100 protein-coding genes and 3 pseudogenes (1 of these 103 running past the window's edge) are annotated in these 113,416 nt (G+C 67.1%); 41 read left to right on the top strand and 62 right to left on the bottom strand.

Going from position 1 to position 113,416, the window contains the following annotated elements; genetic code table 11:
- On the bottom strand, window positions 1-203 hold the start of the coding sequence (locus V3B64_RS00815; protein ID WP_071227968.1) for a LysR family transcriptional regulator. The gene continues 724 nt to the left of window position 1, outside the view; 203 of the gene's 927 nt are visible here — the first part of the coding sequence; its start codon is at window positions 201-203; its stop codon lies off the left edge, out of view.
- A 151-nt stretch (window positions 204-354) separates the two neighbouring features.
- On the opposite strand from V3B64_RS00815, the gene V3B64_RS00810 reads away from it, so the two are divergent.
- The 5 genes from V3B64_RS00810 (at window position 355) to V3B64_RS00790 (ending at window position 4,695) form a co-directional block, all read left to right on the top strand.
- The gene (locus tag V3B64_RS00810; protein WP_329913366.1) at window positions 355-1,221 is read left to right on the top strand and encodes a pirin family protein; all 867 of its coding nucleotides are present in this window, start codon (window positions 355-357) and stop codon (window positions 1,219-1,221) included.
- A 71-nt stretch (window positions 1,222-1,292) separates the two neighbouring features.
- Complete coding sequence (locus V3B64_RS00805) at window positions 1,293-1,973, top strand: hydrolase (RefSeq protein WP_071227966.1); 681 nt, start codon at window positions 1,293-1,295, stop codon at window positions 1,971-1,973.
- A 54-nt stretch (window positions 1,974-2,027) separates the two neighbouring features.
- Window positions 2,028-2,669 (top strand): hydrolase, encoded by a 642-nt coding sequence (locus V3B64_RS00800; RefSeq protein WP_005409869.1) that lies wholly within the window; start codon window positions 2,028-2,030, stop codon window positions 2,667-2,669.
- A 115-nt stretch (window positions 2,670-2,784) separates the two neighbouring features.
- The gene (locus V3B64_RS00795; RefSeq protein ID WP_329913365.1) at window positions 2,785-3,174 is read left to right on the top strand and encodes an OsmC family protein; all 390 of its coding nucleotides are present in this window, start codon (window positions 2,785-2,787) and stop codon (window positions 3,172-3,174) included.
- Between the two features lie 126 nt (window positions 3,175-3,300).
- Window positions 3,301-4,695, top strand: coding sequence for an ATP-binding cassette domain-containing protein (locus tag V3B64_RS00790; protein WP_329913364.1), 1,395 nt, complete (start codon window positions 3,301-3,303; stop codon window positions 4,693-4,695).
- 131 nt (window positions 4,696-4,826) lie between these two features.
- Here the strand turns inward: V3B64_RS00790 and V3B64_RS00785 are convergent, their stop codons facing one another.
- The 6 genes from V3B64_RS00785 to V3B64_RS00760 form a co-directional block, all read right to left on the bottom strand.
- Window positions 4,827-5,156 (bottom strand): hypothetical protein, encoded by a 330-nt coding sequence (locus V3B64_RS00785; protein ID WP_005409871.1) that lies wholly within the window; start codon window positions 5,154-5,156, stop codon window positions 4,827-4,829.
- A gap of 97 nt (window positions 5,157-5,253) precedes the next feature.
- Window positions 5,254-6,999: a putative porin gene (locus V3B64_RS00780; RefSeq protein WP_329913363.1), complete on the bottom strand. Its 1,746-nt coding sequence runs from the start codon at window positions 6,997-6,999 to the stop codon at window positions 5,254-5,256.
- 42 nt (window positions 7,000-7,041) lie between these two features.
- The gene (locus V3B64_RS00775) at window positions 7,042-7,704 is read right to left on the bottom strand and encodes a cell envelope integrity protein TolA (protein ID WP_317216742.1); all 663 of its coding nucleotides are present in this window, start codon (window positions 7,702-7,704) and stop codon (window positions 7,042-7,044) included.
- A 39-nt stretch (window positions 7,705-7,743) separates the two neighbouring features.
- Window positions 7,744-8,157, bottom strand: coding sequence for a biopolymer transporter ExbD (locus V3B64_RS00770; RefSeq protein ID WP_005409874.1), 414 nt, complete (start codon window positions 8,155-8,157; stop codon window positions 7,744-7,746).
- A 10-nt stretch (window positions 8,158-8,167) separates the two neighbouring features.
- A complete protein-coding gene (locus V3B64_RS00765; RefSeq protein WP_329913362.1) occupies window positions 8,168-9,952 on the bottom strand; it encodes a DUF2341 domain-containing protein in 1,785 nt (594 codons plus the stop codon).
- Window positions 9,953-9,990: 38 nt separating this feature from the next.
- Window positions 9,991-11,607 (bottom strand): ShlB/FhaC/HecB family hemolysin secretion/activation protein, encoded by a 1,617-nt coding sequence (locus V3B64_RS00760; protein ID WP_049399765.1) that lies wholly within the window; start codon window positions 11,605-11,607, stop codon window positions 9,991-9,993.
- A gap of 201 nt (window positions 11,608-11,808) precedes the next feature.
- On the opposite strand from V3B64_RS00760, the gene V3B64_RS00755 reads away from it, so the two are divergent.
- Window positions 11,809-12,144 carry a hypothetical protein gene (locus V3B64_RS00755; protein WP_329913361.1) on the top strand — a complete coding sequence of 112 codons (336 nt, stop codon included), beginning with the start codon at window positions 11,809-11,811 and terminating at the stop codon, window positions 12,142-12,144.
- A 100-nt stretch (window positions 12,145-12,244) separates the two neighbouring features.
- Here the strand turns inward: V3B64_RS00755 and V3B64_RS00750 are convergent, their stop codons facing one another.
- Window positions 12,245-12,709: a general secretion pathway protein gene (locus V3B64_RS00750; protein WP_183080173.1), complete on the bottom strand. Its 465-nt coding sequence runs from the start codon at window positions 12,707-12,709 to the stop codon at window positions 12,245-12,247.
- Window positions 12,710-12,813: 104 nt separating this feature from the next.
- Between V3B64_RS00750 and gspH the strand changes: the two genes are divergently transcribed.
- The 3 genes from gspH to V3B64_RS00735 are packed head-to-tail and all read left to right on the top strand — an operon-like array spanning window position 12,814 to window position 14,230.
- A complete protein-coding gene (gene gspH, locus V3B64_RS00745; protein WP_121503635.1) occupies window positions 12,814-13,260 on the top strand; it encodes a type II secretion system minor pseudopilin GspH in 447 nt (148 codons plus the stop codon).
- Window positions 13,261-13,268: 8 nt separating this feature from the next.
- Window positions 13,269-13,619 carry a type II secretion system minor pseudopilin GspI gene (gspI, locus tag V3B64_RS00740; protein WP_329913360.1) on the top strand — a complete coding sequence of 117 codons (351 nt, stop codon included), beginning with the start codon at window positions 13,269-13,271 and terminating at the stop codon, window positions 13,617-13,619.
- The gene (locus V3B64_RS00735; RefSeq protein ID WP_329913359.1) at window positions 13,616-14,230 is read left to right on the top strand and encodes a prepilin-type N-terminal cleavage/methylation domain-containing protein; all 615 of its coding nucleotides are present in this window, start codon (window positions 13,616-13,618) and stop codon (window positions 14,228-14,230) included. The genes gspI and V3B64_RS00735 overlap by 4 nt, the downstream gene beginning before the upstream one ends.
- A gap of 284 nt (window positions 14,231-14,514) precedes the next feature.
- Here V3B64_RS00735 and V3B64_RS00730 read toward each other — a convergent pair whose 3' ends face one another.
- The 15 genes from V3B64_RS00730 to V3B64_RS00660 form a co-directional block, all read right to left on the bottom strand.
- Window positions 14,515-26,889 carry a filamentous haemagglutinin family protein gene (locus V3B64_RS00730; RefSeq protein ID WP_329913358.1) on the bottom strand — a complete coding sequence of 4,125 codons (12,375 nt, stop codon included), beginning with the start codon at window positions 26,887-26,889 and terminating at the stop codon, window positions 14,515-14,517.
- A 187-nt stretch (window positions 26,890-27,076) separates the two neighbouring features.
- Entirely contained in the window at window positions 27,077-28,246 is a 1,170-nt protein-coding gene (locus tag V3B64_RS00725; protein ID WP_049400282.1) for a substrate-binding domain-containing protein, read from the bottom strand.
- A 217-nt stretch (window positions 28,247-28,463) separates the two neighbouring features.
- A complete protein-coding gene (gene gspF / locus V3B64_RS00720) occupies window positions 28,464-29,663 on the bottom strand; it encodes a type II secretion system inner membrane protein GspF (RefSeq protein ID WP_012511252.1) in 1,200 nt (399 codons plus the stop codon).
- 7 nt (window positions 29,664-29,670) lie between these two features.
- A complete protein-coding gene (gspE, locus tag V3B64_RS00715; protein ID WP_329913357.1) occupies window positions 29,671-31,104 on the bottom strand; it encodes a type II secretion system ATPase GspE in 1,434 nt (477 codons plus the stop codon).
- Window positions 31,101-33,482 carry a type II secretion system secretin GspD gene (gspD, locus tag V3B64_RS00710; protein WP_329913356.1) on the bottom strand — a complete coding sequence of 794 codons (2,382 nt, stop codon included), beginning with the start codon at window positions 33,480-33,482 and terminating at the stop codon, window positions 31,101-31,103. Before gspD ends, gspE begins: the two co-directional genes overlap by 4 nt.
- On the bottom strand, window positions 33,479-34,006 hold the full coding sequence (gene gspM / locus V3B64_RS00705) for a type II secretion system protein GspM (protein ID WP_049400278.1): 528 nt from the start codon (window positions 34,004-34,006) through the stop codon (window positions 33,479-33,481). Before gspM ends, gspD begins: the two co-directional genes overlap by 4 nt.
- A complete protein-coding gene (gene gspL / locus V3B64_RS00700) occupies window positions 34,003-35,166 on the bottom strand; it encodes a type II secretion system protein GspL (protein ID WP_329913355.1) in 1,164 nt (387 codons plus the stop codon). The genes gspM and gspL overlap by 4 nt, the downstream gene beginning before the upstream one ends.
- Window positions 35,163-36,068 (bottom strand): type II secretion system minor pseudopilin GspK, encoded by a 906-nt coding sequence (gene gspK, locus V3B64_RS00695; RefSeq protein WP_329913354.1) that lies wholly within the window; start codon window positions 36,066-36,068, stop codon window positions 35,163-35,165. The genes gspL and gspK overlap by 4 nt, the downstream gene beginning before the upstream one ends.
- Before the next feature lie 9 nt (window positions 36,069-36,077).
- Window positions 36,078-36,515 carry a type II secretion system major pseudopilin GspG gene (gene gspG, locus V3B64_RS00690; RefSeq protein WP_110712520.1) on the bottom strand — a complete coding sequence of 146 codons (438 nt, stop codon included), beginning with the start codon at window positions 36,513-36,515 and terminating at the stop codon, window positions 36,078-36,080.
- A gap of 57 nt (window positions 36,516-36,572) precedes the next feature.
- The gene (locus V3B64_RS00685) at window positions 36,573-37,157 is read right to left on the bottom strand and encodes a hypothetical protein (protein WP_329913353.1); all 585 of its coding nucleotides are present in this window, start codon (window positions 37,155-37,157) and stop codon (window positions 36,573-36,575) included.
- A 120-nt stretch (window positions 37,158-37,277) separates the two neighbouring features.
- Window positions 37,278-37,829, bottom strand: coding sequence for a hypothetical protein (locus tag V3B64_RS00680; protein ID WP_032128125.1), 552 nt, complete (start codon window positions 37,827-37,829; stop codon window positions 37,278-37,280).
- 58 nt (window positions 37,830-37,887) lie between these two features.
- Window positions 37,888-38,868: a DUF4880 domain-containing protein gene (locus V3B64_RS00675; RefSeq protein WP_329913352.1), complete on the bottom strand. Its 981-nt coding sequence runs from the start codon at window positions 38,866-38,868 to the stop codon at window positions 37,888-37,890.
- 69 nt (window positions 38,869-38,937) lie between these two features.
- On the bottom strand, window positions 38,938-39,468 hold the full coding sequence (locus V3B64_RS00670; RefSeq protein ID WP_032128154.1) for a sigma-70 family RNA polymerase sigma factor: 531 nt from the start codon (window positions 39,466-39,468) through the stop codon (window positions 38,938-38,940).
- A 16-nt stretch (window positions 39,469-39,484) separates the two neighbouring features.
- Window positions 39,485-40,165: a TonB-dependent receptor gene (locus tag V3B64_RS00665; protein ID WP_329913351.1), complete on the bottom strand. Its 681-nt coding sequence runs from the start codon at window positions 40,163-40,165 to the stop codon at window positions 39,485-39,487.
- 457 nt (window positions 40,166-40,622) lie between these two features.
- A complete protein-coding gene (locus V3B64_RS00660; RefSeq protein WP_005413654.1) occupies window positions 40,623-41,087 on the bottom strand; it encodes an Lrp/AsnC family transcriptional regulator in 465 nt (154 codons plus the stop codon).
- A gap of 127 nt (window positions 41,088-41,214) precedes the next feature.
- On the opposite strand from V3B64_RS00660, the gene V3B64_RS00655 reads away from it, so the two are divergent.
- From V3B64_RS00655 to V3B64_RS00640, 4 genes are all read left to right on the top strand, one after another.
- Complete coding sequence (locus V3B64_RS00655; protein ID WP_014037422.1) at window positions 41,215-41,946, top strand: AzlC family ABC transporter permease; 732 nt, start codon at window positions 41,215-41,217, stop codon at window positions 41,944-41,946.
- A complete protein-coding gene (locus tag V3B64_RS00650; protein ID WP_032128129.1) occupies window positions 41,943-42,257 on the top strand; it encodes an AzlD family protein in 315 nt (104 codons plus the stop codon). Before V3B64_RS00655 ends, V3B64_RS00650 begins: the two co-directional genes overlap by 4 nt.
- Before the next feature lie 152 nt (window positions 42,258-42,409).
- Entirely contained in the window at window positions 42,410-42,838 is a 429-nt protein-coding gene (locus tag V3B64_RS00645; RefSeq protein ID WP_329913350.1) for a PAS domain-containing protein, read from the top strand.
- Window positions 42,835-44,364, top strand: coding sequence for a sulfite reductase flavoprotein subunit alpha (locus V3B64_RS00640; RefSeq protein WP_329913349.1), 1,530 nt, complete (start codon window positions 42,835-42,837; stop codon window positions 44,362-44,364). The genes V3B64_RS00645 and V3B64_RS00640 overlap by 4 nt, the downstream gene beginning before the upstream one ends.
- A gap of 107 nt (window positions 44,365-44,471) precedes the next feature.
- Here V3B64_RS00640 and V3B64_RS00635 read toward each other — a convergent pair whose 3' ends face one another.
- Window positions 44,472-45,278, bottom strand: coding sequence for a TOBE domain-containing protein (locus tag V3B64_RS00635; protein WP_329913348.1), 807 nt, complete (start codon window positions 45,276-45,278; stop codon window positions 44,472-44,474).
- A gap of 182 nt (window positions 45,279-45,460) precedes the next feature.
- Between V3B64_RS00635 and V3B64_RS00630 the strand changes: the two genes are divergently transcribed.
- From V3B64_RS00630 to V3B64_RS00605, 6 genes are read left to right on the top strand one after another with little or no spacing between them, the layout of a single operon-like run.
- Window positions 45,461-47,443 carry a TonB-dependent receptor gene (locus V3B64_RS00630; protein WP_329913347.1) on the top strand — a complete coding sequence of 661 codons (1,983 nt, stop codon included), beginning with the start codon at window positions 45,461-45,463 and terminating at the stop codon, window positions 47,441-47,443.
- Window positions 47,444-47,445: 2 nt separating this feature from the next.
- On the top strand, window positions 47,446-47,988 hold the full coding sequence (locus tag V3B64_RS00625; RefSeq protein ID WP_329913346.1) for a DUF2478 domain-containing protein: 543 nt from the start codon (window positions 47,446-47,448) through the stop codon (window positions 47,986-47,988).
- Window positions 47,985-49,022 (top strand): ABC transporter substrate-binding protein, encoded by a 1,038-nt coding sequence (locus tag V3B64_RS00620; RefSeq protein ID WP_329913345.1) that lies wholly within the window; start codon window positions 47,985-47,987, stop codon window positions 49,020-49,022. Before V3B64_RS00625 ends, V3B64_RS00620 begins: the two co-directional genes overlap by 4 nt.
- A gap of 2 nt (window positions 49,023-49,024) precedes the next feature.
- Window positions 49,025-50,038, top strand: a complete 1,014-nt coding sequence (locus V3B64_RS00615) for an iron ABC transporter permease (RefSeq protein WP_329913344.1) — start codon at window positions 49,025-49,027, stop codon at window positions 50,036-50,038.
- Window positions 50,035-50,811, top strand: coding sequence for an ABC transporter ATP-binding protein (locus tag V3B64_RS00610; protein WP_329913343.1), 777 nt, complete (start codon window positions 50,035-50,037; stop codon window positions 50,809-50,811). The genes V3B64_RS00615 and V3B64_RS00610 overlap by 4 nt, the downstream gene beginning before the upstream one ends.
- The gene (locus V3B64_RS00605; RefSeq protein WP_329913342.1) at window positions 50,808-51,608 is read left to right on the top strand and encodes a class I SAM-dependent methyltransferase; all 801 of its coding nucleotides are present in this window, start codon (window positions 50,808-50,810) and stop codon (window positions 51,606-51,608) included. The genes V3B64_RS00610 and V3B64_RS00605 overlap by 4 nt, the downstream gene beginning before the upstream one ends.
- Window positions 51,609-52,052: 444 nt before the next feature.
- Here the strand turns inward: V3B64_RS00605 and V3B64_RS00600 are convergent, their stop codons facing one another.
- From V3B64_RS00600 to moaA, 19 genes are all read right to left on the bottom strand, one after another.
- Window positions 52,053-52,721, bottom strand: coding sequence for an ATP-binding cassette domain-containing protein (locus tag V3B64_RS00600; protein WP_329913341.1), 669 nt, complete (start codon window positions 52,719-52,721; stop codon window positions 52,053-52,055).
- The gene (modB, locus tag V3B64_RS00595; RefSeq protein ID WP_006371078.1) at window positions 52,711-53,394 is read right to left on the bottom strand and encodes a molybdate ABC transporter permease subunit; all 684 of its coding nucleotides are present in this window, start codon (window positions 53,392-53,394) and stop codon (window positions 52,711-52,713) included. Before modB ends, V3B64_RS00600 begins: the two co-directional genes overlap by 11 nt.
- Before the next feature lie 3 nt (window positions 53,395-53,397).
- Window positions 53,398-54,141, bottom strand: coding sequence for a molybdate ABC transporter substrate-binding protein (modA, locus tag V3B64_RS00590; protein WP_329913340.1), 744 nt, complete (start codon window positions 54,139-54,141; stop codon window positions 53,398-53,400).
- Window positions 54,142-54,160: 19 nt separating this feature from the next.
- Complete coding sequence (locus tag V3B64_RS00585; protein ID WP_012511268.1) at window positions 54,161-54,937, bottom strand: helix-turn-helix domain-containing protein; 777 nt, start codon at window positions 54,935-54,937, stop codon at window positions 54,161-54,163.
- Window positions 54,938-54,948: 11 nt separating this feature from the next.
- The gene (locus tag V3B64_RS00580) at window positions 54,949-56,163 is read right to left on the bottom strand and encodes a coproporphyrinogen III oxidase (protein ID WP_329913339.1); all 1,215 of its coding nucleotides are present in this window, start codon (window positions 56,161-56,163) and stop codon (window positions 54,949-54,951) included.
- A gap of 142 nt (window positions 56,164-56,305) precedes the next feature.
- On the bottom strand, window positions 56,306-57,637 hold the full coding sequence (locus V3B64_RS00575) for a nitrate/nitrite transporter (protein ID WP_329913338.1): 1,332 nt from the start codon (window positions 57,635-57,637) through the stop codon (window positions 56,306-56,308).
- Between the two features lie 23 nt (window positions 57,638-57,660).
- On the bottom strand, window positions 57,661-58,560 hold the full coding sequence (locus V3B64_RS00570) for a peptidylprolyl isomerase (protein ID WP_329913337.1): 900 nt from the start codon (window positions 58,558-58,560) through the stop codon (window positions 57,661-57,663).
- A gap of 3 nt (window positions 58,561-58,563) precedes the next feature.
- A complete protein-coding gene (gene narI / locus V3B64_RS00565; protein WP_010485313.1) occupies window positions 58,564-59,271 on the bottom strand; it encodes a respiratory nitrate reductase subunit gamma in 708 nt (235 codons plus the stop codon).
- Window positions 59,268-59,948, bottom strand: coding sequence for a nitrate reductase molybdenum cofactor assembly chaperone (gene narJ / locus V3B64_RS00560; RefSeq protein ID WP_134950719.1), 681 nt, complete (start codon window positions 59,946-59,948; stop codon window positions 59,268-59,270). The genes narI and narJ overlap by 4 nt, the downstream gene beginning before the upstream one ends.
- Window positions 59,948-61,492 (bottom strand): nitrate reductase subunit beta, encoded by a 1,545-nt coding sequence (gene narH, locus V3B64_RS00555; protein ID WP_049401269.1) that lies wholly within the window; start codon window positions 61,490-61,492, stop codon window positions 59,948-59,950. Before narH ends, narJ begins: the two co-directional genes overlap by 1 nt.
- Entirely contained in the window at window positions 61,492-65,247 is a 3,756-nt protein-coding gene (locus V3B64_RS00550) for a nitrate reductase subunit alpha (RefSeq protein WP_329913336.1), read from the bottom strand. The genes narH and V3B64_RS00550 overlap by 1 nt, the downstream gene beginning before the upstream one ends.
- A gap of 72 nt (window positions 65,248-65,319) precedes the next feature.
- Entirely contained in the window at window positions 65,320-66,738 is a 1,419-nt protein-coding gene (locus V3B64_RS00545) for a NarK family nitrate/nitrite MFS transporter (protein WP_329913335.1), read from the bottom strand.
- A 145-nt stretch (window positions 66,739-66,883) separates the two neighbouring features.
- Entirely contained in the window at window positions 66,884-67,249 is a 366-nt protein-coding gene (locus V3B64_RS00540) for a hypothetical protein (RefSeq protein WP_329913334.1), read from the bottom strand.
- Entirely contained in the window at window positions 67,246-67,788 is a 543-nt protein-coding gene (locus V3B64_RS00535; RefSeq protein ID WP_121503458.1) for a molybdenum cofactor guanylyltransferase, read from the bottom strand. Before V3B64_RS00535 ends, V3B64_RS00540 begins: the two co-directional genes overlap by 4 nt.
- Before the next feature lie 141 nt (window positions 67,789-67,929).
- On the bottom strand, window positions 67,930-68,430 hold the full coding sequence (locus V3B64_RS00530; protein WP_049401277.1) for a molybdenum cofactor biosynthesis protein MoaE: 501 nt from the start codon (window positions 68,428-68,430) through the stop codon (window positions 67,930-67,932).
- A gap of 3 nt (window positions 68,431-68,433) precedes the next feature.
- A complete protein-coding gene (locus V3B64_RS00525) occupies window positions 68,434-68,694 on the bottom strand; it encodes a MoaD/ThiS family protein (protein ID WP_049462752.1) in 261 nt (86 codons plus the stop codon).
- Window positions 68,694-69,947: a gephyrin-like molybdotransferase Glp gene (gene glp / locus V3B64_RS00520; protein ID WP_329913333.1), complete on the bottom strand. Its 1,254-nt coding sequence runs from the start codon at window positions 69,945-69,947 to the stop codon at window positions 68,694-68,696. The genes V3B64_RS00525 and glp overlap by 1 nt, the downstream gene beginning before the upstream one ends.
- Complete coding sequence (moaCB, locus tag V3B64_RS00515) at window positions 69,947-70,942, bottom strand: bifunctional molybdenum cofactor biosynthesis protein MoaC/MoaB (protein ID WP_121503461.1); 996 nt, start codon at window positions 70,940-70,942, stop codon at window positions 69,947-69,949. Before moaCB ends, glp begins: the two co-directional genes overlap by 1 nt.
- Before the next feature lie 8 nt (window positions 70,943-70,950).
- Entirely contained in the window at window positions 70,951-71,931 is a 981-nt protein-coding gene (gene moaA / locus V3B64_RS00510) for a GTP 3',8-cyclase MoaA (protein ID WP_008265266.1), read from the bottom strand.
- A gap of 194 nt (window positions 71,932-72,125) precedes the next feature.
- On the opposite strand from moaA, the gene V3B64_RS00505 reads away from it, so the two are divergent.
- A complete protein-coding gene (locus V3B64_RS00505) occupies window positions 72,126-72,530 on the top strand; it encodes a ribonucleotide reductase subunit alpha (protein ID WP_107433723.1) in 405 nt (134 codons plus the stop codon).
- Here V3B64_RS00505 and V3B64_RS00500 read toward each other — a convergent pair.
- Entirely contained in the window at window positions 72,524-72,853 is a 330-nt protein-coding gene (locus tag V3B64_RS00500) for a hypothetical protein (RefSeq protein WP_329913332.1), read from the bottom strand. The genes V3B64_RS00505 and V3B64_RS00500 overlap by 7 nt on opposite strands.
- A 565-nt stretch (window positions 72,854-73,418) precedes the next feature.
- On the opposite strand from V3B64_RS00500, the gene V3B64_RS00495 reads away from it, so the two are divergent.
- From V3B64_RS00495 to V3B64_RS00480, 4 genes and pseudogenes are all read left to right on the top strand, one after another.
- Window positions 73,419-73,796, top strand: coding sequence for a hypothetical protein (locus tag V3B64_RS00495; protein WP_329913331.1), 378 nt, complete (start codon window positions 73,419-73,421; stop codon window positions 73,794-73,796).
- Between the two features lie 208 nt (window positions 73,797-74,004).
- Window positions 74,005-74,505 (top strand): hypothetical protein, encoded by a 501-nt coding sequence (locus tag V3B64_RS00490; protein WP_329913330.1) that lies wholly within the window; start codon window positions 74,005-74,007, stop codon window positions 74,503-74,505.
- The gene (locus V3B64_RS00485; RefSeq protein ID WP_050509875.1) at window positions 74,484-75,296 is read left to right on the top strand and encodes a hypothetical protein; all 813 of its coding nucleotides are present in this window, start codon (window positions 74,484-74,486) and stop codon (window positions 75,294-75,296) included. The genes V3B64_RS00490 and V3B64_RS00485 overlap by 22 nt, the downstream gene beginning before the upstream one ends.
- Window positions 75,297-75,360: 64 nt before the next feature.
- A pseudogene (locus V3B64_RS00480) lies at window positions 75,361-75,561 on the top strand (hypothetical protein); the annotation flags it as partial.
- A gap of 45 nt (window positions 75,562-75,606) precedes the next feature.
- Here the strand turns inward: V3B64_RS00480 and V3B64_RS00475 are convergent.
- On the bottom strand, window positions 75,607-75,942 hold the full coding sequence (locus tag V3B64_RS00475; RefSeq protein WP_032130445.1) for a hypothetical protein: 336 nt from the start codon (window positions 75,940-75,942) through the stop codon (window positions 75,607-75,609).
- A gap of 758 nt (window positions 75,943-76,700) precedes the next feature.
- Window positions 76,701-81,000: pseudogene (locus tag V3B64_RS00470) on the bottom strand (RHS repeat-associated core domain-containing protein); the annotation flags it as partial.
- 308 nt (window positions 81,001-81,308) lie between these two features.
- Between V3B64_RS00470 and V3B64_RS00465 the strand changes: the two are divergent.
- Window positions 81,309-82,244, top strand: coding sequence for an aspartyl protease family protein (locus tag V3B64_RS00465; protein WP_329913329.1), 936 nt, complete (start codon window positions 81,309-81,311; stop codon window positions 82,242-82,244).
- 1 nt (window position 82,245) lies between these two features.
- Here the strand turns inward: V3B64_RS00465 and V3B64_RS00460 are convergent, their stop codons facing one another.
- Entirely contained in the window at window positions 82,246-82,875 is a 630-nt protein-coding gene (locus tag V3B64_RS00460) for a cation transporter (protein WP_329913328.1), read from the bottom strand.
- A gap of 84 nt (window positions 82,876-82,959) precedes the next feature.
- Here V3B64_RS00460 and V3B64_RS00455 point away from each other — a divergent pair, with 84 nt between their 5' ends.
- Window positions 82,960-83,370, top strand: a complete 411-nt coding sequence (locus tag V3B64_RS00455) for a helix-turn-helix domain-containing protein (RefSeq protein WP_285303407.1) — start codon at window positions 82,960-82,962, stop codon at window positions 83,368-83,370.
- A 30-nt stretch (window positions 83,371-83,400) separates the two neighbouring features.
- On the opposite strand, the gene arsH is transcribed toward V3B64_RS00455, so the two are convergent.
- Entirely contained in the window at window positions 83,401-84,129 is a 729-nt protein-coding gene (gene arsH / locus V3B64_RS00450; RefSeq protein WP_049462762.1) for an arsenical resistance protein ArsH, read from the bottom strand.
- A 17-nt stretch (window positions 84,130-84,146) separates the two neighbouring features.
- Between arsH and V3B64_RS00445 the strand changes: the two genes are divergently transcribed.
- The 7 genes and pseudogenes from V3B64_RS00445 (at window position 84,147) to V3B64_RS00415 (ending at window position 88,008) form a co-directional block, all read left to right on the top strand.
- Entirely contained in the window at window positions 84,147-84,476 is a 330-nt protein-coding gene (locus V3B64_RS00445) for a winged helix-turn-helix domain-containing protein (RefSeq protein ID WP_049462763.1), read from the top strand.
- A 15-nt stretch (window positions 84,477-84,491) separates the two neighbouring features.
- Window positions 84,492-84,995 carry an arsenate reductase ArsC gene (locus V3B64_RS00440; protein ID WP_329913327.1) on the top strand — a complete coding sequence of 168 codons (504 nt, stop codon included), beginning with the start codon at window positions 84,492-84,494 and terminating at the stop codon, window positions 84,993-84,995.
- A gap of 14 nt (window positions 84,996-85,009) precedes the next feature.
- Window positions 85,010-86,041: an ACR3 family arsenite efflux transporter gene (arsB, locus tag V3B64_RS00435; RefSeq protein WP_329913562.1), complete on the top strand. Its 1,032-nt coding sequence runs from the start codon at window positions 85,010-85,012 to the stop codon at window positions 86,039-86,041.
- Between the two features lie 161 nt (window positions 86,042-86,202).
- On the top strand, window positions 86,203-86,550 hold the full coding sequence (locus V3B64_RS00430; protein WP_049423027.1) for an RcnB family protein: 348 nt from the start codon (window positions 86,203-86,205) through the stop codon (window positions 86,548-86,550).
- Window positions 86,551-86,622: 72 nt separating this feature from the next.
- Window positions 86,623-86,865: pseudogene (locus V3B64_RS00425) on the top strand (nuclear transport factor 2 family protein); the annotation flags it as partial.
- 41 nt (window positions 86,866-86,906) lie between these two features.
- Complete coding sequence (locus tag V3B64_RS00420) at window positions 86,907-87,533, top strand: hypothetical protein (RefSeq protein ID WP_329913326.1); 627 nt, start codon at window positions 86,907-86,909, stop codon at window positions 87,531-87,533.
- A gap of 82 nt (window positions 87,534-87,615) precedes the next feature.
- Window positions 87,616-88,008: a diacylglycerol kinase gene (locus V3B64_RS00415; RefSeq protein WP_279912307.1), complete on the top strand. Its 393-nt coding sequence runs from the start codon at window positions 87,616-87,618 to the stop codon at window positions 88,006-88,008.
- A gap of 49 nt (window positions 88,009-88,057) precedes the next feature.
- Here the strand turns inward: V3B64_RS00415 and V3B64_RS00410 are convergent, their stop codons facing one another.
- From V3B64_RS00410 to V3B64_RS00395, 4 genes are all read right to left on the bottom strand, one after another.
- A complete protein-coding gene (locus V3B64_RS00410; RefSeq protein WP_121503475.1) occupies window positions 88,058-88,813 on the bottom strand; it encodes a DUF3307 domain-containing protein in 756 nt (251 codons plus the stop codon).
- Between the two features lie 96 nt (window positions 88,814-88,909).
- Window positions 88,910-89,602: a hypothetical protein gene (locus tag V3B64_RS00405; RefSeq protein WP_032129974.1), complete on the bottom strand. Its 693-nt coding sequence runs from the start codon at window positions 89,600-89,602 to the stop codon at window positions 88,910-88,912.
- A gap of 2 nt (window positions 89,603-89,604) precedes the next feature.
- Entirely contained in the window at window positions 89,605-90,015 is a 411-nt protein-coding gene (locus V3B64_RS00400; protein WP_121503476.1) for a hypothetical protein, read from the bottom strand.
- 84 nt (window positions 90,016-90,099) lie between these two features.
- Complete coding sequence (locus V3B64_RS00395) at window positions 90,100-91,017, bottom strand: M14 family metallocarboxypeptidase (protein ID WP_121503477.1); 918 nt, start codon at window positions 91,015-91,017, stop codon at window positions 90,100-90,102.
- A gap of 145 nt (window positions 91,018-91,162) precedes the next feature.
- Here V3B64_RS00395 and V3B64_RS00390 point away from each other — a divergent pair, with 145 nt between their 5' ends.
- The 6 genes from V3B64_RS00390 (at window position 91,163) to V3B64_RS00365 (ending at window position 99,203) form a co-directional block, all read left to right on the top strand.
- Window positions 91,163-91,816 carry a DUF3348 family protein gene (locus tag V3B64_RS00390; protein ID WP_121503478.1) on the top strand — a complete coding sequence of 218 codons (654 nt, stop codon included), beginning with the start codon at window positions 91,163-91,165 and terminating at the stop codon, window positions 91,814-91,816.
- A gap of 10 nt (window positions 91,817-91,826) precedes the next feature.
- The gene (locus V3B64_RS00385) at window positions 91,827-94,091 is read left to right on the top strand and encodes a DUF802 domain-containing protein (protein ID WP_121503479.1); all 2,265 of its coding nucleotides are present in this window, start codon (window positions 91,827-91,829) and stop codon (window positions 94,089-94,091) included.
- Window positions 94,088-94,726: an OmpA family protein gene (locus V3B64_RS00380; protein WP_088026228.1), complete on the top strand. Its 639-nt coding sequence runs from the start codon at window positions 94,088-94,090 to the stop codon at window positions 94,724-94,726. Before V3B64_RS00385 ends, V3B64_RS00380 begins: the two co-directional genes overlap by 4 nt.
- A complete protein-coding gene (locus V3B64_RS00375; protein ID WP_329913325.1) occupies window positions 94,644-95,093 on the top strand; it encodes a DUF2894 domain-containing protein in 450 nt (149 codons plus the stop codon). Before V3B64_RS00380 ends, V3B64_RS00375 begins: the two co-directional genes overlap by 83 nt.
- A gap of 312 nt (window positions 95,094-95,405) precedes the next feature.
- The gene (locus tag V3B64_RS00370; RefSeq protein ID WP_329913324.1) at window positions 95,406-97,724 is read left to right on the top strand and encodes a TonB-dependent receptor; all 2,319 of its coding nucleotides are present in this window, start codon (window positions 95,406-95,408) and stop codon (window positions 97,722-97,724) included.
- Window positions 97,725-97,745: 21 nt separating this feature from the next.
- Window positions 97,746-99,203 (top strand): esterase-like activity of phytase family protein, encoded by a 1,458-nt coding sequence (locus V3B64_RS00365; protein WP_329913323.1) that lies wholly within the window; start codon window positions 97,746-97,748, stop codon window positions 99,201-99,203.
- A 196-nt stretch (window positions 99,204-99,399) separates the two neighbouring features.
- Here V3B64_RS00365 and V3B64_RS00360 read toward each other — a convergent pair whose 3' ends face one another.
- The 10 genes from V3B64_RS00360 to V3B64_RS00315 all read right to left on the bottom strand — a co-directional run bounded on the left by V3B64_RS00360 (window position 99,400) and on the right by V3B64_RS00315 (window position 111,084).
- Window positions 99,400-99,846: a transposase gene (locus tag V3B64_RS00360; protein WP_329913322.1), complete on the bottom strand. Its 447-nt coding sequence runs from the start codon at window positions 99,844-99,846 to the stop codon at window positions 99,400-99,402.
- 150 nt (window positions 99,847-99,996) lie between these two features.
- A complete protein-coding gene (locus V3B64_RS00355) occupies window positions 99,997-100,755 on the bottom strand; it encodes a 2,3-dihydro-2,3-dihydroxybenzoate dehydrogenase (RefSeq protein ID WP_329913321.1) in 759 nt (252 codons plus the stop codon).
- The gene (locus V3B64_RS00350) at window positions 100,746-104,636 is read right to left on the bottom strand and encodes an enterobactin synthase subunit F (protein WP_329913320.1); all 3,891 of its coding nucleotides are present in this window, start codon (window positions 104,634-104,636) and stop codon (window positions 100,746-100,748) included. The genes V3B64_RS00355 and V3B64_RS00350 overlap by 10 nt, the downstream gene beginning before the upstream one ends.
- Window positions 104,633-104,890, bottom strand: coding sequence for a phosphopantetheine-binding protein (locus V3B64_RS00345; protein ID WP_119006391.1), 258 nt, complete (start codon window positions 104,888-104,890; stop codon window positions 104,633-104,635). Before V3B64_RS00345 ends, V3B64_RS00350 begins: the two co-directional genes overlap by 4 nt.
- The gene (locus V3B64_RS00340) at window positions 104,890-105,522 is read right to left on the bottom strand and encodes an isochorismatase family protein (protein WP_071229060.1); all 633 of its coding nucleotides are present in this window, start codon (window positions 105,520-105,522) and stop codon (window positions 104,890-104,892) included. Before V3B64_RS00340 ends, V3B64_RS00345 begins: the two co-directional genes overlap by 1 nt.
- The gene (locus V3B64_RS00335) at window positions 105,522-107,174 is read right to left on the bottom strand and encodes an AMP-binding protein (protein WP_329913319.1); all 1,653 of its coding nucleotides are present in this window, start codon (window positions 107,172-107,174) and stop codon (window positions 105,522-105,524) included. Before V3B64_RS00335 ends, V3B64_RS00340 begins: the two co-directional genes overlap by 1 nt.
- Window positions 107,171-108,364 carry an isochorismate synthase gene (locus V3B64_RS00330; RefSeq protein ID WP_329913318.1) on the bottom strand — a complete coding sequence of 398 codons (1,194 nt, stop codon included), beginning with the start codon at window positions 108,362-108,364 and terminating at the stop codon, window positions 107,171-107,173. Before V3B64_RS00330 ends, V3B64_RS00335 begins: the two co-directional genes overlap by 4 nt.
- On the bottom strand, window positions 108,361-109,557 hold the full coding sequence (locus V3B64_RS00325; protein ID WP_153855532.1) for an MFS transporter: 1,197 nt from the start codon (window positions 109,555-109,557) through the stop codon (window positions 108,361-108,363). Before V3B64_RS00325 ends, V3B64_RS00330 begins: the two co-directional genes overlap by 4 nt.
- A gap of 154 nt (window positions 109,558-109,711) precedes the next feature.
- Window positions 109,712-110,023, bottom strand: a complete 312-nt coding sequence (locus V3B64_RS00320) for a DUF3817 domain-containing protein (protein WP_032129991.1) — start codon at window positions 110,021-110,023, stop codon at window positions 109,712-109,714.
- Between the two features lie 125 nt (window positions 110,024-110,148).
- Complete coding sequence (locus tag V3B64_RS00315; protein ID WP_329913317.1) at window positions 110,149-111,084, bottom strand: TIGR03571 family LLM class oxidoreductase; 936 nt, start codon at window positions 111,082-111,084, stop codon at window positions 110,149-110,151.
- Window positions 111,085-111,150: 66 nt separating this feature from the next.
- Here V3B64_RS00315 and V3B64_RS00310 point away from each other — a divergent pair, with 66 nt between their 5' ends.
- Window positions 111,151-111,600, top strand: a complete 450-nt coding sequence (locus V3B64_RS00310; protein ID WP_329913316.1) for a GNAT family N-acetyltransferase — start codon at window positions 111,151-111,153, stop codon at window positions 111,598-111,600.
- A 119-nt stretch (window positions 111,601-111,719) separates the two neighbouring features.
- A complete protein-coding gene (locus tag V3B64_RS00305) occupies window positions 111,720-113,240 on the top strand; it encodes a thioredoxin family protein (protein ID WP_329913315.1) in 1,521 nt (506 codons plus the stop codon).
- Window positions 113,241-113,416: the final 176 nt, after the last annotated feature.

Below are 113,416 nucleotides of genomic sequence, written 5' to 3'. Positions count from 1 at the left end.
ACCTCGGTGACCGAGAAACGCCGGGTCGAGCGCTGGATCAGGCGCACGCCCAACCGTTCCTCCAGCAGCGCGATGCGCCGGCTCAGTTTCGACTTCGGCATGGCCAGCGCCCGACCGGCCTGTGAGAAGCCGCCGTGCTCGACCACCATGGCGAAATAGAACAGGTCGTTGAGGTCACAACGGCGGATATCTGCGATGAACACGGGGCGATCTCCTGCGGCCCACGGCCTGCCGCCATTGTTCACCAGATAGGACTATGACGGCAAATATTGGCGTCTACCGGCCCAATTGTCGCGGCGATATCGTCTCCTGCAACGAAGAACAGCGGCCGGCAGCCCCGGCCAGGAGATCGCCATGAAGCGTGTCACCGGTACCTACAGCGCCCCCCGCCCGCACTGGGTGGGCGATGGATTCCCCGCCCGCTCGATGTTTTCCTACAACACCCACGGCCAGCACCTGAGCCCGTTCCTGCTGCTGGACTATGCCGGCCCGTACAGCTTCGCCCCCAGCGATACCCCGCGTGGGGTCGGCCAGCATCCGCACCGCGGTTTCGAGACGGTCACCATCGTCTATGAGGGCGAGGTCGCGCACCGGGATTCGACCGGGGCCGGCGGCACCATCGGCCCGGGTGACGTGCAGTGGATGACCGCTGCCTCCGGCATCCTCCACGAGGAATTCCACACGCCGGAATTCAGCAAGCGCGGCGGCACGCTGGACATGGTGCAGCTGTGGGTCAACCTGCCGGCGCGGGACAAGATGGGCGCACCGGGCTACCAGACCCTGCTTGACGCAGAAATCCCCTCGGTGGATCTGCCTAAGGGCGCCGGCCGCGTGCGTGTCATCGCGGGCCGCTTCGACGGCCACGCCGGTCCGGCACGTACCCACACGCCGATGGATGTCTGGGACATCCGCCTGCAGCAGGGCCACCACGCCGAACTGCCGGTGGCCGATGGCCGCACGCTGGCGCTGGTGGTGTTGAAAGGCTCGGTCCGGATCAACGGCGGCCAGCCGATCGGCGAGGCGCAGCTGGTCACCTTCGATCGCAGCGGCGAGGACGTGTTCGTCGACGCCGACAGCGACGCCACTGTGCTGCTGCTCAGCGGCGAGCCGATCGACGAGCCGGTGGTGGGCTATGGCCCGTTCGTGATGAACAGCCAGGCCGAGATCAGCCAGGCGGTCAACGATTTCAACAGCGGCCGCTTCGGCCGGATCGCGCACTGAGCGCTTCCGCGCGGCGGGTGATGACCCGCCGCGCCAACGGGCCATCGCCCACCTTCCCCAGGAGACTGAACATGAGTACCCCCGCCAACTTCAACGGTGCCCGCCCGGTGATCGATCCGGACAACGCCGCGATGCTGCTGATCGACCACCAGAGCGGCCTGTTCCAGACCATCGGTGACATGCCATTCACCAGCGTGCGCGCCCACGCCACTGCGCTGGCGAAGATGGCCACGCTGGCAAAGATGCCGGTGATCACCACCGCCTCGGTCCCGCAGGGCCCGAACGGCCCGCTGATCCCGGAGATCCACGACGCGGCCCCGCATGCTCAGTACGTGGCGCGCAAGGGTGAGATCAACGCTTGGGACAACCCGGAATTCGTTGCTGCAGTGAAGGCCACCGGCCGCAAGCAGCTGATCATCGCCGGCACCATCACCAGCGTGTGCATGGCCTTCCCGTCGATCGCCGCCGTGGCCGATGGCTACCAGGTGTTCGCGGTGATCGATGCCTCGGGTACCTATTCGAAGATGGCCGAAGAGATCACCCTGGCCCGCGTGGTGCAGGCCGGCGTGGTGCCGATGGACACCGCCGCGGTGGCCTCGGAAATCCAGCGCAGCTGGAACCGCGACGATGCCCAGCAGTGGGCCGAGGTCTACACGAAGATCTTCCCGAACTACCAGCTGCTGATCGAAAGCTACCTGAAGGCGCAGGACGTGCAGAAGAACCAGGAGCAGCTGGATTCGCAGCGCAGCTGAGCTGCCCCCGGGGTGCCGGCCAGCCGCCGGCCCCCTCCCAACCGGAGACCCACCATGTCCAGTGAACCGATCCGCGACCCGGCCAGCGACCACCTGCTGACCCCGCAGAATTCCGCCTTCATCATCATCGACTACCAGCCGGTGCAGGTGAACTCCATCGCCTCGATGGACCGCCAGCTGCTGGTCAACAACATCGTCGGCACCGCCAAGGCCGCAGTGGCCTACGGGCTGCCGATCGTGCATTCGACGGTGAACGTCAAGACCGGCCTGAACAAGCCGCCGATTCCGCAACTGCGCAAGGTGCTGGGCGACTACCCCACCTACGACCGCACCACCATCAATTCCTGGGAGGACGTCGAGTTTCGCAAGGCGGTGGAGGCGACCGGCCGTCGCAAGCTGATCATGACTGCGCTGTGGACTGAGGCCTGCCTGACTTTCCCGGCCCTGGACGCGTTGAAGGAAGGCTATGAAGTGTATGTGGTGGTCGACGCCGTCGGCGGTACCTCGCTGGCGGCGCATGACGCAGCACTACGCCGCATCGAACAGGCCGGGGGCCAGTTGATCAGCGTGCCGCAGCTGTTCTGCGAGCTGCAGCGCGACTGGGCCCGTTCGGAAACGGTGCCGGCGTTCATGAACCTCTTCATTGAAACCGGTGGTACGGCAGGCATCCAGTTCTCGTACGATCGTACCGAGTGATTTCGTGGCGGCGCTGGCCTTGGCTGGCGCCGCCTTTTGGAGCAGTCGAGCACGGCTCGACTCTACAGTGGGTTGGTCGAGCATGGCTCGACGCTAGAGACAGATGGAGACTCCGATGGCCTACGCACGCATTGTTTCGACCGGCGACAACTACCTGCACCACATCAGCAATGGAAGCTTTGATGTAGACGCGGACGAGCCCGCCTCGCTGGGCGGCCAGGGCAAGGGCTTCGCGCCCTTCGATCTGTACCTGGCCTCGCTGGCCGCCTGCACCGCCATCACCCTGCGCATGTATGCGCAACGCAAGGACTGGGAGCTGGGCGAGTTCCATGCCGAGCTGCGTTCGGAACGCGATGCGGATGGACGCCTCCATGTGCACCGCGTGCTGCACGCCAGCGCTGAGCTTAGCGATGCGCAATGGCAGCGCCTGCTGGAGGTGGTGGAGAAGACCCCGGTGACGCTGGTGATGCGTGAAGGTGCACGGATCACCAGCGAGCGCGGCTGAAGGAGGTCTGGCCCACCTGCGGCGGATCTTGGCCGGTTCCTCGCTTGTTCCGGCCTCGCCCCTGTTCCAAGCTGCGCGTCCGCGTTCGGATGCAGTGAGCGCGCAGCAACAGGAGGACCGCACGCGATGTTACGTGCCCATGCTTTGGATCTGGATTTCAACGGCCGCGCCCTGCTGGCCGACGTCAATCTGCACCTGCCCTCAGGTGCCCGCATCGCCCTGATCGGCGACAACGGCAGCGGCAAGAGCTGCCTGCTGCAGATGTTGGCCGGTACTCTGGTGCCCAGTGGCGGGACCATCATCCGCCGCGATGGCGCACGCATCGCCTACGTGCCGCAGCACGTGCTCGATGACTCCTCTCGCAGCGGCGGCGAGCAGATGCGCCATGCGCTCGCCCGCGCGCTTGATGCCGACCCCGACGTACTGCTACTGGATGAACCCAGCAATCACCTGGACCGCAGTGCACGCCGCTCGCTGATCGCGCGCCTGCGCCAGTTCCATGGCGCGCTGTTGGTGGCCACCCACGATGAAGCCCTGATCGATGCGCTCTGTAATGAGCTCTGGCACATACGTGGCGGGCGCGTGAGCCACTTCGGCGGTCGCTACCGCGACTATCAGGCGGACCTGCAGCAGCGACGCGAGGCCAGCGACCGGCAGCTGCGCCAGCTGGATCAGGAGCGCGGCCAGGCCCATGAGGCGTTGATGCGCGAACAGCAGCGCGCCGCGAGCTCGCGGGAACGCGGCGTGCGCAAGGTCGAACAGCGCAAGTGGGGCGGCGTCCGTTCAGCCACCAAGCTCGGCCGTGGCAATACCACCGCCGGCAGCAAGCAACTGCAGATCCGTGAGCAGCAGGAAGACATCGAGGCTCGTCGCAATGACCTGCAGCGCGAGACCATCATCGAGCCTGCCTTCGCCTTGCCGGCCGGCTGGCGACGTGAGGGAGTGGTGGTGCAGCTGACCGACGCCAGCGTGGCGCATGCCACGGAAACGGTGCTGGGTGGACTGCATCTGCGCCTGGATGTCGGCGATCGCCTGGCGATCACCGGTGACAACGGCAGCGGCAAGTCCACGCTGGCACGCGCGCTGTGCGGCGACCCAAGCATCCGCCGTGATGGTGACTGGTTGCTGCCGCCAGCTGATCAGATCGCCCTGCTCGACCAGCACTACCGGGACCTGCCGATGCAGGCCACGCCTCTCCAGGCGCTGTCTGCCCAGATGCCGGACTGGAGCCAGACCCAGTGCCGGCTGCACCTGGCCGACTTCCTGTTCCGCGGCGACGCCACGGCGCAGACGCACGTGTCCGCATTGTCCGGTGGCGAACGGGCGCGGCTTTCATTGGCATTGATGGCGGCCAAACCCCCGACGCTGCTGGTTCTGGACGAACCCACCAACAACCTGGACATGACGCTGCGGATGCACTTGCTGCAGGTGCTGCGGGTGTTCCCGGGCACTTTGGTGGTGGTGTCGCATGACGACGCATTTCTGCAGGCGCTGGAACCGGGACAGGTGCTGGCGTTGTAGCTGCGGCCGGGCGTGTGCCATCCACGCATGGCGTGGATCTACTGTAGAGGCGAAGACAACGACAGGGGCTGTTGCCAACGTCGCGTGCAACCGCCCGAAAAGCCGAGCATGGGCCCGGCTCTACGGAAGGCTCAGCGCCGTGAATGCAGCACGGTGCGCTGGCGCATCGCGTTGAATTCCTGCTCGACCTGCTGGATGTCCTCGGCCTGGAAGCCGGCCGCATCCAGCAGCTGGTCGGCGGCAGCCGCCGCCAGCGGATCATCGTCACGCTGGCGCCAGCAGCGCGCCGGCAGGAAGTAGCCCACTTCGCTGCGCCCGCGCATGATCACCACCGGCCGGCCTGCGTATAGCAGGAACTCGGCCAGGTGCTGGCGCAGGCCCTCCACTGAAACATAGGCCGGTCCAACACCCAGCATCTGGCTGGACGGTTCGGGACTTTCGAACAGCTTGCGACGGCTCATCCACTCCTCCTTTTGAACAACGCGTGGTCTCCTTTCCTTAGACGGGCGCATCGCTGCGCCCCCGCCACGCACTACGTGATCCGCATCACGTCGCCACTCAGAAGCCGGTGTTGAACTCCAGCTGGAACACGTCGATCGACAGCGGCGCACCGGACACTTCCTTGGCCGCCATCCACTTGCCGCTGATCCAGCTGCGCGCGTCCAGCGCGTAGGCACCGCCCACGTAGTAACCGCGGGCGTTGGTGCCGCCCAGGTGGAAGTTCGGATCGTTGTAGGCGTCGGGCAGCGCGTCGGCCTCAATGTGCTTGTAGCCCAGCAGTGCCTGCCACTGGCCCTTCTCCTTCAGCTCGGTAGCACCGAAGGTGGCCTGCAGCATCCAGGCGGTGTCGCCGCTGCGGAAGGTATCGATGCCGACAGTATCGCCGGCGCCGTAGTTGTTGACGATGCCGTTCTGGGCACGACTGAACATGGCCTGCTTGTCGTAGGCCAGGTTGCGGATGTAGTCGCCATCCAGGCGCAGACCGATGCCCTGCGCCAGCTGTGTATCCCAGCGCAGGTTCAGCGTGGCCAGGCGGAAGGCCGAGGCCAGGCCGACATACTGCGGGGTCGGCGTACCGGCCGGATCCACCGGATTGCGCGCGATGTTGCGGATCAGCATCAGGGTGTTGCCCTTCTGCATGAACGCCGGGCGCGACCAGTCAGTGTCGCAGCCCACCGCACCCGAATACAGCGAGCACGTTGAGGACAGGCGACCGCTGATGTTCTTGAAGTCGTAGTAGCCCAGCGCAGCACGCAGCGCGTTGTCATCGTTGAAGCGCCAGTTCACGCCCACCTGGGCACCGGACAGCCACTTGTTCTCGTTCGGAGTCTTGACCTTGCTCTGGCTCGGCGAGCTGTCGGAGGTGTACTCCAGCGGTACCACCGCGAGGTTGCCGAACAGGTCGAGGTCGCCACCATCGAAGTCATACCTCAGGTTCGCGGCCAGGCCATCGAAGTTGAGATCGTTGGAGAACAGCGTGTCGCTGGTCCAGAACGGATTGCCGAAGCGGCCGCCACGCACCGTCACCCAGTCCGCCGGGCTGTAGGCCAGCCAGGCCTGGTCCAGCCACACGTCCTTCTTGCTCAGGCCGCCACCCAGCTGCTCGGTGGTCGACACCGGGCCATTGCTGCTGCCGCTGGCCAGGCGCACGCCGGCCGTGGTGTGCTGGCCAATGGTGGCCTCGATGCCCAGGCGGGCACGGATGCGCCACAGGTTGCGGCGGTCCTGGCGGGTGTTCAGCAGCGGCGGCAGCTGCAGGTTGGTATTGGTGTTGGTGTCGAAGCCGTTGCCGGCGTTGATCGACGACCAGTTGCTCACGATGTCGCTGTTGCGCTCGGAGTAGAAGCGCGACTCGCTGCGCACACGCATGTCACCGGTGACCTTGATGCGCTTGGTCCACTCGGCCACTTCGTTGGGTGCCGCCCAGCCTTCCGATTTCGCCTGCGCCATCACGTCCTGGCGCACTTCGTCACGGATACCGTCGCGCACGCTCTGCGGTACGTACGGCACGCGCACGTCACCGGCCTCCAGTGCCACGCCACCGCTCGCCGCGGTGCTGCCCGTGGCTGCAGTGCGCTGTGCGGCCGCCGCTTCGGCCTCGGCCTGCACCAGCAACGCCTGGCCGTCTTCGGGTTTCAGTGCACCGCTGGCGATCAGGCCCTTGATCAGCTTGACCATGGTGGTTTCGGCGGCCATCGCACCGGCCGGGGCGGCCAGGCTGAGCAGCACGGCGCAGCACAGCAGCGCCCGTCGGGCCGGCCGCGGGCGGCGGGAGTCGGTTCGTGCGCGGACGTGGTCGTTCATCACGGTTCTCATCGAAAGAAGGGAAATCACGGAGGTCGGGAATCAGGCCCCGGGCCGGCGGCCCTGGATCAGGACGCGAGCGGGGAAATCGAGTGACGGCGGCGGTGCCTGGTCGACCTTGCCGATGCGACGCAGGGCATCGAGCACGGCCGCGTCGGCCTCCTCGTTGCCACTGCCGCGTACCAGTTCGACCTTTTCCAGGCGGCCGTCGTTGGCCAGCCACACATTCACCTGCAGCTGGAACGCCAGGCGCTTGACCTTGTCGTCGCGCGAGATCGCCTGCTGCATCAGGTAGCCCAGGTAGCGGCCGTAGGTAGCGTTGCCGGCGCCACCACGGCCAACGCCGGACGAACCGCCACCACTGCCGGACTGGATACCGAAGTTGTCACCACCGGCCTGCGCGTCGGCATTCATCGTCACCGGATCGCTGTTATCCGGCGTCGGCGTCGGCTCTTCGGCCGGCGTCGGCTGATCCAGCGGCTCCGGTTCGGGCATCGTCTCTTCCGGCGGCGTCTCCGGCTCCGGTGGTTTTTCCGGGGGCGGCGGCGGCGGCGGAGGGGGTGGCAGCGCCAGCATCGGCGGTTGCACCACCGGCCGGCGGGTGCTGGCGGTGTCCTTGAACAACAGCCACCACACCGCGATACCGAGCACCAGCAACGCGGCCAGCACCAGCGCGACGGTCACCAGCAACTGGCGACCGCGCATGCCGGGCTCCGGTCGAGGGGGTTGATGGGCCGTCATGCCTCAGCCCTGCGCCTTGCCGGTGACCAGGCCGACCTGGGCCAGCTCCAGCCGCCGCAGCAGGTCCAGTACCTCGACCACGCGGGCGTACTGCACCTGCGCATCACCGCGCACGATCACCGGGAAATCCGGCGTGGTCGCGCGTTCGGTGCGCAGCCGGTCTTCCAGCTCGGCCATCGTCACCGGGTAGGCATCCAGGAACACCTGGCCACTGGGGTCGATGGTGATCGCCTTGGTCTTCGGCTTTTCCAGGGCCACGCTGTTGCTGGCCTTCGGCAGATTGACCTCGATGCCGGGAATGGAGGCGTTGCTGGTCAGGATGAAGATCACCAGCACCACCAGCAGCACGTCGACGAAGGGCGTCACGTTGATGCCCTTCTCGCGCTTCTTGATGCCGAACTTCGCCTTCTGGCCCATGGTGCGCCCCTCAGCCCTGGACCGCGGCCGGGCCGCGCCCGTCCTGCTCTTCGGCCAGGCGCGCGGCGAACTCGTCGATGAACACCGCCATGTCGGCGCCGATCGCCTCGGCGCGTGCGCCCAGGTAGTTGTAGCCGAACAGCGCCGGGATCGCGACGCCGAGGCCGGCTGCGGTACACAGCAGCGCTGCAGCCATGCCCGGCGCCACCGAGTTGATGTCCACCGCGCCGGCCATCGCCGCCACCACGAACACCAGCATGATGCCGATTACGGTGCCGAACAGGCCCACGTAGGGCGCACCTTCGATGGTGGTCGACAGCCAGTTCATGCGCCGTGCCATCGCTTCCTGCTCGCGCACCATCACCGCATCCATCGAGGCACGGATCGCGGCGATGGTGGCGCCACTCAGGTAGCCACTGTTGCCGTCGCGCTGGTGGCGCTGCTGCATTTCATCGATGGCCACCTGGTAGATGCGCCACAGCGAGCCGTCGTGCATCGCGGTCGGCGCCTTGCCCTGGCGGTCCATCTCGGACAGAGTGCGCAGCGGCACACCGGACAACTTGCCGAAGCTCTCGGTGAATACCGCGTTGGCCTTGCTGGTGCGGCCGAAGTGGCGGCTCTTGGCAATCATGATCGCCCATGACATCAGCATCATCAGGCCGAGGATGGCGACCACCACCCAGGCATCGAACGGCATCGCCTTGAGAATGAAGCCGAAGTGGCTCTGCCCGGCGGATTGCTCGTCGGCGCCGTAGCTGATCAGGCGCGAGTCGGCGCCCTGCGCGGTGGCGTCGGCCAGCAGCAGCGCCGCCGGACGTGCAACCCGCGAGATGCGCAGCTCATCCAGAGCGCCTTCGAAGTTGGCCAAAGGCTGTGCAGCACCCGGGGCATCGGCGCCCACCACCGGCGCGGTACCCAGCGCCGGCAGCTCGCCACTCAGCTGGGCGACCACACGGCCGTTGAGGTACAGCTGCAACGCGCCCTTCTCCGCCGTCAGCGCGACGTGCGCCCACTGACCTTCCGGAATCGGCTGCGCCGGCGTACTGCGCTGGCCGTTGAGCTGCACGAACGGCACCCGGTTTTCGATACCCAGCACCAGCTCGGACGCGCCATCACGACGGGCGTAGATCGCTTGAGCCGCATTGTTGCTGCCCGGCTTGATCCAGGCCGAGACGGTCAGCGGCGCACCCGCTTCCTGGGCCAGCGACGCGCTGGCGGGCAGTGGCAGCGGGCCCGCACCCAGCTGCACGCCACGACCGATCACCGCGCCCTCGGACGGCGGCACGACGGCGCCGGCGTTGTTGCCGTAAGCGGTGGTGTCGCGCGCCGGCGCATTGGCCTCGGCAAAGTGGTAGACCAGCGTGTAGTCCGGGTCGAACACCTGCTGGCCGTTGCCGCTGGCCGGTGCCTTCTCATTGCCGTAGTACATCCAGATCGTCTGCGGCGCGGCGGCGCTGACTGCCGGCACGTCCACCCAGACCAGGGCCAGGCCCAGCTTGGGATCGAACTTTTCGATCTGATGGGCCAGCACGGTGCGGCCATCGCCCGACACGAAGCGCAGGTCGTTGCCCGCGTCCTGGGTACCGTCGAAACCGAAGTTGCCGGTATGCAGGCGCAGCAGCAGCGGCGTGCGGCCCGGGTCACCGGCCAGGCCCGCGCCCTGCGGGCCGGCGTCGACGGTGATCGGCTTGCGGTACTTCCATTCGGCCTGCCACCAATTGGCATCGGCCGCAGCAGCAGGCAACGCAACCAGCGCGGCCAGCAGCAACAACACTCGGGAAAGCAAACGGTCCATGCGAAGGGTCTCCGGAGAACGCATGTTCAAGGGAAGGGTCAGTAACTGGTGCTGATGTTGAAATGCAGGCGCGGGTCGTCCTTGCGCGTGACCGGGCCATCGGCATAAGGCCAGGCGTAGTCCAGGCGCAGCTGCAGGTGCTCACCCAGGCGCAGCTGCGCGCCCAGGCCGACCGAGGCCAGGTTGTACTTGTCACGCTGCTCGGGCAGCGGCTGGCGCAGGCGCAGGTAGGCGGCGTCGGCAAAGCTGTAGACGCGCAGATCCGTGCCGCTCCACAGCGACCACGCCGGGGTACGCCATTCCAGGCTGGCCAGGCCGCCGTAGTCGCCGATCGCCTCGGCCGACAGATAGCCGCGCACGGTGTACATGCCACCGGCGGCGAACTGCTCGGCCGACACCAGCGGTGCGTCGGTCACCTGCAGCGAGCCGCGCGCGTACCACTGCCAATCGCTGCCGAAGGTGTGGGTGTTGGCCACATCGGCCTTGAACGCGATGAAACTGGGGTCCGCCCAGTAGCGCTTCTGCCCGAATCCGATGGCATCGCTGCCATAGCCGAACAGGCGGCGGGTACCGGCCACCAGCTGGGTATTGATGCTCAACTGATCCTGCTCGCCCTGGCGCACACCGACAAACGCCAGGGTGATCGGCGCGTACTTCAGCGGCGTCTTCAGGCTCTCCTTGCCCATCTGCGTGTCTTCCTCGGTGTCCTTGAAGTCCACGCCGAGGCTGAGCTGGCGCCACCACTGGCTGCTGCCGGCCAGTCGATAGTTGAGCTTGAGACCGATCGAATGGCCGTTGCCGATTACATTGGTTCCGGTGCCGGTACCCACCTGCCCACCCGCGTTCAGCACGCGGCTGTCGGACTTGTAGCCGGACGCTTCCAGGCTCCACGGCGTGCCCTCGAACGGCATCATGTACGAGGCCGAGAACACCTTGGCCTGCTTGGTATCTTCCGGCGCCAGGTACACGCCGATGTTGGCGCTATGGCCGCGCTTCCACAGGTTGTCGTAGGCCAGCGATGCACTCAGGCGCAGCTTCTCGGTATCGGCGCTGTGGTCGTTGTTGAGCGCCGCGCTGGCACGCCACGGCGACTTCTCCTCGACCTGCAGGTCCACATCCATCGTGCCCGGCACCTGGCCCTCTCGCACCAGCGGCATCACCTGGCGACGTCCGCCTTCATTCAGCGCGGTCAGTTCCTTCTGCGCCTGGTCGAAGTCCGGCACCTTGCCCTCGGCAAGTGCCGGCACGCGTTCGCGGATGCGTTCGGGCGATTCGTGCTTCGTGCCTACGACCCGCAGCTGCCCGATCGGCGTCTGCTGCACCTTCAGCAGCACCACGCCACCACTGACCTGCTGCTCGGGCAGCTCGACGTAGACCGACTGGTAGCCTGCCTGCTGGTACAGCGCATTGACGGCATCGCGCGCCTTCTCGACATCGGCCAGGGTCTTGCCCGGGCCAAGGAACGGCTCCACCGCACGTTCGATCTGGCGCGGATCGAGCACGGTGTTGCCGCGCACGATGTATTCATTGATGTTCACGCTGGGCGCAGGCGCCGCGTCCTGCGCGAACAATGGCAGCGGCATCGCGGCCAGAGCCAGCACCAGCGGATGCAGGCGCAGCGGAAGGCGGACGGCTCGGCACGGAACAGGAGTCATCGAAGGCATCGCGTCGTATCGAAGGGAGTGGCCAGGGAGCGGCGCGTGGGTCTACCAACAGGACGTGTACGTCGCGTCAAAGCCGCCAATAGTTTTGTGACAGCACTGTCATCTTTTGACAGCGCCGGAACAGTTGCAGGCGGACACTGTCTTCGCCATACGTCTTCATTGCTGAGCGTCGGTTTTCGCAGGAGATTCAAGATGAGTGAGTCGTTGGAGGCGGGCCTTCGCCCTGCCCTCGCCCTTGCCTTGTTGCTGGCGTTGCCATCGGCCTGGGCCGGAGAGGCGAAGAAACAGGACGATGCCGCACCCTGCATCGAAGTACAGGTCAACGGCGCGCGCATTCCCGCCTGGGAGTGCCTGCAACGCAAACTGGCCCCGGCGCCGAAATCGGCGAAGTCACCGGCGCTGCCTGAAGCCGAACGCCTGATGCGGCAGCCGGGCAACCAGCTGATGCAGTACAACCTGGAAGGCACACGACAGCGCATGGGCGATGCCTTTGGTCGTTCGGTGGAACCGCAGCGTCCGGCGCGCTGAGCCTGCGCAGCTGTGGAGCCGGGCCCGCGCTCGGCTGGATTTTGTAGAGTCGAGCCTTGCTCGACTGTTCTTCCAGACGCAGCCGAGCGCGGGCTCGGCTCTACAGGGACCCGCCCGGCACGATGCCATCGGTCGGCACCGGCGGCAGCTCAGGCACCGGCAGGCTGCGCGTTTGCCCGGCCTGGTTCAGTTCCACAGCGCTGGCGCTGATGCTGGCCAGTACCGTACAGGGTCCGAGTCGTTGGCCGGGCGCATACGCTTCCGCTGGGCGTCCATCTACCGAGAGCAGGGCCAATGGCGCATGGTCACCCGCCATCACGCCCAGCACGACCACCTCGGTCTGCACCGCACCGGGCGACAGCAGTCGCACCAGTGGCAGGCTGGCCACTGCATCGAACATCGGCCGTACCGGCGCCTCGGCATGCGCTTCGCTCGCGGCCGCCGCTGGTGCCACCGCAGACAAGGTGACGCTCCAATAAGCCACCACGGCCAGCAGCAGCGTCGCCGCCAGCAGGGTCAACATCCGATTCCGATCCCAGCGCCTGCCGTCCATGTTCCACATCATCGCCACGTTCGTGTCCGCCTACGCTAGCAGGTGCGGCTGACGCTTTTGTTTCATCATGCGGGCCTACGCTGGCACGCATCGGCAAGGGACAGGAGGCAATGTCGATGCGACGCATCCCGCGTGGTTTCACCCTGCTGGAACTGATGGTGGTGCTGGTGATCATCGGCATCTGCACGGCAGGCATCGGCCTGGGCCTGGGCAGTCTGCTAGACCCCGCGCGCCAGCTGCGGCAGGAAGGCGAACGACTGGCGCAGCGCCTGCAGGTGGCGCGCGACGAGGCCCGCATCGATGGCCGCCCCCTGCGTTGGCAGGCCGACGCAGCCGGCTATCGTTTCAGCCGCCTCGAAGGCAGCCGCTGGGTCACCGTTGAACGCGATGATCTGCTGCGTCCACAGAAGTGGCAGGCTGCAGGCATCGTGGTGCAGCCCACCAACGCCATCGAGCTGAGCCCGGAGTGGATCGGTACCGCCTGGGAGCTTGGACTGTCGCTGGACGGCCGCGCACTGCGTCTTCGTGATGATGGCAGCGGACAGTTGCAGGTCGTGCAGTGAAGCGGAATATGCGCGGATTCACCCTGATCGAAGTGCTGATCGCACTGGCGATCGTTTCGATTGCGCTGGCTGCGGTGATGCGCTCGGTGGCAGTGGCGACCGACGATCAGTCACGGCTGCGCGACCGTCGCCTGGCGCTGTTGTGCGCGCAGGACCGCTGGCAGGAGCTGCGCCTCGCCGGGCAGCCACCGCAGGATGCGCTGCAGCGCTGTGTGCAGGGACGCGGCAGCTTCCTGGTCCTGCAGCATCTGGGCACTGGCAGAGACGGGCAGCCGCAACTGGAATTGACCGTGGTGGCCGAAGATGCACCGCGACAGTCGCTGGCGCGGATGCAGCTGCCGTGGACGGCGGCGCAATGAAGCGCGCCGCACGCGGCTTCACCCTGATCGAGGTGATGATCGCGATCACCATCATGGGCGTGCTGGCGCTGATCTGCTGGCGTGCGCTGGACAGCGTGGCCAACAGCGACCAGCGCCTGCGCCAGGCCGATGCCGAGACCACGACGGCGCTGCGCGTGCTGCAGCAGTTCCAGCGCGATATTGAAATGCGTGCCGACGATGCGCTGATGAATGGCGCGGTGCGCCCGGCAGATCGTCCGCAGCGATTGCTGCCCCCGTCGCTGGTGAGCGAGCGGCACCCGGATGGCAGCTTCGCGCTGGAGATCACCCGCAGTGTCGGCAGTGATGGGCTGCACTGGCAGCGGGTGCGCTGGTGGCGGCAGGGCAGCACGCTGTGGCGGGCCAGTGGTGCGGCTACGGACCGGTATCCCCTGCCCGCACCGGATCCGTCGAAGGGCATTGCGGTGGCGCGCGAGGTGCAGCGGTTCGAGGTGCGGGCGTGGCAGGCTGGAACGGGATGGGCCGTGTTGCCGAGCGAGGGCGAGGTATTGCCGGCCACCGGACTTGAACTGCGGTTGGGCCTGCGCGACGGGCGTGGGCCGTTGAGTTACCGGCGGGTGCTGGAGCTTTAGGATTGGTTCGTGGCACCGCATCCACGCATGGCGTGGATCTACTGCCGACCAAGGTCGGCATCTACCGTGACACATGCGCGCGTCCCTCCTGCCGCCGGGTGCTCTCCTGCACCCGGCGGCGCTGTGTCGGTGGTCCTCACCGCTGATGGCCGCTCCCTGCCCTCCGTGCCGTCCTGGCTGGGGCCGCCACCGTTCCCTGGCGGCTGGCCCGATGCTGCAGCCCGATGCGCTGCATCGGGCAATGCGTGCCGACCAAGGTCGGCACCTACCGGGGCGTGCTATGCCTATCGGCGCTGCGTGCCTTCGTCGCGGCTTGCCTGCGGGAACTGGAAGGCGCTGTTGGCGTCGTAGCCGCTGTTGGCGGTCGTGCCGCGCGCCGGCGGCGCAATGCTGCTGGTGCCGCTGCCGAAGCCGAGAATCTGCACGCTGATCACTGACGGCTGGTTGCGCCGTGCGTCGTCCTGGCTCTTGCGCATCACGTCCTGTGCGGCCTGGCTGGCACTGTTCGCTGCAGCACTGGCCGACGCCAGCGCATTGACGTTCACCGTGGCCAGCACCGGCAGGCCCTTGCTCTCGCCCTGCACCTGGATGTTGGCCGCGTTGAGCACCTGCAGTGCGGCGAGGTTGATGTTGCCCGAGACACGGATGCCCGCTTCGCCCGCATCGATGGTGCCCAGCGGCGCGATCAGGTCGACGTCGCCCGGCGGCACTTCGGGAATCGGGTCCAGCGTAGCGAAGCCGGCACCGCTGACCGGTGCGAGCGGTGACAGACTGACGTTGCCCCAACGGTCGTACAGGCGGCGTGGCGGGGTATACACCAGCGTGGTGCGCGAGCCACGGCCCGCATTGATGTCGCCCTGTTCGGACCAGGCCAGGATGTCACCGCCAAAGGTGGTCATCACCCGCGACAGGCCCAACAGCACGCTGTCCTGGCTGAACAGCCGGATGTCGCCCTGCCCCTGGGTCACCAGGCCCGCGCTTGCCGGCGGCGCCTCGCCAACCACGCCCACCACGATCTGCCCGCCCGGCGCCATCAGCTCGATGTTGCCACCGGCCTCGGTGCGTACGCCGGCGCCGCCATACATCACGATATCGCCGGTGCGCTGGATCGTCTTGCCCGCTGCATCCTTGTCCGGCATCAAGGTGGCGATGGCCTCGCGGCCCCGCAGGTAGGAGCCTACGCGCGGGCCATCCGCATCGGTGTACTCGCGGCCGCCCTCGCGCAGTTCGGCGTAGTAGACCTGGCGCAGGAAGATGCGCTGCTGCTCCTGTGGCAGTGTGTCGAACAGGGCCAGTGCCTGCGCGCCGTCAGCGCTGATGTTGAAGCGCTCCAGCAGCCACTGCTTCAGTTCCTTGTCATAGACCTTGACCACCTTGCCCGGCTGCGACGCCAGTGTCTGCGCGGGATCGGCCAGCCGGGTCGCATCCAGGTAGCGTGCACGCACGGCGCCGAAGTCGACCTGCTGGTTGCCGGCGGTCATCGCGATGCTGGCACCCGGGCGCGTGTCGCCCTGCACCAGGCCGCCGCGGCTGGCGATGCTGCCGCGGTCTTCCTGGCGCAGCTGACGGCCGGCGCTGACATCGACATTGCCGCTGCCGTATACGGTGACGTTGGCATGCACGATGTCCCGCCCGGCCTGCAGCACCGTGACATCGCTGGCACTGTTGTTCAACGCAAGGACGGTGCTGGACAGGATGTCCTGGCCTGCACGCAGCTGCACCGGCGCAGCCACATCAATCCACTCGCGAACGGTGCGGCGGCTGCCACCGGCGGCGTTCAGCATCCATTGTTCGCCCGTGCGCAGACCGATGATGTCGCCCGAGCCTGCGTAGAAGCGGTTCGGCGTGCCCCCGGCGGTGCGTGCCACCGCCGCCATGGGACGGTTCGGCCCAAAGGCGAACAGCGGTATGGCATCGCCCCATGTGGGTACCCGAGCATTGATGCCATCGGGCGAAATGTTGCCGAGCAATTCGGTGCCCTTCGCGTCCCGTGCGGTGAACACCGGATCGAACGGGGATGGCAGGCGAGTGTCCGCACCAGAGCTGCTGATGTACGGTGACCGATCGCCGGCGATGATCGAATTGCCAGCCAGCAACTGCATGCTGCCCGTAGGGGAAGGAGCGGTAAGCAGTATGTTGTTCTCACCGCCTTCGCCCAACTTGATGTCGCCGCTGGTGGCCTGCACCTGCAGCCTGGAGGGATAGATCCAGTAGGCGAAATTGTCGCCGGTGGATTCCGATCGCAGATTCTGCCCCGGGGTGCTGGCATGCGCTGTCAGCGGGGTGGCGTCGCCGCCGAACGAAACCAGATTTACTGCCGTGGCCGCGGTCCACAGCGAGAAGCCGGTAGTACCCGCCGCAAGACCGCCTCCCGCCAGCGCCACCTGCGGCGCATTGAATTGCACCACACGGCCGGCATCGGCGACGCCGCCCAGGATGACGTCGCCCCGGGCGTGCAGGTTTGCCACGGCGTCGCCCAGCACCAGCACCGGACCACCCATCGCCTTGCCACCGAAAGCGCGGAACGGATCGCTGGGGCGCAGGCCACTGCTGGGATCAGTGTACTGGGAGATGCCGACGGCACTGCCGCCAATGCGGGAGGCCTCAAGACTCAGGCTGCCGCGCAGGTTCGTGAATGTGCCATTGAGTTCCAGGTCCTGCTCGTTGCTGACGTGATTGATCGTGGTGGCCATCAGGTTCGGGTTGAGTGCACCGCTGGCGCGCAGGCTCAGATCGCCACCACCTGTCAGCACCAGCCGCCCATCATCAACACGTCCGGTCGAGCCCACGGCTGCGTTGATCGCGGTGGAGAAACGGGTGCTGCTTGTGTTCTTCAGCGCGTCACCCTTGGCATCGGTCACACCGGCATGCCTGCCCGCATCAATCTCCAGATTGCCGCCACCCAACGTACCAAAGCCGGTGAAGCCGACCATGCGTGGACTGGGGTTGGAGAACGTGGACACATTGGCGTAAGTGCCGAAGTTGATCCACCAGGCGACAGGCTGCTGCTCGACGCCCGCAACCGCACCTGTGCCCTGGCGCCACAGCCAGTTGGCAACCGCGCCGCTGGCGTGGTTGGCCAGGTCACCCGCCACCGAGCCGGACGACGACAGCGCACCCCATGTTGCCCCGGTCACGTCGCGGCCGGCCGCGATGCTCAGGTTGCCGCCGTGATCCGGATACCACGCGCGATAGGCGGCAAGTGCCGCGTCATAGTCACCGCTGGACTGCTGCAGCCCGAGCAATGCCTCGCGTCCGGACGGCGGCGCGCGCTCGGACTGGAAACGGGCATCGAGGCCATTACCCAGCGCGGTCGGCGTTCCCGCGGTATAGACGCCGTACACCGAGCGCATCGACAGATCGCGGCCGGCCATCAACTGCAGGTCGCCACTGCCGGTGCGCAGCACGCTCCACAGCGGCGTGCCATGTTTCGGTTGACCCATGGTCGCCACGTCACGCATCTCGCCGGGCATCACGCAGATGCCCGAACTGACCGAACCGCACAGCTCCTCTTCGGTCATCCCGAACATCTCGGCAGTTTCCTTCACGGGCATGCCGACCAGCGACGGATCGCCCATTTCATCGGCACCTTGCGCCGTGAACAAGAAAGGTGCCGCCTCGCAGCTGCTGCCAGCCGCGCAGATCGCAGACTCGGGCTTGCCCAGGTGCTCGGCCAGCGCCTTCACCGGCTTGCCGACCCAGCTTGCATCCACTCCTTCGCGCTGCGCGCCCAGGGCGGTCACCCGTTGTTCGCGCACGAACGTGGAGACCATGGTAGCCGCACGCACAACGCCGTAATGGGTATCGGCCATCACCAGATCGCCGCTGCCGATCCGCCGTGCGCGCGGGTCGGCCGCCTCGGTATCGGCGCCCGCAACGGCGGTCAGATCCCACGAGGTGGTGCCCTCGGGCAACATCTGCGCCAACGCCCAGTTGCGTCCCTGTCGACCATCGCTGCCCACCGGGCGCAGGTTGATCGGTTGCCCACCGGCCAGCTCCAGCGTGGTCATTGCCGGAATCAGTGAACCTCGCGCCAACGGGGTGCGCGTCGCCAGTCGCAGCTCCGTCGGCAATCGCGCGCCGGCCGGCCAGGTCGTGGCCCTTACGTTGGCCTCGCTGCGCAGCTGGAAGCCCGCGCCCAGGCGCGAACCAGCGGGCAGCTGCAGCGCCTGCGCCAGCACGCTGCCTGCGGCATGCACCTGACCATCGGCCAGCGTAACCGCGGCCGGCAGCACATAGCCTGCCGGCAACGTAAGTGCCTGCCCCAGCGTCATCTCCACCGGCAACGTGGTGCCGGCAGGCAGCACCGCATCGCGCACCGCAATCGCGTAATTCAGCACGGCACCCGCCGGGAAGCGCGTACCGGCCTCCAGTACGACGTTGTCATTGGGCACCAGGATGTCACTGCCGAACGGTGTAATGCCGGCACCGAAACTCTGTCCGGGCACCAGCTGCCAACCGCGATCATCCGGGCTGGCAGGTGGCGGCGCAAAGCCGTCGTTGATGCTGCCATGGATGAACAGGTCGCCGGCTGCGCGCAGGCGCAACGCGCCCGCCTCACCGAAGCCGCGTCGCGCGGGGTCCTGTCGATTGGCCTGCGGGCCGTAGCGATAGCCGGAAAGATCGATATCGCCGCCGACGGTCAGATCACCATGCGGGTTGCTGGACGAGATCGCGCCGACGACATCCACGCCGGGACGCAGGCGCACGGTCCCCAGTGTGGCCAGCCGTGCCGACAGCCCGGCATTGCCCAGCGCGGCATTCATCCATGCAATGTTGGCTGGGTCAACCACCGTATCCAGCCACGACCGGGTAACCAGCTGGCCACGTCGGCCGTTCACATCCGCCGTGTCAGCCAGGGGTGCGTCGTCATAGCGGCGCACGCCGGTCACGAAGATATCGCGCGCGCCGAGTACCTGCACGCCACTGCCGGTATCGACGCCGGCATCGTCGCTGCCCACTCGCGGCACGTTCAGCACGAACGTGCCGCGGGCGCGTCCATCGTTCTGCCCTGCTCCGGTACCGACGGCAACGCCGGTGCCGCTGCGAAGATCGATCCGCGCCGCCGAACCCAGCTGCACGCGCCCATCGCGGCTTTCCAGCTCGACGATGGCACGGTTCGGGCTGTCGATGATCTTGCCATAGCTGTCCACACGCAGTGCCGTGCCGTGGGCGTCCAGGCTTCCGTCCAACTGCAGGCCATCGCGCGCGGCCAGGCGGATGCTGCCAACCTGGTCGCCGCTGGCGTCGATGCGCCCGAGCACCCGCAGCGCACCACCGTCGACGCTGATATCCACCTTGCGCGCTTTCACTTCGTCGCCGATCAGCAGGTCTCCCTGCTTGATCTGGAAGCTGCGCGCTCCAGTGACACCGTCGCGGGTAAGGCGCTGGTTGAGGCCACTGAAGTCTGTCAGTTCACGTGCGCGCACCACCAGCTCACCGTTCTCATACGGCACCAGGCTGCCACCTGCGTCCAGCGTGCCGCTGGCCTGGCCAAGCAGCCGTCCTGCCAGGTCGACATGCCCGCCGGCAGTACCCAGCGCGGTCACGGTGAGACGACCCGCGCGGTTGTTCTGCGCCGACAGATCGACGCGCGATGCTGCGTCGCTGCGCACGTCACCTTCCGTTGCTGTCAGCGTGACGTCACCGCCGACACTGTAGGTATCCACATCGAACAGGCTGACCTTGCGCCCGGCCAGATCGAGGTTGGCGCTGTTGCCAAGCTGCACCGAGCGGGCCGCCGTGGCCGCCAGGCGGCCCGAGGCCAGCGCGATACGGGTGTCGAGGAGAATATCGTCGGCGTCCAGCGTCAATTCTGCGCCCAGAGCATCGGCCGCCGTCGAGGCGCCTGCGCCGTGCACGCGCAGCGTGCCACCAGCAGTCACCGCCAGCTTCGCGCCTGCTTCGGCAGTGACCAGCGGTGCCTGGATATCGAGGTTGCCGCCACTGTAGGTCCAGCCCTTGACTGGGTCGTAGGCGCCCTGGAACTGATGCACATTCAACGCACCATTGCCGGCGAAGACCACCTGCTGTGCGGCACGCAGGTTCACCCCGGCGAAGCCGAGGACCTGGCGTCCGGCCACGACCTCCGAGGCGGGCCACGACTGTGGCGCCGGGCCGAGCCGCAACGTATCGGCAATGATGTCCAGCTGGCCACTGCCAAGGCGGTCGACCATCGCCGCCCCGCCGGGCTGCGCGGCATTCGAATCCGCAAACCCACTTGCCGCAAGTGCACCGGCCCAGGTGAGGTTGCCGGCGAAGATGCGCGCACGGTCGCTGCTGTTGCCATAGCCATGGATGGCCGGTGCGCCCAGCACCAGGGTGCGCAGGCTCGACTTGCCGGTCGCGCTGTCGCGCGTATCAAGATCGACACTGCCGAATACATTGATTGACTCGGCCGCCGAGAGCTTCAGCGTCTCCAGTGCCGGTGCGCCGGTGGCGGTATTGCCGCGCAGCAAGGTGGTCAGCACCTGCTGGTTCATCAGCATGCCCGGCGGCAAAGCGGCGGCCGCGGCGGCCTGCGCGATGGCATCGTCGCTGCCCAGATTGATCGCCGCCACGCTGACGCCGAGCTGGCGGGTGCCGTAGCTGGCCGTGTCGCGCAGCTGCAGGCCGCCATTGGTGGCGACGTTGATGCTTCCCTCCGACACCAATCGTGCCTGGCCCGCACACTGACGGCCCGGGTCGCAGGTGCCGATGTCGAAGCTGACCAGCGACGGATCGGCTCCCTCGCGCAAGGGCGCGGCCAGCAGATCGGTGCGCCCGTTGGACACCACCATCACTCCGCCTTCGGCCTGGTAGTAGAAGCCGGCGTTGTCGGGCAACGGAGCGGCGCCGCGACCGAGCGTGTCGACGCCTGCGCCTGCCTCCACGCGCACGCCCTTGCCTCCGGCCACCGCCCCCAGAATCACCTCAGGCGCACGCAGGACCGCGCCGTCCCGCAACACCAGGTTCTGGCCGACACCGGCCACCTGCAGGCGCTGGTTGCTGGTCGCGCGGACCTGTGCGTTGAGCACCAGGCGCGAGGGCTGCAACGCGTTGAGCACGTCCGCCTCGATGGTGGCACCATTGCCAGTAGAACTGGGCGTGCGACCGGCCGCCACCACTTCCAGTTCACCCAGCCGGTTGACCAGGTTCACTTCCACCGAACCGCCAATGCCGGCGCTGCCCGCCGCCGGCGCAAACCGGGTCTGGCCCTGGAAACTCACAGCGGGCGTGCCGTCCCTGCCGGCGCCATTGCCAAGCCCGAGGCGCAGCGTGCCGGCATCGACGGTCTGCCAGCCGCGCGGCGTGCCCAGCCGTTGTGCCGACGTGGTCACGAATGCGTTGTAGCTGGTCTCGTTGTAGCTGGAATGCCGGCGAACGGTATCGGCCGGGGTCAGCAGCAACGCGGTCAGCAAGGGCGAACGCAGGCCACCCAGCGTCGACCCCGTGTGTCCGCCGACCATCCAGGAGCCGGTGCCGGTGGCCAGCGGTGCACCGATACCGACCGCGCCGGTGCGCCCCAGCTCCACCCGGAACGCGCCCTGCTGCAGCGCGAAGCTGGCCGGCAACAACGTGTAGGTGCCAGCCGGCAATCCAGGCACGCCTGCGGGAATCGTGATCTGCTGGCCAATGCCAGGGTCCAGCGAGCCGTCACTCAATCCCAGCGGCGCTGCACTGCCGGTGTAGCCGGGCAGGATCGCATATACCGGACTGGCCGATTCGCTGAAGCCATAACGCGGATTGGCATCGGCCAATGCATGGCGCAGGATGTCGACCGAGCCACCGCGGCCGCTGACAAAGGCAGCACCGGTCAACTCGCCGCCGCCGGAGAGATCCAGCAGCGCCCCTTCGGCCACCTCGGTACGGCTGCTGATGATGGCGATGCCCTTGGGGTCCGCGCCGGGCGCGACACCGCCTACCGGCGGTATGGCATGGGCGCTGCCGTCCCTGCGCCAGTCCACGCCATCGACGGTGCCACCGAACGGCACACTGAGCCCCGCGCCGCTGGTGGAGGTCACGCTTCCGGGCAGCAGCGTCACCGAGCCGGCCCGGCGCCCGTCGGCATCGGTACCACCCAGGGTGATGGCGCCCAACGGCGCCCGGAGGATGCCGCCCTGCTCGATGGTCGCTGCCACCACTGACAGGCCGCCGGACACCGACAACGGCAGGACTGGAACCGCCCCGCCAAGACCATGGATGCGCACGATGCCTTCGGCATCATCCCAGCGGCTGATCGCACTGCCCGGCTGCGACACACCGGCCGCCAGCACGCCGCCCGCATCGGCCACCGGGTACAGCTGCGCTGCGGTTACGTCCAGGCTGCGCGGCGCGATCAGCTGCGCGCCGGTACTGCCGAGCGCTGCGCCACTGCCCAGGAAGCGCAGATCGCCGCGACTGCGCAGTTGCACGTCATCGAACCCCGCCAGCCAGGTGGTATTGCGCAGGTCGATCAGGTCCGCATCCACACTGAAGCGATGCTGGCGACCGGTATCCACCGCCACGGCAGCGGTACCGACCAGGGTATCGCCAGGCAGCCTCAACCAGCTGCTCTGCGCCAAGCGCACGTAGGGCGCGCTCAGCGCAAGCAGGCCGCCAGCGCTGCCGCCCTGCAGCATGCCCAGCCCATCCTGTTGCAGACCTTGGAAGCGCAGGCTCTGGCCGAGGCGCAGTTCCACATCACCTTCGGCACGCACGTTGCCGAACAGCGAAAGATTGTCGAAACCACCGGCACCGACCTGCGCCGCCGACAGGCGTGCGTGCCCGTACTGCAGCTTCGCCGGCACGGCCTGCTCGCGATCGTCCTGGCTGAGCACGATGGCGCGCGGCGCCAACACATCTTCGCTGGCACCGCCCGCATGGATGCTGCCTCCGAAGGCGATACCCAGGGTTCCGCCCTGCGCGCCGGCGCCGCCTGCAGCGGCCTGCAGAGCGCCCTGCAAGTACAGCGCATTGGCCGAGCGCACCACGATGGTGCCGCCATCGCTGGCCACATCCTGGCGGCCGGCGCCATCGATGTCCAGCTGCGCCGAACTGCCGTTGGCCAGCAGTTTCGCACCGCGTTCAACCACCACGAATGCATCCACCGGCCGGTCAGGCACGTTGTCCTGGCCGTCCCAGTCGAGCGCGCCTCCAATCTCGATGCTGCCCCCCTTGCGCACCTGCCCGCGCAGGCGGCCACTGGCATCACGCGCAGTGAAGGCTTCACCGCTGACGTCGAGTACACCCTGTGCACCGATGCGGTAGGTGTGCTCGTTGCGCTGCGAATCGAACAGGCTGGTCGGTTCGCGAATGTCATCCAGGCGGATGCGGCCACCCGCCGCTTTCAGGCTGCCATCAACCGTGATGCTGCCCGCGCCGCGCAGGGTGATCGATTGACCGGCATCCACGCTGACCAGGGCGCCGCGACCGATGCGCAGATCACCACCGGCCTCGCCCTGCTGTGAACGCAGCGTCAGGCTCGCACCGTTGCGCTGACTGAACCTGCCGGTGATCGGATCCGCGCTGTACAGGGGTGCCGACCAGACCTGCAATGCGTCGTGCCGGTCGCGTGCCTGCATCGCTGCTTCGGCCAGGCGCAGGCCCGGCATGCGCACGGCGACGATGGCTCCGTCCGCCACCTCCACACCTTGCTGGCCATTGATGTCATAGCTGGCAAAGCCCTTGTTGAACAGGGTCTCCTGCAGGGTGAGTGCGCCGTCGGCCGGCTGCCCGCCGATCACGATACGTCCACCATCGCCCAACGACAGCGTACCGCTGCCGCCGCCGAGCGCGCTCAAGCGTGCATCGCCGGACAGCTGCAGGCGACCGACCCGTCCACTGCTGTCGGCCACGCTCGCTGCCTGCAGGCTGACGTCGCCGCCCTTGCCGATCGTGACCTTGCCCTTTGCATCAACCCGACCGCCGCCATCGACGCGCACGTCGCTGCCCGGCACCACAACATCATGGCTGTTCTGCAGCCGCAGCTTGCCGCCGTCAGTCCACGCCATGCCCGGGCTGGACGCCGGTTCCAGCAACGCATTCACCCAGCGGCCACTGAGATCGATGCGCGTGCCCTCCGCCAGGGCCACGTGCGAACGGCCGCCCTGCAGCAGCCAGGCGGCGGGAGCGCCCACGCGGGTCAGTTCATTGCCCGCCTGCACCTGTCCACCCGCGATCTGAATGTCACCCCCCAGCAGTACATCGGCGGCCGTGAGCACCAGCTGGCCACCGTCCTGCAGGCGCAGCGCACCCTCCACCGCGATGCTGCCACCGCTGGCCAGATCGATGCGTCCCCACTGGTGCGCGCTGAGCTGGTTGGCATCCAGCCACAGCGTATTGCGCTGCTCCTGTTGCAGCGGCGCCTGCAGGGACACGTCGGCGGCAGGCAGCCCGCCATCGACGATCCGCACCTGTGTGTCGAACACCGCGTTTCTGCCGTTGCCGTCGTAGCGCCCAAGCCACAGCTGGGCATTGCGCGCTACGGCGGTCTGCGCCTGCGCGTAGCCGTCGCGCGCAGCATCGGGTGTCTTCGATTGCTGCGCACCCTGGAAAGTATCGGTCGCCACCTGACCCTGCAGTACCGCACTGGGCGCGGACACGAGCAGACGGCCCGCGTCGCGGCCCACGGTATAGCCGTTCTCCACCCGCTGTTCGGCACCGATCAGCGGATTGCGGAACACATCGGTGGCTCCCCAGCGCTCCTGCTTTACTTCAAAGCCCCGATACAAGCCGTCGTACCGCATTTCGGCCGGCGCATCATCCAGCCGGTACAGCTGACCGTCGGTGCCACGCAACCAGCTCTGCTTGATGGCACCGCTCTGCACATCCAGGCTGCCGCCAGCCAGGTTGATCCTCGAGCCGGCATGGGTGACCACTTCGCTGCCGGACAATTGCACGGTACCGCCCTGCGCGGCCCATTCGCCGATCGAATGGCCCTGGTTGTCGAGATACCCCCCGACTTCCAGCAGGCCACCACCGGCATACCAGCGCTCGGCGGTGTTGCCACCGGTGCCTGCGGCCACGTGCTGCAGCTGGCGGCGATCGATCCAGACCTCGCTGCTGATCAGCTTGCCGCTGTCGCGGTTGTCGGGCGAATCACGCAGTTCGTTGCCCTGCACCTTCACCTGGACGTTGTTGCTCTCCATCGCAACCCGCACGCCCACCGCACCGGACACATCAATGCGCGCGGCATTGCCGGCGTAAGTCCGGCGTGCGGCTTCCGCTACCACCTGACCGCCGGTGGCCACGGTCAGCGAACCGTCCTGGAAATTCACGTCGCCGCCGGACACAATCTCCACGCGTGACTGGTCACGCCGGTCCTGCATGCGCGAGAGATTGTCGAATGTGCCAGTGCTGCTGGCGCCGCGCAGCAGGTCCTGCTCGGCCGAAGCCTTGACCAACGCATCACGGCGGCTGTCCAGGGCCGTGTTCTTGCCATCGTCTTCGATCAGCACCGCCGTGGTCGCGCCGCTGGCCAGGGTGACCGTACCGGCACGGTCGCTGATGGCGTTGAGCAGGTGCACCGTGCCGCGCTGGTCCAGCGTGGTAGTGGCCACGGCTACGCCGGCCTGTTCCACCCTGCGCCCGGCCAGAGTGATGTCGCCCTCGCGCGCCTGGATCAGGCCACTGTTACGCACGCTGCCGGCACTGCTGCCGGCCGCGATGCGCGGCGCGATCTCGTTGCCGGCCGTGGTCGAGGCGGTGTTCTGCGCGGTACCCACGCCGCGGCGAATCACGAACGAGTCGCCCGCAGCCAGCTGCGTCTGGCCCTTGCGCGTTTCAATCTGGCCGGCATTCTCCACGGTGTGGCCGGCCAGCAGCACATAGCCACCGCCGCGGGTGGCCGAGGCAGGCGCCTGCGTGGTGATGCGTGCGCCCTGCTCAACCAGGACCTTGCCGAAGGCATCGGTGAGCGCAGCGGTGTTGTTGTCGGCACTGTACAGGCCGTTGTCACGGAACTGGCCATCGCTGATCCGTGTCGCTGCCGCGACCAGATTGCCCACGTTGACCTGGCTGTTGTTACCAAACACCACGCCGTTGCGATTGACCACGAACACGGTGCCGTTGGCCTTCAGCTGGCCGAGGATCTGGCTCGGACGCGCGCTCGGATCATTGACCCGGTTCAGCACCGCCCAGTCCGCATTCTGTTTGAAATCGAGCGTGGTGTTGCCGCCGATGTTGAAGGTTTCCCAGTTCAGGATCGCGCGGTCGGCGGTCTGCTCGATGCTGACCTGCACCTTGCCGTCGCTGCCCTGCGACTGGATCGCTTCGCGCGCATTCACCCAGCCACGGGTCAGCGGATTCTCATCAACCTTCAGGCCGTCCTTGCCGAGGCCGTCAGCAATCACGAACCCGGCGGCGCGCTGCTGCGTGCGCGCCTGCTCCTGCAAGCGCTGCTGCAACGCAATGGCCTGCGCGGCGGTGCCCAGATTGTCGATCGACTGCTGCAGTTTCTGTCGCGCTGCATCCTGTTGCTGGACAGGCAACTGGAACTGGATCGGCACACCGTTGGGCATGCGCCCGCTCTGCGCGGCTGCGCCCTGCGCTGCACCGCGGTCGGCAAACCAGCCTGGCGAGAATGCCTGCTGCGCCTGGGCAGGCAGCATGGGCGTGGCGCCCAGCGCAAGCGCGATGGCCCAGGCCATCGGATGGCGGTGCGGCGCAGTGTGCGGAACAGGCGAGTGCAGGTGCGACATCAGGACCTCGAGCGACCGACGGACGGTCTGCGGCATAGGAGAGATTCGACTGCCCGCAGGCATCGCCGGGCACTATCAGATAGACGTTGTCCGCGCCGGAAAAACGACAGCTTCTTCACATTCGGCGCGACCACAAAAAAAAGGCGCCGACCTCGCGGTCGGCGCCCTGTTCAGCAGGTACGGTGGATCAACGGCCGATGCCGGCGCAGGTGCTGGCGTTGCCCAGACCGGTGGCCGGGGTGGCCGAGATCAGGTTGTTGGCAACGGCTTCACGCCAGGTCTGGGTCAGCGGGATGAAACCGTGCGCACGCACGGCAGCATCGTTGTTGCCATCCACGCCCAGGTTGTAGTGCTTTTCCAGGAAGTTGCGGACAGCCTGGCGCTGCGGCAGGGTGCGGTAGCACTGTGCGAACACCAGGTTGGTGTAACCGGCGATCGGGTAGCCGGCGGTCGGGTTGGTGAACACCGGCACCCACTTGGCCGGGTTGGCAATGTCGGCACCGGTCGGCGGGGCGACGGTGTTCAGGGTAGCGGCAACGCTCACTTCATCCGGCGAGAAGCCCTTCACCTTGGCAATCTTGGTCGCATCCTGCAGGTTCGGGATCACGTCCGGGCCGACATAGCCGATGGCGCCGGCAACCTGGTAGACACGGTTGTACAGCGAGGTGCCGCCGGTGGCCGGGGCCGCTTCCAGGAAGGCCGGCAGGTTGTTCTGCGCATCGCGGGTGAACAGATCAGCGAAGGTCGACTTGACCTGGAACTTGCCGCCGACCAGACGGGTGGCGCTCAGGTCTTCGGTGGCGCAGGCGGCGGTCAGGAAGCGGGTCAGCAGCTCGCTGGTGCCGCTGCTTTCGCCGCGGTAGATGACCTTGATGGCGCCGCTGCGGGCGCTGTCCAGCTGCGACCAGTCGTTGATCTTGCCCGAGAACACGCCGCAGATCTTGGCCACGTCAAGGTTCAGATCACCACCGGCCTTGTTGTACGGCACGGTGACCGAGGTGGCGACCGACGGCAGCTGCAGCACCGGGCCGAGCGTGGAGGCCAGCGCCGAGCTGTTGTAGTTGCTGATCTCGGTGCTGCTCAGGACCGAGTCGCTGCCAGCGAAATGGACGTTGCCGGTGCCGTTGGTGATGAACAGGCCGATGGTGTTCTCGAGGAACGCCTTCTTGCCGGTGCCCGAGCCGGTCACGGCGTAGCTGAAGTTGGCCGGCAGGATGCTGTCGGCCTGGCCCTTGTACAGATCGGCCGGCAGCGAGGCGCCACCACCGTTGATGAGGGACTGCTGGGCCGAAGCGGCACCGGCGGTGGCGAGCAGCGCGGTGGCAACCAGCGCGGCCAGGGTCTTGTACTTGTTCATGATCTTCTCCTGAAGGGTTTACTGCGAAGGGAAACACCAAGGGAGGAACGGTCACTACACGCCTGCTGCCGCCGAGGGCCTCCCAGCCCACTCTGCGGCGACGTGGCTATGCTGGTCCGCGCCGATGACAGGCCGCTTAAGAAACCTGTGGAAGATCGAAAAAAGGTGTGGAGGATTGTGTGGAGAATCGAAAGCGTGCCGTGATGCGCGTTGCGCATCACTGGACCAATTGATTCATTTCCATGATCGGCATCAACACGGCCAGCACGATCGTGAGCACCACGCCGCCCATCACCAGGATCATGGTCGGTTCCAGCAGCGCGGTCAGCGCCATCGCGCGACGTTCGATCTCGCGCGAGATCGTCTGTGCGGCGCGGTCCAGCAGTGGCGCCAGCGAGCCGGTCTTCTCGCCGCTGGCCACCAGGTGCACCAGGATCGGCGGATACACCTTCTGCACCTTCAGCGCAGCACCCAGCGCCGCACCTTCGCGCACGCGCGCAGACACGTCATCGGCACAGCGCGCCAGCAGCGCATTGCCAAGCGTCTGCCGCGCCGCCTCCAACGCACGCAGCAGTGGCACACCGGCATCCAGCAGGATCGCCAGCGTCGAGGCAAAGCGCGCACTGTTCACACCCAGCACGAAACGCCCGACCATCGGCACCCGCAGCAGCATCGCGTCCCATCGCAGGCGCAGCTCGGGCTTGCGCAGGGCCAACCGCCATGCCACCACCAACGCAGCGATGCCGAGTCCTGCCCACACGCCCCAGCTGCGCACGAACGCGCTGGCGGCCAGCATCACCTGGGTCAGCATCGGCAGCGTCTGCCGCGCCTGCACGAACGCGGTCACCACCTGCGGCACTACGTAGCTGAGCAGGAAGATCACGATCGCCACCGACACCAGGCTGATCGCCGCTGGGTAGATGAAGGCGGTCAGTACTTTGGCCTGCAGCGCGTTGCGTTCTTCGATGTAGTCGGCAAGGCGCTCCATCACCCGCGCCAGGTCACCGGAGTCTTCACCTGCGCCCACCAGCGCCCGATAGATCGGCGGGAAATCGCGCGGCCGCGCGGCCAGCGCAACGGTCAGGCGCTGGCCGGCACGCACGTCGGCGCGTACGGCGGTGAGTGCCTGGGCCACATGCGGGCGCTCGGCCTGTTCGATCACCGCAGTCAATGCGGCTTCCAACGGCAGGCTCGCGGCCAGCAGGCTGGCCAGCTGGCGCGTGGCCCAGGCCAGCTCGCTGGCAGACAACCGGCGGGCGCCCCAGCCACTGCCCGCACCGCGCGCCGCGCTGACCTGCACGGGTGTCAGCCCGCGACCGCGCAGCAGCTGGCGTGCGCCGCGCGGGCTGTCGGCGTCCAGCTGGCCCTTCTCGATGCGGCCCTGCGCGTTGGCGGCCTGGTAGTCGAACAATGCCATCGCTGCCTCAGTCGTCGCCGGTGACGCGCAGGATCTCTTCCAGCGTGGTCACCCCGCTGTCGACCCAACGCTGGCCGTCCTGGCGCAAGGTCCGCATCCCGGCGCGCCGTGCCGCCTCGCGCAGCGCAGGTTCACCCTGCCCTTCATGGATCAGCGCACGCACGCGATCGTCCACCACGAACAGCTCATGGATGCCGGTACGCCCCCGGTAGCCGCTGTTGGCGCAGGCCGCGCAGCCCACCGCGCGCCACACGGTACGGCCGTCGCCATCCACCTCGGCACGCCGGCATTGCGTGCACAGCCGCCGCACCAGCCGCTGCGCCAGCACGCCGCGCAGCGACGAGGCCAACAGGAACGGCTCCACGCCCATATCCGCCAGGCGGGTCACCGCCGAGATCGCATCGTTGGTGTGCAGGGACGCCAGCACGCCATGGCCGGTCAGCGACGACTGCACCGCAATCTGTGCGGTCTCCAGGTCGCGGATCTCGCCGATCATGATGGTGTCCGGGTCCTGGCGCAGGATCGCACGCAGCGCGGTGCCAAAGCTCATGCCGATGCGCGCGTTGACCTGGATCTGGCCGATGCCGGCGAAGTCGTACTCCACCGGGTCTTCCACGGTGAGGATGTTGCTGGTGCTGCTGTCGAGCTGGCCCAGTGCAGCGTACAGCGACGTGGTCTTGCCGCTGCCGGTCGGCCCGGTGACCAGCACGATGCCATGCGGCTGCCGGATCAAGCCTGTGAACGTGGCCAGAGTGTCATCGGCCATGCCCAGGCGCTGCAGCTGCAGGCGACCGACATCCTTTTCCAGCAGGCGTAGCACAGCACGCTCGCCATGACCGGTCGGAACCGTGGAAACGCGGATATCCAACGGCCGCCCGCCCACGCGGATCGCGATGCGCCCGTCCTGCGGCAGGCGCTTCTCGGCAATGTCCAGGTGGGCCATGATCTTGATGCGTGATACCAGCGCCGCATGCAGTGCGCGCCGTGGCTGCACCATGTCGCGCAGGGTGCCGTCCACGCGGTAGCGCACCACCGAATGGGTCTCGAACGGTTCGATATGCAGATCGCTGGCGCCATCGCGTGCAGCCTGTGCCAGCAGTGCATTGATCATGCGGATCACCGGCGCATCGTCCTGTGCATCCAGTAGATCGGTGACCTCCGGCATGTCCTGCATCAGCCGGTCCAGATCGACTTCGCTTTCGGCGGCACCCACTACGGCAGCGGCATCGCCGCCGTCACGGTACTGCTCACCCAGCCGCTGCTGCCAGGTCGCCGCATCCAGGGCCTGGAACGGCAGCGGACCATGCCGGCGGCGCAGTTCGGCCACGGCCCACGCCGCGGTTTCGGCGGTGCCCAGCAACACGGGCTCGCCGCCCGCCTCGGACAGCATCACGCCATGGCTGCGCACCCAGGCGTACGGCAGCGGCGCGGCAGCGCTCACGGCCCGATCACCAGTTCCGGCGTGTAGCCGAGTCCGCGCAGCTGCTGCAGTGCCGGGTCCAGCGTCGCCGGATCGCGCGGCAATCGCACGCGCAGGCGTTGCCCGCTCTCGCCCGGCGTCGCTTCGGCATAGGCCTGCAGGCCCAGTGCCCGCACCTGCGCCACGCCCTGGCTGGCACGCGCCGGGTCCAGCCCCTGCGCGAACTGCACCAGCTGCGCATCGCCGTCACCGGACGGGTACAGCGCCGCCAGGCTGCTGTTCTGCAGCGGCTGGCCCTGGCCATCGCGTGCATTGCCCTGGCCGAGTACAGACAGGTCCTGCGGTGGCAACTGCGGTGCCGACAGCGCCGGCAAGGCCCAGCTCTGTACCGGCTGCGCGCCGGCCTGCGCGTTGCGCATGTAGTCGTAGCGGTCGCGGGTCAGGCGCTGGCCGGCGGCGGGGTCACGCACCACGTGCGGGCGCAGGAACACCATCAGGTTGGTCTTGGCGCGCTTGCGCGTGTCGCTGCGGAACAAGGCGCCCAGCACCGGGATCTTTCCCAATCCCGGCACTGCATCACGGCCATGGCTGACACTGTCTTCCAGCAGGCCACCCAGCACCATGATCTGCCCGTCGTCCAGCAGCACGCTGGTATCCAGGGCGCGCTTGTTGGTGATGATGCCGGCCGTGCTGTTCGCGCTCTGCGCGTCGATGCTGCTGACTTCCTGGTAGATGTCCAGCTTCACCGTGCCACCCTCGGAGATCTGCGGGCGCACCCGCAGCTTCAGGCCCACGTCCTCGCGCACGATGGTCTGGAACGGGTTGTTGCTGCCGCCACCGCCGTCGGTCACGTAGCGGCCGCTGACAAACGGTACGGTCTGGCCGACCATGATGCTGGCCGCTTCGTTGTCCAGCGTCATCAGATTCGGCGTGGACAGGATGTTGGCACCGCCCTTGCTCTGCAGCGCGTTGGCCAACGCCTTCATGTTGAGGATCTGGCCGACGCCGGGCAGGTTGATGGTGCCGTCGATGACGCCGATCTTCAGGCCATCCTTGGGCAGCACGTCCAGGGTGGTGCGTGCGGTGGTGTTCAGCCCGCTGCCACCGGTGGTGCCGCCGAAGTGGGTGCCGCCGAAGGTGCGGCCATTGCCCAGCATCCACTGCACGCCCAGTTCGGCCGCGTCGGTCTGGTTGACCTCCACGATCAGGCTTTCCACCAGCACCTGTGCACGGCGCTGGTCGAGCTGGTCGATCACCCGCCGCAGGTTGCGGTACACCGGTTCCGGTGCCGAGATCAGCAGCGTGTTGGTGGCCACGTCCGCCTGCACCGAAATGCCGTTCTGACTGAAACCGGTGCTGCCGGCATCGATCGGATCGCGGCGGTTCGGGTCCAGCCGCTGCGATTCCAGCGCATTGCCACCGGTCTTGGCCTGCTGCGGCTGCGACGGCTGCGACGGTGTGGCGCGGTTGGCGTCACCCGGCAGTGGCGTGATGCCTTCGTTGCTGCCCATTGCCGGTGCATCGCTCTGCCCGGCCACCACGCCGCGCAGCACGCCGGCGAGCTGATTGGCCTGGGCGTTGCGCAGGTAGACCACATGCAGGTTGCCGGACTCGTCCTGCGCGCGGTCCAACTTCTCCACCAACTGCCGCGCCAGGCGCGTTCGGCCCGGGCTGCTGGAACGCAGCAGCACGCTGTTGCTGCGGGGGTCGGCCATCACCACCACCTTCTGGCTGGGCTCGGCGCCCTGCGCATCCAGCAGCGGCGCGACCATCGCTGCCACGTCAACGGCAATGCCCTGCTGCAGCTTCACCACATCGGTGTCCATGCCGGCCGGTGTATCGACGCTGGCGATCACCCGCGCGATGCGCTCCAGGTTGTCGGCATAGTCGGTGATCACCAGGGTGTTGTTGCCCGGGTTGGCGGTGATCGGATTGTCCGGGCTGATCATCGGCCGCAGCACCGCCACCAGCGCGGCTGCGTTCTCGTAGCGCAGCGCGAAGGTGCGCGTGGCCACCTCGCCGCCGGCCCCGCCCACGCCCACACGGCCACCGAGCAGCTTGGCCTCGGCCTGCGGCACCACCCGGCTGACACCGCCGTTCTCGACCACGGCAAAGCCACGCATGCGCAGTGCGCCCAGCAGCAACTGGTACGCCTGGGTACGGCTGACCGGGCCATCAGAGACCACGGTCATCTTGCCGGTCACCCGCGGGTCGACCAGGAACTGGCGACCGGTGAAGCGCGCCGCCATGCGCAGTACGCCGCCGATATCGGTATCCACCAGGTTCAACTGCACCGGTTCATCGGGGGCGTCCTGCGCCTGTGCCGGTGCAACAACGTGAGCGCCACCCACGATCAGGGCCAGTACAGTGCTGCAGGCAAGGCTGCGCATCGCCCTCATGAATGGCCACCCGCAGTGAGTGCCATCACGATGTTTCCGGATATCCGTGCCGCCGGCATGTTCGCATCCCCTGTGCGTGTCAGTTGCAGCTGCTGCAGTTCGATGGCCGGATCGGCCAGCACGGGCAGCAGCCAGTTCCACAGTGCGTCAGCAGGTACGGCCTGCACCTGCAGGTGCCAACGCCCGTCGCGTGCTTCGACATGCAGTCCATCGGCGAGGCCGGCGGACTTGATTCCATTACGCAGCGCGGCCAGCGTCGGGCGCTGCCCCTGCACCTGCTGCTGGCGTTCGCGTGCACGCAGCAGCGGCGCCAGTGCGCGCGCCTGCGCCTGCAGCCGCGGCAGCTCAGCCTGCCAGTGCGCACGCTGTTTCAGCAGCGGCTCCAGCCAGAATGACCACAGCCCCGCTGCCAGCAGCGCCAGCACCATCACCCCCAGCATCCAGCGGTCGCGCGGCGGCAGGTGCTGCCAGCGCTGCTGCAGGCCGGCCAGACCCTCGCCCAGGCGCATGGCTCTGGCGGTCACTGTCCGCCCCCGCTCACGCGCAGGCGTCCACCGGCCTCGCGCGCCAGCTGCAGGCCCTGCGCCTGCGCCGCCTGCTGCCACTGCTCCATCCGCTGTGCGTCATCGGCTACCGCCTGCGCATCGGCGTCCAGCTCCAGTTCCAGCTGGCCGGGTTGATAGCGCAGGCCGCGCACCTGGCCGCCCAACTCCGGAATCGCCTGCAGCGTCGTTGCGACCTGCCGCTGCACCCATGGCAACGGCGGCGCCGGCAACGGCACGGCCAGCGCGCGCCGCGCCTGCAGCACCGGGTCCACCACATCGGTGATCTCCGGAAAGTGCGAACTGAACTGCCGCGCCATGTCCTGCTGCAACGCCTCGCCCTCGCTGCGCCAGCGCGAGACCTGCAGCTGCAGCCCAAGCGCAGCCAGCAACACCGCCGCCAATGCGAGGCCGATCGCCACGCGTGGTGCCTGCCTGCTGCGACCCGGCAGTGGCAACGACCACGCCGGCACGGGTCCGCACGCCTGCCGTTCATGCGCGACCACGGTGGCCGGCAGGTTCTCCGGCCACGCCGACGGCACGCTGTCGATCCACTGCACGGCCTGCACCCCGGATTGCTGCAGGCGCACGGCCAGGGCTTGCATCACGGCACACGCGTCACGTCCGCCATACCATTGGACGAACCCACGATCGCGCCCGCTGCGCACCAGCAGGTGCTCGCCGCTGACCTGCAGCGTGGCCTGTCCGTCCTGCCACGGCAGCAGCAGCGGCGTCGGATACAGCGCCTGCAGCTGCAGTGCGCACGAGGCCAGCAGCTGCTGCGCCTGCAGGACCGCCTGCTGGCCAAGCCACGCCACAGGAACCGTGCCGTCCGCCGCCTGCGCACCGTGTGCCAACGCGACGTCCTGCAGGTCATCCAGCAGCATCGCCTCTACTTCGCCCTGCAGTGCGGCCTGCAGCCTGCGGCCCGACAGTGGCGGCAGCTGCAGTTCCAGCAGGATCAGGTCCTGCGGATCGAGACAGGCCAGCACCTCGGCCTGCGGATGACGTTGCCCGAGCACGGCCAAGCCCTCGCGGCCATGGGCCAGCACCCCACCCTTGTGCAACCGCGCCCACTCGACCGTACTGTCGGCGCGCAGGTGTTCCAGCGCCGGCAGGCGCACCCTCAGCTGCACGCTCATGCTCCAATCCTCGTCCACACACGCTGCACGCGCACACTGTCATCGCGATACTCGCGCCAGATCAGGGCCCTGAAGTCGACCGCATTGCCATCGGCCTGTACCTGGCCGACGGCAAGGAACCACTCGCTATGAATGCCAAGCGGCACCACGGCCATCTGCGCGCTGCTCAGTTGCAGTCGATTGGCGATATCACCGCGGTTGAGCAGCCAATGGCCACCGTCGCGCTCACCGAGCAGCGCCTGCAGGCGCCCCGGCTCCACGCCGGGAGTGACCGCCTGCAACACGCTGATGTCACTGGTGTTGGCATTGACCAGGGTTTGGGCCGGCAGCACCACGGTGCGCCGTGCCAGTGCCTGCACCGCCACTGGGTCGGCGCCCGCCAAGGCCTGCTCGATCAGCGATTCACGCGGCAACGGCGCCTGCGCCTGCAGGTCGCCATCACGCAGCCTCGCCTGGATGTGATCGGCAGCAGATGCACAGGCACCCTGCCCCAGGCCCTGCCCGGCACACAGCGCGATGAACGCGCGCCGTGCCTCCGGGTCCGGCTTGCCATAGGCCAGCAGGTTGCGCAGGTTGAACATGGACTGCGCATCGACCAGCTGCAACTGCACCGGCAGCGGCGCCTGCAGCGTCAGTGGACGCGCCCAACGGCCGCTGCGCACCGTGGTCAACTGCTCCTTTACATCGTCACGCAGCTGCTGCGCCGCGCGCTCCAGGGTGGCATCGATCACCATGCGCACCTGCGCACGCAGCTGGTCGCCACGCAGCGCACGCAGCTGTGCCGACTGCCGGGTCAGCAGTGCAGTGGCAATCACCGCCACCAATGCCACCACCAGCAGGGCGACGATCACCGCCATACCGCGCTGGCGGGTGCACGGGACCGAACGCGTCCGGGCTGTCATCTGCACGCCTCACAGCTGCCAGGAGCCGATGTCCGCGTTCCCGGCGTCGCCACCGGGCTTGCTGTCCGCACCCAGCGAGAACACATCGATGTCGCCATGGGTTCCGGGAATCTGGTACTGGTACGGATGGCCCCATGGGTCATTCGGCAGGCGATCCAGATACGGTGTCACCGGCATCGCACCGCCGCCCTGCGGCGGCTTCACCAGCGCCTGCAGGCCCTGTTCGGCGCTGGGATAGCGACCGTTGTCCAGCTTGAACAACTTCAATGCCTGCATCAGCGCCGCGATGTCCTGGCGCGCCGCCACCACGCGCGCCTGGTCGGGACGGTCCATCAACCGCGGCACGATCAATGCCGCGAGAATGCCGATGATCACCACCACCACCATGATCTCGATCAGGCTGAAGCCCTGCTGCCGAGCCCTGCGACCACCCACCTGCCTTGCCATTGTTCCGCCCTCGTCATCCTGGAAGAGACCGCTGCGCCATGGTCAGCGGTGCATGTGTCAGTACGATAAACATCCGCCTGCTATTCGCTGCGCGCGTGCCTGTGCAGGCGCAACACGTGTAGCCGGGGCACATGCAGACTCGAACAGGTGCTGCGGCACGCTGGCCAGCGCATCGTCGATGCAGCCGCGCAGCAACGGGTGCGCGCAGGCCTGCAGCAGGCGCACGCACTGCATCGGCGACCACGCGGTGCCATGGTCGAGGCCGATGAACATCCGGTAGGCCTGGTGGTAGCGCAGATCGTCGTACACGCGCTGCGCACTGGTGAGATCACGCACGACCACCAGCAACGCCGCACGTTGCAGCTGCCGCACATCGCCCGCGTCAAGCGGCAGCGCGTTCATGGCCGCTTCGGGCCAGGGCCGCAGCTGCAGAGCGAGGGCGCGCCGCAACGCCGCCAGCGGATGCGCGCTGCTGTCCAGTGCCGCCCAGCGCGCCGCATCGGCCCAGGCGTCACTGGACAGTACCCAGACCCACGAGTGCCCATAGCGCTGCACGTTCACGGGCGTATGCCTTGCCTGTTCCAGCGACTGGCTCAGGTGACGATCCAGCTCCAGCATGCTGATCCTGCGACTGTCTGCCATCGGCGCCGCCCGTGCTCCGCGACGCGTGGTGCGTCGTACTCTGGAGAAGACGTCAGCAAGGCAGGTGAAGCGACAACGCGAATGCGTCTCTGTGCGCTGCGTGGCGCTTCATCAGCTACGTCATCGCAGCGTCATCTGCCTGCAGGCTTCGCGCTCCAGTCGCGGCGCTTCGCCCCCGCAACGGCGCGCCAGTATCGCCACATCGCTGCGTGCGGCGAACGTTGCCAGCGCATTGGACATATCCACGTCATCGCACCATGACGCCATCGCAACACGCAGCGCTGGCAGCTGCCAGCCATCCATCACGCCATGGCTGCCGGCCACGAACCAGTGCCAAAGACGATGATGCTGTACCTGCTCGTGCAGTTGCACGAGATCGTCGATGCCGTGCATGCCCATCAGCAGCAGCACGCGCGCCATCGCCGCAGGCGGCAGCGTGCCGGCCTCAGCGAGGGGCAGCACCTGCTGCTGCAGCCGCAGCAGCATCGCCAACGGGTGCGACTGCGGATCGAAGTCCAGCAGAACGGCCTGTTGCTGCCATTGCGCATCGGAGACCACGCACACCCACGGCGATCCATAGCGATGCACCATCAAGGGCCGTCGCTGCGTGGTTTCCAGCAACGCCGACAGATTGCGGCGCAGATCCAGCACACCGATGGTCTCGTTGCGCATCCTTGGCGTCTCCTTGCTTGCAACAGCCCTGCACGGCGCGCACGGCCAGCGTCTTCATCTAACCAAGGACGGCAATGCCACCCGGAAAGCGACGCAGATCCAGCGACATCGTCAGTCGCAGCTGCTCCAGCGCCGCGTCCGGATCATCGATGCGGAAGCGACCGCTGACCGGGGCCCGCGCCAATGCCGATTCGCCCAGCAGCACCTTGCCGCGGCGGTAGCGGTTGATTTCATCCACCACCTCGCGCAATGGAGCGCGACGGAACACCAGCATACCCTCGGTCCAGGCGCTCACTTCCGAGGCCAGGGCTTCGGCCACCACGCCACTGAGGCGCTCGTCGTATTGGGTCTGCTGGCCCGCCTGCAGCTGCAGGCGGCCCTGCGGGTGCTCGATGCGGGCGCTGCCCTGCAGGCAGGTCACCCGTACCTGGCCGTGAGTGTTGCGGACGTCCAGGCTCACCGCACCTTCATCGGCGATCACGCAGCCCGGCCCCGCGAACAGGGCGAGGCGCAGGCCTGCCTGGGTTTCGATCGCGGCCTGGCCCTGCACCAGCTCGAAGCCTTCGCCTAGCGTGTCCGAACGACGGCGCAGGCTGCTCTGTGTATCCAGTTCGATCTTCAGCTGCGGCAAGGGCGCGATCTGCAGCCGTTCACCGGTGCCGGTGTGGAAATCGGCCGCCATCGCCGTCACCGAGGGCCACAGCCCCAGCGGCGGGCGGATCGCCGCCACCACCACCAGGCTGGCCGGTGCGGCAATCGCGGCGCCCAGGAAGGCGCGCCGGCTCCAGCGCTGGGCCGGCGTCGGCGCGACCGGCTGGCGCGCAGCGGGGGGCAGCTGTTCGCCCGCCAGGCGTACCTGCTCCCATTGCCGGCGCGCACGGCCGAATGCTTCGCGATGACGCGGATCAGCCTCGCACCACTCACGGAACCTGCGCCCATCGGCGGCGGTTGCCTCGCCCGAAGTCAGCCGCACCACCCACGCGTGGGCCTGACGCTCGACGGCATCCAGCGGGCGTTGCGGGCGATCGTCAGGATCCATGGGGGCTCATGCCGGACCCGCACGCTGCGGGGTTCTGCTCGGCGTCAAAGTGTAGACGGATGCCGTCGCTCAGAACCGCACCTGACGCCCCTGTCCACTGCGCTCGGCCAGGTAGTCCTGGGCCGCTTTCAGCTCGCGCTGCACAAGCCGCAGCGACACGCCCAGCTGGTCGGCGACGTCGCGCTGCTGCAGGCCATCGACGCGGATCGCCAGCAGGATGCGGCGTCGGCGCTCGGGCATGCGCTGCAGCAGGCCGACCATGTCTTCCAGCGCGAAATCCAGTTCGGCCGCCTGCGCCGGGCCCGGTGCAGGGTCGGCCATCTCCATCAGCGTATCCACCTCTTCCAGGCTCAGCAGGCGGTGGTCGGCACGCTGGCGGTCGATCACCGTGTTCATCGCCATGCGCAACAGGTAGGCCGCGGGATTCTGCACGGCATCCAGGCGGTCACGGCGCGCACTCAGGCGCATCCAGGTGTCCTGCAGCGCATCGCCGGCCAGCTCCTCCGAGCCCAGCTTGCGCACCAGGCGGCGCTTCAGCTCGTCGTAGGCCCCCAGAAGGTGGTCCATCAGGTCAACTGCCCCAGCCGTACCGTTGCTCATGTTCGAATCCTTGAAGTCATGGAAGGGGCGCGCGCCGGCCACAGTCGTGGTCGGTGCCGGAAGGTCGGATCTGCAGGGTCACCGGCTGCGGCAGCGCGGCGGCATCGCGCGCCAGCACCAGGCCCTGCAGCGCCTGCAGCAGGCGCGCATCGCGGCGGGCGCTGCCACTGCCTGAGAGCAGCTCGGGCGCATGCACCTGGCCCTCGCCGTCGACGCGGAAGCGCAGCGTTGCGGCATAGCGGCCGGGCGCGATCTCGGGGTCGTCACAGAACGCCGCACGCAGCCGCTGCTGCAGGCCGCCGTAGCGACGCCGACGTTCGGCATCCGGGAGCTCGGCGCCAATACCGGGTTCGGCTGCCGCGGGCGTGCCCCGGCGCAGCACCACGCGCTGCTCGCCGATCACCTCGGCCTCGATACCGGAATCCTGCAGCAGCATCTGCAAGGCAGGCAGCGGCGCAAGGCTGGCGCGCAGCGCATGGCTGCTACGGCCGGCGGCAAGATCGCCCGGGTACATCACCGACCACCCGCTGATGACGCTGAAGCGCTCGACCGCCTGCTCCAGCGGCTGCGCAGGGATGTCGTAGGCATGAACACCGTCCTGCGCCACAGCGGCAAAGGACAGCAGCAGCCATGCGGCGATGGCCACCTTCCAAGTTCTGACCGCATGGTGTCCATTCAGCCCCCTGACGTAGAACACATGACCCTCGGCAGCGACAGCAGCTGCAGTGGACGCGCGCCACGACCGGAACCCCGGCCCGCGCGCGACCAGCAAGCGGGCTCAAACCGTACCGGGGGCACATGTCATTGCGATGACCGCCGCCCACGGCCGACCGTCGGGCCAGCCTTCCTGGAGCCAGTCACGGATCAGGCATCAAGGAATCGAACAGACCATATCCTCCAGGCGTGGGGTCAGAGCCCGTTGCACAGCAACGGGATCCGACCCCGACAGGTCGCGGGGAACTGTCAGGCGCGGGGCGGTGTGGGCAGGCAGGACCGTTGGCGCCATGGATGGCGCCATCGAGCCCCCATGGATGGGTCTACGGCGTGTCCTGCCTGGCCACACCGCCCCGCCGCCCTGGGAACATCGCCGTTGCAGTTGCTTCGGCCGTTGCCTCTGCGGGTGCCGGGTGCAACCCGGCCGCAAACCCCATCCCTCAAAGCGGCAACTGGGTCGTCTGCTTGATCCGCTGCATCGGGATCTCGGTCTTGGTGTTCTGCACCCCGGCGATCCGGTTCAGGTGCTGCATCTGGAACTGCCGGTAGGCATCCAGATCGGCCACCGCCACCCGCAGCAGGAAATCGCAGTCACCGGCCATCAGATGGCATTCAAGCACTTCCGGGAACGACTTGATGCTGTTGATGAAGTGGTTGGTGGTGTCCTCGTCCTGCCCGCGCAGCCACACTCGCACGAACACCGTGAAGCCACGACCCACCTTCGCCTCATTCAGCAGGGCCACGTAGCGGTCGATGTAGCCGCCCTCCTCCAGCAGCCGCACCCGCCGCAGGCAGGCCGAGGGCGAAAGGCCCACCAGCCGGGCCAGCTCCAGGTTCTGCAGCCGTCCGTCACGCTGCAGGGCATCGAGGATGCGGCGATCGAGGTTGTCGAGCTGATACTGCACGGGATTTCACCTTTGGCGACCTTGGCCGCATGGAATCTCAATATTCCCGAATCGAATGGCATCAACGCAACCCGATTTCGCGATTGGACCGCTAGCATGGGCCACCCCCACCTCGTTGTGCCGTTCCATGGACGCCCGTACCACCCTCCCCCTGCCCGACACCTGCGATACCGCGCCGCGTGCCGAATTCCTGCGCGGACTGCGCGCTGCCGTGCCGGTGATGATCGGCTTCATTCCCTTTGCCCTGGTGCTCGGCGCCCAGGCCGCCCAGAAAGGCCTCAGCGCCCTGGAAGTGCCGCTGATGACCGGCCTCAACTTCGCCGGCGGCTCGGAGTTCGCCGCCGTCGAACTGTGGACCTCGCCGCCGCATATCGCGCTGATCGTGGCGATCACCGCGCTGGTCAACAGCCGCCACCTGCTGATGGGCGCCAGCCTGGCCCCGCTGCTGCAGCACCTGCCGCGCCGCCGCGTGCTGCCGGCACTGTTCTTCATGTGCGACGAGAGCTGGGCGATGGGCGTGGCCGATGCGCGCCGCCGTGCGCTCGGCTTCAGCCTGGCCTATTACCTGGGCGTGTCGGCAGGCCTGTATACGGTCTGGGTCGCCTGCACCGCGCTGGGCGCGATCGTTGGGCCGATGCTGGGCGACATCCACGCCTACGGCTTCGACATGGCCTTCCCGGCCGTGTTCCTGGTGCTGCTGCGCGGCATGTGGCAGGGCATGAAAGCAGCGCGTCCGTGGCTGGTCAGCCTGGTGGTGGCCGCGGCCACCTACCTGCTGGTTCCCGGCGCCTGGTACGTGGCCAGCGGCGCGCTGGCCGGCCTGGCCGCAGCCTGGCTGCTGGCGGAGGACGCGGCATGATCTTCAACGGACTGATCCACTGGACCTCGGTGCTGACCATCGTGCTGATGGCCGCTGCCACCTACCTGACCCGCATCATCGGCTTCCTCGCGCTGCGCAACCGCACGCTGAGCAAGCGCGCAGTGACGGTGATGGAAGCCGCGCCGGGCTGCGTGCTGATCTCGGTGATCGCGCCCGACTTCGTCGCCGACAAGCCCGCCGACCTCGCCGCGCTGGCGATCACCCTGCTGGCCGCCACGCGGCTGTCGATGCTGCCGACCGTGCTGATCGGCGTGGTCTCGGCGGGTGTACTGCGCTATCTGATGGGCTGACGCGCTCGCCGTTCCTGTTCTCCCTGCGACACCCGGTCGCAGTCGATCCCGCCACCCGCTTGATCAATGTCAAACCGCCCGCCGCCGTGCGGGCGTATTTCTATGCAGGACCCGAACACGCCGGCGTTACCGGCATCCACAAGGACCCTGCGATGAGCTACACACCCGACAACGCCCAGCTGCTGAATGCCATGCAGAACGTCATGGTGATCTCCACCACCGACCTGCAGGGCAACATCACCTACGCCAATGACCTGTTCTGCGCGCTCACCGGCTTCGCCCGCGAGGAGCTGATCGGCCAGCCGCACAGCATCGTGCGCCATCCGGATGTGCCCAAGGCGGTCTACAAGGACATGTGGGACACCATCAAGGCTGGCAAGACCTGGACCGGCATCGTGCCCAACCTCGGCAAGGGTGGCGTGCTCTACGTGGTCGACACCACCGTGCAACCGCTGTTCGACGCCGACGGCAGCATCACCTCGTATATCAGCATCCGCCGCGTGGTGAACGACCTGATGCAGAACTACGACCTGGTCGAGTTCAGCAAGGAAAAGTTCGACGACTTCTACGAGGCCGCGTGAACGCCCTCCCGACCAGTACGCCCTTCAGCCGCCTGCTGGTGGGTTTCGCGTCCGAGTCGGGCAATGCCCGCGCCCTGGCCCAGCGCCTGGGCGCGGACCTGCAGCCGCACGCGCCGCAGGTGCTTCCGTTCAACGACATCGACGTAGCCAGCCTCGGCCACGGCGATGTGCTGCTGGCGATCTCCAGTTCCTTCGGTGACGGCGAACCGCCGGCCAACGGCGAACAATTCTTTGAAACCCTGCGCCAGACTCCGACACTGAGCGGCCTGCGCTATGCAGTGTTCGGCCTCGGCGACACCGGCTACCCCAGCTTCTGCGGCTTCACCAAGGCACTGGATGCGGCGCTGAGCGAGCGCCAGGCGCAGCCATTGCTGCATCGCGTCGATGCCGACCTGGGCTACGAGCAGTTCTTCCAGCAATGGCAGCCGGTGCTGGGCCAGGTGCTGGATGGCGACGCGAACGCTGGCCAGGACCTGCACCTGCAGGTCACTGCCTATGGCGAAGACAACGCCTTTGCCGCCCCCATTCTCGAACGCCGCCGCTTGAACAGCAGCGACCCGGCCGCCTGGCACCTGCAGCTGGACATTGCCGGCAGTGGCATGGCGTACCGCGCGGGCGACACCCTGCATGTAGTACCCGAGAACGACCCTGCCCTGCTGCAGGCATTGGCCACCTGGTATGGCGACACTGCCGCCGTGACCGCCCTGCATGACCGCGAGCTGCGCCTGCTGAGCAAGGGCGTGCTGCGCGAACTGGCCAGGCTCGGCGGCAGCGAGGTGCTGAAGGGCCTGCTGAAGGTCAGCCAGAAACGCGAGCTGGAAGCCTACCTGCACGGGCTGGACGTGCTGGACGTGCTGCAGGACCACGCTACCCCGGACAGCGTGCCGCTGGCCCGCCTGCACGAGCTGCTGTCACCGCGCCTGCCGCGCGCCTATTCGATTGCCTCGCACCCCTGCAACGACCAGCTGAGCCTGTGCGTGCGCGAAGTACGCTACACCCTGCGCGGCCGCGAGCGCGTTGGCACAGCCACCGGCAGCCTGCTGCACGGTGGCGACCATGCCCGTGTGTACTGCCGCTCCAACCCCGGCTTCCATCTGCCCGATACCGGCGAAGCCCCCCTGTTGCTGGTCGGCACCGGCACCGGCATCGCACCGTTGATGGGGCTGATGCAGGAGCTGCAGGCCAGCGCCTGCGCGCGCGAAGTGCACCTGGTGTTCGGCGAGAAGCACAGCCAGCACGATTACCTGTACCGCGAACAGCTGCAGGACTGGCACACGCGAGGCGTGCTGGCCGGCCTGCATACTGCATTCTCGCGCGACGGCGCCGAAAAGGTCTATGTGCAGCATGTGCTGCAGCAGCGCGGCGATGACGTGCGCGATGTACTGGCCCGCGGTGGGCATCTGTACCTGTGCGGCAACAAGAGCCACCTGGAAAGCGCGGTGCGCGAGGCCATCGATGCCATCGGTGGTGAAGGGCGCTGGGACGCGCTGCGGGGTGAAGGCCGCACGCACTGCGAGCTGTATTGATCCATTCCAGTGGAGTGCGCGACCGCGGGAAGGGTAGAGCCGGCCGCTGGCCGGCTGCGCTTCGCACCATGAAGCTGCCGGCCAGCGGCCGGCACTACCAGACCGCTCTACATCGGCACGCCCACGATAACGCTCGACGCCTTGAACAGTACTGTTGCCGTGCTGCCTTCGCGTAGTTCCAGCGCTGCGGTACTGCCGCAGGTGATCACCGCCACCACGCTGCAGCCATGGCCGATGTCCACCACCACCTCGTCATTCACCGCACCCTCGGTGATCCGCTCCACCGTGCCGGCGAACTGGTTGCGCGTCGAGTAGCGCGCATCCTCGCCCTGCGCCACGATCACCGACGAGGCTTTCACCAGCGCATAGGCCGGCACGCCCACCGCCAGCCCCAGCGACTCCACGCTGCCATGGGTGATGGTGGCCACCAGCGCCAGGCCCGGTGCCACTTCGATCTGCACTTCATCATTCACCGCACCGGTGGCCAGCGCGCTGACCCGGCCATGGAACTGGTTGCGTGCACTGGTAATCATGCCAATTCTCCGGATCAGGGCCAGGTCCTCGTCCAGCCCGGGGGTGGCCTGCAACGACTGCAGGAACGTACGGTGCGCGCGCTCGACCTCCTCGAAACGGGCGATCAGCTGGTGGCCGCGCCCGGTCAGTCGTGCACCGCCACCACCACGGCCGCCCACGCTGCGCGCGACCAGCGGTTCGCCGGCCGCGGTGTTCATCGCGTCCACCGCGTCCCAGGCGTTCTTGTAGGTCATGCCCATGCGCTTGGCGGCCTGGCTGATCGAGCCACACGCATCGATCAGGCCCAGCAGCGCGAAGCGTCCGCGGCCACCCACGCTCTGCCCGGCAATGCTCAGCCACAGGTTGCCCTGCAGCTCCAACGGCGGCTCGGCCTCACTCATCGTGCTTCGATCCCTGCGTTCGCGCGAGCGCCCAGTGTACGGCGTGGCCGCCCTGCCCCGGGCTTGATATCGATCAAGGTGGCCTTGCCGGCCAGCGCCGAGAATCCCCGGGTCGGTCATCAAGTTGACCCCTGCCAACCGTTATATCATCTTGGATATAACGAACCCGAGGACTCGCGAGGATGCGTACCTGTCGTTTCGTTCTACCCCTGTCCGCCCTGCTGCTCCCGCTTGCCGCCACCGCGGCCGACACGGCCTCGCCGCCGGTGTTCAGCCTGGGCACGATCGACGTGCATGCCGAGCGCGGCACGTCGCCCACCGTGGCCGAACGCAGCCTCGACGCCGAACGCATCCAGCAGCTCGACCGCAACACGGTCGGTGATGCGGTCAGCGTATTGCCGGGCGTGAGCCTGGCGCGCAACTCGCGCAACGAGGACATGGTCTACCTGCGCGGCTTCGATGCGCGCCAGGTGCCGGTGTTCCTCGATGGCATTCCGCTGTACGTGCCCTATGACGGCTACGTGGACTTCGGCCGTTTCACCACCTTCGACCTGGCCGAGATCCAGGTCGCCAGCGGCGGCGCCTCGCTGCTGTACGGGCCAAACATCCTCGGTGGTGCGATCAATCTGATCAGCCGCCGCCCCGAGCGCCCGCTGGAAGGCGATGTGCGGCTGGGCATCGCCGATGGCGGCGAGCGCAAGGCGGCGGTCAATCTCGGCGGTCGTCGTGGCGACTGGTACTTCCAGCTCGGTGCGTCGATCCTGAAGGCCGATGAGTTCCCGCTGCCGAAGGGCTTCGTCGACTACAAGCGCGTGCCCACCGACACCGGCAGGGACCGGCGCAACGCCTCGCGCGACGACCGCCGGCTGTCGTTCAAGCTGGGCTACACCCCGCGCGAAGGCGACGAGTACGCAATCGGCTACGCGCGCCAGGACGGCGAGAAGGACAACCCGGTCTACACCGGCACCGCGCGCAGCGGCATCCGCTACTGGCGCTGGCCGTGGTGGGACAAGGACAGCCTGTACTTCATCGGCAACACCCGGCTGGGCGAGCACACCACGCTGCGCACCCGCGTCTACCGCGATACCTATGGCAACGGCCTGGATGCCTACACCGACGGCAGCTACCAGGTGGCGATGGACAACAGCAGCTTCCCCAGCATCTACGATGACCGCGCCGTGGGCGGCTCGGTGACCCTGGCCACGACGGCGCTGCCGCGCCAGGAACTGCAGTTCGCGATCCACTACAAGGAAGACCAGCACAGCGAGCGCAACCCGCACTCGCCGCCCAAGGACTTCCGTGATGTCACCGCCTCGGTGGCGATCGAGGACCGCATCGCGCTGACCGACACCTCGCACCTGCGCGTGGGTATCGGCCATGACCGCCGCGATGCCAAGCGCGTGTACTTCTGGCCGACCGGCAGCACCGATGCCACCAACGCCGTGCTGGAGTACGTGCAGCAGCTGGCACCTGACCAGCAGTGGTACGCAAGCGCCGCGCGGCGTACGCGTTTCCCGACCATCAAGGACCGCTATTCCGCGCGCATGGGTTCAGCCCTGCCCAATCCGGACCTGAAGGCCGAGCATGCGACCCACTTCGAAGTGGGCCTGCGTGGCCGCTGGTGGGAGGGCGGCCAGCTGCAGGCGGCGCTGTTCCAGAGCCGCATCGATGACCTGATCCAGAACGCCGTGGTGGCCTCGCGCGAATGCGGCGGCAGCACCTGCAACCAGGCGCAGAACATCGGCAAGGCCCGCCACCAGGGCGTGGAACTGGGCCTGCGCCAGCGCATCGGCGACGACTGGGACGTGCAGACCAGCTACACCTGGCTGCGCCGCACCAACCTGGAAGACCGCAGCGTGGCCCTGCTCGACAGTCCGCGCCAACGGCTGTTCATGGCGGTGGGCTGGCAGCTGCTGCCGCAGTTGAAGCTGCAGGCCACGCTGGAAGCCGAACAGGGCCGCAGGGTCAGCTACGCCGATGCCGCACGCCCGGTACGCGAGCTGCCCGGCTATGGCATCACCGGCCTGAAGGCCAGCTGGAGCCCGCGCGACGCCTGGGATTTCGACCTCGGCGTGCGCAACATCGGTGACAAATGGTACGAACTGGCCGACGGCTACCCGATGCCGGGCCGCACCTGGTTCGCCAATGCCAACTGGAGGTTCTGAGCATGAGCGCCACACAGCCACCACGCATCGCGGCCATCGTGCATGACCACAGCGGCGAGCCCGATGCCCTGCTGGCCGCGTTCGCCGCACGCCAGCTGGCCGCCGGCCACCGCGTGCGCGGGCTGGTGCACCTGCCGCACGAACCCACCGCCAACGGCAACAAGCGCATGGCACTGATGGACGTGACCGATCCCGGTTCGCGTTATCCGATCAGCCAGGCGCTGGGCCCGGCCTCCTGTGGCTGCAACCTGGACCCGGGCGGCATCGCCGATGCCAGCGTGGTGCTGCGCCGCGCGTTGCAGGACCACGCCGCGCTGGCCATTGCCAACCGTTTCGGCACGCTGGAATCGGAAGGGGGCGGCATGGCCGATGAGCTGCTGGCGCTGATGCTGGCCGGCATCCCGTTGTTGACTGCGGTGAAGCTGCCCTACCTCGACGCGTGGCGCCAGTTCACCGGCGGCATGGCCGTCGAGCTGCCTGCCGATGACGCGGCGTTGCAGGCCTGGTGGGATGCCTGCCGCACCGCACCGGAGGCCGCCGCATGAGGCGGCGCGCCCTGCTGCAGGCATTCGCGCTGGCACCGTTGCTGGTTGCCAATGCCAAGCTGCTGGCGATGCCGGCGCAGCGCGTGCTGCGGCTGGGTGCGCCCAAGGCCACGCCCAAGCGCGTGTTCGCTGCCGGTCCGCCGGCTGCGGTACTGCTTGCCGCGGTGGCACCCGAACGCCTGCTCGGTTGGCCGATGAAGGTATCGCCCGAGGCACTGGCGCAGCTGCCGGCGTCGCTGCGCACGCTGCCGGTGGTCGGTCGCCTGGCCGAGCGCGGCAGCACGGTCAGCCTTGAACGCCTGCTGGCAATGCAGCCGGACCTGGTGCTGGATGCCGGTGACTTCGATGCCAATTACCGCGACTCTGCCGAGAGGGTCTGGAAGCAGACCGCGATTCCGTTCGAGCTGATTGCCGGCCGCCTGCCCGATCATCCGGCGCAGCTGCGCCACGTCGGCAGGCTGCTGGGCGTTGCCGCACGCGGCGAAGCGCTGGCCCAGGCGGCCGAGGCGCAGCTGGCACTGGTACGTGAGGTGCTGGCGACACGTCCCGCTGCGACACGGCCCACGGTGTATTACGGGCGTGGCAGCGACGGCCTGGAAAGTGGACTGTCCGGTTCGATCAACACCGAAGTCATCGAGTTCTGTGGCGGCCGCAACGTGGCCGCCAGCGCCGGTGCCGGCGGCCTCGCCCGCGTGTCGTTCGAGCAACTGCTGGCCTGGGATCCGGACGTGATCCTGACCCAGGATGCCGGGTTCGCTGCTCGTGCAACAGAGGACCCGCGCTGGCGCGCCTTGCGTGCCGTGCGAGAGCGTCGCCTGCACTGCGCGCCGGTATTGCCATTCGGATGGCTGGATGGTCCGCCCGGTGTCAACCGCCTGCCCGGCCTGCCGTGGCTGCTGTCCAGGCTGCATCCCGGTGCGGCGCCCGCGCTGGCACCCGCCGCACTCCACGCGCGCATCGGCGCGCTGCATCAGCTGCTGTGGGGCCAGCCACTGCCCGCCGCGCTGGCACGCAGCCTGGATGCGAACGTCTGAGCATGCGCACGCTTCCACGTTGGGCCTGGCATACCGGTGGCTGGAGCCTGTTGCTGGCAATGCTGTTGCTGGCGTTCTCGGTCGGTCAGTTCCCAGTGCGCCCGGCGGCGCTGCTGCATGCCATCGGCTGGCAGCTGTTCGGCATCGGCGAACCCAGCCCGCCTGCAGTGCAGGCCGCGCTCTGGCACATCCGCCTGCCACGCGTGCTCGCCGCCATGCTGATCGGCGCGGTACTGTCGGCAGCCGGCGCGGCCTACCAGGCCATGTTCCGCAATCCACTGGTGTCGCCGGACATCCTCGGCGTCTCCGCCGGCGCCGGTCTGGGTGCTTCGCTGGGCCTGTTCCTCGGTCTACCGATGCTGCTGGTGCAGGGCATTGCGTTTGCGGGCGGGTTGAGCGCAGTGGGCCTGGTCTGCCTGGTGGCAGCGCTGGTACGGCGGCACGATCCGGTCCTGGTGCTGGTGCTGGCCGGCGTCGCGGTGTCGGCGCTGCTCGGTGCCGGCATCTCCTTGCTGAAGCTGCTGGCCGATCCGTACACGCAGCTGCCGTCGATCACCTTCTGGCTGCTGGGTGGCTTGAACGCGGTGGTCATCGACGACCTCAAGGTCACCGCGCCATTGCTGCTGATCGGGCTGTTGCCGCTGGTGCTGCTACGCTGGCGGGTGAACCTGCTCGGCCTGGGTGATGAAGAGGCCAGCGCGCTGGGCGTGGCGGTCACCCCGCTGCGCTGGACGCTGATCGCCGCCGCTACGCTATGCACCGCCGCGGCGGTGTCACTGGCCGGCATCATCGGCTGGGTCGGGTTGGTGGTTCCGCATATCGCTCGGCTGCTGGTCGGCGCTGATTTCCGCCGCCTGCTGCCGGCCAGCCTGCTGCTCGGTGCCAGCTTCCTGCTCGCCGCCGATACACTGGCACGCACCCTGGCGCCGATCGAACTGCCACTCGGCATCCTCACCGCCTTCGTCGGCGTGCCGTGTTTCCTGCTGGTGCTGGCACGCAGCGAGCGTCGCCCATGAATGCGGCGGCCCCGCTTCTGGAAGCCCGTGGTCTGGTCATCGGCTATGCCGGCGTGGCACTGGGCGCGCAGTTTGCACTGTCGGTGCAGCCCGGCGAGGTGCTGTGCCTGCTTGGTCCGAACGGCTGTGGCAAGACCACCCTGTTCCGCACCCTGCTCGGCCTGCTGCCTGCCGTATGCGGCGAAGTGGACCTGCAGGGCACGCCGCTGCGCGCGCATGATCGCGCCGCCCGTGCCCGCCGCATGGCGTACGTACCGCAGGCCGCGCCACTGCCCTTCGCCTGGCGCGTGCGCGAGGTGGTGGCCATGGGCCGCGCCGCGCACCTGGGCCTGCTGTCCGCACCTGGCCGCGCCGACGAGGCCATCGCCGATGACTGCCTGTGCGAACTGGGCCTGCAGGCGCTGGCCGAACGCACCGTCACTACGCTCAGTGGTGGTGAGCGCCAGCTGGTGCTGATTGCGCGCGCACTGGCCCAGCAGGCGCAACTGCTGGTGATGGATGAGCCCACCGCGAGCCTCGACTTTGGCAACCAGCTGCGCATCCTCGACACCGTGCGCCGCCTGGCCGACCGTGGCATCGGCGTGCTGCTGTCCACCCATCAACCGCAGCACGCGCTGCAGGTGGCTGATCGCATCGCGTTGATGTCCGCTGGCAGCCTGCAGGTGCTCGGTCCTGCCCGCGAGGTCGCAACGCCCGAGCGCCTCGCCACCCTGTATGGCGTCGATGCCGCACGCGTCGCCGCCGCCCTGCCCGCTTCTGGAACGCCACTATGAGTACCCCCCTACCGACCCCGATCGACCACAGCGCACGCTACCGCCAACATCTGCAGGCCTGTGGTTTCCAAGCCAAGCCGGCCAGTGCCTGGGATACGCGTGCCGCACAGTCCAGCTGGAAGCGGCGCCACGATGACTACAGCGAGGCATTCCTCGACCGGCTTGATCTCAGTGGCGTGGCCACGGTGCTGGATGTCGGCTGTGGCCCCGGCCTGCTGAGCCTGCCGGTTGCCGCACAGGTGGGCCATGTGCACGCGCTCGACTACAGCACCGGCATGCTCGACGGACTGCGCGCCGCGATCACCCGCGACGGCATCGGCAACATCACACCGTGGGCACTGTCGTGGACCGATGACTGGCGCGACGTGCCGCGTTGCGATCTTGCGATTGCCTCGCGCTCGTTGATGGTGCCGGATCTGGAGGCCGCGCTGCGCAGGCTGGATGCGCACGCCCGCCAGCGCGCCTGCATCACCTTCGCTACTGGCCCCCGGGCCGGCGTACCGGAGCTGGCCGAGTTGCTTGGCCGTGACTGGGTGCCGATGCCCGACCATCGCTACCCGATCAACATGCTGCTGGACATGGGGCGCGAGCCGCAGGTCGACTACCTGCCCGAATCAGTGCGTGATGTCGCACAGGATGCCGATGGCCTGGTGCGCCAGGCAGTGGAACTGTTCGGTGCGCTGGATGCGGATGAGGAAGCACGCGTGCACGCATGGCATGCCCGCTCACCCCAGCATCGATTCGGCATGGCGCCAACGCGACGCTGGGCGTTCATCCAGTGGGCGACGAACGGTTAAACCGGTAGAGCCGGCCGCTGGCCGGCTGCCCCGGATTCCATGGTTGCCGGCCAGCGGCCGGCACTACCATCAGATGTAGCCATTCATCGCCTGAGCGTCGCTGAACCCCTGAACCGGTAGAGCCGGCCGCTGACCGGCTGCTCCGGATTCCATGGTTGCCGGCCAGCGGCCGGCACTACCATCAGCTGTAGTCAACCCTCGCCTGTGCGTCGCTGAACCCCTGAACCGGTAGAGCCGGCCGCAGGCCGGCTGCCCCAGATTCCGTGGTTGCCGGCCAGCGGCCGGCACTACCATCAGATGCAACCATTCATCGCCTGAGCGTCGCGGAACTCCTGAACCGGTAGGGCCGGCCGCTGGCCGGCTGCTCCGGATTCCATGGTTGCTGGCCAGCGGCCGGCACTACCATCAGAAGTAGCCATTCATCGCCAGTGCGTCCATCGCGGGTCAATCGCCGACGATGCGACCATCCACCACGCGTGCTACCTGCTGGCCGAACATGGCCACATCCTGCGGGTCGTGGCTGATCAACAGCAACGGAATACCAGTCTTGTCCAGCACGGTCTCAAGCTCCTGGCGCAGGTGCTGGCGCAGATCATGGTCCAGCGCGGAGAACGGCTCATCCAGCAGCAGCGCCTGCGGCTGCGTCACCAGGGCGCGTGCCAGTGCAGTGCGCTGGCGCTGGCCACCGGAGACCTGCGACGGTAGAAGATCACCGACCGTGTCGATGCGGAATGCGTGCAGCCACTGCTCCACCGCATCGAAGCGCTGGCCAGCCCGCGGATTCAACCAGCCCTTCTGCAGACCGAACGCCACGTTCTGGCGCACGCTCAGGTGCGGGAACAGCGCGTAATCCTGGAACACGTAGCCCAGCCGGCGGCGCTGCGGCGGCAGGTCCACGCCGGCCGCCGCGTCAAACAAGGTCTGCCCCTGCAGGCGCACGTGGCCCTGGCCCGGCCGCAGCAGCCCGGCCACCGCCTTCAGGGTCAGGCTCTTGCCGGCGCCCGAGGGGCCGAACAGCACTACCTGCCGCTGCGTGCACTGCAAAGCTACGTCCAGCATGAAATCCTGGCTGGCCGCCTGCAGTCGGCGCTGCACCTGCAGGTCAAGCCACATCACGCAGCTCCCGGCGACGCCCGCCCACCAGCCGTGCGGCCAGCAGCAGGATCACGATGCACACCACCGAGGTCAGGATCACCAGCGCATTGGCCTTACCGTCCTGACCGGCCTGCACCGCTTCGTAGATGGCGATCGACAACGTCTGCGTGCGGCCCGGAATGCTGCCGGCCACCATCAGGGTGGCGCCAAACTCGCCCATCGCGCGCGCGAAGGCCAGCAGCAGGCCGGCGAGGATGCCGCGCCAGGCCAGCGGCAGCGTGATGCGGAAGAACACCGCCGCTTCGGACACACCGAGCGTACGTGCGGCCTGTTCCAGCTGTCCGTCCACTTCCTCGAACGCCGCGCGTGCCGGCTTGAACACCAGCGGCAGCGAGGCCACTGCGGCGGCGATCACTGCAGCCTGCCAGGTAAACACCAGGTTGATGCCAAACCACGACTGCAGCCACGCGCCGATCGGTCCGTTACGGCCGATCAGCACCAGCAGGTAATAGCCCAGCACTGTTGGCGGCAACACCATCGGCAGGGTCAGCAGCGAATCCAGCAGCTCGCGGCCGGGAAATCGCCGCCGCGCCAACAGCGCGCCCAGTGCCACGCCCAGCACCAGATTGATCGCGGTGGCCCAACCGGCCACCTTCAGCGACAACCCCAGCGCGCTCCAGTCGAGATCCATGCCTCAGGGCTTGCCGAACCCGTGCCTGGCCAGGATCGCCTGGCCCTGTGCCGAACGCACGAAGGCGGTGAAGCGCTTGGCTTCAGCCGGTTGCGTACTGGCCTTGGTCACCGCCAGCGGATAGGCAATGCGCCCCGCCACAGGCACCGCGAAAGCGCGGCGCACGCGGTCGGGCATCGCCTGCGCATCGGTGGCATAGACGAAGCCGGCATCCACTTCACCACGCGCCACGTAGTCCAGCGACTGGCGCACGTTCTGGGTGGTGATGACCCTGCCCTGCACCGACGGCCACAGGCCCGCCGCTTCCAGCGCGCCCTTGGCGTAGCGACCGACCGGCACGCTGTCCGGGTTGCCCAGTGCGATGCGCTGCACGCCGGCACCGGTCAGGTCCTTCAAGCTACGCGGCGCGACCTTGGCCTGCGGCGGCACCACCACCCACAGCGCGTTCACCGCGAATACCTCGCGGGTGCCCGCCGCCAGCAGGTCCTGCTGCTGGGCCTGGTCCATCGTGGTTTCATCGGCCGAGGCGAACACGTCCACCGGCGCGCCACGACTGATCTGCTGCAGCAGCACGCCTGAGGCGGCGAAGTTGAAATCGACCTTGGTTCCCGGGTGCGCCTTCTCATAGGCGGCGCCGAGTTCGCGGAAGCTCTCGGTCAGGCTCGATGCCGCCGACACCGTCAGCTCGGCCGCCCAGGCTGGCAGCGTGGCCAGCAGTCCCAGCAACAACAGTCCAGCGCGTTTCATCGTCGGCTCCCGGCCAGGTTCAGTTCGGATCGGATTCGTCAGCCACCGCCAGCGCCGCCAGGCGCTCGGGCTGCAGCAGCAGGATCTCGCGCTGCTTCACCGCGATGATCCCATCATCGCTCAGGCGGCGCAGCACGCGGCTGGCGGTTTCCGGCGCCATCCGCAGGTAGTTGGCGATCTCGGTACGCGCCATGGTCAGGTTGAAGCGCGTGGCGGAAAAACCGCGCCGCGCGTAACGCTCGGACATGTCCAGCAGGAACGCCGCCATGCGCTCTTCGGTACGGTGATTCGCGGCCAGCGTGGCGACCTTGCCGATCTCCGCACTGAGCAGGCTGAACAGCTTGGCCTGCAGCCCCGGCATGCGTGTGGCCAGCAGGCTCAGCTTGGGGAACGAGATGCGGCACAGGTGCACGGTGTCCAGCGCCACCGCATTGCAGGGGAAGCGCGAACCGTGGATCGCATTGAGGCCGATCACTTCGCCCGGCAGGCTGAAGCCCAGCACCTGCTCGTTGCCCTGGCTGTCATCGACGAAGGTCTTGACCATACCGGCGCGCACCGCAGCAATCGAATCGAACGATTCGCCAGCGCGGAAGATGTAGTCACCCGCATGGAACGGGCCAACGTGGTCGACCAGGACGTGCAGATCGCCCAGCGCGGTCTTGTCATAACCCTGCGACATGCAGGCATCGGAAAATGCACAGGTACTGCAGAAGTGCAGCGCGTCGCCATCATCGGCGGCGGCGGGGTTCGGCGTGGCCCGGCCGAGGCGACCCTGGGAAGGCGGAGTTGAAGACATCGGGGCAGGACTCAAGCGATGGCGGCCGCCGGCCGGAAGCATGCGGCCATCATACGCCACAGCAACCGCCCTTCTTCGGCCAGCCGCAGCACACGTGCATCCCACTGCGCCCAGCCGCGCGCCAGCAACGGCGACAGCGCCGGCAGCTGTTCGGCGAAGCATTCCTCGAATGGTTCATCATTACGCCACTCGAAGGCGGCCGCATCGAGGGCATGGTCGCAGGCGATGCTCTGTGCCACCTCGGCCGCCATCCGCTCGTCCTCGGACAGGATCAAGCCCGCGGCCACACCCATGTGACCGGACTGCAATCGCTCCCGCCATTCGCCCAACTCATCCTCCAGGCGGTAGAACACCTCGCCGATCTGGCTGCAGGCGGACAGGCCAAGCCCGATGAAATCGCTGCGGTCGCGGCGTGGCACGCCGGCCAGGTCACAATGGCGCTGGCCGTCACCGGGCCCATGCGGGTTCGGCAGGTCGCCGCGTTGATAGTGATCGCCACCGATCGGCTCGTAGCCGGCATCGCGCAGCAGGCGCCAGGCCTGTAGCCAATGCGCTGCCGACGGACGCTGCGGCAGCGCGCACGGTGCCGGCAGCAGGATGCGCTCGGGTGCTTCGGCCAGCACTTCGTGCAGGCGCTCGATGAAACCCACATCCTCAGACCCAGGTACCCGAAGCTGGTAGTAGCGCGCGGTGAAGCCGACCTGCCGCGCCTGTGCCAGCAGGGTCGGCCCCGGCGCATCGGCACGGTCGATCACGTTCAGGCGGGTGCAACCCACCGCGCGCAGCTGCGCCGGTGACAGCGCGCTGCCGGCGTCCAGCCGCACCTCCACCTGCGGGCGCGCCACCGTGCGCAGGTGCTGCGGCACCGCATCCAGCAGCTGGCCCAGCTGGGGTGGTGGCAAGGTCTCGGCCAAGCCCAGCTGCAACACCATCGCCACGACTTCGCGGTCCTCGGCCAGGGCATCGGCCTGCAGCTGCAGGGCCAGCAGCAAGGTGTCCAGATACGCCTGCGGCGGCACATCGCGACCACCCCGACCGGCCTGAAAGCCGAGCGTCAACCCACGCGGAATCAGGTGCTCGTTGCTGGCGCGCACGGCGGCGCGCCAGCCGCTTTCGCCAAAGCCGGTGCTGAACTGGTCAGCCGGCGGAAACAGCACGTGCCGGGGCTGCCGCAGCAATGCCGCCTGCAGCGCAGTGTCCTCACTCTCATCGACGTGGAAGCTCATGGCACACATCTTCGGGTGTTCCTCTTCGCGTGGCCCTGATTGAAATCAAGCGTGGCGCATCGGTCGGTTCATGCCGGCCAGCGGCCGGCACTACCCTTTCGCCCGCTACCCGGTAGTGCCGGCCGCTGGCCAGCAACCCCCTTCACCTGCCGCGCACCCGCTCGGCGGCGGCCGCATCGATGGCTTCGGGCAGGTCGGTCTCGCGGTCGATCTGCGGGAAGTGACGGCGTTCCATGCGACGGATCGCAAAGTGCATCCACGCCAGTGCAGCCGCCACCAGCACGAACAGCAGCATGAAGCAGCTGCTCCAGATGCCCACCGCATCGTTCAATGCCCCGAACACGATCGGCAGGATGAAGCCACCCAGGCCGCCGATCATGCCGACCACACCGCCCACCGCACCCACGTGCTGCGGGTAGTACACCGGAATGTGCTTGTAGACCGCGGCCTTGCCCAGTGACATGAAGAAGCCCAGCACGAACACCAGCACGGTGAACATCACCACACCGATGGCCAGATGGAAGTGGATTGGGCCATGGATGCCCTTCACCACGTACTCGGTGTCCGGGTAGGCCAGCAGGAAGGTGCAGATGGCCGACACGCCGAAGGTCCAGTACATCACCCGGCGCGCCCCCATCCGGTCCGACATCCAGCCCCCGACCACGCGGAACAGACTGGCCGGGATCGAGTAGCACGCCGCCAGCATGCCGGCGTGGCCCACGTCCATGCCGTAGGCGCCCACCAGGTAGTGCGGCAGCCACAGCGCCAACGCCACGAAACCGCCGAACACGAAGAAGTAGTACAGCGAGAACCGCCACACCTGCAGGTTTTTCAGCGGCGCCATCTGCTCGGCGAACGGCACCGGCTTCACGCCCTCGCGGCGACGCTGCTCCAGCGAGGGGTCTTCCTTGCTGAGGAGGAAGAACAACACCGCCGTGACGGCCAGCGCGACCGCCCAGACCTTGGCGACCATGGTCCAGCCGGCGGCCACCATCACCAGCGGCGCCAGCAGCTTGGTCACCGCCGAGCCGATGTTGCCGGCACCGAAGATGCCCAGCGCAGTGCCCTGCTTGCTGGCCGGGAACCACTTCGATACGTAGGCCACGCCCACCGAGAAGTTGCCGCCGGCGATGCCCACGCACAGCGCGGCGATCAGGAACTGGGTGTAGGTCTGCGCGTAGGTCAGCATCCAGGTGGCCACGGCGCCACACAGCATCACCAGCACCATCACCTTGCGGCCACCGAACTGGTCGGACCAGATGCCAAGGAACACGCGGCTGACCGAGCCGGTCAGTACCGGCGTGGCGATCAACAGCCCGAACTGGGTGTCGCTCAATCCGAGCTGTTCGCTGATCTGGATGCCGATGATCGAGAAGATCATCCACACCGCAAAGCACACAGTGAAGGCGAACGTGCTCAGCCACAGCGCACGCTGCTGCTGCCCGGCACTGGCGGGGGCAAGGGCCTGGTTCATGGGGTCTCCTCGTTCAATGGGGGTCAGCCGATATCCGCGTCGGCTTCGATCTCGTCCAGCCCGCGCACCGGGTAGCGTTCCTGCAGCTGCAGCAGGTAGGCCTGCACCTCGCGCTGGCGTACCTGCAGTTCCAGGTAATCACGCAGCTGCGGCAGCACCGCCGCGAACGGCTGTGGCTGCCCTTCCTCGCGGGCATCGACGCAGACCACGTGGTAGCCCCAGCGCGATTCCACCGGGAAACCGGCCAGGCCCTCGCGCAGGCGGAACACCTGGCGGTCGAACTCCGGCGTGGTCTGCCCACGCTGCAACCAGCCCAGGTCGCCGCCCTCGCTGCTGGACGGGCAGCGCGAATGGCGCAGGGCGAAATCGGCGAACAGGTGCGGCGACTCCTTCAGCAGTCCGACCAGCCGCTCGCCTTCGGTGCGTGCGGCGAAGCGCCCGGCCACGTCGTCGGCCGGCGCAGCCAGCAGGATATGGCGCAGGCGCACGCGATCGGGCGAGCGGAAGCGCTCCGGGTTCTGCTCGAAGTAGCGGCGGCAGTCCTCATCGGTCGGCACACGGTCTTCGATCGCGTCTTCCAACAGTTGCTGGATCAGCACTTCCTCGTCGCTGACCCGGTTGCCCTCCGGTGCCTGCAGCCCCAGCCGCTGCGCTTCCAGCCGCAGCAGCTCGCGCACCACCAGTGCACGTGCCGCTTCGGCGCGTGACTGTTCCGGGCGCATCGCCCGGTGGTGCTGCATCTCGCGGGCGATGTCGGCCTCGCTGATCGCGGTCTCGTCCACGAACAGCCGGCACGGTGCCGGCTGCCCGAGCGAGCGCGGCCCCTGCTCTGCCGCGTCGTGGTGATGCGAATGCGCCTCGGCAGGCACCGGTGCGGCGGAGTCGATCACAGTGATCGGCAGGAATTTCGGCAGGCTGCCCATGGTTTACTCCCGCGGACCGTAGCGCAACGTGGCCTGGCGGCGGCGCACCACCTGGTACGGCCGCCACAGGTAGCTGATCGGGATGCTCCACACGTGCACCAGGCGGGTGAACGGCGCGATCAGGAACAGGGTCAGGCCCAGGAAGATGTGCATCTTGTAGACCCAGCTGACGCCCTCGATGTAGTCGGCGGCACCGGCGCGGAAGGTCACGATGTGCTGCGCCCATTCGGCCAGCTGCACCATCACCCCACCGTCCAGGTGGCCGGACGAGATGCGGATGCTGTACAGGCCCAGGCACAGCTGGGCGAACAGCAGCACCAGCACCAGTGTGTCACCGAAGCTGCCGGTGGCCCGTACCCGCGCGTTGAACAGGCGGCGTACCAGCAGGATGCTGATGCCGATGAAGCACAGCGCGCCGAACACACCACCGACCACCATCGCCAGCATCTGCTTCTGCGACGAGGTGATGAAGTGCTCGTACACCGCGTGCGGGGTCAGCAGGCCGACCAGGTGGCCGCCGAGGATGGCCAGGATGCCGATGTGGAAGCAGTTGCTGCCGATCCGCATGCCCTTGTCCGACAGCATCTGGCTGGAGCCGGTGCGCCAGGTATACATGGCCTTGTCATAGCGGGCCCAGCTGCCGATCAGCAGCACCGCCACGGCGATGTACGGGTAGTACTGGAAGGCGAATTGATGCAGGGAGTAACTCATGGCTGGACCTCTCGATGCGAAGGACGGGCCGGCGAACGCACGGGGGGCTTGCAGTCTTCGGCGGGGGCTTCGGCGCCGAAGCGCACCGCCTCCTCCTCCCACAAGCGGTCCATGGCCTCGGCGGTATCGTCGCGGACTTCTTCGCTGGCACGCTGGCGCAGCGCCTGCAGATCGGCCTTGCCGTCACCGGCTTCGACCAGGATCTCGAACAGCACCCGGTGCGGCAGCTCACGCTCGGCGGCACGCGCCGCCAGCATCCCGGCGATATGGCCGATGTGGTGCAGCCACTCGCGGGCCTCGCTGCCGGGGCGATGGGCCAGGAACTCCAGCAGCAGCGGCAGGTAGTCCGGCAGCTCGCGTGCATCCAGTTCGAAGCCGTTGCGGCGGTAGGTCTCGACCAGATCGACCATCGCCTGGCCGCGGTCGCGCGACTCGCCATGGATGTGTTCGAACAGCAGCAGGCTCATCGAGCGACCTCGGTCGAAACTGGCCAGCCACGCCGCCTGCGCATCCAGCGCATCGGTGTCCAGCAGCTGCTGCACGAAGCTGCGCAGCTGCTGGCGGCGGGCGGTGTTCAGCGCCGGGTCGTCGCAGGCGGCGAGCAGTTCCTCGCCGTGCTGCCACAGTTCTTCGCGGGGGTAATCCAGCAGCACCCCAATCAGCTTGAGCACGCTCATCACACCACCTCCTTGCGGCGATGGTTCGGACCCTTGTCCACCACGAAGGTGGTGCTCTTGCGCTGGCCGAACAGGTCGGCCGGGCTGTCACCGTTGCAGCCGTTGCCGAAGGTGAAGCCGCAGCCGCCGCGCTCGCCGAAGGCATCGTTGGCGTATTCGCGGTGGCCGGTCGGAATCACGAAACGGTCCTCGTAGTTGGCAATGGCCAGGTAGCGGTACATCTCTTCCACCTGGGCGATGCTCAGCCCGGTCTGTTCCAGCACCGCGGTGTCTTCCACGCCATCCACGTTCTTGGCCCGGCGCCAGGCACGCATCGCCATCAGACGCTCCAGTGCGCGTACCACCGGCGCTTCGTCACCCGCCGTCAGCAGGTTGGCCAGGTAGCGCATCGGAATACGCAGCGAGGCCACGTCCGGCAGCTCACCGCTCATGCCCACGCGACCACGTTCGGCGGCCGACTGGATCGGAGACAGCGGTGGCACATACCAGACCATCGGCAGCGTGCGGTATTCCGGGTGCAGCGGCAGCGCCAGCTTCCAGTCGATCGCCAGCTTGTACACCGGCGACTGCTTGGCCGCATCCAGCCAGCTGTCCGGGATGCCCTCGGCGCGCGCGGCGGCGATCACCGCCGGGTCATTCGGGTCCAGGAAGATATCCAGGTGGGCCTGGTACAGGTCCTTCTCGGCGGCCACCGAGGCGGCCTCAGCGATCCGGTCGGCGTCGTACAGCATCACGCCCAGGTAGCGGATGCGGCCCACGCAGGTTTCCGAACACACGGTTGGCTCACCCATCTCGATGCGCGGGTAGCAGAAGATGCACTTCTCCGACTTGCCGCTCTTCCAGTTGTAGTAGATCTTCTTGTACGGGCACGCCGACACGCACATGCGCCAGCCGCGGCACTTGTCCTGGTCGATCAGCACGATGCCGTCTTCCTCGCGCTTGTAGATCGCACCCGACGGGCAGGCCGATACGCACGCAGGGTTCAGGCAGTGCTCGCACAGGCGCGGCAGGTACATCATGAAGGTCTTCTCGAAGGCGCCGTAGATCTCCTTCTGCACCTGGTCGAAGTTGTAGTCGCGCGAGCGCTTGCTGAACTCAGAACCGAGGATCTCCTCCCAGTTCGGGCCCCACTCGATCTTCTGCATGCGCTCGCCACTGATCAGCGAACGCGGCCGCGCGGTGGGCTGGTGCTGGCTGTCCTTGGCGGTGTGCAGGTTCTGGTAGTCGAAATCGAACGGCTCGTAGTAGTCGTCGATCTGCGGCAGATCCGGATTGGCGAAGATCTTGGCCAGCATGCGCCAGCGGCCACCGGCGCGTGGCACCAGCTTGCCGGCGCGGGTACGCACCCAGCCGCCGTTCCACTTGTCCTGGTTTTCCCATTCCTTCGGGTAACCGATGCCCGGCTTGGTTTCCACGTTGTTGAACCAGGCATACTCGACGCCCTCGCGCGAGGTCCAGACGTTCTTGCAGGTGATCGAGCAGGTATGGCAGCCGATGCACTTGTCCAGGTTCAGCACCATCGCGATCTGTGCACGGACCTTCATCACACCACCTCCTTGCTGGCCGATGCCGAAGCACCAGCGGGCTGCTCATCGTCCAACCAATCGATCTTGTCCATCTTGCGCACGATCACGAACTCGTCGCGGTTGGTGCCGCAGGTGCCGTAGTAGTTGAAACCGTAGGCCAGCTGCGCGTAGCCGCCGATCATGTGGGTGGGCTTGAGCACAATGCGGGTCACCGAGTTGTGGATGCCGCCGCGGGTCCCGGAAATCTCCGAGCCCGGCACGTTGATGATGCGTTCCTGGGCGTGGTACATCATCGCCATGCCCGGCATCACGCGCTGGCTGACCACCGCACGCGCGGCGATCGCACCGTTGACGTTGAACAGCTCGATCCAGTCGTTGTCGACGATGCCGGCGCTGCGTGCGTCGTCCTCGCTGATCCACACGATCGGGCCACCCCGCGACAGCGTCTGCATGATCAGGTTGTCGCTGTAGGTGCTGTGGATGCCCCACTTCTGGTGTGGCGTGATCCAGTTCAGCACAATCTCCTTGTTACCGTTCGGGCGCTGGTTCAGCAGCGGCTCCACCGTGCGCGTGTTGACCGGCGGCCGGTAGCCCATGAAGGCCTCGCCGAAGTCGATCATCCACTCGTGGTCCTGGTAGAACTGCTGGCGACCGGTCACCGTGCGCCACGGAATCAGCTCGTGCACGTTGGTATAGCCGGCGTTGTAGCTGACGTTGTCGTCCTCCAGGCCCGACCAGATCGGCGAAGAGATGATCTTGCGCGGCTGTGCCTGGATGTCACGGAAGCGGATCGCCTCGTGCTCCTTGCCCACCGCCAGGTGGGTGTGCTCGCGGCCGGTGAACGTGCCCAGCGATTCCCACGCCTTCACTGCGACGTGGCCGTTGGTCTCCGGCGCCAGGTGCAGGATCACCTCGGCCGCGTCGATCGCGGTCGAAATGGCCGGACGGCCCTGGCTCACGCCCTCGTCGTGCACGGTGTGGTTGAGCTTGCCGAGGAATTCGACTTCGTGCTTCGTGTCCCAGCTCATGCCCTTGCCGCCGTTGCCCAGCTTGTCCAGCAGCGGGCCCAGCGAGGTGAACTTGCGGTACAGATTGGGGTAGTCGCGCTCCACCACCGTCATCGACGGCATGGTCTGGCCCGGGATGGCCTCGCACTCGCCCTTCTTCCAATCAGCCACGCCGAACGGCATGCCCAGCTCGTTGGGGGTGTCATGCAGGGTCGGCACCAGCACCAGGTCCTTCTCCACGCCCAGCACACCGGGCGCCATCTCACTTACGGTGCGGGCAACTTCCTTGAAGATCTCCCAGTCGCTGCGCGATTCCCAGGCCGGGTCCACCGCCTTCGACAGCGGGTGGATGAACGGGTGCATGTCCGACGTGTTGAGATCGTCCTTCTCGTACCAGGTGGCCGTGGGCAGCACGATGTCCGAGTACAGCGCGGTGGTGCACATGCGGAAGTCCAGCGTCACCAGCAGGTCGAGCTTTCCTTCCGGCGCTTCGTCACGCCACGTCACCTCCTCCGGCTTGACCGCGCCCATCTCGCCCAGGTCCTTGCCCTGCAGGCCATGGCGCGTCCCCAGCAGGTGCCGCAGCATGTATTCGTGGCCCTTGCCCGAGGAACCGAGCAGGTTCGAGCGCCAGATGAACATCATCCGCGGATGGTTCTGCTGTGCATCCGGATCGGCGAAGGCGAAGTCCAGCGAGCCGTCCTTGAACTTGCCCAGCGCGTAGTCGGCCGGGGCAACACCCGCCGCTTCGGCCTCGCGTACCAGCTGCAGCGGGTTGCGGTCCAGCTGCGGCGCACACGGCAGCCAGCCCATGCGCACCGCGCGCAGGTTGAGGTCGGCCAGGCTGCCGCTGTACTTGCTCGCATCCGCCAGCGGCGACAGCAGCTCGTCCACCTGCAGCTTCTCGTAGCGCCACTGCCCGGTGTTGAAGTAGAAGAACGAGGTGCCGTTCATGTGACGCGGCGGCCGGCTCCAGTCCAGGCCGAAGGCCAACGGCTGCCAGCCGGTCTGTGGGCGCAGCTTTTCCTGGCCCACGTAATGCGCCCAGCCGCCACCGGTCTGGCCCACGCAACCGCACATGATCAGCATGTTGATCAGGCCGCGGTAGTTCATATCGTTGTGGAACCAATGGTTCATGCCGGCGCCGACGATGATCATCGAACGGCCATGGGTCTTGTCGGCGGTACGGGCGAACTCGCGGGCGATCTCGATCACTTCCGCACGCGACACGCCGGTGATGCGTTCCTGCCAGGCCGGGGTGCCCGGCACCATGTCGTCGAAGCTCGATGCCACGTTGCCGCCGCCAAAGCCACGGTCCACGCCATACTGGGCCAGCAGCAGGTCGTAGACCGTGGCCACCAGTGTCTCGCCACCCTCGGCCAGGGCCAGTCGACGCACCGGGATGTTGCGCTCAAGCACGTCGTCGGCCGGCGCAGCGGTCCAGCCCTCCGACTCGATGCCACCGAAGTACGGGAAGCTGACCGCCTCGATGCCCTCATGGGCGTCGGCCAGGCTCAGCCGCAGGCGCGTATCGGCGCCATTGCTTTCCTTCTCCTCGATGTTCCACTTGCCCTTCTCGCCCCAGCGGAAACCGATGGAGCCATTGGGCACCACGATCTGGCCGCTGGTCTCGTCCAAAGCCAGCGTCTTCCAGTCCGGATTATTGGCTTCACCCAGCCCGCCCAGTTCACTGGCACGCAGGAAACGGCCCGGCACCAGGCGACCGTCGTCGCGGCGCTCCAGGCGCACCAGCATCGGCATGTCCGAGTACTGGCGGCAATAGTCCTGGAAGTACTGCGAGGGCGAATCGACGTGGAACTCGCGCAGGATCACATGGCCGAAGGCGAACGCCAGCGCCGCATCGGTGCCCTGCTTGGGGTGCAGCCAGTGGTCGGTCAGCTTGGCCAGCTCGGAATAGTCCGGGCAGATCGCCACCGTCTTGGTGCCGTTGTAGCGCGCCTCGGTGAAGAAATGCGCATCGGGCGTGCGCGTCTGCGGCACGTTCGAGCCCCAGGCGATGATGTAGCGGCTGTTGTACCAGTCGGCCGATTCCGGCACGTCGGTCTGCTCGCCCCAGATCTGCGGCGAGGCCGGCGGCAGGTCGCAGTACCAGTCATAGAAGGACAGGCAGGCGCCGCCCAGCAGCGACAGGTAGCGCGCGCCGGCGGCGTAGGACACCATCGACATCGCCGGAATCGGCGAGAAGCCGACCACGCGGTCCGGGCCGTACTGCTTCACCGTGTACAGGTTGGAGGCGGCGATGATCTCGTTGGCCTCTTCCCACTGCAGGCGCACGAAGCCGCCCATGCCGCGGCGGGTCTTGTACGAACGCGCCTTCTCCTTGTCCTCCACGATGCTGGCCCAGGCATCGACCGGGCCCTTGCTCTTGCGCGCCTCGCGCCACAGGCGCAGCAGCGTGCCGCGGATCAGCGGGTACTTCAGCCGGTTGGCGCTGTACAGGTACCAGGAATAGCTGGCGCCACGCGGGCAGCCACGCGGTTCATGGTTGGGCAGGTCCGGGCGCGTTCGTGGGTAGTCGGTCTGCTGGGTTTCCCACGTGACCAGGCCGTTCTTGACGTAGATCTTCCAGCTGCACGAACCCGTGCAGTTAACGCCGTGGGTGGAACGCACGATCTTGTCGTACTGCCAGCGGGCGCGGTAACTGTTTTCCCAGTCGCGGCCCTCGCTCTTGGCGAATCCGTGGCCATCGGCAAAGGTCTGGGGGTCACGCTTGAAGAACTGCAAGCGATCGAGGAAATAACTCATCGGGGGTCTCCCTTTGCGGACATCGGCATCGTGGCTGTGTGTGTCATCTGGCTGCGGTGCGTTTTCATGTCGTCAGCAGGGTGTCTCGGCACCGCGCCGGTAGTACCACCACCAGGTCACGGCCAGGCAGGTGACGTAGAAAACAACGAATCCGTACAGCGCCATGTCGGGGCTGCCGGTCAAGGTGATGGACGAGCCGTAGCTCTTGGGAATGAAGAAACCGCCATAGGCACCGATCGCACCGGAGAAACCGACCACCGCGGCCGACTCGATGCTGGCCTGGTGTGCGGCCGAGGCCTTGCCTTCGGCGTTGTCCTTGGCCGACCAGCGCTCATGCAGGGTGCGGAAGATCACCGGGATCATGCGGAAGGTGGTGCCGTTGCCGATGCCACTGAGCACGAACAGCGCCATGAAGCTGAGCAGGAAGCCATGGAAGTTGCCGCCCTGGCCGTCGCTGGGCAGGAAGTGCAGCACGCCGAACACCGCCGCGATCATCAGCGCGAACACCCAGAAGGTCAGGCGTGCGCCACCCCAGCGGTCGGCCATGCTGCCACCCACCGAGCGCATCAGTGCGCCCAGCAGCGGGCCGATGAAGGCGTAGGCCAGCGGGTTCACGTCCGGGAACTGGCTCTTCACCAGCATCGGGAAGCCGGCCGAGAAACCGATGTAGGAACCGAAGGTGCCGATGTACAACCAGCACATCAGCCAGTTGTGCTTGCGGCGGAAGATCACCGCCTGCTCGGAGAACGACGAACGCGCACTGGTCAGGTCGTTCATGCCGAACCAGGCCGCGATGGCGCACAGCGCGATGGCCGGCACCCAGATGAAGCCTGCGTTCTGCAGGAACAGTGGTGCCCCACCCTCCACCGCGGGCTGCGGTGCACCACCCAGCGCACCGAACACGCCCACGGTGATGACCAGCGGAATCACCGCCTGCGCCACCGACACGCCCACGTTGCCGAGGCCGGCGTTCAGGCCCAGCGCAAGGCCCTGCTTCTGCTTGGGGTAGAAGAAGGAGATGTTGGACATCGACGAGGAGAAGTTCGCGCCACCGAACCCACACAGGATTGCGATGGCCACGAACACCCCGTACGGCGTGGCCGCGTTCTGTACCGCAAAGCCGAGCCAGAGCGTCGGCGCCAGCAGCGAGGCCGTGGACAGCGCAGTCCAGCGGCGGCCGCCGAAGATTGGGATCACGAACGAATAGAAGATACGCAGCGTGGCGCCGGACAGGCTGGGCAGCGCCACCAGCCAGAACAGCTGGTCGGTGCTGAAGTTGAAGCCGATCTTCGGCAGGCTGATCGACACCGCCGAGAACAGTACCCAGACCGAGAAGGCGAGCAGCAGCGAGGGGATCGAGATGATCAGGTTGCGGGTGGCGACCCGCTTGCCGGTGCGCTCCCAATAGCCGGGGTCCTCTGGCGTCCAGTCGCTGATGACGCGACCGGGACTGGCAGTGCTGCGGACAACAGGATCGCTACCGACGGTCATACATGGCTCCAAGGCTGTGGAATGACGTGGGTACTGCGTTTCAAGTTGTAACCCGTCGTCATGCAGCCATTAGGCCGTGCAGCACGGACGACGGGGTTGATCTGGATCAATCAGGGGCCGGTTTCCACCCTGCCCCTGACAAATGTCAAACCGATGAAGCGGTGCTGCGGCGGGTCACCCCGCGCTGGCGCACGCTGTCGCGCACGTCCACATCGAACTGCAGCTGAAGCTGGCTGCCGTCTTCCAGGGCAATGTCGAATGGCAGGCCATCCCGGCACGGCAGCCGTCCCGCCAAGGCCTCGACTGCCGGGCGCGGCAGTATCAGGCGGCAGAAGGTGCCACCATCGAGCAGCACCGGTTGATCACCGCCATGCAGCGACACCGCCATGCCCCAACCCTCGATGCCGCCAAAGCGGGTCATGTTCTCGACCGATTCACCGGCCAGCAGGCGCGCCAGTTCGGCCTCGTCCAGGCGAAGCCGTACTGATTGATCCTGCAACTGCACTTTCATGACGCAACATCCTCCCATTGTTCGGGGGTATTGCAGTTGACCAGCCCGGCCTCGTCAACCGGCGCCAGCGCGATCGTGTTCACGCCAAGACGACGCTGCAGCGCCTGCAGCGAGCGCGGACCGTGCGGATCGTCCAGCATCGATCCCAGCGCGCTACGACAAGCATCGTCTATCTCCAGCAGCATGGGCAGGGGGTGACCGGAAAAGATCGTGCACGGACCGCGATGGCCGTCACGCAATTGCTGCAGCAATCGTGGCGGCAGCAGTGGTATGTCCACCGGCACCACCCAGGCCGGTCCATCGGGCATGCACATCGCCACGCTGTAGAGCCCGCCAAGCGGGCCGCAGCGCGCGACCTGATCGGGGATGCCGCCGAAGGCCGGATAGTCGCCGCTCACCCACACCCGTTCTGCGCCGGCCTGCAGCAGCAGGCCACGCATGTGTTCCAGCAGGGTGCGCCCCTGCCACGGCAGCAACGCCTTGTCTCGCCCCATCCGGCTGGACAGGCCGCCGGCCAGCACGATGCCGTTGATGCTCATCGCAGTAGTGCCACGCCATGCGTGGCTGCGTCGGCCGGATTCATCGGGAAGGCCGCATCCACGCATGGCGTGGATCTACTGAACCCCACGGCCATCCAGACATTCGGTGGTAGAGCCACGCCATGCGTGGCTGCAGCGGACTCAATGGTGGTGGTCGTGCGCATGGTCATGGGCGTGTGCGGGTTCGCTGTCCGCGTGGCACAGGCTGCAGCCCTCGCTCCACTCGCTGTCGCCGTCCTCGTAATGCTCCTGCTTCCAGATCGGGCACTGGTGCTTCACCACCTCGATCAACTGCCGGCAGGCCCGGAATGCCTCGTCCCGGTGCGGGCTGCCCGCAGCCACCACCACCGCCACATCGCCAATGCCCAACCGGCCCTTGGCATGGGCCACATACAGCTTCAGCTTCGGACCAAACGTGGCCTCCACCTCTGCGGCCAAGCGCTTGAACTCGTTCAGCACCAGCGGCTCGAACAGGTCATAGGTAATCCCGTTCACCGGCCGGCCGATGTTGACGTCGCGCACCTTGCCGATGAACACGTCGATGCCACCGAAACCCGGATCGGACACCGCAGCGATACCCTCGGCCGGATCGATCGACGCCTGCGCGCGATCCACCACCTTGGCGATGATCTTCTCGCTCATCGCTCAGCCCCCGCTTACCGGCGGCAGGATCGCCACCCGACCATCGTCGGGCAGCGCTTCATGGTCACGCAGCACACGTTGCTGGTCGGCGAACGCCGAGTAGTCCAGCAGGCCAGCGCGGAAACCCGGCCAACGCGTCGGCAGCAGCTCGCGCAGCGCCTGGCGCAGATCGGCCACGGTGCCACCGGCCACCTCCACCGCGATCTCGCGGCTGGCATCCAGATCCGAAAACGCACCGAACAACTGCAGATTCACCTGTTTCATCATGACTCCTGGCTCGCCAGCTGCACCGGGTCATGGTGACCCCAGCCCTGTACCTGCACCGGCGTGCCAGCGATGGCCAGGTCTCCCTCGGCCGCCAGCACCACCCAGGCGTTGGCCTGCAGCATGGACATCAAACGGAACGACTCCTGCCCGGACAGCACGCGCGCACTCAGGCGCCCCTGACCGTCCACTTCCACCCGCGCACGCGCGTGGAAGCGCAGGCCCGGCGGCTTGCGCACGTCGGCCTGCAGCGGCAGCTGCAACACGGTTTCCGGTGCCAGCCCCAGCAGGCGGCGCAGCACCGGCTCCACGAAGAAGCGCTGGCCCACGGCGGCCGACACCGGGTTGCCGGGCAGACCGAAATACAGCGCGCCATTGGGCAGCACCGCAAACAGCAGCGGCTTGCCCGGGCGGATCGCCACCTTGTGGAACACGATGCGCGCACCACGGCCACGCAGTGCATCGGGAACGAAATCGTAGCGGCCGGCCGACACCGCGCCCGTGCTGATCAGCAGCTGCGCACCTGCGGCCAGCGCTTCATCCAGCACCGCGTTGAACGCGGCCACGTCATCGCCCACGGTGCCCTGCCAGACCACTTCGGCACCGGCGGCCTGCAGGCGGCCCACCAGATACGGCCGGTTGCTGTCACGGATCTGGCCGGACTCAAGCGTCTGCGCCGCCTCGGTCACCAGCTCCTTGCCGGTGGCGATCACCGCCGCCTTCGGCCGTGCCACCACCGCCACCTGGCCCACGCCGATGGCATGCAGCAGGGTGCGCGCATTGATGTCCAGCACCTGCCCGGCCTGCAGCACACGTTCGCCGTCGCTCACATCCTGGCCGCGCAGGCGCACGTTCTGGCCCGCCTTCACCGTGCCCTTCAAGGCGATGCGGGTCGGGCGCCCATCCTCGCTGGCGAGGACGTCCACGTTCTCGACCGGCACCACCGTATCCAGCCCAACCGGCATGCGCGCGCCGGTCATGATTTCCCAGGCACCCTCGCCGCCTTCGGCGCCGGCATCGCCGGCTGCCTGCCAGCCCTGCACCGCGAATTCGGTACCTGCTTCGAACGTCGCGCCGTTGGCGCGCAGCGCGAAACCGTCCATCGCCGAATTGTCGAACGGCGGCAGCGACTGCCCACTGATGATGTCACTGGCCAGGGTACGGCCGCCGGCCTCATGCAGCGGCAGATGTTCGGCCGGCAGCGGCGTGGCCGCATCCAGCAGGTGCTGCAGGGCTTCGCTATAGGCAATCATCAGTGGCCACCACCGTCGACCATCGCCAGGGCGTGGCCCAGTACCGGCGCCAGAATATCGAGGCACTGCGCCGCTGCCTTCGGGCTGCCCGGCAGCGCGAACACCAGCATGTTGCCCAGCTGCACCACCTCGGCACGGCTCAGCCAGGCCATCGGCGTGTGCTGTGCACTCAGTGCACGCACCATCTGCGCGAGGCCATGCACCGGCCGCGCGTTCAAGGAACGCAGCGCCTCGGGGGTCAGGTCACGCGGGCCCAGCCCGGTACCGCCGGTGCACAGGCACAGGCGCACGCCATCGGCAGCCAACGCCTGCAGGCGGCCCGCCAACGGCTCGATGCCGTCGGGCAACACCTCGGCGGCCACGACCTCGCCCCCCAGCTTTTTCACGCCGGCTGCCAGGGTTGGGCCGGACACATCCTCATAGGTACCTTCGCTGGCGCGATCGCTCAGCGTGATCACCGCGCAGGCCGCGCCCTGCAGGCCCTTCGGCGCACGCGGCTTGAAGCGCGCGCGTTCGGCATCGTCCATGCCGTCGGGGTGCAGCCAGACACCGCGCTTGCCGCCTTCCTTGAACAGCAGGCGGATGCCTTCGATGCGCAGCGCCGGTTCCACCGGCTTGCTCAGGTCGTACAGGGTCAGCAGTGCCGCGTTGACGCCAGCCAGTGCCTCCATCTCCACGCCGGTGCGCGCCTCGCTGGCGCACTCGCACCACACGCGGATCGCCTCCCGTTCCGGCACCGGCGCGCAGAACACCTGCACCAGTTCCAGCGGCAGCGGATGGCACAGCGGCATCAGCATCGAGGCCATCTTGGCACCCTGCAGGCCGGCAATCTCGGCCATCACCAGCGCATCACCCTTGGGCAGGCGGCGCTCGACGATCAGCGGATAGGCCACCGGACCGGCATGCAGCTCGCCCACCGCCACCGCACGGCGGCGGGTGATGCGCTTGTCGCGGACATCGGCCATATGGAAGGCCGCATTCAATTCCCCACTCATCGTGTTGCTCATCCTCCAATGGAGGCCAGGTGCGGGGTCAGCCCGGTCTGGCCCTGGTGCAGTCCATGCCCGGCCGCTTTCAGGCCAAGCTGTGTGGTGATGCGTGCCAGCAGTGCGTCGTGGTCATCGTCGCTCTGCAGCAGCGGGCGCAGCGGCACGCCGAACTCGCCGAACAGGCACAGCCGAAGATCACCCTTGGCGGTCACCCGCAGGCGGTTGCAGCCCTTGCAGAAGTCACGCGAATACGGGGCGATGATGCCGATGCTGCCGCGATGGTCCGGATGGCCGAACTCACGCGCCGGGCCCGCATCGGCCGCGCGCGGCCGTTCGTGCCAGCCGGCCGCCAGCAGCTGCTCGATCACCACGTCGGCACGCAGGTGGTGGCGCTGGAAATAGGCTTCGTTGTCGCCGGTGCGCATCAGCTCGATGAAGCGCACGCTGAAAGGACGGTCACGCAGGTAGTCCATCCACTGCGGCAGCTCGTCGTCGTTCAGGCCACGCAGCAGTACCGCGTTGAGCTTGATGGCCGGCAGGCCCAGCGCCTGTGCCAGGGCCAGGCCCTGTTCGATCTCAGGCAGGCGGTCGTGCCCGGTGATGGTCCTGAAGCGTTCGCGCTGCAGGCTGTCCATGCTTACGTTCAGCGCAGTCAGGCCGGCGCGGTGCCAGCCCGGCAGGCGCCGCGGCAGCAGCGTGCCATTGGTGGTGATGGCCACCTTGCGGATGCCCGGCACTGCCGCCACGGTGGCGATGATCTCGTCCAGGTCCTTGCGCAGGCTGGGCTCTCCGCCGGTCAGGCGGATCTTGCTCATGCCCAGCGCGGCGAACGCACGCACCAAGCGGGCGATCTCATCCACCTGCAGGAAGCGCGGGCGGCCATCGGCCTGATAACCGTCGGGCAGGCAGTAGCTGCAACGGAAGTTGCAGGCTTCGGTCAACGACAGGCGCAGGTATGGAAAGCTGCGTCCAAAACCGTCGGTGAGTTGGCTCATGGCTGGTCCACCTAGTTGCTCCACCGTCTTGCCTGTGCCCGGAACGGCCCGGAAACCCTCGTCTGCTGGAACGATTGCCAGAGTACGCGGCAGTCAGTTCCATGGGCATGACTTAAATCAATCGCCTTCGGCCCCGCGCGGCAGGCGTTGTGGCAGCATGCGGCTTTCGGTGCAGCGGGCGTGTGACAACCCTCATGATGATGAACGATTTCCAGCAGTTGCTGCACGCCGCAGGCCAGCAGGCTGAACCGCAACGCTTGCTGTTCGTATTCGTGCGCGCCGAGCTGCCCGAATCGCCCACCAGCGACCAGCGCGACCGGCATGACCGCCGCGAGGGCGGCACCCTGTCGCCAGTGCTGTGCGTGGACAAGCTGCCGACCGAAGTACCCAGCTTCCAGGCGCTGGCGGCCGAGTCGACCACCACCGGCATCGATTGGGACCTGGTCTTCGTGGCGGCGCTGGACGGCCGCGCCGGTTTCGCGCCCAACAGCGATGAGGCCGCGCGCCCGCTGCAGCTGATGGTCAACGCCATCCATGACGGTCAGATCGGCCGCTTCGCCGCCTTCGACCGGGGCGGCGAGCCCGTTCAGTTCTATTGAGCCACCAGCTGCAGGGTCAGGAAGAAGATCACCAGCACGGTGTTCAGCCCCCACGCCACGGTCAGCCCACGCGCCGCTACGCCCAGGTTGGGGTTGCGCGCGGTGGGTGCCGCCCGCCAGACCGCCGGGATGATCCAGCCGGTATAGAGCAGTAGCACGGCAAATACCCCCAGCAGCAGCGTGGTGCGCTGGTTGGCCAGGGCCCAGAGGGCTACCGCCCACAGAATGTTGCTGGGAATCACGCCCTGCAGCCAGAACACACTCCAGAGGCGCGAACGGCCCTGGGCGTCGGGGGTTGGGTGCAAGGAAGCGGTCGCGGTCATAAGTCTCCTTCTGGTTAGGAAACGTGCTGGACCAGCCTGCGCTTGGTGGCTGGGAACGTCAACCCGAGTCGCACGTCACGCTTTGGCGCCGGGGGGCCAGCGACGCTCGACTCAGGCCCCTGCGAAGCCTGTCGCCATCGCCCCGCCCCACCCGTGCCCATCCCTCCCCCAACCTCGACACCTGTCGCAGATTGCACGGTGTGGACGGATCACCACGCCAGCCAGCGCTGGCAGTGCTTAACAGCGTGGGAGAATGCCGAAAGCGTCTCCAATCGAGCGATGTTTGCAACTCTTCTGATTGGCATTGCACAGCGCCAGGGGCTCAGATGGCGTGCCACCGGAAAAGGGTGGCCGGGCTTCGAATCCCGTGTTGGCTTTGAGTAAGTGCGCTTGCCAGCCGGCGTCACCATGCGTGGCGCCGGCTGGCAATCCGTCTGCCGGCTATGGCGGGCGGTGCGTTGGGGGCGTTCGCGCCCGCCGGCTTGAAGCCAACCCGGATTCGAACCACGTACCGCCCGCCACCTTTCGGGTGGCGGCTACCGATTGCCCTGCACGGAGCTCTGCCATGAACGAATCGGACTTCCCCCTTCTGCACGCCTATCGCAGTACCGCACACGACGACGGTTCGCCACAGGCTGCGCCCGCAGTGGACAGGAACACCTTCATTGCCAATCTCAACCGCATCGGCTCCGGTGCGGCGGCCGATGGCCAACCCTGGCCGGAGCGGCATCATCTGCCCGGCCGCTGCGTGGCCCTGGCCGACGTCGATTGCGCGCTGAGCGGGTTGCGGGTGGTGCTGGAAATGCTGTTGGCGGCCGAACGCACCCGTCAGAACGGCGAACCGGAAGAGTACGTGGGCGACCGGGTGATGGAGGGGTTGGTCATGGCCTGCCAGTCGTTGTGCGCGCAGGCGGTGGGGCGGTTGCAGGTGAGTGAGCAATAGCTCCTATCGATGTCGTCACTGCCCTCTTTTCGCCCCGGTGTTCGCCCGCACAAATACGACGCCCTTCTCCTTACTCGCCGTGCGATGGTCGCTCCAGACCGGCGCGCGCCCCACCCTTCTGACGACACGACCATGCTGGCAAGGCTGATCAGGGCAATTGAATCGCTCGCCCCCTCAGAGTAGTGCAGACGGAGACACCGAAAAACCAATGAAGATTGTCAAGAGCACTTTTGCATTGCTCGTCGCAGCTGGTTGCTGCTCGCCCCCCCACATCGCACAGGCGTATCAGCTGACCCGAGAAGAGGCAGATGTCAGGCTGATCGGAAGCATCCCTGCGATCTGCCTCCCGCAAAAGGCCCGGCGGCCGTTCCCAGTGTCCTACGTGATGATGATGGAGTCCCAAGCACTCCAAGCTGGAAGGTGGGCCATCGAGCTGAAGGACGGCGCCGATCCGATGAAACTCAGGCCTGGCAATTGCATTTCATACGATTCAATGCCTGACGGCTACCGGCATGATCCAGCCGAAGACGGTAGAGAGAACTCTCCGTTGAGTTTGAACACAATCTACTACTTTCAAATGACCCGGAGAATTCCGATTCTCTGGTACATGCCTACCGCAATCTACGAAGCGACATTCTGCTTGAAAGAGGATACCGGTGGCACCGTCAGAATTCAGAAGGAGTCAGCATGCCCCGACTCAAGCAGATGAGCCTTCCGATGCCAGCAGCAATCCTCGCCCTCCTGCTTCTGAGCGGCTGCCACCTTACCCGGAATCAAGCACTTTCACCCAAGCCGGAGGCTGGCACGGTCAAGGTGACCGTCAAGGTCCCCGAGGAGCTTGTGGCCAGAGACATGCAGGTGATCTACCGCTCGACGAAATGCACCACGACGTATCGGTCCACGCTGGACTGGGAAAAACGTACACGAGACAACTATGCGGGACTTGAGCTTCAGCCTGTGCGCCGCCCAGGAACGGATGTTTATGAGGCCACAGTGGCAGTCAATGGCGGCGGAGCATGTCGATGGCGACTAAGCAACGTAACTCTCGGAGTTCGTTACGAAGACGCTTCCAAGTTTGGCGATGACGTGAAACTCGGGGGCGGAGGCGACTTCATTGTAACGTTTGATGAGGCCAACTCTGCATATGGAGGGCCCAACGCCAGGCCCAGCACCAGCATTGATGGCTTTGTTTCGCTGAAGAAGGACTACTATCCTTGGCTATCAGAGCACTTCATCGGCACCCATAGGAAATGGATCAGTCTGACAACGAACGCAGAACAGCCCATCATTATCCGCGTATTCGATGTGCACACCGTCCACTTTGAGCCGATCCTTCATTCCAAGTATCTCGTTCGCTCCTTTGGAACTAAGGAGAAGCAAATAGGCGTCGGCCCAACTTACTACTACCCCGACGGCGGTAGTGGGTCATCGCGTTACCTCAGCAGACCCGACTTCGAGAGGCTTCAGGAAATCCGCATGGCAGGTGAGTCAAGTCATTGAAATGAGCCACTCGACAGGCCCCGCCAGCAAAGGGTCAATCACATTCGGACCCGCACCAGCTGCCGGATACTGCTTGGCCCTGGCCGATGCCGATTGCGGGTTGAGTGGATTAGGGGTGGTGCACGAAATCCTGCTGGCCGCCGAGCGGACCCGGCAGAACGGCGCACCGGAAGAGTACGTGGGCGACCGGGTGATGGAGGGGTTGGTCATGGCCTGCCAGTCGTTGTGCGCGCAGGCGGTGGGGCGGTTGCAGCCCGAAGGGTGAACGCCAGGCGCAACGGCCTTCAGCGAGGAACGCTTTCAACAGGCGTCAATGCTCGCTGAAAGCGCTTCTCAGATCGACGCCGATGATCGGAGAGAAGTCCACCTTGCACAGCTCCAGCTCGAAGAGCTGATCGTGATTATCCAGGCACAGGGTGACTCTCACCGGCACGCCGTCAGCATCGGCAAGCATGGCCGTAGCAATGTCACTGCCGAAAAGCTGGGTCGTGCTGGACAGGAACACCACGCCCCCGAATCCGACGACACCCACATCCTCCACCTGAGCGAGCGCCAGATCCTTCAACAACCGTTCGGACAGCTCGGTCGTCTCCGGCAGCAGCCTGTGGATGAGGGAGACCTCGTCGGGGGTGAGGAACCTGGGCATGGGATGTCCTTCAAGCTTCAAAGCGCCGCGCCCAGCCTCCATCCGCAAGGACTACTGTGAATAATCGACTTCTTTAGTGACATTTCCACTTCGGTCGTACCATCGCCACACACCGACCTTATGCCCCTCCTTAAATTGTCCACGCATACGAACATACCCATCATCTGCGGCGACAAATGGTCCATCAGCAATCTCGCACCCCTTCGAAGCACCCGCCTTTCCCCACGGCTCAATCTTCAGTCGAGCGGGTTCAGCACATTCTATCCGCTCATCGTCGAGCGAATTCGTCGTCCCGCCCTGCTTCTGATCCGCACATGCCGAAGAAAGCAACGTCAGCAGGACGCATGTCATGTATCTCTTCATACCTACCTCAGCCCAGGAACCTTCGAATTCAGCAATCGCTTGTTCTGCTCTGCCTGTAGCTCGACCGTACTAGCATTCCAAAGTGTTTTGGCTACAAATGATTGGCAATGGTTGGCAGGCCCCCACCTACCAAGCGCTCTCCCTATCTGAAGCTGGGAATTGACTCTTGCTTCGTCGACATTTTTAACCACTTTGCATGATGCTCCAGGCTCACTGCTACGACCGACATGGTTGGTCACCTGCACGGGATCGCCCGGCATGTCTCCACTGTCGTTGCCCGGTACGTTCCCACGAGTGCCACCCATGCCCGCCTCAACCGTATCCGTACGAATCCATTGGTGATCAATTGGATTGTTGGATACTCCAAAGGCTGGCTGGCTACATACAAGTACTTCCAAGCCCTGAGGGTCAGTCCAACTCATCGGATTTCCCCTCACATAGCCAAAGGTACTTGGGCCCGCTGCGAGCCCAATCGGATCACTCTGCGAATACCGCCCCACTGCCGGGTCGTACTCCCGCTGGTAGTTGTAGAACAGCCCACTCGCATCCGTTGCCTGCTGCCCTGGGAAACGCAGAGCCAGCTCGAACACCACACCATCGGCATCCGGGTCGGCACTTGGTATCTGGTTGCCGAACACCTCGCTCTTGTTGCTCCACTCCCAGATCGCGACATTCCGCACCGGATCAATCACCACGCGCGGCGTGCCCAGATGATCTGGTTGGACGTAGGCCAGCTCCGGCACGCCGGTAGCCGGCACATTGATCAGCGCCACCAGGTAATTATCCAGCCAGATGGCCTGTTGCTGCGCCTGGCCCGTGGCCGAGTAGTTGCCCAGCCACTGCCCTGCCTCGTCATACAGGGTGATCTGCGCTGCGCCACCGGCCGGGGTACGCAACACGCGCTCGCCACGATGGTTGTAGCCGTAGCTCTCCAATGTGGCGTTACCCTGCTTCACCGCGTTCATGCGATTGGCATCGTTGTAGGTGAACGTCTTGCTGCCGATGCTGGTGGTGTTGCCCGCTGCGTCATGGGTGCGCGCCTCGCCATCCACCGCAGTCAGGCGGTGGCTGGTTGCGGGATAGGTGTAGCTGGCGGTACCTCAGCGCGGTGCGATTACCGGTGGCGTCATACGCATAGGTTTCGATCGGTGTGCCGGTCGTACCGTCCTGGGTCTGGGTCAGGCGACCCAGCGCGTCGTAGGCGTACTTGGCCAGTACCGTCGAGCCAGTGCCGTTCTTCAGCTCGGTGATCGAACCGACCGGATCATAGCCGTAGCCCAGCGACAGGCCGCCTGCGGCCGGGTCATGCACCGCCTGAGGGCGGTAGTCCAGATCCAGCGGACGCTGCAGCTGGCGACCATTGCCATAGGTCCAACCGGTCGCCGGGCCGAAGGCCGCATAGGTCACGTGGTTCACCACGATCTGGCGGGCCTGGCCGGGCCGGGTCAGGCCGATCTGGCTGATGCGCCCCTGGGTATCGCGCACGTAGTCGGCCACACTGCCGTCGGGGTAGGTCAGCGCGGTCAGGCGGCCCGACTTGCTGTAGGCGTAGCGCAGCGTGCTGGCGACACCATTGATCGTCTGCACTTTACGGGTGACCTGGCCGAAGCGGTCATGGCAGTACTGGGTGCTGCCATTGGCATGCAGCACCTGCCCCAGGCGCCCCTTGGCAAAGCGCTCGTCTGCGGCGCAGGCAGCCGGCGCCACGTCATAGCTGTAGCCCACATCCAGATTGGGGTCCGGATAGGCGACGCCGATCAGGCGGTTGAGTGCATCGTAGTGATAGGTGGCGGTGACGCCACGCGCATCGGTGGCCGTCTTGCGATTGCCGGCCGCATCGACGGTGAAGCTGCTGGCGCCACTGTCCGGGCTGACCTGGCCGGTCAGGTCACCGAACCCGTTGTAGGCGTAGGTGGTGTGCAGTCCCTTCGGGTCGGTGATCTGGGTGACCTGGTCCAGCGCGTTGTACTGGCTGCGGATCTCCACCGCCACGCCGCCGACGTCCCGCAGGGTCTGCGCCAGACGGTTCAGCGGATCGAACTGCTGGCTGGTCACCCGCTGCAGGGCGTCGGTCACCGTCTGCGGGTTGCCATTGGCATCGTAGGCAAAGCCGGTGGCGTGATTGCCTGCATCCTTCAGCGCGGTCAGCTGGCTGAGCGTGTTGAACGTCCGTGCCAGGGTACGGCGCAGGGTGCCGCCAGTATCCAGCGTGTCTTCCTTGAGGCGGTTGCCGGCATTGTCCAGCGTGTAGTGGATCGTGTTGCCTGCGTTGTCCTCGATGTCGGTCAAGCGCAGCGCAGCATCGTAGACGTAGGAAACGCTGCTACCGTCCGGCTCGGTGATCTTCTGCACCTGGCCCGTCGGCCAATAGCTCAACTGGGTGACCCGATCCTCGGCAGTGGTCGCGCCGCGTGCGGTGATCGAGGTCGGCCAGCCGCGAGCATGGTACGTGTAATCGGTGACCACGCCGTTGGCGTCCTTGACCGACAACGGCCGCCCGAACGCGTCGTAGGCCAAGGTCTCGACCGCCTGGCCCAGTGCATTGGTCACGCTGCGCAGGTCGCCCTTGCGATAGCTGCAGGCGCCATTGGCCGCGCATCCCGCATCATCCGCCGGGTAGTAGGCGTAGGTAACGGCATCGACCACATCCGTGCGCGGACCATCCACGCTCTTCAGCAGCCCTTCCACAGGGCAGCTCCCTGCCGCAGCCACGTCCGCAGCTTCGCAATACGTGTAGCTGGTGATGCGCGCCTGACCGGAAGCGATGTCGGTCACCGTGTTGGTTGTCGGCTGGCGCCGGGTATTGAAGGACGTGCGGGTTTCACGATTGCCGATGCGGGTGGTCAGTACCGCATTGGTTTCGACGTCGCGCGCGGTGGTCACCACCCGCTGTTCGGGCAGGCCGACCGCTTCGGTCACGGTATGGATGCTGACGGTGCGCCCGCTCACCGCATCGGTACCCTGCGCATAGGTGTGCTTGGTCTGGATGCCGCGACGATCAGTGTAGGTATCCAGGCGCCGGCGGAAGTCGACACTCTGGTCGTAGTAGGTCCGGCTGACGGTTCCCTGCGAATCACTCAGGCCGGTTACCTTGCGCGACGGCGCGGTGTCGCCGCCGGGTGTCAGGGTGTAGTCGGTCTGCCGCCCAAGCGCGTCAGTCACGACTGCACCGCCGTTGGGGCTGTAGGCGAGCGTCACGCCATCGGCACCGCCGGCGTGCTGACTGGAGATAACACGGCCGATGGAATCATAGGTAAAGGTGCTGTAGCGCCGCCCGTCCTCGGCGGTGATGCCGGTCAGGTGCTGGGGGAAAGCCTGGTTCTCGTAGTGATACGTGCGCACCCCGCCACCCGCATAGGTCACCGTGGCGACCTGGTTCTGCGGCGTGTAGGTATAGGTGGCCAGCGGAATGCCTTCGACCAGCACCGAGCTGATCAGCGCCTCATAGTCGTTGGACTGGTAAACGAACTCCAGCGTGCGGCCACTGCTGTGGGTGACGGCCGCAAGGCGATCGCTGTCATCGTAGATATAGGTCAGCGACGTGCCATCCGGGAAGCGCTTGGCGGTCAGACGGCCGTCCGCGCCGAAGGTAGAGATGGAATCCGCCGAGTACAGGGTCCAGTTGCCGTTCTGGACCAGACGATCGCCACTGTCGTCGTCCGCCTCATAGGCTTGGCCGATCTTCTTGAATGCACGCTGGAAACCGGTGCTTTCAATGATGCCCACACTGTCAACGCCATCCAGTGCCAGGTGGGCGCCCAGCGAATGGGTCCAGCCATAACCGAAGCCACCGGAGGACGTGGAAATGCCGGAGTGATAGAAGCGCGTCAGCGCGATCCAGCCCAGGTCGAAGTCCGGCGCGATCTCGTACTTCTCGCCAGTTTTAACATCACATGGGTTGCCGACATTGCCGTCGCAGGTACCGCCGTTGGAGGCCGGGTCCTTGTCGGGAATCGGACTCATGTTCGCCGCTGTATCGTTGCGGGACATGGGGCAGCTACCGTTGCCGCCGTCCTTGTCGCACTTCTGCGACTTCGAAGTGATGGTCGCAACGAACTCTTCGCTGACGCATGCGCTGTGCTTGTTGGACCACTGCGTGAGCGGAATCGGGCAGTTCAAGCGCCGGGTACGCGCGACCGCAACCGTCCCGGTATACGGGGTGCAGGGCGATTCAGCCGTATTGTTGCCAGCCATTGAAGTCAGATCGTAGTAGCGTGACTCGATGACACCTTCCTGATCGGGCGAAGCCGCAAACCAATCGCCAGACGGAGTGACCGCCGCCCCGGGGCACACGGGATTGCTGGCTTGTTGGTCCGCAAGAAAATCGGCCACCATCGCCTCTTCCGTCGGGAATATGTCACGCCCGATGTAGGACCAGTCCGGGTCGGAGGGCTGCGTCTTCCCCATCCAGTAGGTGATCGACGTGTTTCCGTTCAAGTCCACGACTTTCGACTTGATCTTGTCGACAGATTGCCAGCCGAACTGGAACTCCGGCGGGAACGGGCTGGGCGCCGGCAGGTTCTTGATGGCAGCCACCGCCGCCTGTTGGGTCTTGTATTGCGTCGCATCGCCGCCGGGCTGCGAAATGCGCCAGGTAATCTTGCTTTCCTGCGCCTGTGCCACTGCAGAGGCGAAGCAGCCGAGGGCAATCATCGCCAGCACGGCACGCGAGAGGGTCTTCAGTCGTTCCAACATCCCTGTTCTCCTTCCTGGACGAACACAGCGCCGGCGGGAACGAGAACGCGGGGGTAGAGCCCCATCACGTCATGCTTCGGATCGTCCCTGGTCCGGAATGCGGCAGTGCCACATGCCGCCTTTATCGTTGAAGACGGTGACATATTCAAGTCAAGGCCCGCGACATCGGTCACATTTCCACCCGCGCGGATTCCAGATCCAGCCGATTGCCGCGACAGCTTTCGGAGCAGCCTGCGGAGCAGGAAAAACCTGCAACCGCCTGCATCCCTCACGCATCAGAAGATCCTGGACACCCATGGAACAGGATCATGAGGCGCATTCCCCCGCATCGCCATAGCGCACTCGGCACTCGCCGTTGGCGCAGCATTGCCATCTTCACTCTGTGGCCGTTCGCTGCGCCCATCCTCGCCTCACCCGTGCTGGAGAGCGCCTGTTCCCTCCCCGCCCGCCCGGGCGAGCGCATCATCGACGTTCCCTTTGACGTCATCGACGGGCGCATCCATGTGCAGGTGCAGGTCAACGGCAGCGGCCCGTACCGCTTCGCCATCGATACCGGCGCCAGCGGCATGGCCCGCGCGGACAGCCGTCTGGTGGGGAAACTGGCGCTACCCGCGGACGCCAGCACCCGCCACTCCGACGGCGTGCAGACGGCCTGGGCCGATACGGTGCGCATCAACGCCCTCACGCTCGGCGGGCTGCGCCACAGCGACGTGATCGCGCTCACCCGCGACTACAACGCACGGCAATCCAAAGACGCAGTGTTCGACGGCATCCTTGCGCGCGGATCCTTCGCTGATGGCGTGCTGATCATCGATTACCCGCAACGGCGCCTGCAGTTCCGCCGCGACATCGACCTCCTGCCCGCGCAACCGGACGCGCTCGCCTACTCACGCGCCTTCCGCATCCCGGTGACGATTGGAACAGTGACCACAGAGGCGCAGCTGGACACCGGCGCCAACGTCGCGATGGTGCTGCCCACGGCACTCTTCCGGCGGGCAGCCGGTGCCGCAGTGACCACCGGGGATCGACTGACCCTCAGTCACGGCGAGGTCGATGGCGGACATGCACAGCTGGATGTTCCCGTGCTGATCGGCGGCCTGGCGCTGCAGGGGCTGCACGTACGGGTGTCCGACCACTATCCCGAAGCAGTGGTGGGTGCCCATGCGTTGCAGGAAGCAGTGGTGCTGATCGATCAGCGCAGCCAACAGGTGGCAGTCTGCCCAAGCAGGCACCACCGCAACTGAGTCACTGTCGGCGTGCTGCCCGCCATGCCGGCCACGCTTCAGCGATCACGCCCACTGCCGACCTCAGGAACAACAGGGCGATCACTGCGCCAACGACAATATCCGGCCAGCCGCGCCCGGTCATGGCCACGCCACCCGCGGCCACCAGCACGCCCAGGTTCGCGGCCACGTCATTGCGCGAGCACTCGAACGTGCTCTTCATGTTGATGTTCAAGCTGCGGAATCGCCATAGCAGCGCCAGGCAGGTGAGGTTCGCCACCAGGGCAATGCCACCGAACACCAGCATCAGCGTGCTGGACGGTGGCACCCCATTGACCAGCTTGCCGGCCACTTCGAACACGATGAACACGAAGAAGGCCAGGATCAGCAGACCCTTGGCCAGCGCCGCGCCCGCCTCCCAGCGCGGGCCCCGGTTTACCGCCCACAGGCTCAGGCCATAGACGATGGCATCCCCCAGCATGTCGACCGCGTCGGCCTGCAGGGCGCTGGATCGCGCGGCAAGGCCCGCGCCGAACTCGATGAAGAACATCGCCAGGTTGATTGCCAGCACCGCCACCAGCACCCGCCGCTGGGCGCTGTGCAGCGCTATCGATGCCAGCTCCTGGCGTTTGTGGCCGCAGCACTGGTCCATGGGGGCGCTCCGCCGGGCGCGCCCGGGCTTGAAATGAAAGGGAGCTGCCTTTATCAACCTTGTAGCCCCTACAAGGTCAAGCCCATGACAGCCCCACTCACCATCGGCCAGTTGGCCCGCCAGACCGGCACCAAGGCAGAGACCATCCGCTATTACGAAAAGATCGGCCTGCTGCAGCCGCCGCTGCGTTCGCAGGGGAACTACCGCTGCTACGACGCACAGGACCAACGGCGGCTGGCATTCGTGCGCCGTGCGCGCGAGCTGGGGTTCGCCATCGAGCAGATCCGCGAGCTGATCGCCTTCGGCGAACAACGCGAGCACCAATGCAGTTCGGTGGATGACGTGGTGAAGGCGCACATTGCCGACATCGCGCGCAGGATTGCCGACCTGCAGACGCTGCAGGGCGAACTGCAGCGGATGATCGGCAACTGCCCCGGCGGGCGCGTGGCCGATTGCCGGGTGCTGGAAGCCCTGCAGCCTGCGCCGGCTACCTGAACTGGAATCGTGCGCGATTCGGCATCTCCCTCAGACGCCGGTCGCTCCCGCCGCCCGCGCCAGCTCGACCGCCAGCGCATCGCCCTTCCGCTCGCTGTAACGGTCCACGAGGTAGTCGGCACGGCCGCGGGTGAGCAGCGTGAACTTCACCAGTTCTTCGACCACATCCACCACGCGATCGTAGTAGGGCGAGGGCTTCATCCGCCCGTCTTCGTCGAACTCCTGCCAGGCCTTGGCCACCGACGACTGGTTGGGAATGGTCAACATGCGCATCCAGCGGCCCAGCACCCGCAGCGTATTGACCGTGTTGAACGACTGCGAACCGCCGCAGACCTGCATCACCGCCAGCGTCCTGCCCTGGGTCGGCCGCACGCTGCCGTCTTCCAGTGGCAGCCAGTCGATCTGGTTCTTGAACACGCCGGTCACCGTGCCGTGCCGCTCCGGGCTGACCCACACCTGCCCTTCCGACCAGTGCGACCACTCGCGCAGCCGCTGCACTTCCGGATGCCCCTTGTCCACGCTGTCCAGCAGCGGCAGGGCATGCGGATCGAACACACGCGTTTCGCAGCCCAGATGCTGCAGCAGGCGTTCGGCCTCCAGTGCCAGCTTGCGGCTGAACGATTGCGGACGCAGTGAGCCATACAGCAGCAGGATGCGTGGCGGTCCCTGGCGTTCGGCCGCCAACCGCTGGTGATCTGGCTGGGGAAGCGAAGCCTCCCTCAGATGGGGCAGCGAAGGACTTGTGATCGGCTTATTCATTCGACTATTCTAGAAATATGGAAACGTCAAATGCAATCGCTGCGCTCACCGCGCTCGGCCACGCCACCCGCCTGGCAGCCTTCCGCCTGCTGGTCGAAGCCGGCCCGGCCGGTCGCATGGCCGGCGACATCGCCACAGCCCTCCAGGTTCCTCCCGCTACCCTCAGCTTCCACCTGAAGGAGCTGGTACAGGCTGGCCTGGTCGAGAGCGAGAGCCAGGGCCGCCACGTCTGCTACCGCGCGAACTTCAGCGCAATGACCGGCCTGATCGAGTACCTCACCCACAACTGCTGCGCCGGTTCGCCCAGCGAACAGTGCGCGCCGTTGGGCAATCCCTGCAGCTGCTGATTCGGAAACGCCATCATGTCCCGCTCCATCCTGTTTCTCTGCACCGGCAACAGCGCCCGCAGCGTGCTGGCCGAAGCCACCCTGCGCGCGTGGGGCGGCGACCGCTTCACTGCCTTCAGTGCCGGCAGCCACCCGACCGGCCAGGTCAATCCGTTCGCGCTTGCACAGCTGCGCGCGGAAGGTATTCCGGTGGCGGGACTGCGCAGCAAATCCTGGGATGAGTTCGCCGACGCGGCTCCGATGGATCTGGTGATTACCGTCTGCGATGCGGCGGCAGCGGAAGCCTGCCCCGTAGTGTTTGGTGATTTCATCCGCAGCCATTGGGGTCTGCCGGACCCGGCCGAGGCAGAGGGCAGCGATGCCAACAAGGCCGCCGCCTTCGCCCACGCGCATGCCATCGTGAAGGCACGCGTGCAGGCCCTGCTGGCACTGCCCGGGCACGTGTGGCAGGACCGCGGAATGCTGCAGCAGGCGCTGGACCAGATCGGCCACCTGCTGCCGGCAGCGCGCACGCCATGAGCACAGCGGCACCCATGGGCCTGTTCGAGCGCCACCTGACGCTCTGGGTCGCGCTGTGCATCATCGTCGGCACGCTGCTCGGGCACTTCCTGCCCGGTGCTTTCGCCTCCCTGGCGGGGGCTGAAGTGGCCAAGGTCAACCTGCCGGTGGCGGTGCTGATCTGGCTGATGATCATCCCGATGCTGCTGCGGGTGGATTTCGGTGCGATGCGCCAGCTGGGGCAGCACTGGAAAGGCATCGGGGTGACGCTGTTCATCAACTGGGCGGTGAAGCCATTCTCGATGGCGCTGCTGGGCTGGCTCTTCCTGCGCCACGCCTTTGCCGACTGGCTGCCCGCCGGCCAGATCGACAGCTACATCGCCGGCCTGATCCTGCTGGCCGCCGCGCCCTGCACGGCCATGGTGTTCGTATGGAGCAACCTGTGCCGCGGCGATGCCAACTTCACGCTGAGCCAGGTGGCACTGAACGACGCGATCATGGTGGTGGCCTATGCACCCGTGGTGGCGCTGCTGCTGGGGCTGTCGGCCATCACCGTGCCGTGGGATACGTTGCTGCTGTCGGTCGGCCTGTACATCGTGGCGCCGGTGCTGGTGGCCGCATTGCTGCGGCGCTGGATCCTGTCGCGCCATGGCGAATCCGGGCTGCAGACGGCGCTGCGCCAGCTGGGGCCACTGTCACTGTTGGCGCTGCTGCTGACGCTGGTGCTGCTGTTCGGGTTCCAGGGCCAGCAGATCGTGCAGCAGCCGCTGGTGATTGCGGTGATCGCGGTCCCGATCCTGATCCAGGTCTATTTCACCTCCGGCCTGGCCTACCTGCTCAACCGGCGCCTGGGTGTGGCGCACTGCGTGGCCGGGCCGTCGGCACTGATCGGCGCCAGCAACTTCTTCGAACTGGCGGTGGCGACGGCCGTGGGCCTGTTCGGTGTCCACTCCGGTGCGGCGCTGGCCACAGTGGTGGGGGTGCTGATTGAAGTACCCGTGATGCTTTCGGTGGTGAAGATCGTGAACCGGTCGCGCGACTGGTATGAGGCACGCGAGCGCGCTTGAGGCGGCCATGCCGGAGGCGGCGGCGTCGTGCCCGAGCCGCCAGCTGCAACGCCGTGGAATGCGCCCTGCTGCTACGGTGACAGCTCAAAAGTCCGTTCACATTCCTTGATCCATACTCCACGGCACGACGCCGCATGCAGCGGCAAGGCCCGGAGGTTGCGATGAACACCGCACGCTTGTTCGCCATTGCTTTGACCACGGCTGCCGCGCTGGCCGCGGCACCGGCCTTCGCCGATCCGCCGCACCATGCGCGCGGCAACGGGCCACCGCCGCACGCCGGTGGCCCGCACAATCGTGATGCGCCGCCGCCAGGCTGGCAGAAGAAGGCCTGGCGTCGCGGCGAGCGCCTGCCATGGGCGGAAGTGGACCGCCGTTACTGGGTGGATGACTATGCGCGCTACCACCTGCGCGAGCCGGGCCGCGACCAGCGTTGGGTCCGGCAGTCCGATAGCGAGTACCTGCTGGTGGAGATTGCTACCGGGTTGATCATCGACGCGCTGCATCGTTGAATGAGGGGATGCGCCGGGGCGCTGATGTAACGAAATGCCCCGGCAGCATCCCCTTGTCCCCGGAAGCTGCAGATGCAGACATCAAGAGCACCACTCGCCCTCCTCGCGCTTCTGCTGTCAGCCTCGCCAGGCCATGCCGGCAACAACAGTCCAGCCCACAGTCCAGCCGATGAAAAAGCCATCGAACAGGTGGTCGAATCGTTCCGCACCTCGCTGATCAACAAGGACAAGCCGACCTACATGGGCCTGTTCTTCTCGGACAAACCGGAAGACATCGATCCGCGATTCACGCAGCCCGGCCGAATGAGTGATCTGTCAGACTGGTGCCCACCGTTCGTCCATGCCAGCCAGACCCGATGACCCGGATTGCCGACCTCAACGCCGACCAGCTCGCCCACCACGCGCTCAACATCTTCATCGCCCAGGGCCGTCACGTGGAAGGCGCACGGGTGATCTACCGGGCGCTGCAGCTGGACCCGGACCATCCCGCTGCACTGCGCTGCCTGAGCGATTTCCTGGCCCACCAGGGCACCGAGCCGTTCGCAGCGGCCACGCTGGAGCACGCGCTGTCCGGCGCCGTTCCACTGAATGACGATGCGCGCCGGATGCTGGATGACCTGCGCTTCCTCGACATCTGGTCCTGGGGATTCTCCCGGCACGTCTCCGGCGAAACCAATCTCAGCGGCGAAGCCTTCCAGCAGCGCGAGGACTTCATCTTCGATGGCCCGGCCTATGCGGCCTTCCTCAACACGGTCACCGAGCCGGCCGGTTCGTTGCAGGGTGCCTTCCAGGCGGCCGTCCGCATCTGCGGGCTGATGTCCGGCCTGCTGCGCCACCCGGAGAAGGACAATCCGGCGTTCGATGATGTGCTGCGATCCTCCGCCTTCGTCGAGACCGAGGCGTACCCGGCATGGCTGGCCTCGCCGACCGACGATCTGGATGCCCTCGACCAGGCCATCCAGGCGCAGCGCCAGGCCGGCTGAAGGAAAATCCAACGGGCGTCCGACGCTTTCCCGACGCCCGCCTGCACATCCTGTCGTGAGATCACTTCATGGCAGGACCGGCATGCAGCCCCCCTCCCCCAAGGACAGCGGTAAATACCCGCATGGCAAGACCGGCCTTCGCCGCATCTTCTACACGCTGATCCATTCGCGCGACGGCTTCATCGCCACCTTCCGTGGCGAAGCCGCCTTCCGGCAGCTGTTGCTGCTGCATGCGCTGCTGATCGCCACCGCGTTCCTGCTGGACATCAGCCGAGTCGAACGCGCCGTGGTGCTGGCAGTCTGCTTCATCAGCCTGCTGGTGGAGCTGCTGAACTCGGCCATCGAAGCGGTGGTCGACCGCATCTCGCTTGACCACCACCCACTTTCCAAGAACGCCAAGGACATGGGCAGCGCCGCCCAGACCACCGCACTGCTGATGGTCGGCACGGTGTGGGGCATGATCCTGCTGGGTTAGCTCGCGCCCGACCCGCCGGGCATGGCCCGGCGCCACAACGCCGCAGCCGCTAGCGCCAATGCGAGATGGCGAGCTTGGTCAACATGGTTGCGGCGATGGCCCAACCGAAGCTCAGCATGGTACCGATGATCACATATTCGGTGTGTGCCCGCGCCTGCCGGTCGGCGAAGCGCAGCACCGATTTGGCGGCCAGCATCAACCCCACGCCCTCCGGCTGGCCCAGCAGCAGGAACATGAAGATCAAGCCTCTTTCCAGCCGCCCGATATAGCGCCCTGCGGTCTGCATGCCCTTGTGATCGTCGCTCTGCACGGCTGCGGTCGTAGGCGCCGATTCGGCGCTTCCCATCTTGAGTCCTGCCGTGAACGGCGCAAGCAGCTTCTCCACCAGGACGCCGCCGACGTTGACCACCAGGATCAAGCCGCTCGCGATCGACATGCCCTGATACATCAACAGTTGGACCTGGGTCGGGATCATCCCGTACCAGCCATCGCGGGCAACGTGAGGGAACATCAACGCGATCAACACGATGAAGGCGATATGCACCAACTGGTCAATGACGAATGCGTGCACGCCATCGGGGAGCCAATGCACCTTGATCCAGTCCATCACCGCATGGCTGAAACCGATGATGAGATAGACCCATGGGTTGATTGAACCGGTCAGCGCGGCGATGACGAGCAGCACCACTGCTACGTGCAGCAGCAGGCCATGCAGTTCCTGCTTGCGCGCGATCATCTTCGTGGTCTGCAGCACGAAATCGGCGACAAGGTGAGCGGTCAACAGTACGAGCAGCGTTTCAAGCATGTCCTTTCTGCCTGTGAGTCCTTCCTGTGGCTCGCGTCGCGATAGCCAAGTCGCCGCGAAAAGCAACGAAATTTAGTTGCTTAAGCCAAAGCAACGCTATTTAGTTGCTTTTCCAGAACCGTGAACGCTCCCGTACGGCTGCATCAGTGCACGTTCAGCCGCGGTGATCAGCGCCAGCAAGGCAAAGACGCCAGCATCGTGATAGACCCGGTTCACCGATTGTCGGTGCCGGTTCAACGCATTGGCAGCTTCCAACTGCGAGGGGGCATCGGGGATCAGAAACAACGACGCCACCTCAGCCTGACTGCGTGTCCAGCGCGCGACAATAACATCGCAGGCAGACACCACTGCCGGTAACCAGTACAGATCCTCCCGTTGTACTGGCAGGGCTACGTCCATGTCCTGCGTGCGCCCCATGGATTCAAGCAACCGACCGGACAGCACGAATGCCTCACCCAGCGAACGCGACACCGCCTTCCGGTCCAATGCCTCTACCGTACCCAGTCCAATCGCGATCCGCGTGCGCGCCCGCGACTCCGACGCGGCAAGCTTGGCCTTGATCCAGGTCGCCAACCTCAGGAAACCGTGCGGCTGGGTGACCGCCAGCTGCCAGGCGTCGCCCCGGTAGAACTCGGGGCCGACAATGCCCGGCAAAGGCCACTCCATGGCCTGGGCCACGGCAACGGAAATCACTTCACGGACGTCATCAATGGTGGCCGCGTCCATCTCCGTGGACTTGACCAGGTCGCCGGTAAGCACGGCAATCAGATCAGACGATGTATCGGGCATGTTCATACCTTGGGCTGCACAGGCTGTACCTCACAGGACATCTGCGGCTGGGCAGCGCCGGCCACATCTGTGCCGGGCCCGCTCAACGCCATTCTACCGTCGTAGCGGTTGATCACCGCCTGCAGCCTGCCTGCGCCAGCGACCGGCGGAAAATCCAGCCGATACACGTTTGCCTCCACCTCCAGCTTGCCCGCGCGCGCGCTCGGACGGTTGACCCAGACCACCGACGCCTGGCCGGAGTCCAGGATCAACACCATCGGCGCCTGGGGCGTGGCGCTTGTGCTGCTGCAGGACAGCTGGATCACCCGCGGCGGCGTCAGATCGAGCGCCGACAGCTTGCATCCACCGAGTGCGGTCGTCGCCACCAGGACCGACACGAGTGATGGCCGGAGCAGAATCTTGGTCGTGGTCATCGCCCGATCGTAACCCGACAATCGATCCTATGACCCGGCGCATCGTGCAGGAACCTGCCGGGTCCGCTTGCACACCCACGTGCCTTACTTCGTCAGGGCGAAATCCAGGCCTGCGCACACCGCCGCCACCTGCGCATCATTGCATTCCTGCGGGTTGGTGCGCGGGCTGTCCGGGTAGACCTCGGTGGTGGTGGCAAAGCGCGCGTCGGTGAAGCCGGCGCAGGCGCCGATCGAACGCGACTCGCCCCAGACCACGCCCGGCGACTGCAGCGGCAGACCGACCAGGTTGCCTTCGGCGTCGGCCGGGGCGATGTGAGTGACCGGGGCGACGGCGGTGATCAATGCCTTCTGGAACTCGGCCTGCGGATCTTCGCTGTTGCCGATCACGTAGAAACCATCCGGAATGATGTCGCGCTCGAACGGCTTGCCGTCGCGGGCGCAGCGCGCCGGATCGAACTCGTGCAGGTCGCTGTCGGTGGTCTCGTGCAGGTCCAGGTGCACCAGCAGGTTCGGCTTGCGCTCGGCCACCCAGCGCATCAGCGCGGCGGCTTCCTCGATCTGGCCGCCGTCACGGAAGCTGCGGTTCGGGTCGATGGCATCCGGGTTCCAGCGCTGGATGCGCTCGTAGCCCCACGGGCTGACGCACGGCGCCACGATCAGGTTCAGCCGGCCCAGGTAACGCTCGGCCTGCTGTTCCAGGAACTGCAGCGCGCCGTGCACGCCGCTGGTCTCGTAGCCATGCACGCCACCGGTGATCAGCGCGGTCGGCAGCGCCGGGTTCCAGTCGTGGTTGACCACGGCGAACAGCGGGTAATGGTCCGGTGCATAGTCCAGCTGACCGTACTGGATCACATCGAAGCTGTCGTCCAGGCGTTCAAGGGCGGCCACCACGTCGTCGTGGTAGCTGCGCTGACGCTGCTGGCGCGCCCGCCACTGTGCGCGTTCCGCGTCGCCCCAGGGCTGTCCGGGGGTGCCGATCGGGTAGAACTGCGCAACAGTCATTGGGTACTCCAAGGGTCGAACGGGATGGGTGCAGCCGGTCATTCTAAGCCTTGTCGCGCCTGCGGGTCCCCTCCCCCCGCCCCGCCTTCATCCAGGCCGGGTCATCTGGTTGTAAAATCAACGGTTTTTGGCCCCTCACCCCTTGATGGCGAAAGCAGCGCAGCCGGTCCTGGGTGGACCGGAATTCCTCCGCCTGCTCGCCCGTCTCAGCGACGGCGCGATGCCGGCCAGCAGTCCCGCCCTGACCGATCGCCTCGGCCAGTGGGTGGACTGGAGCCGTGCCGTGGCCCTGTCCGGGGCGCTCGGCGGACGCCTGCCCGAGCCGGGTGAGGCCACCGAAGCGGCCTGGGATGTGCTGGACGACTGCGCCCAGGCCCATGCCAGCCTGCTGGCCTCGATCAGTGAGGATGCCGAGGCCGAGCGCCTGCTGGACCTGGCCGAAGCCGCCGCCGCACCCAACTTCGCCTCGCTGCGCCAGCGCTACCGGGTACTGCAGCAGGCCATCCAGACCGCCACCGGGCGCCTGCGCGGCCGCCTGCGCGACCAGCTGGTGCAGGTTTCACCCGAGCTGGCACGGCTGGCCGAGGTCGATGCGGTGATGGAACAGACCCTCACCCCGCGCGAGCACAGCCTGCTGGCCACCGCGCCGGCGGTGCTCGGCGCCCGTTTTGAACGCGTGCACGGCCAGCCCGGCTGGCGCGCGGCCTTCCGCCATGACATGCGCATCCTGCTGCTTGCCGAGCTGCAGCTGCGCTTCCACCCGATCGAAGGGCTGCAAGACGCCCTGCGCTCCCACTGACCGGAACACCATGTCCAGAACTGCTTTCCATGTCGTTGTTTTCCTTGTCGGCCTGCTGGCCGTGTGCTGGATCGGCATTGGCTACGTTTCGGTGCATCCGCTGGGTGCAGCGGTGGCGGCGATCATCGCGGCCTGCTACATCGCCGGTGGCGTGGAGCTGTACCGCTATCGGCAGGCCAGCAACGGCCTGCGTGGCGCGCTGAGCGATCTCTCCAGCGCGAAGGAAAGCCTTGCCCCCTGGCTGGAGCGCGTGCCGATGGGCCTGCGCAACGCCGTGCGCCTGCGCGTGGAAGGCGAGCGCACCGCCCTGCCCGCGCCGGTGCTGACCCCCTATCTGGTTGGACTGCTGGTGCTGCTGGGCATGCTCGGCACCCTGCTGGGCATGATGGACACGCTGCGCGGCACTGGCCTGGCCCTGCAGAGCGCGACCGACATGGCCGCCATCCGCGGCTCGCTGGCCTCGCCGGTGCAGGGCTTGGCGGTGGCGTTCGGCACCTCGATCGCCGGTGTTGCCAGTTCGGCCATGCTCGGCCTGCTGGCGGCGCTGCTGCGCCGTGACCGCCTGCAGGCCGTGCAGCAGCTGGACCGTGCCATTGCCGGCGACCTGCACCCGTACTCGCAGGCCTGGCAGCGCGCCGAGTCGCTGCGACTGCTGCAGGCACAGTCCGCCGCGCTGCCGGCGCTGGTCGACCGCCTGCAGGCGATGACCAGCACCTTCGAACAGCACAGTGCGGCCGCCAATGAGCGCCTGCTGGCCGGCCAGGCCGAGTTCCTGACCCAGAGCCAGGCGCTGCAGGAACGCCTGGCCGTCTCGCTGCAGCAGTCGCTGCGCGAGGGTGCCGAGGCCAGCGCCGCCGCCATCGGTGGCGCGCTGCAGCCGATGGCCGAGACCACCCTGGCCGGACTGGCCCACCATGGTGAGGCGCTGCATGCCCGTGTCGAACAGGCGGTGCAGCAGCAGTTGTCTGGCCTGAGCGAAGGCTTCGAGCGCAGCCGCGTGGCGACCGAGGCCAGCTGGGCCAAGGCGTTGAGTGAACAGAGCCAGACACAGCAGGCACTGGTCAGTGATCTGCGTCAGCACCTGCAGGCCTTCAGCGATGGCCAGGGCACGCAGGCCGAAGCACTGGTGACACGCATCGGCGAGCGCCTGCATGCCGATGCCAGCGGCAATGCCGAGGCCTGGCGCGCCGCCGCCGAACAGCAGCAGGCATTGAATACCGCGCTGGTCGAACGCCAGCAGCAGGCATTGCTGGCCACCAGCGAGCATCTGGACGTGCGTGCGCAGGCGCTGCTGCAGGCACTGGAACAGCATCACAGCGCCAGCCAGGCGCTGCTGCAGAATCATGAAGAGCAGCGCTCGCAGCAGTGGCAGGCCGCTCAAGCCGCCGCCGCCACCGCACACGCCGAACTGCAGGCCCGCCTGGACAGCCGCGAGCAGCAGCGCCAGGCACGCTGGGATGCGGTCAGCGCCGAACTGCAGCAGGCCCACGCCGCGCTGCAGGCCCAGCTGCAGGCCGGCGACGAACAGCGCCTGCAGCGTTGGAGCGATGCCCTGCAGCACGTTTCCACGGAGCTGGCCGAACGCCTGCAGGCCAACGGCGAACGCCTGGCCGCGCAGCAGCAGCAGGTCTGCGACACGTTGGCCGAGACCGCACAGCAGATCGGCGAGAACGGTCGCGCGCAGGCCAGCGCCACGCTGGCCGAAGTGTCCACCCTGCTGCAGACCGCGGCCGCTGCACCGAAGGCCGCCGCCGACGTCATCAACGAGCTGCGCAGCACGCTCTCCGAGAGCCTGGTGCGCGACAACGCGATGCTGGAAGAACGCGGCCGGCTGCTGGCCACCGTGCAGACCCTGCTGGATGCGATCAACCATGCCTCGCACGAACAGCGCACCGCCGTGGACGCGCTGGTCGGTGGTTCGGCCGAGCTGCTGGAACGCGTCGGCAACCGCTTCACCGACCATATCGCCGCCGAGACCGGCAAGCTGGATGGCATTGCCGCAGCGCTCAGCGGCAGCGCCGGTGACGTCGGCCAGCTGGCTGGCGCCTTCGGCGATGCGGTTGCGCAGTTCGGCAGCGCCTCCACCGAGCTGTCCGGCCGTCTGGAACAGATCGGCGGCGCACTGGATGCCTCGCTGGCCCGCAGCGACGAGCAGCTGGCCTACTACGTGGCGCAGGCGCGCGAGGTGGTCGACCTCAGCCTGCTGTCGCAGAAGCAGGTGATGGAAGAACTGCAGCAGCTGGCCACGCGCCGCGGCAAGGCCGGCAGCGCATGAGCGACGAGCTGGAGGTCGACGGCGGTTCGCACGCCCCGATCTGGGCCGCCTTTGGCGACCTGATGTCGGTGCTGCTGGGCGCGTTCGTGCTGATACTGGTCGGTGTGGTCGCCGTGCAGCTGGAGCTGTCGCAGCGGCTGGACCAGGAAGTGAAGCAGCGCCAGGCCGAAGCCAAGCGACTGCAGACGCTGGAACAGGCGCTGGCCGGCCCGCTGGCCGCCGGTCGCGTGACCCTGGTCGATGGACGCATCGGCATCAGTGGCAGCGTGCTGTTCGCGCTGAACTCCGACCAGCTGCAGCCGGAAGGCCAGGAGCTGCTGCGCAGCCTGGCCGCACCGCTGGCCGCCTACCTGGGCAGCCGCGAAGAAATCCTGATGGTCAGCGGCTTCACCGATGACGCGCCGGTGCGCGAAGGCAACCGCCGTTTCGCCGACAACTGGGAGTTGTCGGCGCAGCGGTCGCTGACCGTGACCCGCACCCTGATCGCCGATGGCGTACCGGCCGACGCGGTGTTCGCCGCCGCGTTCGGCAGCGAGCAGCCGGTCAGCTCCAATGCCAGCGAAGACGGCCGCGCGCGCAACCGGCGCGTGGAAATCGCGCCGATTGCCAAGCCCAAGGCCCCGGATGCCAAGTAAGCCGCCCGCACTGGAAGGCCTGCGCGCACTGGTGCGCGACCTCGATGCGGGGTCGCGCTCGCTGCCGCATTACCCGCAGGTGCCGATGCTGCAGCAGGTGCAGCGCGAGTGGTCGGAACTGCGCAGCGAACTGCAGGTGCGCCGCTCGCTGCGCACCGAAGCCCCCGCCGACGGCGGCCCGCTGAACTCGGCGGTGCTGGTGCAACGCATGCTCGATACGATGCAGGCGACCAGCCCCGGTTACCTGCGCCACTTCATCGACTACGTGGACACCCTGTCCTGGCTGCAGGCGCTGCAGGATGGCGCCGCCAGCGGCGGCGATACCGCGAAGCCAAAGCGCACGCGCAAGCCGCGCAACGCGGGTTGATCGCGCGTTGATGCCGACCTCGTTCGGCGCCCCTGGATACGACAATCCTGTTCCGCGCTCCTGGTAGACGCCAACCTTGGTTGGCGCTCCACCAACGATGCCGCGCATGCCAACCAAGGTTGGCATCTACCAATGCACGCGTCGGCATGCACGCGTGTAGCGGTGTCACCAGACAGTCATCTGTCTAGCGCACCATTTTCACGTTGATCCACGGCGCCTGCAGCGCCACCGGTCGCATCGCTTGTCTCCCCTTTTGAACTCCATGAGCTCCGCGCCCGTGCGGTGGCTCGTGCCTGCCTGAGTGTCCGTAACATGACGAAGACTTTGTTGGCCGCTGCGCTGTCGATCGCGCTCGCTCCCGCGGCCTGGGCGCAGGATGCTGCCCCGACCTCCACTGGCACGTCCGCCACCGATCTCGATGCGGTTTCGGTGATCGGCAGCGGTGAAGCGCGCCAGGTGCAGCGCATCACCCGCGAGAACCTCGACATCCTGCCGCCGGGCACCAGCCTGCAGAAGACGCTCAATCTACTGCCTGGCGTCAACGCGCAGTCGGCCGATGCGCTGGGCACCAACGAGCAGTCGATGACACTGAGCCTGCGCGGCTTCAACTCCACCCGTCTCGGTTACACGCTCGACGGCGTGCCGCTGGGCGACGGCGCGTACAACAACTACAACGGCCTGACCATCAACCGTGCGCTGATCAGCGAGAACATGGCCGGCGCGGAACTGGCGGTGGGCATCGGCAGCCTCGGTACGCCGTCCACCAGCAACCTCGGCGGCACCATCTCGTATACCTCTGACCGCCCAGCCCAGGAGTTGGGTGGCCGCGTGGTGCAGACCTTCGGCAGCGATGCCAACCGCCGCACCTTCGTGCGCGTGGACAGCGGCGAGTACAACGGCTTCTCCGGCTACGTTTCCGGCATGAATGCCGTCTCCGATCTGTGGAACGACCAGACCGCCTACAACAAATCCACCACCAAGCAGTTCAACGCCAAGGGCGTGTGGAACTTTGGCCGCGGCCAGATCACCGGTTTCGTCGATACCTCGCGCACCACCCAGGCGGACTACTTCTACCTGTCCAAGGACGAGGTGTCGCGCGGGCTGGGCTGGGACTGGGGCGGCTACGCGCCGGACTGGAACAGGGCGGTGGCCAAGGCCTACTGCAACACCGCCAGCTTCAATGCGAAGAAGTGCGACAACAGCGGCCCGGACAAGGATGCCGACGGTGCCTTCACCGCCGGCCAGATCCTGCGCGATGACAACCTGTACTACCTGGCCGGCGATTTCTTCCTGGCCGATGGCTTCAGCCTGCGGGCGCTGGCCTACCACCACGATGACCGTGGTGAAGGCCACAACTGGAACAGCGGCGCGTGGTCGAACAAGGGCACCGCGCAGGAGATCCCGATCATCTTCCGCAACACCATCTATACCATCGACCGCGACGGCGGCACGCTGTCGTTCGACTGGGAGCTGGGCGCACACCGCATCGAAGGCGGCGTCTGGTACGAGCGCAACACCAGCAGCGCCGAGCGCTACCAGACCGCCGTGGACGGCCCGCGTGACCTGAGCGGCATGAACACCCTGCCCTCCGATGTGGGCGTGTTCGCCCAGCGCACCCGCTGGAAGACCCACCAGTTCTTCCTGAAGGACACCTGGCGCCTGCTCGATGACCGCCTGACCCTGGAGTTCGGCGCCAAGAGCCTGTACGCCACCTCCGATGCACAAGCACTGCCGGGCGATGCGAAGACGCCGATCTCGCCGACCTCCAACAACCAGTTCGCCACCGGTTCGTTGAAGGCCAGCAAGAATTTCCTGCCCAGCATCGGCGCCAACTTCCGCCTGGCCGAGCACCACGAGATCTTCGCCAGCTACGCCGAGAACATCGCCATGTTCCAGGGCGGCTTCAAGCTGGGCCCGCAGGCGGTCAGCCAGGCCACCTGGAATGCGCAGGGCAACCTGAAGCCGGAGGAGTCACGCTCGCTGGAAGCCGGCTACCGCTTCGTCACCGATACCCTGCAGGCCTCGATCGCGGCCTACAGCGTGCGCTTCGACAACCGCCTGCTGCAGTACAACCCCTGTGACTCGCGCCAACCGGTCGGCCCGACCTGCGGCAACCGCTTCTACAACGTTGGCGGCGTCGACAGCCGCGGCGCCGAGCTGACCGTGCTGTGGACCCCGAACGAGCACTTCAGCTGGTACACCTCGGCCTCGCTGAACCGTTCGACCTACGCCTCCAACTACGTGCAGGCCGGTGTCGAGCAGCAGATCAAGGGCAGGATCCAGACCGATACGCCCAAGCAGCTGCTGGCCACCGAGATCACCTGGCGCGACAACGGCTGGTTCGCCAGCCTGCGTGGCAAGTACACCGGCGAGCGCTTTTACACCTACACCAACGACCAGGGCTTCGGCGGCTTCACCGTATTCGATCTGGCCGGTGGCTATGACTTCGGCCAGGTCGGCTTCGCCAAGGGCATGCGCCTGTCGCTCAATGTGACCAACCTGACCAACAAGCGCTACGCCAGCAACCTGGATTCGAGCGTGTTCGCGCCCAGCGACCCCGCCGGCAAGCTGTACGTGTTCCATGCCTCGGCACCGCGCCAGGTGTTCGGTACGATCGACCTTCGCTTCTGATCTTCCGCCCGGAGTCCACTGATGCTCACGACCGCCCTGCTGCTGGCCACCCTCTCCGCCAGCGGATACTCCGCTCCGCATGAGGCAACGGGTGCACCACCGCGCACCCTGCAGCTGGGCGGTCGTACCTATGTGGACAAGGGCCTGGTCGCTGCCGGACGGTTGCCCGCGGGCACGGTGGACTTCCTCGGCGATACGCTGGGCTCGTTTTCGTCGCTGGCGGTGCAGCCCGGCACCTGGAAGCGCACCGCCAGCGGCTACGAAGGCGTGCTCTGGACCCTGCCCGACCGCGGTCGTAATGATCCCGAGGCCGGCCTGTTCTACGACTACGCCGGTCGCGTGGAGCGCATGCAGCTGCGCATCGACGTTACCCCGGGCAAGCCTGCGCTTGGCACGCTGAGCATGGTGCCCGACAAGGGCGTGGTACTTAAGGATTTCAAGGGGCAGCCGTTCACCGGTGCCGACCCGGGTGAGTACACGATCACCCAGCGCGAGGTGGTGCTGCCCTCACCGGCCAGCGGCGCAGGCGCGGGCAAGGTCTCGCTGGATGCGGAGTCGCTGCAGTTCACCGCCGATGGCCACTTCTACATCGGCGATGAGTACACCGCCAACGTCTACTACTTCGATGCACAGGGCCAGCTGCAGGGCGTGATCGTGGCGCCGCCGGCGATCCGTCCGCAGCGCGATGGCAAGCCCGCCTTCGGTTCGCTGGCGGCGCCGCAGACTGGGCGCCGCAACAACCAGGGCGTGGAAGGCATGGGCCTGTCCCCCGACGGTACCCGCCTGTTCGTGGCCCTTCAGAGCGCGACGCTGCAGGACAGCGCAAAAGGCAACTCGGCCGGGCGCATCAACACCCGCGTGCTGGTCTACGACGTGACGGCCTCGCCGACGCCGCAGCAACCGATCGGCCATTACGTGATGGCCCTGCCCGCCTATGCACACGACGGCAAGGGCAAGCTGGACCGCACCGCCGCGCAGAGCGAGCTGCGCGCATTGGACGACAATCGCTTCCTGCTGCTGGCCCGCGATGGCAACGGTCTGGGCAAGGACGGCGATGACCCGATCGTCTACAAGTCGGTGCTGCTGGTGGATGTGGCCGATGCCAGCAACCTGGCAGGAAGCAACTATGAGTCCGGTACGGCCTCGGTGCTGGCCGACCCGGCGGGCACCGTGTTGAAGGACGGCATCGTGCCCGCACGCAGTGACGAACTGCTGAACCTGCTCGACCGCCCGCAGCTGGCGCGTGCCGGCCTTGACCTGAACACCAAGCGCGGCCCGCATGCCGGGCTGCTCTCGGAAAAGTGGGAAGCCATGGACGTACTGCCAGCGCTGGACCCGCAGCATCCGAACGACGTGCTGTTGCTGATCGGCAACGACAACGACTTCATCGCCCGTCACTGCCGCATGCAGGGCCAATCCTGCGACAGCCCGTTCGACAACGACAACCGCGTACTGGTCTACCGCCTGACCCTGCCCTGACCGCAACGGGTATTGCCGCAACCGTCTCGCTCGAAAGCCTGGTAGTGCCGGCCGCTGGCCGGCATCACGCCCAGACCGACCACGCATGTGGGTACTCGCCAATCTGCCCGGCAAGATCAGCGCGCACCGGATTCCCAGGATGTACAGCGCCTGCTCAGCCCCCACCGCAACCGGTAGTGCCGGCCGCTGGCCGGCATCACGTCCAAGCCGACCACGCATGCGGATACTCGCCAACCTGACGGGCAAGACCAGCGCGCACCGGATTCCCGAGGATGTACAGAGCTTGCCGCGCCAGCGACTCCTCAGCCCTCACTGCATGATCGAAGTAGCCAGGCTGCCATACCGTACTTCGACGGCCAGCCAGGCGATTCAAGGCAAGCGCGCTCGACGACTTCATTCGGCGCGCAATGCCTGAAAGGGGACCTCCGCGCAGCTCGAACATCCAGTGGACGTGATCCGGCATGACGACCCATGCGAGTGACTGCACCAGCCCCCGACGTTCGATGTAATGGAACTGGTCGATTACACATGCCACTGCAGCTTCGCTTTCAAAGAGCCGGCGGCGCTGATGTGTCGTCGTTGTCAGAACGTAGACCTGACCGACAATGGAACGCCGGCCCAGGCGGAGGCGGTGGCTGCTCATGCCCCATGGTGGAGCGATCATTGCGCGTTGAACGTCAGGCCATGCCTCGATGGATGTTCGGAGATGTCTGAAGTTGAATGAGGTTGCCGGCCAGCGGCCGGCACTACCGGGGGCCATGGGTTGCCGGCAGGTGGTCGGAATATGCAGGACTCACCCGCGCAGGGTGGCGCCGCCGTCCACGTACAGGTCACTCATCGCCACGTGCCCGGCCTGCTCGGAGAGCAGGAACATCACCGAATGAGCGATGTCTTCCGGGGTGGCCAGCTTGCGCAGCGGGATGCCGGCCTTGTACGTCTCCAGGCTGCCGGCGATCACCCGCTCGGCACCGTGCGCGTCCTGCCACATGCCGGTCTGCATCGGGGTCAGCGTTGAACCCGGGGCGACGATGTTGCAGCGGATGCCCAGCGGCGCCAGCTCCAGCCCGAGGCAGCGGGTGAACATCGTGGCGGCGGCCTTGGACGCGGCATAGGCGGCCATGCCGTGCCGCGGCACGCCGGCGGCATTCGAACTGACGGTGACGATCGCGCCCTGGCCTCGCGGTGACATCACCCGCGCCAGCGCACGGCCAACATGGAACACACCATCGGCGTTGACTGCGAACACCCGGCGCCAATCGGCATCCGTGGTCTCCGCAACAGCTCCCACATGCAGAACACCCGCCACGCTTGCGGCGAGGCCGATCGGCCCAATGCTGGCTTCCACACGATCCACCAGGGCGTCCACCGCTACGCTGTCGGTCACATCGAGCGCAAATGCCTGCACACGTGCATCCACTACCACAGGCGCCTCGCGGTCGGTTGCCACCACAGTGCAGCCGGCCTCGGCCAACAGCCGTACCAGTGCCTCGCCGATGCCGCCGGCGGCACCGGTCACCAGTGCCACGCGACCTTCAAAGCCGGTCAACTGCATGTTGCGATCTCCTGTTGCTCATCCCAGTGGCCCAGGCGCGCCGACAACCACGGTGCCAGCTGCGCCACCGCATCGCGTCCGGTCAGCTCGGCATGCAGGAACGGCAGTTCCAGCGCCTGCACCTTGCGCGCGTGCGTGCGCCACAACGCCGACTGCAGCTGCGGCCGCGTCTGATGATCCCGGCCAGCGCGCACGTGCACCAGCGTGCCGTCGAACGGTTGGTGGATGTGTTCGCGGATCAACCGGTTGGTGCCGGTCACCGCACGCACCACGCCATCGAGCACTACATCCGGCAGGCTACCGAGCGCACTACCGCCACGGCGCAGGAAACCAAGAATGCGTTCACGGCTGTCCAGCTCCGGATGCGCCTCCGGGTCATGGCCTGCAATCGCCAGCAGCGCACGCAATGCGGCGATGGCATCGGGTTCCGGCTCAGCCCGCCAGCATTCGCTGGGGTAGGCGTCGAGCAGCACCAGCTCGCCGACTTCGCGCCCGATTTCATGCAGGCGCACCGCCATCGCCTGGGCGAGGATGCCGCCCACCGACCAGCCCAGCAGATGCACCGGTCCCTTCGGTTGCAGCGTGACCACCCGCTGCACATAGTCATTGGCCATGGCTTCGATGCTGGACGGCAACGGCTGCTTCGGATCCAGCGCGGGCGACTGCAGGCCATATACCGGGCGTGCCGGCTGCAGGGCGCGCGCCAGCGTCCGGTAGTTCCAGGCGATGCCACCGGCCGGGTGCAGCACGAACAACGGAGTGGGCCCGTCAGCATCAGTGGCAGCCAACGCGATCACCGGCCCCAACGCGTGGTCGGCCAGCGCCGGCGGTTCGCCAATGCGCGTCGCCAATGCGGCCACGGTCGGCTGCGCGAACAAGGCACCGAGGCCGAGGTCACAGCGCCAGCGTTGTTCGATCGCCAGCAGCAGGTGCACCGCGGACAGCGAGTCGCCGCCGAGGCTGAAGAAGTCCGCATCGACCGCCACGGGCGCTTCACGCCCGAGTGCCTGGGCAAACAGCACCGCCAGCTCCTGTTCCAGCGGCGTGCGCGGCGCCAGTCCGGCAATCTCGTTCTGCGGCGGCTTCGGCAACGCGTTGCGGTCGAGCTTGCCGTTGGCGGTCACCGGCCACTGATCCACGCCAACGAACGCCGACGGCACCATGTAGTCCGGTACGTGCGTGGCCAGCTGGCTGCGCAGCATCACGGCATCGGCAAGCGCCGCTGGCACATAGGCCACCAGCCGGGCATCGCCCGGCGTGTCCTGGCGCAGCAGCACTTCCACGCGCTCCATGCCCGGCAGCTCGCGCAGTGCCGCCTCGATCTCGCCCAGCTCGATGCGCAGGCCGCGCAGCTTCACCTGGTGGTCGCTGCGGCCCAGGTATTCGACTGCGCCATCGCTCCGCCAACGCCCCACGTCGCCGGTGCGGTAGATGCGCTCCCCTGGCAGGAAGGGATCGGCCAGGAAGCGTTCGGCGGTCAGGTCATCGCGGCCGAGATAGCCACGCGCCAGCTGCACGCCGCCCAGATACAGATCGCCCGGCACACCCACCGGCAGCGGCTGCATCCGCGCGTCAAGCACGTACAGGCGTGTGTTCCAGACCGGGAAGCCGATCGGTACCGGCCGTGAGCGGTCCTGCGCAGAGGCCGGCCAGTAGCTCACGTCCACGGCCGCTTCGGTCGGGCCATACAGATTGTGCAGTTCGGCCTGCATGCGCGCATTGAAACGATCACGCAACGACGCGTCCAGCGCTTCGCCACTGGTGAACACGCGGCGCAGCTGCAGGTCTTCAGAGGCCGGCGCGGCAAGGAACGCGTCGAGCATCGACGGCACGAAATGCGCGGTGGTGATGCCATGCGCACGGATCAGCCGCGCCAGCTCGGTCGGATCTCGATGCGCGTCCGGGCCCGCCACCACCAGCGTCGCGCCGCACAGCAGCGGCAGGAAGAACTCCCAGACCGAAACATCGAACGTGGCCGGGGTTTTCTGCAGAACACGGTCATCGGAACGGATGCCGTAGTGCTCGCGCATCCACAGCAGGCGGTTGACGATGGCGCGGTGCTCGATGACGACGCCCTTCGGCTCGCCGGTCGAACCGGAGGTATAGATCACATAGGCTGCATCGCTGGGCGCCGGATCGGCCCACGGTGCTGCGAAACTCAGCGCGGTCCATTGATCGGGGGCAAGCACCGGCACACCGTCCATGCGCGCCGATACCTCTGCCGCAGCCAGTACGCACGCCGGCTGCGCCGAGGCGAGAATACGCGCGAGGCGCTCATCGGGATGGGCAAGGTCCAGCGGCAGGTAGGCGGCACCCGCACGCAGCACCGCCACCAGCGCGATCACCAGTTCCAGCGAGCGCGGCAATGCCACCGCCACCACACTGCCCGGACCGACCGCCATCGCGCGCAGTTGTGCCGCCAGCGCGAAACTCCGCGCTTCCAGCGTTGCGTAGTCCAGCGTGGTGTCGCCGAACACCAGCGCAGGCGCGTGCGGATCACGGTCCATGCCCTGCTGCAGCAGTTCAACCAACGTAGTCTGTGGCAGCGCATGCGCGGTGGCATTGAAACCATGCACCACCTGCTGCGCTTCTGCGACGGTGGCCAGCGGCACCGCCGCGATGTCTCCGGCCTCCAGCGCCGCCGATACGAAATGCAGCAACCGGGTCGCGTGCGCCTCGACATCCTCCCGACTGTACAACGCGGGATTGGCTTCGATCTCCAGATCCAGCAGGTGCTGGCCGTCGCCACGGAAGCCCAGCGTCAGATCATCCACCGGCCCGGTGCACAGCACTTCCAGCGTCGCCCGCACGCCGTTCAGTGCCAGTGGCTTGTAGAACGGCTGCACATTCACCAGCGGACCGTGCAGGCGCTGCTGCGCGCCCACCAGGCCCAGGTCGCGGCGCAACTGCTCGCCACGGTAGCGGCCGTGCTTGCGGCCCTGGCTGAGCTGCCGGCCCAATGCCCGGGTAAACGCCTCGGCACTGCCCTCGCCGGCCGCCACCCGCAGCGGCAGCACATTCATCACCATCGCCGGCACCCGCGCCGATGCGTTGCCGAGCCGCCCCATGTAGGGCACCCCCAGCACCACTTCATCGGCGGCGCTCATCCGCCGCAGGTACTCGGCCGACAACGCGGCCAGCACATCCGGCCAGGGCTGCAGCCAACGCACCGATGCCTGCAGCAGCTGCTCACGGAATGCAGCATCGAGCGGCTGCACCCAGCGCAGCGCGTCGTCACTGGCCGCGAGCGTACCGGCCAGGCCCGCGCCCGCCGGCGCGCCCTGCATCTGTTCGCGCCACCACTGCCCGGCTTGCGTGCGGCGCGGGTCGGCACGATAGGCGGCATCATCGGCCAGCACGCCCGCCAGTCCCGGCAGTGCCTCACCCGCACGACCGGCATACAAGGCGCATACGCGATCAGTGAACAGCGCCATGCCATAGCCATCGGCTGCAAGGTGATGCACACGCAGATACCAGACCCAGCGCTGGCCACCCAGATCGAACAACACCTGCTGGCTTATGCGGTCGCGGGTCGGATCGACCGCGCTGAGCCGGTCGGCCTGCATCAGGGCACGCGCCGCCGATGCCGGGTCGGTATCGCCGGATAGATCGCGCACCGACAGCAGCGGCACATGCGTCGGGTCATGCCACTGCAGCGGCTGGCCATCGGCACCTTCGGCAAAGCGCAATGCGAAGGCCTCGGTTTCAACCGCCGCCCGGTTGGCAGCCGCCATGAATGCGGCCACGTCCAGCGCACCCTCGATCCACACGGCATGCGCGGTATTGAACGACGGATTCTCCGGTGCCAGCCGCTGTGCGAACCACAGTCCGGCCTGGGCCTCGGTCAGCGCCACCGGCGTGGCCAGCGCGGCGGCGTTCATGCGTTCTGCGCGGCCTGCAGCGTCTGCACCACACCCCACCACTGGCGCAGCGTGGTGTGTTCGGCCAGCTGCGAGAACTCCAGTGGCAGGCCGGTGTTGCCCCAGGCCAGGACCAGGCCGAGCATGCGCATCGAATCCAGGTCCAGATCGATCAGGTTGTCGTCGTCACCGATCTCGGCCGGCGTACATTCCAGAACGCGCGCCACGTCGGCACGCATCCGCTCCAGATCCAGCATCTCACCCGTGGCAGCCATCACAGCACCTCCAGCAGCTGATCGGTGGTCATCGGCACGCCACAGGTGCGTGCGATCCAGTGCAGCGCCTGATCGTGATCGGCACGCGAAAAGTCCGCCACCGCATCGGCTGCGATGAACGCCTCGATATCGCGCTGGAAGGCCTCGACCGCGGTCGCGGTGCAGCCGATATGGGCGTACACGCCGGTCACCAGCAACTGGTCCCGCCCACGCACTCGCATCAGCGTCTCCAGGTTGCTGCGCTGGAACGCGCTGTAGCGGTGCTTCACCAGCACATGCTCGCCCGGCTGTGGTGCCAGCGCCTCGATGATCGGCTCATGATCGGCACTGCGGCGCATGCCCGGGCCCCACAGGTCGGCCTGCAGGCCACGGTCGCGGCGGTCCTGGTCGCCATGCTGGGCGGTGTAGAACACCGGAATGCCATGTGCGCGACAATGCGCCAGCAGGCGCGCGATGTTGTCCACCGCCGGCCGCAGCGGCGCGTTTCCGGCATCGAACGCGGCCAGGAAGTAGCGCTGCATGTCGTGTACCAGCAGCGCGACACGATCGCGCTGCGGGCGCCAGGGCCCGCGCGCCTGCGGCAGTTCGGCAGCGGTCGGCAAGGAATAGTTGGTGATGCGGGGCAGCGCCATCAGCGCGTTCCTCCTGTCTGTTGCAGATGACGCGCGCGCAGCTGCGCGCGCAGTTCGCGGCGGCTGATCTTGCCGACCGCAGTGGTATCGAAGCTTTCGACGAACACGACCTGGTCCGGCACCTTGAACGCGGCCAGGCCGCGCGTACGCATCCAGGCCTTCAGTGCCGGCGCCTTGATCGGCTCACCCTGCTGGATCACGAAGGCGCAGCTGCGCTCACCGAGATACTCGTCGGGAATGGAGACCACGGCGGCGTCGAACACACCCGGGTGGGCCAGCAGGTGGTCCTCGATCTCTTCGGCGGAGATCTTCTCGCCCGCGCGGTTGATGTGGTCACCGGCACGGCCCTGCACCACCAGATAGCCGCCGGCCAGCTGCTGCACGCGGTCACCGGTGCGGTAGAAGCCGTCGTCGGTGAACGAGCGCGCATTGGCCACCGCATCATTGTGATAGCCACGGATGGTGTACGGGCCGCGGGTCAGCAGATGGCCCACTTCGCCTTCGGCCACCGGCTGGTCGTGGTCATCGACCACGCGCACTTCGTCGTCCGGGCTGATCGGCCGGCCCTGGCAGGCCACGATCAGTTCCTCCGGATCATCCAGGCGGGTGTAGTTGACCAGGCCCTCGGCCATGCCGAACACCTGCTGCAGGGTGCAGCCCAGGCCGTCGATCACGCGCCGCGCGGCTTCAGGCACCAGTTTGGCACCGCCCACCTGCAGCACCTGCAGGCTGGACAGATCGTGCGGAGTGGTTGCCGCTGCCTGCGCCCACAGCAGCGCCAGCGGCGGCACCAGGCCACAGCAGGTCACGCGCTCGCGGGCGATCAGCGGGAAGGCCGCATCCGGGCCGGGACCGGGGCTGAGCACCACGCGGGCGCCGGCATACAGCGCACCGAAGAAGCCGGGCGAACTCATCGGGAAGTTGTGCGCGGCCGGCAGCGCGACCAGGTAGACGCTGTCGCGGTCGATGCCGCAGAGGTCATTGCTGGCGCGGAACGAGTAGATGTAGTCGTCGTGCGTGCGCGGGATCAGCTTGGACAGGCCGGTGCTGCCACCGGAGATCTGCAGGAACGCCACCGACTGCGGGTCCGGGTCGGCCGGCAGCTCGCTGCGATCGCCCTGCAGCGCCTGCAGCGCGGTGAACTCCGCCGCATCGCCGTCGATGACCACGTGGCGCAGCGCCGGCACCTCGGCCTGCAGCGCCCGCGCCAGTCCGCGATGATCAAAGCCATCGTGCAGGTCGGCAGTGATGTAGGCACTGGCCTCGGCCTTGTTCGCGAAGTGCACCAGCTCGGTGATGCGATGCGCAGGCAGTGCGTACACCGGCACCAGTCCGGCCCGGAACAGGCCACAGATCGTAGTGATGAAGCCGGCGGTGTTGCCCAGCTGCACCAGCACCCGCTCACCGGGCTGCAGGCCGAGTGCCAGCAGGCCCGCGCCGATGCGTCCGGCCTCATGCCACAGCTGCGCGTAGCTCAGGCGGATATCACCGGCGACCACCGCGATGTCATCCGCATAGCGTTCCGCGCGCTCGCGCAGGAACGCCGGGAAGGTCTCGCCCCGCCAGTGGCCGGCCTCGCGATAGCGCGCCATCAGTTCATCAGGCCACACCTGCTGCAGTGGCAGGCGGGAGGAATCAGTGGAGGTAGTCATGCGGCAGGCTCGATGACGGGCGCGGATTCCTGGACACCCAGCGCGTTCAACAGGGCAGCGAACTTCGCCGCGGTTTCGGCCACCTCGGCCTCGGGTTCCGATTCGGCGACGATGCCGGCACCGGCATACAGGCGCAGCTGCGTGCCCTGCAGGCGTGCGCAGCGGATCGCCACGTACCAGTCGCCGTCACCCTGCGCATCCAGCCAGCCCACGGCGCCGGCGTAGAAGCCGCGCGGCACCGGTTCCAGTTCGCGGATGCGCTGCAGTGCCGCCAGCCGCGGCGTACCGCAGACCGCCGGCGTGGGGTGCAGCTGTGCCAGCAGTTCGGCGGCAGACGTCTGCGGATCCTTCAGGGTGGCATGGATGCGGGTGCCCAGGTGCCACATGCTGGCGGTGGCATGCAGCATCGGCCGTGGCTGTGCATCGATGTGGCTGCAGTACGGTGCCAGGCCCTCGACGATGGCGTCCACCACATGGCGATGCTCGTCATGGTCCTTGGTCGAGGCCAGCAGCGCCTGCGCGGCACGCTCGTCCTCGGCAGCATCGGCGCTGCGGCGTGCTGACCCGGCGAGCGGATGCGACAACAGTTCGGCACCGCGCTTGCGCAGCAGCAGTTCCGGGGTTGCCCCCACCAGCCACGCCGGCGCCTGGCCCAGCTCCACCGGCAACGGCACCGCGTAGGTCGCCACCGACGGATCCGCGCCCAGGCGTGCCAGCAGCACGTCCGGCGACAGCGCCTGGCGGGTGCGCGCCAACAGGCTGCGCGCCAGCACCACCTTGTGCAGGTTCTGCTCGGGCGCACGCAGGACCTGCACCGCCGCGGCAACCGCTGACGCATAGTCCTGCGGCACAGGCTCGGCCCGCAGGGCGCCGTCCAGCGGCGGTGCGGCCTGCGGTTGCAGTGCCAGCGCAGGCAGCAGGCGCTCGGGCTGGTACAACGCATCGTCCGCGCGCGGTTCGAACGGCACCGCGCCAACCAACAGGCCCGGACCACCGCGCTGCTGGGCAAAGAACTCCGAAACGCGCTCTGCCAGCGTCGCCAGTGCACCGACCGGCAGCGCGGCGCGGCACCCGCGTGCGTGCACGTGCTGGCCCGCATGCTGCAGCAGGAACAGCGACGCGTCGTCGGTGTTCTCCTGCGGCGCTGGCGCAGCCTCCGGCCACGCGCCCTGCATCAGGGAATCGTTCATGGGGTCTCCTTCATCCGATGCGCTGCGGCCAGCGCGCACAGCAACAGCAGCAGCGCGCCGACCAGCAGGTAAGGCAGGCTTGGCCCGCCGCGATACAACAGCGTGCCGAGCATCGGCCCGGCCACCATGCCCAGCCCCTGCGCGGCCGCCACCGTGCCGGCCGCGGCGCCCTGCTCGTGCGCCTCCACCGCATCGGCGGCCAGCGCCTGGAACGAGGGGAATACGAAACCCATGCCGAACGCGGCCAGCGCGTACGCCGCCGGCAACTGCCAGGCCTGCTGCACGCCGGCCACCGAAGCGAAACCGATGCCGGAAATCAACGCACCCAGGATGATCCAGCGCCGCGGATGCACCTCCAGCTTCATCACCAGCGCCTGCGCCAGGATCAGGCCGACGCCGACCGCCGTGAGCGCGATACCCGCCATGCGGGCGCCCGCCGCTGCATCCAGGCCGAGGCGGTCGATCGCGAAGAAGCCGACCGTGACCTGCGCGATGGTCACCGAGACCATCGCAATGAACGCCGCCAGCTGTGGCAGGCGCAGGCGTGGATCGAGACGGCTCATCGGCTGGCGGCGTTGCGCAGAAGCGCTCTCCACCGGCGGCGTGGCCGGCAGCCGCCAGGCCAGCAATGCCAGCGCAAGCAGCGGCAACAGTGCGGCCACATACAGCGCCAGCGACAGATTCGTATAGGCCAGCCAGCCAGCGGCGGCCGGGCCAAGCACCATCCCCAGTGCGTTGGCGCTGCCCAGGCGGGCGAGGAATTTCGCACGCTGCCCGGTCGGTGCCTTGTCGGCGATCAGCGCGGCAGCGGTAGGAGGCACCGCGGCGTAGAACAGGCCGATCAGGCCACGCGCACCGACCAGCACGAGCACCGATACCAACACCGGCGGCACCGCCTGCAGGGCCACGTCGATGAACACCGCCAGCGCGATGTAGACCACGGTGTAGGCACTCATCGCCAGCATCAGCACGCGCTTGCGGCCGATGCGGTCGCTGAGCTGGCCCCACGGGCGCGCGGCCAGCATCCACAACACACCGGCGGCGGTGACCGAGAGGCCGGCATGCCACTCGGACAAACCGAGCATGCGGACCACCGGGCCGATCACGGCGACAAAGGACATCATCGCCATGGTGCCGATCAGGGCAGCCAACACCAGCGCCGGCAAGCCGGGAACGACGGGACGTGCGTGCATGAAACACCAGCCGTAACAGGAAAGGATGGCCGGGCGCGTCTGTACGCCCCCGCCCGGCATCAGTCCTGCTGAGGGCCCGATGCCATCCTTAAATGATAACGGCTCGTATTTGCATTTGATACCCATTCTCTTGAATGGTCATGCAACAGTGGGTTCAGCGCATTGCACGCAGGCCCAGCAGACCACGGCGCTTGAACCACCACTCCAGCGGCAGCGTCACCAGCGGCGGGATCGCCGCCAGCAGGGCCAGGGCACTGGCCCACCACGGCCAACGCAGGCGTACTGCCGCGAACAGCGTCACCGCCACGTAGACCAGGAACGCCACGCCGTGCAGGGGGCCGAACAGCTTGACCAGCGCAACGTTGGCCATCGGGCCGTACTTCATCCACATGCCGATGAGCAGGCCGGCCCAGGTCACGGCCTCGATGAAAGCGACCGCCGCGAACAGGCGTCCAGTCGGGTGCATGGGGGAACGTTGGGTCACGCGGAGCTCCGTCATCGGGATATCAAATGCGAATGATACGCAGATGCGAACCCCATGTAGAGTCGAGCCGTGCTCGACTGCTGGAACGTGTCCACCAGGGTGGACACCTACCGGAGCACATCCGGCAGAACCTGCTCGCCGATCTCGCGCAGCACGGCGTCCATCGGTCGTCCGTTGTCGACCAGATTGAACATCACATGCGCCACGCCCTGCGCATGCACGCGCCGCAGATAGTCGCGCAGCCCGTCGCGGCCGACCTTCAGGCCCAGCGGCAATGGCTCGGCGGGCGCCTGCGGATCCGCCTGCAGGTCCAGCTGCATCGACTGCACGAACGGCTTGCCTGCCCCGCCGCGCTGCACCAGCGCCTGCTGCCACAGGCCGATGCGCCCTTCCTGCGCAACCTCCTCGCGGTGATAGGTGGCCCAACCTTCGGCCTCACGCGCGATCCACTGCAGGCTCTGCCGCGCAGTACCCACCACCAGCATCGGAATGCGCGTCGCCGGTGCCGGCAGCACATCGAAGCCACCGGTCGCCTGCAGTACGGCGGTCCGCTCATCGGCCTCCGGTGACAGTGCCGCGCGCAACAACGTCCAGCGCTCACGGAACGTCGCCGCCCTGCCCTCCAGATCCTCGCCGAACGCAGCAAATTCTTCCGGGCGGTCACCCGAACCCAGCCCGAGCACGAAGCGCCCGCGACTGATCCGGTCCAGGCTCAGCGCCAACTTCGCCACCTGCAACGGCTGCCGCAGCGGCAGCACAATGGCTGCGCTGCCGACCACGATGCGCTCGGTCGCTGCAGCCAGCATGCCCAGCCACAGGAACGGGTCATCCAGCGCACTCGCTGTTGCATCCGGGCCCTGCGGCACCATCAATGGCACGTCGCGCGTCCATAGCGCGGCGAAGCCAAGATCATCGGCCAGCCGTGCGATGCGCCGCGCCTCGTCCGGATCGGCCAGTCCATACGCCGCAACCGGCGTCATCAGGCCCAGGCTCAGTCCTTGTTGAGGAAACAACGAAGCATGGGCGGGATTGAATTCACTCATGCCGCCAGCTTAGCCTGCAGGTCTGCGGCAACGATGATGCGCCGCCCACCACAGGAAGAACACTGCATGCCAAGGATCCGCCCTGCCCACGCCGATGACCTGCCTGCGATCAGCGCGGTATGCCTGGCTGCGTTCACTGCAGCGGTGGCGCCTTCGCTCAGCGCTGCCGGTATCGCCACCTTCGGCAGTGTCGCAGCAGCCGACGCATTTGGTGCGCGCCTGCAGGGTGACAACCACATCCTGTTGGCCGAACAGGATGCGCGCGTGGTCGGCGTGGTCGAACTGAAGGAGGGCCGGCACCTGGCAATGCTGTTCGTCGATCCCGCCTGCCAGGGCCAGGGCATCGGCCATGCCTTGTTCGAAGCCGTGCTGCCGCAGGTACGCGAGCCGGTACTGACAGTGCGCGCCTCGCTCAACGCAGTGCCTACCTACCTGCGCTATGGCTTTGTGCTGGATGGGGAGGTCGGCGAGTTCAACGGGCTGGTGTACCAGCAGATGGTGCGGGCAGCGGCCTGAAGGCATCCGCCCGGCAATGCCCGGTGGGCGTCATGCCCTGCGGCACGCCTGTCATAAGCAAACTGAATCAGCAGGCTCCCCGGCGGTTCCTACAATGGCCTGTCACCCTGCCCTTCGAGATGCTGCCGATGCGCGTCGCGCTTTCCGTGTTGCTGCTGGCTTCGGCGCTGAGCGCCTGCACCCCGGCCCCGGTATCCACCGCCAATTCCGCCGAGGCACCCGCGCCGGCATCCGCCATCGCCTGGCGCCAGGGCGATGTGGACGATGCCTTCGCCGAAGCCGCCGACAGCGGCAAGCCGGTGCTGCTGTACTGGGGTGCGGTCTGGTGCCCGCCGTGCAACCAGCTCAAGGCGGGCCTGTTCAAGGACCCGGCCTTCATCGCGCTGACCAGCAAATTCGTTCCCGTCTACCTGGATGGCGACGAGGAAGGTGCGCAGGCCTGGGGCGAACGCTTCGGCGTACGCGGCTATCCCACGCTGATCGTGCTGGACCCACAGCGCAACGAAATCACCCGCGTGGCCGGTGGCAATGACGCCGCCGAACTGACCCGGGCCCTGACCGTCGCTGCAGGCCGCCGCAGTGCTGTTGCCGCCACCTTGGCCACCGCGCTGGCAACGCCAGACCGGCTGGCCGCCGAAGACTGGCAGGTGCTGGGTGACTACGGCTGGGAAGTGGACGCCAACCGCCTGGCCGGCGAGCGCAGGAGCCAGGACGTGCTGCGCCAGTTGTCCAGGGCGGCACCCGACGCCGCCCTGCAGCGCCGTTTCGCCCTGCTGGCTCTGGCCACAGCCGAAAAGCCCGATGCCTCGCCCACCGAAGTGCGCGAGCTGCTGCAGGCCGTACTGGCACAACCGGCGGAAGTGCGCCGCAACCGTGAATTGCTCGGCTATGCAGGCGTGCAGCTGGTCAAGCAGGCCAGTGCCGGGCCGGCCACGTCCAACACCCTGGGCCAGCAATTGCTGGTCGCACTGGAGCGCGCCGATGCCGAGCGCGGTGATCGCGCCGACGACGCGTTGTCGCGTGCGCTGACCGAAGTATCGCTGGCCCGCCAGCAACAGCCCAAGGGCGCACTGCCCGCGCCGCTGGTCGAGCGGGTCAAGCAGCGCGTGGCCGCTGCTGATGCCGCCGCCACCGATGCGCATGCACGCCAGGCCACGATCAGCAGCGCGGTGTACGCATTGCGCGAGGTAGGTGACGACGCGGGTGCCGAGGCGCTGTTGCTGGCCGAGCTGAAGCGCAGCGAGCAGCCGTACTACTACATGCCCGAGCTGGCCGAACTGGCCGAGCAGCGCGGCGACACCGCCGGTGCGCTGGAGTGGTTGAAGCGCGCCTACGATGGTGCACAGGGCCCGGCCACCCGCGTGCAATGGGGCGTGCTGTACGTGGAAGGCCTGCTGAAGCTGGCGCCGGACGATGCACCACGCATCGAGCAGGCGACTGCGTCGCTGATCGCCGAGCTGGAGGCACAGCCGTCGGGTTACCACCAGCGTACTCGCCAGCGTTTCGAGCGCCTGGCCGGGCAGTTGAAGGCGTGGAGCGGCAAGCACCAGGGTGCGGAGACGCTGGCACGGCTGCAGCAGCGGATGCAGCAGGCGTGTGGTGACCAGGTGGATGGCGCCTGCAAGGACTGGTTGAGTTGAGTTGATGAAAGCGCTGGCGGCGGGTTCGCCTGCCGGCGCTTTTGTTGATCCGTGTGGGAGGGGGCGGGGGCCGCGCATCAGCGCGCCGGTCAGGGTTCGGAAAGCGGGTTCTGGTAGTGGCGGGGCGGGGGGGGGCCCCCCCCCGTCGCGGGATGGCGGGCCCCCGCCGGGCCGAC

The sequence above is a fragment of the Stenotrophomonas sp. SMYL86 genome (assembly GCF_036320025.1).
Classification (GTDB): Bacteria; Pseudomonadota; Gammaproteobacteria; order Xanthomonadales; family Xanthomonadaceae; genus Stenotrophomonas; species Stenotrophomonas maltophilia_A.
The sequence above is the reverse complement of the archived record's forward strand: the minus strand, read 5'-3'. Positions and strand labels throughout refer to the sequence as shown.

What these genes read in the sequence shown, in the direction of transcription:
- V3B64_RS00810 (WP_329913366.1), top strand. Translation starts at nt 355, where the DNA reads ATGAAGCGTGTCACCGGTACCTACAGCGCCCCCCGCCCGCACTGGGTG.
- V3B64_RS00805 (WP_071227966.1), top strand. Translation starts at nt 1,293, where the DNA reads ATGAGTACCCCCGCCAACTTCAACGGTGCCCGCCCGGTGATCGATCCG.
- V3B64_RS00800 (WP_005409869.1), top strand. Translation starts at nt 2,028, where the DNA reads ATGTCCAGTGAACCGATCCGCGACCCGGCCAGCGACCACCTGCTGACC.
- V3B64_RS00795 (WP_329913365.1), top strand. Translation starts at nt 2,785, where the DNA reads ATGGCCTACGCACGCATTGTTTCGACCGGCGACAACTACCTGCACCAC.
- V3B64_RS00790 (WP_329913364.1), top strand. Translation starts at nt 3,301, where the DNA reads ATGTTACGTGCCCATGCTTTGGATCTGGATTTCAACGGCCGCGCCCTG.
- V3B64_RS00785 (WP_005409871.1), bottom strand. Translation starts at nt 5,156, where the DNA reads ATGAGCCGTCGCAAGCTGTTCGAAAGTCCCGAACCGTCCAGCCAGATG.
- V3B64_RS00780 (WP_329913363.1), bottom strand. Translation starts at nt 6,999, where the DNA reads ATGAACGACCACGTCCGCGCACGAACCGACTCCCGCCGCCCGCGGCCG.
- V3B64_RS00775 (WP_317216742.1), bottom strand. Translation starts at nt 7,704, where the DNA reads ATGCGCGGTCGCCAGTTGCTGGTGACCGTCGCGCTGGTGCTGGCCGCG.
- V3B64_RS00770 (WP_005409874.1), bottom strand. Translation starts at nt 8,157, where the DNA reads ATGGGCCAGAAGGCGAAGTTCGGCATCAAGAAGCGCGAGAAGGGCATC.
- V3B64_RS00765 (WP_329913362.1), bottom strand. Translation starts at nt 9,952, where the DNA reads ATGGACCGTTTGCTTTCCCGAGTGTTGTTGCTGCTGGCCGCGCTGGTT.
- V3B64_RS00760 (WP_049399765.1), bottom strand. Translation starts at nt 11,607, where the DNA reads ATGACTCCTGTTCCGTGCCGAGCCGTCCGCCTTCCGCTGCGCCTGCAT.
- V3B64_RS00755 (WP_329913361.1), top strand. Translation starts at nt 11,809, where the DNA reads ATGAGTGAGTCGTTGGAGGCGGGCCTTCGCCCTGCCCTCGCCCTTGCC.
- V3B64_RS00750 (WP_183080173.1), bottom strand. Translation starts at nt 12,709, where the DNA reads ATGATGTGGAACATGGACGGCAGGCGCTGGGATCGGAATCGGATGTTG.
- gspH (WP_121503635.1), top strand. Translation starts at nt 12,814, where the DNA reads ATGCGACGCATCCCGCGTGGTTTCACCCTGCTGGAACTGATGGTGGTG.
- gspI (WP_329913360.1), top strand. Translation starts at nt 13,269, where the DNA reads ATGCGCGGATTCACCCTGATCGAAGTGCTGATCGCACTGGCGATCGTT.
- V3B64_RS00735 (WP_329913359.1), top strand. Translation starts at nt 13,616, where the DNA reads ATGAAGCGCGCCGCACGCGGCTTCACCCTGATCGAGGTGATGATCGCG.
- V3B64_RS00730 (WP_329913358.1), bottom strand. Translation starts at nt 26,889, where the DNA reads ATGTCGCACCTGCACTCGCCTGTTCCGCACACTGCGCCGCACCGCCAT.
- V3B64_RS00725 (WP_049400282.1), bottom strand. Translation starts at nt 28,246, where the DNA reads ATGAACAAGTACAAGACCCTGGCCGCGCTGGTTGCCACCGCGCTGCTC.
- gspF (WP_012511252.1), bottom strand. Translation starts at nt 29,663, where the DNA reads ATGGCATTGTTCGACTACCAGGCCGCCAACGCGCAGGGCCGCATCGAG.
- gspD (WP_329913356.1), bottom strand. Translation starts at nt 33,482, where the DNA reads ATGAGGGCGATGCGCAGCCTTGCCTGCAGCACTGTACTGGCCCTGATC.
- gspL (WP_329913355.1), bottom strand. Translation starts at nt 35,166, where the DNA reads ATGAGCGTGCAGCTGAGGGTGCGCCTGCCGGCGCTGGAACACCTGCGC.
- gspK (WP_329913354.1), bottom strand. Translation starts at nt 36,068, where the DNA reads ATGACAGCCCGGACGCGTTCGGTCCCGTGCACCCGCCAGCGCGGTATG.
- gspG (WP_110712520.1), bottom strand. Translation starts at nt 36,515, where the DNA reads ATGGCAAGGCAGGTGGGTGGTCGCAGGGCTCGGCAGCAGGGCTTCAGC.
- V3B64_RS00685 (WP_329913353.1), bottom strand. Translation starts at nt 37,157, where the DNA reads ATGGCAGACAGTCGCAGGATCAGCATGCTGGAGCTGGATCGTCACCTG.
- V3B64_RS00680 (WP_032128125.1), bottom strand. Translation starts at nt 37,829, where the DNA reads ATGCGCAACGAGACCATCGGTGTGCTGGATCTGCGCCGCAATCTGTCG.
- V3B64_RS00675 (WP_329913352.1), bottom strand. Translation starts at nt 38,868, where the DNA reads ATGGATCCTGACGATCGCCCGCAACGCCCGCTGGATGCCGTCGAGCGT.
- V3B64_RS00670 (WP_032128154.1), bottom strand. Translation starts at nt 39,468, where the DNA reads ATGAGCAACGGTACGGCTGGGGCAGTTGACCTGATGGACCACCTTCTG.
- V3B64_RS00655 (WP_014037422.1), top strand. Translation starts at nt 41,215, where the DNA reads ATGGACGCCCGTACCACCCTCCCCCTGCCCGACACCTGCGATACCGCG.
- V3B64_RS00650 (WP_032128129.1), top strand. Translation starts at nt 41,943, where the DNA reads ATGATCTTCAACGGACTGATCCACTGGACCTCGGTGCTGACCATCGTG.
- V3B64_RS00645 (WP_329913350.1), top strand. Translation starts at nt 42,410, where the DNA reads ATGAGCTACACACCCGACAACGCCCAGCTGCTGAATGCCATGCAGAAC.
- V3B64_RS00635 (WP_329913348.1), bottom strand. Translation starts at nt 45,278, where the DNA reads ATGAGTGAGGCCGAGCCGCCGTTGGAGCTGCAGGGCAACCTGTGGCTG.
- V3B64_RS00630 (WP_329913347.1), top strand. Translation starts at nt 45,461, where the DNA reads ATGCGTACCTGTCGTTTCGTTCTACCCCTGTCCGCCCTGCTGCTCCCG.
- V3B64_RS00625 (WP_329913346.1), top strand. Translation starts at nt 47,446, where the DNA reads ATGAGCGCCACACAGCCACCACGCATCGCGGCCATCGTGCATGACCAC.
- V3B64_RS00620 (WP_329913345.1), top strand. Translation starts at nt 47,985, where the DNA reads ATGAGGCGGCGCGCCCTGCTGCAGGCATTCGCGCTGGCACCGTTGCTG.
- V3B64_RS00615 (WP_329913344.1), top strand. Translation starts at nt 49,025, where the DNA reads ATGCGCACGCTTCCACGTTGGGCCTGGCATACCGGTGGCTGGAGCCTG.
- V3B64_RS00610 (WP_329913343.1), top strand. Translation starts at nt 50,035, where the DNA reads ATGAATGCGGCGGCCCCGCTTCTGGAAGCCCGTGGTCTGGTCATCGGC.
- V3B64_RS00605 (WP_329913342.1), top strand. Translation starts at nt 50,808, where the DNA reads ATGAGTACCCCCCTACCGACCCCGATCGACCACAGCGCACGCTACCGC.
- V3B64_RS00600 (WP_329913341.1), bottom strand. Translation starts at nt 52,721, where the DNA reads ATGTGGCTTGACCTGCAGGTGCAGCGCCGACTGCAGGCGGCCAGCCAG.
- modB (WP_006371078.1), bottom strand. Translation starts at nt 53,394, where the DNA reads ATGGATCTCGACTGGAGCGCGCTGGGGTTGTCGCTGAAGGTGGCCGGT.
- modA (WP_329913340.1), bottom strand. Translation starts at nt 54,141, where the DNA reads ATGAAACGCGCTGGACTGTTGTTGCTGGGACTGCTGGCCACGCTGCCA.
- V3B64_RS00585 (WP_012511268.1), bottom strand. Translation starts at nt 54,937, where the DNA reads ATGTCTTCAACTCCGCCTTCCCAGGGTCGCCTCGGCCGGGCCACGCCG.
- V3B64_RS00580 (WP_329913339.1), bottom strand. Translation starts at nt 56,163, where the DNA reads ATGAGCTTCCACGTCGATGAGAGTGAGGACACTGCGCTGCAGGCGGCA.
- V3B64_RS00575 (WP_329913338.1), bottom strand. Translation starts at nt 57,637, where the DNA reads ATGAACCAGGCCCTTGCCCCCGCCAGTGCCGGGCAGCAGCAGCGTGCG.
- V3B64_RS00570 (WP_329913337.1), bottom strand. Translation starts at nt 58,560, where the DNA reads ATGGGCAGCCTGCCGAAATTCCTGCCGATCACTGTGATCGACTCCGCC.
- narI (WP_010485313.1), bottom strand. Translation starts at nt 59,271, where the DNA reads ATGAGTTACTCCCTGCATCAATTCGCCTTCCAGTACTACCCGTACATC.
- narJ (WP_134950719.1), bottom strand. Translation starts at nt 59,948, where the DNA reads ATGAGCGTGCTCAAGCTGATTGGGGTGCTGCTGGATTACCCCCGCGAA.
- narH (WP_049401269.1), bottom strand. Translation starts at nt 61,492, where the DNA reads ATGAAGGTCCGTGCACAGATCGCGATGGTGCTGAACCTGGACAAGTGC.
- V3B64_RS00550 (WP_329913336.1), bottom strand. Translation starts at nt 65,247, where the DNA reads ATGAGTTATTTCCTCGATCGCTTGCAGTTCTTCAAGCGTGACCCCCAG.
- V3B64_RS00545 (WP_329913335.1), bottom strand. Translation starts at nt 66,738, where the DNA reads ATGACCGTCGGTAGCGATCCTGTTGTCCGCAGCACTGCCAGTCCCGGT.
- V3B64_RS00540 (WP_329913334.1), bottom strand. Translation starts at nt 67,249, where the DNA reads ATGAAAGTGCAGTTGCAGGATCAATCAGTACGGCTTCGCCTGGACGAG.
- V3B64_RS00535 (WP_121503458.1), bottom strand. Translation starts at nt 67,788, where the DNA reads ATGAGCATCAACGGCATCGTGCTGGCCGGCGGCCTGTCCAGCCGGATG.
- V3B64_RS00530 (WP_049401277.1), bottom strand. Translation starts at nt 68,430, where the DNA reads ATGAGCGAGAAGATCATCGCCAAGGTGGTGGATCGCGCGCAGGCGTCG.
- V3B64_RS00525 (WP_049462752.1), bottom strand. Translation starts at nt 68,694, where the DNA reads ATGAAACAGGTGAATCTGCAGTTGTTCGGTGCGTTTTCGGATCTGGAT.
- glp (WP_329913333.1), bottom strand. Translation starts at nt 69,947, where the DNA reads ATGATTGCCTATAGCGAAGCCCTGCAGCACCTGCTGGATGCGGCCACG.
- moaCB (WP_121503461.1), bottom strand. Translation starts at nt 70,942, where the DNA reads ATGAGTGGGGAATTGAATGCGGCCTTCCATATGGCCGATGTCCGCGAC.
- moaA (WP_008265266.1), bottom strand. Translation starts at nt 71,931, where the DNA reads ATGAGCCAACTCACCGACGGTTTTGGACGCAGCTTTCCATACCTGCGC.
- V3B64_RS00505 (WP_107433723.1), top strand. Translation starts at nt 72,126, where the DNA reads ATGATGATGAACGATTTCCAGCAGTTGCTGCACGCCGCAGGCCAGCAG.
- V3B64_RS00500 (WP_329913332.1), bottom strand. Translation starts at nt 72,853, where the DNA reads ATGACCGCGACCGCTTCCTTGCACCCAACCCCCGACGCCCAGGGCCGT.
- V3B64_RS00495 (WP_329913331.1), top strand. Translation starts at nt 73,419, where the DNA reads ATGAACGAATCGGACTTCCCCCTTCTGCACGCCTATCGCAGTACCGCA.
- V3B64_RS00490 (WP_329913330.1), top strand. Translation starts at nt 74,005, where the DNA reads ATGAAGATTGTCAAGAGCACTTTTGCATTGCTCGTCGCAGCTGGTTGC.
- V3B64_RS00485 (WP_050509875.1), top strand. Translation starts at nt 74,484, where the DNA reads ATGCCCCGACTCAAGCAGATGAGCCTTCCGATGCCAGCAGCAATCCTC.
- V3B64_RS00475 (WP_032130445.1), bottom strand. Translation starts at nt 75,942, where the DNA reads ATGCCCAGGTTCCTCACCCCCGACGAGGTCTCCCTCATCCACAGGCTG.
- V3B64_RS00465 (WP_329913329.1), top strand. Translation starts at nt 81,309, where the DNA reads ATGAGGCGCATTCCCCCGCATCGCCATAGCGCACTCGGCACTCGCCGT.
- V3B64_RS00460 (WP_329913328.1), bottom strand. Translation starts at nt 82,875, where the DNA reads ATGGACCAGTGCTGCGGCCACAAACGCCAGGAGCTGGCATCGATAGCG.
- V3B64_RS00455 (WP_285303407.1), top strand. Translation starts at nt 82,960, where the DNA reads ATGACAGCCCCACTCACCATCGGCCAGTTGGCCCGCCAGACCGGCACC.
- arsH (WP_049462762.1), bottom strand. Translation starts at nt 84,129, where the DNA reads ATGAATAAGCCGATCACAAGTCCTTCGCTGCCCCATCTGAGGGAGGCT.
- V3B64_RS00445 (WP_049462763.1), top strand. Translation starts at nt 84,147, where the DNA reads ATGGAAACGTCAAATGCAATCGCTGCGCTCACCGCGCTCGGCCACGCC.
- V3B64_RS00440 (WP_329913327.1), top strand. Translation starts at nt 84,492, where the DNA reads ATGTCCCGCTCCATCCTGTTTCTCTGCACCGGCAACAGCGCCCGCAGC.
- arsB (WP_329913562.1), top strand. Translation starts at nt 85,010, where the DNA reads ATGGGCCTGTTCGAGCGCCACCTGACGCTCTGGGTCGCGCTGTGCATC.
- V3B64_RS00430 (WP_049423027.1), top strand. Translation starts at nt 86,203, where the DNA reads ATGAACACCGCACGCTTGTTCGCCATTGCTTTGACCACGGCTGCCGCG.
- V3B64_RS00420 (WP_329913326.1), top strand. Translation starts at nt 86,907, where the DNA reads ATGACCCGGATTGCCGACCTCAACGCCGACCAGCTCGCCCACCACGCG.
- V3B64_RS00415 (WP_279912307.1), top strand. Translation starts at nt 87,616, where the DNA reads ATGCAGCCCCCCTCCCCCAAGGACAGCGGTAAATACCCGCATGGCAAG.
- V3B64_RS00410 (WP_121503475.1), bottom strand. Translation starts at nt 88,813, where the DNA reads ATGCTTGAAACGCTGCTCGTACTGTTGACCGCTCACCTTGTCGCCGAT.
- V3B64_RS00405 (WP_032129974.1), bottom strand. Translation starts at nt 89,602, where the DNA reads ATGCCCGATACATCGTCTGATCTGATTGCCGTGCTTACCGGCGACCTG.
- V3B64_RS00400 (WP_121503476.1), bottom strand. Translation starts at nt 90,015, where the DNA reads ATGACCACGACCAAGATTCTGCTCCGGCCATCACTCGTGTCGGTCCTG.
- V3B64_RS00395 (WP_121503477.1), bottom strand. Translation starts at nt 91,017, where the DNA reads ATGACTGTTGCGCAGTTCTACCCGATCGGCACCCCCGGACAGCCCTGG.
- V3B64_RS00390 (WP_121503478.1), top strand. Translation starts at nt 91,163, where the DNA reads ATGGCGAAAGCAGCGCAGCCGGTCCTGGGTGGACCGGAATTCCTCCGC.
- V3B64_RS00385 (WP_121503479.1), top strand. Translation starts at nt 91,827, where the DNA reads ATGTCCAGAACTGCTTTCCATGTCGTTGTTTTCCTTGTCGGCCTGCTG.
- V3B64_RS00380 (WP_088026228.1), top strand. Translation starts at nt 94,088, where the DNA reads ATGAGCGACGAGCTGGAGGTCGACGGCGGTTCGCACGCCCCGATCTGG.
- V3B64_RS00375 (WP_329913325.1), top strand. Translation starts at nt 94,644, where the DNA reads ATGCCAGCGAAGACGGCCGCGCGCGCAACCGGCGCGTGGAAATCGCGC.
- V3B64_RS00370 (WP_329913324.1), top strand. Translation starts at nt 95,406, where the DNA reads ATGACGAAGACTTTGTTGGCCGCTGCGCTGTCGATCGCGCTCGCTCCC.
- V3B64_RS00365 (WP_329913323.1), top strand. Translation starts at nt 97,746, where the DNA reads ATGCTCACGACCGCCCTGCTGCTGGCCACCCTCTCCGCCAGCGGATAC.
- V3B64_RS00360 (WP_329913322.1), bottom strand. Translation starts at nt 99,846, where the DNA reads ATGAGCAGCCACCGCCTCCGCCTGGGCCGGCGTTCCATTGTCGGTCAG.
- V3B64_RS00355 (WP_329913321.1), bottom strand. Translation starts at nt 100,755, where the DNA reads ATGCAGTTGACCGGCTTTGAAGGTCGCGTGGCACTGGTGACCGGTGCC.
- V3B64_RS00350 (WP_329913320.1), bottom strand. Translation starts at nt 104,636, where the DNA reads ATGAACGCCGCCGCGCTGGCCACGCCGGTGGCGCTGACCGAGGCCCAG.
- V3B64_RS00345 (WP_119006391.1), bottom strand. Translation starts at nt 104,890, where the DNA reads ATGGCTGCCACGGGTGAGATGCTGGATCTGGAGCGGATGCGTGCCGAC.
- V3B64_RS00340 (WP_071229060.1), bottom strand. Translation starts at nt 105,522, where the DNA reads ATGGCGCTGCCCCGCATCACCAACTATTCCTTGCCGACCGCTGCCGAA.
- V3B64_RS00335 (WP_329913319.1), bottom strand. Translation starts at nt 107,174, where the DNA reads ATGACTACCTCCACTGATTCCTCCCGCCTGCCACTGCAGCAGGTGTGG.
- V3B64_RS00330 (WP_329913318.1), bottom strand. Translation starts at nt 108,364, where the DNA reads ATGAACGATTCCCTGATGCAGGGCGCGTGGCCGGAGGCTGCGCCAGCG.
- V3B64_RS00325 (WP_153855532.1), bottom strand. Translation starts at nt 109,557, where the DNA reads ATGCACGCACGTCCCGTCGTTCCCGGCTTGCCGGCGCTGGTGTTGGCT.
- V3B64_RS00320 (WP_032129991.1), bottom strand. Translation starts at nt 110,023, where the DNA reads ATGCACCCGACTGGACGCCTGTTCGCGGCGGTCGCTTTCATCGAGGCC.
- V3B64_RS00315 (WP_329913317.1), bottom strand. Translation starts at nt 111,084, where the DNA reads ATGAGTGAATTCAATCCCGCCCATGCTTCGTTGTTTCCTCAACAAGGA.
- V3B64_RS00310 (WP_329913316.1), top strand. Translation starts at nt 111,151, where the DNA reads ATGCCAAGGATCCGCCCTGCCCACGCCGATGACCTGCCTGCGATCAGC.
- V3B64_RS00305 (WP_329913315.1), top strand. Translation starts at nt 111,720, where the DNA reads ATGCTGCCGATGCGCGTCGCGCTTTCCGTGTTGCTGCTGGCTTCGGCG.